Origin of the sequence: Thalassospira sp. HJ, from assembly GCF_000948415.1 — a bacterium.
In the GTDB taxonomy this organism is placed as follows: domain Bacteria; phylum Pseudomonadota; class Alphaproteobacteria; order Rhodospirillales; family Thalassospiraceae; genus Thalassospira.
Window position 1 is genome coordinate 1 of the sequence record NZ_JYII01000017.1, and the last position, 97,434, is coordinate 97,434.

The window sequence follows — 97,434 nt, forward strand, 5'->3', positions numbered from 1 at the left end:
CATGGCAATGTCCTCCTTATACTCGAGCGTCAAAGCTCTTCCAGCGGTTCGACAATGCCTCCAGAGGCCGTGAGTGTTCAGCTTTTTTACGGACGTAAAAGTCCAAGGCCGCATCAACACCTCACGGGTCCGGGAGCCTGCGTATACGCAGGCTCCCAAGTGAAAAGAGGCACCAACATCATAGCAAATGTTCGTGCCTCTCAATGTATAAGGCAGCACGCACTGTGCTGCCTTTCTCATATCTCGGTTTATTCCCAGATCGCTTAAGGCTCAATTGCCTCACGCGGGTCAAGGAACGTTACCTGCAAGCGGGTTGCCGTCGGGTTCGGACGGCGGATCTTGGTTTCGACTTCCATGCTTTCGCCAACCGGCAGCATCTGCTGCTCCATCGGCATTTCCGCACCGGTCGAAACGAGTGACTCATCATAAATCAGCGGCATCTTCTTGCGCTGAACCACACGATCAAGCGGATCAAGCAGCTCGATCAGAAGGTAAGGAAGCGCACGCGGCTCTTCGCTGATATTGACGATCTCGGCCCGGACCACCAGCACATCAACCCCGTCTTCTTCTTCACGGGTCGGCGGCAATTCGCGAATATCAAGGCCTTCGCCAACATGGGGCACATCAAGGCCCACCATGTCATAGACCTTGGCAATCGGCGGCCACATCTCGATGATCTGATCCTTGGCGAAATATCCGCCCGCACCAATACCGCCAAGCAACAGCAGGAAGATGATCCAGCCAACGATACCCTTTTTCTTTTTGGGTTCCGGCTTCGGATTGTTGCGAATCAGCTGCTGGGGAATCGGGGGCGGATCAGGGATCTTGTCGGCTTCTTCAAAGCCCGGATCAACCGGCCCACCGCCCATCTGATCCGCATTGAAATCAGCACCAAGCGATCCTTCCTCGTTAAACGGGGCCGGGATATCACTTTCGGGTGCTGGTGCCGGAGCAGCCTTCTTTGCGCCGGGCGGGTCCTGATGCCAGCTATTGCCGCAGCTTTTACAGCGCACGGTTCGGCCTTTCGGGCCGATTGCTTCTGTCTTAACTGAGTATTTCTTGGAACACTCTGGGCAAGTAATGATCATTGCAAACCTGGCATATCGATGACGGCGGCATCAAACACGGGGGGAGGCAAGAAGCTGGTCGCGACTGACGGTCCCCCTGTGCCGTCAGTGAAGACTTACACTATATGTAAATAGCCGCGATTTAACAGACTGTTAAGCACAGATAACAGAAGCTGCCCGGATTTGGGTCTTAAACCTGCGCCTGACCGGGTTGCGGGTCACCCCCGAAAACACATGACAAACCGCTCTAACCGGTTATTTCATTTTCGATATTGTCATGGCAGCGGTACTTTCCAACCCTGTCCGATGATGACGAAAACCGTTATAAACTGCTATGTACCGACCGTCACGGCCCAGATGGAGCACGAATTTTGACCGACGTTGTCAGTTTCAGGGATGTCGGAGTCCGCTATGAATCCGGACCGGAAATCCTGCGCGACCTCAATTTTTCTCTGAGTCGCGGCAGTTTTCATTTCCTGACGGGGGCGTCCGGGGCGGGCAAATCGACCCTGATGCGGCTTTTATATCTGGCACTGCGCCAGACACGCGGTGAAATTTCGATTTTCGGACGCGACAATATCCGCATCCCGCGCGAAGAACTGCCCGCGATTCGCCGCAAGATCGGCGTCGTGTTTCAGGATTTCCGCCTGATCAACCATCTGACGACCTTTGAAAATGTTGCCCTGCCCCTGCGTGTGGCCGGTGTTGAGGACTTGCAGATTCGCAAAAACGTCACCGAGCTTCTTGAATGGGTGGGTCTTGGCGATCACGTCAATGCACCACCATCGCGCCTGTCTGGCGGGCAGCAACAGCGCGTGGCCATTGCGCGCGCCGTCATTGGTCGCCCGGCCCTGCTTCTGGCTGATGAGCCGACCGGCAACGTCGATGACCGAATCGCCATGCGCTTGCTTTATCTGTTTGAAGAGCTCAACAAGCTCGGCACCACCGTTCTGATCGCCACCCACAACCGCAACCTTGTGCGCCGCTTTGGCCATACCCAATGGTTGCTCGAAGGTGGTACCCTGCACGACGTCACCCATAGCGGCTAAGACAAACCTATTCGCGACTGAACTTTCCTGAACCACGGGATCAACAGGACCAACACACGATCATGGCATTTCGCGCACCACCATCGCACCTTCCTCTTGAAAGCGATTCTTCCTCGCGCTTCTTGCCGAGCATCGTCGCCCTGATGGTGGCGCTTCTGACCTTCTCGATCGTAGGCCTCGCCGCCCTGCATGACAGTGTCGGTCAATGGTCCGGTCAGATCGAAGGCAGCCTGTCGATCCAGGTCCCGCCGACCGAACTTGCCAACCGATCCCCCGCCGAACGCGAAGCCGCCCTGCAGGGGACGGTCGACAGCATCATCGAACAGGTCTCCACCCTGCCCGGCATCGCAAGGATCGAGGAACTCAGCCCCGATACCATGGCGGCCCTGCTTGAACCCTGGCTTGGCCCGGACGAGGTCGTTAGTGAACTGCCCATTCCGCGTATCATCGAAATCACGCCGGAAACCGGGTTTAACTATGATGCGCTTGAAAGCCGTCTGGGCGTGATCGCGCCCGAGGCCGTGCTCGATGATCACCGCATCTGGATCGAACGCATTGCCGATGTCGCCTTTTCCGTGGAACTGGCCCTTGCGCTTTTGATTGTCGTGCTGTTTGCCGCGACCATGCTCTCGGTCGTCTTTGCCACCCGATCGGGCCTTTCGATCCATCATCGCATCATTGAACTGCTGCATCTGATCGGTGCGCAGGATGGCTATATTGCCCGCCAATTTGGCCGCCATAACCAGCGACTTGCCTTCTTTGGCGCGCTGATCGGTCTTCTGATCGCGCTTCCGGTCTCTGCCCTCATCGGTTGGCTTGGCATGCGTGCGGGCTGGCCGGTGCCATCCCTTGTTCTAAGCCCCACCTTCATCGGCCTGATTGTCGCCATTCCCTTCATCGTTGCGATGGTGGCTGGCATCACGGCAACCCGAACCGTTCTGCGTGTCCTACACCGGATGTTGTAACCCGTTGATGGTCTTCGTATAGTCGGTTGTCACCACTTCCCTTTCGGGACCATGGCCTTGGCCCTCTTTGCCCTTTGAGGAGATCCGAATTCATGCCAGATCGCCCCTATTCAGGCACGCATCCATGAACAAGCCGCCGCTTAGTGTGCAACATCGTCGCCGTTTCCGTCGGTTTCGCTTCTTGCTTTCCGCACTGATTTTCTGCGGGCTGATCTGGGCGGCCGGGTTCATCTGGTATGTCGATTACATCCCGAAAACCGTCGACAACACCAACCAGCGCACCGATGCCATCGTGGTTCTGACCGGCGGCAGCGAACGGCTTTCCGAAGGCCGCCGTCTTCTGGTGCGTGGCCTTGCCGACAAGCTTTTCATATCGGGTGTCTATCGCGGCGTCGAAGTTGATGAGTTGCTGTCTGTTGGTAAATCCGACCCGCGCCTGATTGCCTGCTGTGTGGTTCTTGGCCATGTTGCGGAAAACACCCGGGGCAACGCGATTGAAACCGCAGTCTGGATGTATGAGGAAGGCTATAAAAGCCTGCGCATTGTCACGGCCAACTACCATATGCCGCGCTCGCTTCTGGAATTCAAAAGCCTGATGCCCGATGTCGAAATCGTCGCCCATCCGGTCTTCCCCGATAACGTCAAGATCGACAACTGGTGGCGCTTCCCGGGCAGCACCGCACTCATTGCCAGCGAATATAACAAATACGTCTTCGCCAGCCTGCGCAACACGCTGCTCAACTGGTTGCCCGATGGTGATCGGGCGGCCCTGCGCAGCCCCGGCGGCGTATTTGATGACCAGCCAGATGACGCCCCCGACCTTGATGACTATTCCGCATCAAACGTTACGGGCAAGGATGGCTGAACAATCGGCATTTTCTGATCGTCATATTGCTGTTACAAAACACCGGATATTAAGGGTCGGGACCTACGAAGGATTTTGTCTGAATGATTGCTCTGCGCGCGTTACTATTTAACGTGTTGTTTTTCGGCGGAACGGCTGTCTTGTGCATCGTTCTGCTGCCGTTAATGGTATGTGGTCGCAAGGCCAACCAGTTTGTTGGGCATGCCTGGTGTCGGCTGACCCAGCTGGCACTACGCTATTCGGTTGGCATGCGCAAACGCTTCACCGGCCTGGAAAACCTGCCAGAAGGCCCCTGCATCATTGTTGCCAAGCATCAGTCTGCGTGGGAAACCCTGACCTTCCATACGGTGGTCACCGATCCGGCCTACATCCTGAAAAAGGAACTCACCCGCATTCCGCTGGTTGGACAGTTCCTGATCCTCTCAGGTCAGATCGCGGTGGATCGATCAGCTGGCAGCCAAGCGCTTAAAGACATGATCACGGAGGCGGCAAAGGCGCTTGAGGAAAATCGTCAGGTGATCATTTTCCCCGAAGGCACCCGCACCCCACCGGGCTCCAACCGCCCGTATCACCCGGGTATTTTTGCGCTTTATAAGGCCTTCCCCGATACCAAGGTCATTCCCGTCGCGCTTAATTCCGGCATGTTCTGGGGCCGCGACAGCTTCATGAAATATGGTGGCCGGATCACCATGGAATTCCTGCCCGCCATGGAACCGGGCCTTGATCGCAAGACCTTCATGAAGGAAATCAAGAACCGCATCGATACCCGCACGCGCGAGCTCGAGGCCGAAGCACAGGCTGAATTCCAGCTGCCGATGCTGACCTCTGATGACATTGACGCAAAGCAGGAACAAGAAGACGCGCAACTCGGCGTCACCCCTGTCAAAGACACAAGCAACGACAAGGTATCGTAAACCACCTGCATACAGCGTTTCCGCAAACAAAAAGGCCCGCGACACCATCTGGTGCGCGGGCCTTTTTCATACCTCGAACGCTCTAGGGCTTAGTAACGCGAACACGCTCTGTCTTCTTGCGGGTCACAAGCCAGATGCCCGAGACGATCAGAACGATCCCCGCCAGATGATAAAGATGCAGCGCCTCACCCAGAAAGGCGATTGCAAGGCCGCTTGAACAGACCGGGATCAGATACATGAATACCCCGGCCTTGGCTGGACCAACCATCGAAACGCCCCGGTTCCAGAACATGTAACCCAGGAATGCCGGTCCCGCCCCGATATAGAAAATCTTGAGCATATCCGGCCAGACCGTATCAAGACTGGTAAAGAACGGCTTTCCATCGACCACAAGCGACCAGATATAAAGCGGGGTCAGGAAACACAAACCGATCAGGGCTGAAACAAACACCAGACTTAGCGGATGCACACCCTTGGGCGCGCGCTTGAGAAACATCGAATAGGCCGCCCACACCATGGCGGACAACATCGCCAACACATCCCCCAGAACGAAGTCCATTCTGGCAAAAACCGATGGATCGCCCTTGGCAATGATGGTTGCGGTCCCCGCCCCGGCCACCAACACGCCCAGCCATTGACCAAGCCGTGGCTTGTCTGCGGTCAGAAGGGCCGCAAACAGCAGCACCCAGATCGGTGTGGTCGCATTCAAAAGCCCGGTATTGACCGCCGTCGTGTTATAGGCCGCCAGATAAATCACCACCGAAAACAGAAACACGCCGGTAAAGCCGATCAGAAACATCGACAGTTTATGTTCGGCCATGATGCGCAGATCGCGCGCCAGATACTTGAAACAGAACGGCAGCAACAAACACAGCGCCACGATCCAGCGCCAGAATGACAGCGCTTCGAACGGCACGGTTTCATTGATCCCGCGCGCCACAACGTGGTTGGATCCCCACATCAGCGAACAGGCGACCAGCATCAGATAGGCCACCGTCATCGGCGTCTGCGATCCGGTCTGACCGGCAGCAACCGTCGTTCCGTTTGATTGGCTCATCAGATGCCTGCTCCCATATTGATCTCGCCATATTCGCGGCGGACCAGATCCATCAGATCATGCAGGGGCGGATCAACGATGCCCATTTCATCAAGATGGCTGACTGTGTTTTCGAGATATTCAAGGTTCGGCCCGACACTGCCATGTGCTGCCACGATGATCTCGACGGCTGTGCGCACAGGCAGGTTGCCCGCATATTGCTCGTGGCTTGGATCGGCGACATAGGTATGCGCGATCACCTTGCGGCCGTCGGCAAGCTCGACCTCGACATCAGCCGGGATATAGGTGTTGGTGACAAGCTCGCGCTCATCAAGATAGGCCTTCACCTTTGACCAGTTTTCCGGGGTGATGCGAAACGCGTTGCCGACACATTCCCCGCCTTCATTCAGGCCAAGAACCAGCCCCGGGTTTTCCGGTGTGCCGCGGTAATGATGGGAATAGATACAGAACGACCGGTGATAGCCGGGCAGCAGCGCACGCGCGCACTCGGCAAAATCAAAGCCGGGCCGCCACAGAAGCGAACCATATCCAAAAACCCATTTTTCGCGGGCGTCCGTCAAACTTTCCTCCGACAGCTTTGCTGCTGATTTGATTAATTGGTTTACGGGAAACAGGGTCCAAACTCATTCACATGATCGACCCGGTCTCCCGGATTTGTGCGGATATGCGGAGCAAAATCGCAGGAAGATCTACATCTTTCAAGATTTTGCGACAAAATAGCCCGTGCCAATCCGGGGGATCCGAAGGACAACTGATATGAGAGAAAACCTCTACGTCAAATCCCTTGACCGGGGATCACCTCGTTCTGCGGAATTTTCCTTGTTTTTTCTCTCATATCAGTTGCCGGGACGGTCATGTGAATGAGTTTGGACCCTATCGCTTCATGATCACCAATGCCACCCCAAGGGCGGCAATTGCAAATCCGGCAAAGCCAAGAACACCAAGTTGCTCGTCAAACAGAAGCCAGGCAAAGAACGCTGCTGTGGGCGGCACAAGATAGAACATGCTGGCCACACGGGTGGCTTCGCCCTGCTTGATCAAAACCATCAAAAGCATGATCGCCCCGATGGAAAGCACCAGCACCAGCCACGCCATCGCCAGAATGAAGTCCATGCTCCATTCAACCGTCAGCGGCTCCTTGAACAGCGCGATGATCCCGACAAAGACACTGGCGGCCACATATTGCACGACCGTGCCGCTCATAAGTTCCATACCCGTGCAGAAGCGCTTTTGATAAAGCGTGCCCGCCGTCATGCCAAACAGGGCCGCCACCGCCAATCCGATGCCAAACGGCGTAATGCCAATGCCATCGCCAATCTTGGGCAACAGAACCAATGCCACCCCAATCAGGCCAAGGATCAACCCGCCCCACTGGCGCATGGATACCCGTTCGCCCAAAAGCGATCCGACGACCGATGCTGTGACAACCGGCTGCAGACCAACGATCAGGGCCGCCAGCCCGGCCGGAAGCCCGGTATCAATCGCCCAGAACACCCCGCCAAGATAAACCCCATGCACCAACACCCCGGTGGTGCCGATATGGCCGGCCTCGCGCCAGGTTTTTGGCCATTTCGCCCCCATCAAAAAGATGACCGGGATCATCAGGATCAGGACGATGACAAAGCGAACAAACAGGAAAACGAACGGATCTGCATAGGGCAGACCAAATTTGGCGCCCACAAAGCCCGTGCTCCACAGGAACACAAAGACGAACGGCATGAACCGCGTCAGGGCGGCGTGGTTGGTGGCAGACATTTCAATCCCCTTGGACCGGACAGTGCAACATGTGGGGCTGTTGTCCGTCGGGTTATCCCGGAAAGTCGGGCATCATCATCTTATTCGGCAGGCTTCTTCTTGGCTTTTTCATCGCTTTTGCGGTCTTCACCCTCGGCCGAGAAATTGGTGAAATACTGGCCGGCATCGACAATGCCACGACGAATTTCACGGGTACGGGTAAACAGATCAAACAGCTTGTCACCCTCGCCCCAGCGAATGGCGCGCTGAAGCGCCATCAGGTCTTCCTGAAAGCGACCCAGCACTTCGAGAACCGCTTCGCGGTTGTTCAGGAACACATCGCGCCACATGGTCGGATCAGATGCAGCAATACGGGTGAAGTCACGGAAACCGGTTGCGGAAAACTTGATCACTTCCTGACGCAGCGCATCTTCAAGATCGGTGGCGGTGCCAACAATCGTGTAGGCAATCAGGTGCGGCAGGTGCGATGTAATGCCAAGGATACGGTCATGATGATCCGCATCCATGCATTCGACATGCATGCCACAGGCTTCCCAAAGCGCCTTGACCTTGGCGACCGCGTCTTCGCTTTCACCCGGAACCGGGGTCAGGATGCACCAGCGTTCTTCAAACAGTTCCGGGAAACCGGAATCCGGACCGGAATGCTCGGTCCCGGCCAGCGGGTGACCGGGCACGAAATGAACACCTTCATCAAGATGCGGCGCAATGTCGCGAATGACGGACTGTTTGACCGACCCGACGTCGGAAACAATCGCACCCTTCTTCAGCACACCGGTCAGTTGCGCGCCAATGGTTTCATTGGCACCAACCGGTGCACAGACCATGACCAGATCCGCATCACCAACCGCGTCCTTGATGTCGCAATAGGCTTCATCGGCAATACCAAGTTCAAGCACCCGGTCACGGGTCGCTTCCGAGCGCACCGCACAGGTGATTTTGTTGGCAAGGCCGTCGCGCTTGATGCGACGCGCCATGGATGAGCCGATCAGGCCCATGCCGATAAAGGCGACTGTTTCAAACAGCGGTTGGGATGCAGTATTGGTCATTTTAAGCGTTCACAAAGTCTTTGATGGCCTGAAGGCAGATTTCCATTTCTTCCTTCGTACCGATAGAGATACGAAGCATCTGCGGCAGGCCATAGGCACCGATTTTGCGCGGGATCACGCCACGGGCCATCATGAAATCATTGGCGGCATCGGCGTTCTTGCCTTCCTCCGCCGGGAATTCGACGAGAACGAAGTTGCCGTAGCTCGGATGTGCCTTAAGGCCCGCGATCGCATTGATCTCGTCGCGGAACCACGACAGCGTTTCGGCATTGTGGCGCACGCATTCATTGACGAAATCATCGTCATCAAGGGCGGCAACACCAGCTTCCTGGGTCGGCAGCGGCACGTTGAACGGGTTGCGCAAACGATGCAACACATCGGCAATCGCCGGCGGCGCATAGCACCAACCCAGACGAATACCACCAAGACCATAGATCTTGGAAAATGTACGGGTCATCACTGTGTTGTTGCCCGCTTTCACAAGCTCCTCACCCGCGGAATAATCTTCCTGACCGGTCATGAATTCGGCATAGGCCGCATCAACCACCAGAACGATGTCATCACGCAGACCATCGCGCAGGCGCTTCATTTCAGCGTCGGTAATATAGGTGCCTGTCGGGTTGTTCGGGTTGGCAACAAAGACAATCTTGGTCTTGTCGGTAACCGCGGCCAAAAGCGCGTCAACATCAGTGGTCATGTTGGTTTCTTTGGCGGTAACCGGGGTCGCACCAACGCCCATGGTCGCGATCGGATACATCAGGAACCCGTGTTCGGAATACAGAACCTCATCGCCCGGACCGGCATAGGCACGGATCAGAAGCGTCAGGATTTCATCCGACCCGTTGCCGCAGACAAGCTGATCGAACTCAAGGCCGTATTTCTCTGCCAGTTTGTGGCGCAGGATATCGCAGCCGCCATCCGGATAACGATGCAAACGGGTCGCCGAATTACGAAGCGCTTCCATGGCCTTGGGGCTCGGGCCAAGGGCACCTTCGTTTGATGACAGCTTGATCACGCGCTGAGCACTGTCAGCACTGGATTTGCCGCCTTTATAGGGGGCAATATCAAGAATTCCGGGGCGTGGGGTGGGCGCAGACATCAGGTAGTTCTCCCAAGGGAAATGGCGGCCAATCTTGGCCTGCCTAGCATATTAACTCAGTGCATCTTCGGCGATCGGCACGGCATAGGCGCCAACCACCCGCAAACTTTCGGGGCGAAGGCCCTGCGCATCCAGGGTCGCCTGAAACGCATCGGCGCGATTACAAAAGAATCCCGGCACATCAACAAGCACAAAACGCCGATCTGCGTCCGTATCATCAGAAAAGCCAAGGATTACCGATCCGTCGATGCCATCCGCAATTTTTTTGCGCACGGTATCCATCGAAATCTCTTTCGACAGGCTGACAACAAACAGAGTCCGGTCATCGCCGCTGTCTTCAAGCTCAATCGCAGCCAGCACAAAACCCTCGGTCGTCTCACCACGTCCGACAGGACGCCCGCCAAACGGCAATTTGGACACGACACGAACTGCGCTTTGCGCCGTCAGGTTGGTCCACCATGGCATGGCTTCGCCCAGTTCGGGTTTGGGGAAGACTCCGACCGCAGCCCGACCTTCCTCAAGCGCGCCAAAGGCTTCGCGCGGGGTATCGAACTCGATAATCTCGTTCAGGCAACCGAAATTCAGGCGTGCTAACTCCCAGCAATCCACCCCATCGGCATTACGGCAAAGGGCCACCGTATACGGCGCTTCAAGACGTGTTCCGGCCGCGATCATCTCGCGCCAGATCTGAATCAGGGCGGTTTTCGGGAAGGCACCTTCATGGCGGTCAACAAGGGTGCGCATGATGCGGGCTTCACGTGCCGGGCGATAAGGCACCTTGACCTTGCCACCCGCTGCGATCACACGGTCCTTATAGGCCCCGACAGCCTGCACAACCTTGGTCCGGCGAATGATCAGCGACTGCAGCGCCTGATCGATTTCATCGATCTCTCCGCGCAGCTCATCCAGGTCAAGATTTGCCAAATTTTTATCGTTCAGAGCACCTTCCATCAAGTCGGCTCCATTCTGTTTGTTTTTGGCGTGCGGTTTGGCAAGGAACAGCTCGCAGGTCGATGCGGCGCATCGTCCAAGGGGTGTGACGTAGCGAAACCCCGCCAAAAGCAAACCCTGCGGGCCGGGACAGCATTCCGCCCGGCTGCGTCGAAGCACTTGCCCGTAGCTCCGCTACGCCCTGCACGCATCTTCTTGCCAGACAAAATGCTGTCCTCGGCAGAATGTAGTCGACTTGATGCAAGGTGCTCTAACGCCATAATCTACTCTTCTTTTGAACGGCGCACAGTATTAGGACAGGGCCGCAGAAATGCAAAGAAAAGATTGACTAACCCCGGCTCTGCTTCATAGCTAGGGTTAAGGAATTTCCACCAAACCCGACTTCGCGTCGCTCGCGAAAAGCCGGTTTGAGCGAGAAACCATCAAAAAACCAAGGAAACCGCCATTCATGTCCACCGCGACCAACACAGAAAAGCGCCCCCCGCTTCCAGGCCACCATATGGTGCTCGGCGAAACGGAAAAGCTGCGCCTTGATAGCGGTGTGGAATTCGGTCCCTTCACCCTTGCCTATCAGACCTACGGCGAACTGAACGCGGATAAATCAAACGCGATTCTTGTCTGCCATGCCCTGACGGGTGATCAGTATGTTGCCGATGAAGTCCATCCGATCACCGGCAAGGAAGGCTGGTGGTCCGAGATTGTCGGGCCCGGCAAGATCATTGATACCGACAAGTATTTCGTGATCTGCAGCAACGTCATTGGCGGCTGCCTTGGCAGCAGCGGCCCCAAGGAAATCAATCCGGAAACCGGCAAGCCATGGGGTCTTGATTTCCCGGTCATCACCATTGCCGATATGGTGCGCGCCCAAACCATGCTGATTGATGCGCTTGGCATCGACATGCTGTTTGCCGTCATTGGCGGGTCGATGGGCGGCATGCAGGTTCTCGAATGGTGCAAAAGCTATCCGGAGCGCGTCTATGCCGCTGCCCCGATTGCGACCTCGTTCCGCCATTCGGCCCAAAACATCGCCTTCCACGAAGTCGGGCGTCAGGCCGTCATGGCCGATCCGGACTGGTGCGGGGGCAATTACCTGCTGGAAGGCAAGAAACCGTCGCGTGGCCTAGCTGTTGCGCGCATGACCGCGCACATTACCTATTTGTCGCAGCCGGCCCTTCATCGCAAATTCGGCCGCAAGCTGCAAAACCGGGGTGCGATCACCTATAGCTTCGATCAGGATTTCCAGGTCGAAAGCTATCTGCGCCATCAGGGCAAAAGCTTCGTCGACCGGTTTGATGCCAACAGCTATCTCTATATCACGCGTGCGATGGATTATTTCGATCTGTCGCTTGAATATGACGGGCGGCTGGCCGAGGCGTTTCAGGGCTGCAAGACTAGGTTCTGTGTCGTGTCGTTTTCCAGTGACTGGTGCTTTACCACCGCCGAAAGCCGCATCGTTGCCCATGCGCTCAATGCCGCATCGTGCAATGTCAGCTGTGTCGAGATCGAAAGTGACAAGGGCCATGACGCGTTCCTGCTTGATGAACCGGATTTCCACATGGTTCTGAGTGGCTTCATCGAAGGTGCCGCCGAAGGCCGGGGGCTGAGATAATCATGAATGAGACTGCTTCAAACAGTGCAGCCAATCTGGCGCATAGTGATCGTATCCGTGTCGACCTGCAGCTGATCGCCGACATGATCGAACCGGGCACGCGCGTGCTTGATATCGGGTGCGGCGACGGCGAACTTCTGGGCTATCTCACCCGCACCAAAAAGGTTGATGGCCGCGGGCTTGAGCTGTCCAACGAAGGTGTGCGCAACTGTGTCGCGCAAGGTTTGCCGGTGATGCAGGGCGATGCCGATCGCGATCTGGCAGATTATCCTGACGGCGCATTTGACTACGCCATCCTCAGCCAGACTTTGCAGGCGACCCAGCGCCCGAAAGAGGTGCTGTCGGAGTTGCTGCGTATTGGCAACAAGGCGATTGTGTCCTTCCCGAATTTCGGACATTGGCGCGCGCGGCTTGATCTGATGTTCAAGGGCCGTATGCCGCAGAACCCCAACCTTCCGATCATGTGGTACGAGACGCCAAACATCCATTTCTGCACGGTTTTGGACTTTGTTGAGCTGTGCAAGGAAATGAATCTGACCATCGAGCGATCGATGGTTTTGAATGAGGCCGGATCGAAGCTTAGCCTTGGTAGCCAGACCCGGTTTTCCAACTTTTTGGGCAACCAGGCACTCTTCATGTTAAGCAAATAATCAGATCGATTATTCGTTTTCATCAAACAATCAGCCCGCACAGATCACAAACTGATCCCGCCCCCGTCTGAAACCTGATGCCCGATCGGGCAAAATCATCAGACGGGGGCGATATGACCTTTTCAATCCTCATACAATTTATGCGTCGCAGTTTTCTGATCGGCGCGATCACCCTGCTTGCAGCCTGCAGCCAGAAGGCCGAGACGCTGAAACTTTCGGTCACCCAATTCGGCAGCGCGACCGAGCAGGCGTTCGATCATTATGATGCGGCCTATAGCACCCAGTTCGCACCCTTCCCGAAATCCGACAGCGCAAAGCAACGCGCATTCGTTGCCAATATCGAAGCCTTCACCGGCAAGGTCACGGCGGCCAATATCGATACCCTGCTTGATCCCGATGCGGTGAAGATTGACCCCGATGTCGCGCGGCAATGGCAGGACACGCTTAAAGACCTGCGTAGCCAGTATCAGCAGTTCGTTGCGATCTTTGACAATATCGAGGCCGGATCGGCACTGGGCGCATCGGCGGTGACGCAATCGGGCCCGATCCTTGAAAAACTGCGCAAGCAACTAGCCACCATCAGCACGGATTTCGCAAAGACCCCGCCGCAATTTGTCACCCGGCGCGGCACCCTGATTGCCGAGCTTAATCAGATCAAAACCCAGGAGCACAACAACCCCGAGGCCGAGAAGCTTCTGGTGCAGGCCTGGTGGCAGCGCTGGAACGACCTGATTGCTGATGAAAGTGCGATGCAGGCCGATACCCTGCGGGCCTTTGTCACCGCCTTGGCACTGGGCAATAAGTTGCAGGGCCAGATCGACAACTATGCCAAGCTTGATATGGTATCATTAATCGCAGCGGTTGAAGACGGCATCAAACTTGCCGATCAGATCGGCAAGCTGAGCCCGGCGGAACTTGCGACACAGGGCACGGCCCTGCTTGAAACCGCCACCAACTAGATATCAGGGAGACCATCATCATGACGCAAACACTCGGACAGCTGATCGCCGATGCGCAGCAAGCCTACGCTGATGCCGCCGCGACCTATCAGAACGCGACGATTGACCAGAAACTGAAGTCCAAACCGGAGCTGGATAAGGCCGCAAGTCTGCTTACATCGCTTCAGGCCAAGCAGCTTGATAATGCCAAACAGGTTGATGATGCGGATGTCGCGGAAATGGCGAAACTGCGCCAGCAGGTCAATGATGCCGCAGCCCTGCAGCAGGGGCTTGCGAAACTGGTCTCGATCCTGGTGAAGTTCGTCTGACCGGACGCCGTTATTTCCAACGGTCGGCATCGGCATCATCAGATGCCTTTGCCGCGACCCACTTGTCGCCACCGTCCGGGGTTTCTTCGCGTTTCCAGAACGGCGCGCGGGTCTTGAGGAAATCCATGATGAAGTCGCAGGCCTCAAACGCCGCACGGCGATGGGCGGAAAGAACAATCACCAGAACGATGCGTTCGCCGGGCAACATACGGCCAAAGCGATGAACGATGCGGATGTCATCGAGCGGCCAGCGGGTGGCGGCCTCATCGGCGATCTTTTCCAGTTCGCGTTCGGTCATGCCCGGATAGTGATCAAGCGTCAGGGCCGAAACATTTTCCCCACCGTGAATATCACGCACCAGACCAACAAAACTGACCGCAGCCCCGATATCGGTGCGCCCATCAGTCAGGGCCGACAGTTCGGCACCCGGGTCAAAATCATGTTGCTGAACAGAAACGCGTGCCATCACAGCTGTCCCCGGTTGCAATAATTAGTCGAGATGTTTCAGGCCGGTGCGCAGATAAATATAGCCGGTCTGAACCGTAACGATCCCGGCAATCCACAGCAGGATATCACCAATCAGGATCGAGGGGATCAGATCGGGCGAGGCATCGCCAACCAGAAGGAAACCAATGGCCAAAATCTGTGCCGTGGTTTTCCATTTGGCAAGAACCGTGACCGGCAGCGGCACCTTGAGTTCGGCCAGATGTTCGCGCAGGCCGGAGACCATGATTTCGCGGCACATGATCACCACGGCCGGAAGGACGGCAAGACCGGCGATGCGTTCAAAGGACACCATCATCATCAGGGCCGCAGCAACCAGCAGCTTGTCGGCAATCGGATCAAGGAAGCGCCCGAGTGGGGAAACCACATTCATCGAGCGCGCCAGATAACCGTCAAAGAAGTCCGTCACACCGGCAAAGGCAAACAGGGCAAAGCCGATCCAGTTCCCGATGGGGCCATCAATGTAAAACGATGCGACCAGTGCCGGGATCACGATGATGCGCGACAAAGTCAGCAGATTGGGAATCTGGTTCTTCATAAACGGGGCCTGTTTGACGGAATTTGCGGCGATGACGTCACGGGTCTAGTCATGGCATGGGGCATGACCACCCAAAGCCGCGCAATTATTAAAGGCTTGGTCCCTTGATCACAAGGGCTGTGTTCATTTGCCATAAAACAACAGCATAAGCGATGGCGAGATCGGAAGTCTGCGTTGCTCAGGATGATCGACCGTAGACGAATTTGGCAATATTTGGCATAATTTGCCAAAGACTGACAATGGAGGTTTTCATGGCAACAATGAATGTATCCCTGCCCGATCTGATGCGCGAATGGGTCGAAAGCCAGATTGAACAGGGCGAATACGCAAGTTCAAGCGACTATATTCGCGATTTGATCCGGCAGGACCAACGCAGACAAAAATTGCTGAAGGCGGCGCTTAATGAGGGGCTTGGCAGCGGTCGCAGCCCCCGCACGGCAGAAGACATTTTGCAGGAGACCCGCAAGAAGCTGACGGATGGCTAACTACATCCTTTCGCGAAAGGCGGACGAGGATCTTGAGGGGATATATAGATATTCCCACGAAACATTTGGCGCACAACAGGCCACTGACTATTTTCTGTCTTTACGCGACTGCCTGCACACCCTTGCCCATTCGCCACACATAGGGCGGGATGTCGGTTTTCTGCATCCCGGCATGTGTTGCCACCATCACAACCGTCATATGATTTATTACCTCATTGAAGGTAATGACATCTTCGTTGTTCGTGTCCTGCATGACTCGATGGATGAACAACGGCATATCTAGAGTCAGGACCTAGGGAAAAGAGAGGATCACTTTCCTTCGTGGAAATGATCATAAATCTTTCGGGCGAGCGCGGCACTGATGCCATCGACGGCCTCCAAGTCGGCAAGCCCCGCATCAGCAACCCCACGGGCCGAACCGAAATGATGCAAAAGTGCCTTTTTGCGCGCACCGCCGACACCCGGCACCGAATCCAGAACACTTTTGCCGATCTGCTTGGCGCGTTTGGCGCGGTGGGTGCCGATCGCCCACCGGTGGGCTTCGTCCCGCAGACGCTGAATGAAGTACAGCACCGGGTCCTTCATATCGAGACGCACTGGCGCCTTGCCGGGGATGTGCAGGACTTCCTTGCCAGCATTACGATCAACACCCTTGGCAACACCGACCAGCATGACGTCTTCGATCCCGAGATCTTCGAGGACCGAGCGCGCCACGCCGAGCTGGCCCAAACCGCCGTCAATCAGGCACAGGTCCGGCCAAGTGCCGTTTTCGCGGTCCGGGTCCTCTTTTTGGGCGCGGGCAAAACGACGGGTCAGGACTTCGCGCATCATGGCAAAGTCATCACCCGGTGCGATATCGCCCTTGATGTTGAATTTGCGATAGGCGTTTTTCATGAAGCCTTCGGGTCCTGCGACAATCATGCCGCCAACCATGTTGGTCCCCTGGGTGTGGGAGTTATCGTAAACCTCGATCCGTTCAGGTGTGCTTTCGAGATCAAGCTTGTCGGCCAAGTCTTCAAGCAGTTTGCGCTGTGTGGCACTTTCGGCCAGACGGCGTCCGAGCGCATCCTTGGCATTGGTCAGGGCATGTTCGACCAGCTTGCGCTTGCCGCCACGCTTGGGCACCAGCAATTCGATCTTGCGGTCGTTATTAACGCCAAGGGCGGTTTCAACCAGTTCGTGACCTTCGATTTCGTGCGACAGGAATATCTGCTTTGGCGCGGGTTTGTCGGCATAGAACTGCCCGACAAAGGCCGATAGGATTTCCGGGATTTCAGCCGACTGTTCATGGCGCGGGAAGTAGGACCGGTTGCCATAGTTCGAGCCTGAGCGGAAGAAGAAGACCTGCACGCAGCTTTGTCCGCCTTCCTGATGCAGGGCAATAACGTCGGCCTCTTCGACACCTTCGAGATTGATGTCCTGATGGGAGCGGATCTGGCTGAGCGCACGGATGCGGTCGCGATACATCGCGGCCTGCTCGAACTCCATCTTTTCCGATGCATCCATCATGTCAGCTTCAAGCTGCTTGAGGATTTTCTGGCTGCGCCCGGTCAGGAAGTCGCGGCAGATATCAACCAGCTCGTCATATTCCGGCTTGGAAATCCGATCGACACAAGGGGCCGCACAGCGTTTGATTTGATAAAGCAAACACGGGCGCGAGCGGTTGGAAAACACCCCATCGGTGCAAGAGCGCAGCAAAAAGGCGCGTTGCAGATGGTTGATCGTGTTGTTAACCGCCCAGGCCGACGCAAACGGGCCAAAGCAACTGCCATCCTTGGCGCGTGCGCCACGATGTTTGACGATGCGCGGATAGTCGTGATCCTCGGTGATCAGGATATAGGGGAAGCTTTTGTCATCGCGCAGCAGGATGTTGTAGCGCGGCTTGAGCTTCTTGATCATGTTGGATTCAAGAAGAAGGGCTTCGGCCTCGGTATGGGTGGTGATGATTTCCATCCGCACCGTCTGGGCCACCATGCGGGCAATGCGGATCGGCAATTGCATGATGCGGGTATAGGACACCACGCGCTTCTTGAGGCTTTTGGCCTTGCCGACATAAAGCACACGATCCTTGTCATCGATCATGCGATAGACACCGGGCGACCCCGGCATGGTTTTCAGCGCATTTTTAATCGCCTCGACACCTCGTGCTGCCCCGCCCTCGGTCGGCTCTGCTTCCAGAGACAAACCGATTTCCCGTTTCGGGGCATCATCCCCGGCCGGGTTTTCGGGGGAAACTGGTGGCTTCATCAAGGCACTCCGCGATCAGGCAAATCTGTTGCTGTTCAATCAGGCTGCAACAGACTCTAAAAAATACATTCAAAGTTGTGACGGTCGTCACTGGCAAACACGCATTGGAACATAGCGGAAAAGACTAGGCTCAGGACCTATTAATTTGGTTTGAATGGTTCACCGGATTTGTGCGGATACGCGAAGCAAAACCGCAGCAAGATATACATCTTTCAAGGCTTTGCGACAAAGTAGCCCGTGCAAATCCGGTGAATCCGAAGGACAGAGCTTATATTTGCAAACTCCTGCGTCAAATCCCTTAAGCGGGATACCAACCCGCTTCGCAGAATTTTCCTTGGGTTTCACAAATCTAAGCTCTGCCATTCCAATCAAATTAATAGGTCCTGAGCCTAACATCGCAACTGCATCCGGGGGAATCGCCATGCCAAAAAAGATGTCCACCAAGTCTGTGGATAACTATGTGGGTAATAAGGGGGTGACTTCCTGCACCCCTTGAGAGTCTTAACGTTCTGTGAAGTGCCCATTTATTGAGCAAAACAGTTAAGCCATTGAAATAATTCAATAAAAATACTGTCAACCTGAAATCATTCGGTAATACAGTCGTAAAAATCGAATATTTTCCTTTGATTCACATTCGCCAGATGCTTGTGAATAAGCGCAATTACGATTCGGCCCAGAGGAATCATAGAGTCCCTTGGATTGCCGGTCTGAAAAAGTAAATTTTTTCGGGATCGTTAACGGTGATCAGCGCGCGATATTGTGGCGTTCGATTTCAACACCGACCGCCGTGACGTCTTCAAAAACGTCGAGCTTTTCAACTCTGACGATCACCTTGCGCACGCGCGGATCGGCAAGGCACATATCGGCGAGTTTTTCCCCAAGGGTTTCCACAAGGTTGGTGTGACCGTCCTGACAAATGCGACGGGTGCCGACAACCAAATCCTCGTAGCTGAGCACGGTGGTGATGTCGTCATTTTGAACACCGTCGCCTTCGAGCACTTCGAGATCGAGATTGATCCGTACACGCTGCGGGGCTTCTTTTTCGTGTTCGTAAACACCGATAGAGGTGTGAATGATCATGTCACGCACGAAGACACGGCGCAGACTGCCAGCCAGATCGGCAAATGGCAGTGCGGTAATTTTGGCGTCCTTTTTAAGGCCTGCGGTCATATTCCGGTCTTCCCTGTGCTGCTTTCTTGCGTGGCCACTCAGATCACCACGCATATCCGGCCCGATGTTTGGCAGTGATTTTTCCCATCACCGCCGGGCATCATTCGTTGGGCGCATCATCTTCGCCACTGGGCGCCCAATCGAGGTGCTGCCCGCCGTCAAGGGCTAACATTTGCCCGGTGATGGCCGGTGCGGCAAGGAAAAATCGAACCGCGTCGCAAATCTCTTGCGGGTTTGTCCCTATTTTCAGGGGTGTTTTGGCGCATTGTGCGTCGAAAACTTCCTGTGTTTGTCGGCTACTAGGCAGTGCCGGGCCCGGCCCGATGGCATTGACCCGAATTTTGGGCGCCAAAGCCAGTGCCAGGGTCTGCGTCAGGGTCCAAAGCCCCGCCTTTGACAATGTATAGGTCATGAAATGCGGGGTGAGATTCCAAACCCGCTGATCAATCAGGTTAATGATCGCGCCCTTGCAGTCATCCGGCAGGTGTTTGGCAAATTCCTGTGACAGGACAAAGGGTGCGCGCAGATTGGTTTCCATGTGCAGATCCCAGCTTTCGCGGGTCGCAGTCTTCACATCATCATATTCAAAGGTCGAGGCGTTATTGATCAGAACCCCGATCGGACCCAGCTGATCCTTGGCATCGGCCAGCAGACGATGGGTGTCGTCTTCGTTTGCGAGATCAGCGGACACAACACAGGCGCGGCGGCCAAGATCGCGAACCTCGGCAGCAAGGGTTTCGGCGTCGTTGCGGGAATTGTTGCAATGAAGGGCGATGTCATAGCCGTTGCTAGCAAGATCAAGGGTAACCGCCCGACCGATGCGCTTTGCAGCACCGGTGATCAAAACCGACTTTGGAGACTGACCTGTCATTGCTGCCGCGATCCTTGTCATGTGGCCCCGACCTACAAATGAACGACCGGAACCTGATTGAATTGATTAAAGCATGTTGCATTTAATCTGCTCCATTTTGTTTGTTTTTGGCGTGTCGTTTGGCAAGGCACAGCGTGCAGAGCGATGCGGCGCATCGATCAAACGGTGTAACGCCGCGAAACCTCGCCAAAAACAAACCCTTCGGGCCGGGACAACCTTCTGCCCCGCAGCGTCAAGCTCCTTGCACGTAGCCCCGCTACGTACTGCGGTCCTTTCCTCGCCGGACAGAAGGTTCTCTCCGGCAAAATGGGGCAGATTAGATGCAATATGCTTTATGCTACGACAAGTTGGAAGACATAGACCAGATAGGCAATCACGAATGCCACGCCGGTGATGCGCGAAATCTTGCGCAGAGCATAGGCAACCCCAAGCAAGGCAACCGTTACAGCCAGCATGATCCAGATATCGGAATTCATGATCTGCTCGGGAACCGGGATGGGGGCGATCAGCGAAACACCACCAATGATCACCAGCAGGTTCAAAAGGTTCGAGCCAACCACGTTGCCAAGTGCAACGTCGGAATGCCCACGGAAGGCGGCAACAACCGATGCGGCCAGTTCCGGAAGCGACGTACCAAATGCCACAAGGGTCAGGCCAATGACGGCTTCGGACACACCAAACTGACGGGCAACGGACACCCCGCCTTCGACCAGCCATTCCGCACCAAACATCAGGGCAACAATCCCGATCACGGTCGCGATGAGCGGCTTGGTCCAGCCTTTGGGCTTTTCACCGACTTCATCAACTTCTTCTTCGTGAAGGTGGCTGGCGTCACTTGGTGCGTTCTTGTCATGCTTATAGGTAAAGTACCAGATCGCTGCCAACACACAGAGCATGATCGCCCCGGCCCAGCGTTCGATCACACCGAACATGCAAAAACCGATAAACAGTAAAGTACCCAGCAACATGGTGCCGCCGTCACGCACCACGGTGACGCGCGATGCAGCGACGGGTTTCAGCAGCGCAACGGCGCCCAGGATCAGCAGGATATTGGCAATGTTGGAGCCAACCACGTTACCCATCGCGATATCGGCCGTGCCTTTCAGCGATGCGTTCAGCGAGACGACAAATTCCGGGGCGGAGGTGCCGGCGGCAACAATCGTCAGACCAACGATAACCTTGGAAACACCGAGCAAAAGTGCGAGACCAACAGCCCCCCTTACAATGAATTCACCACCTGCTGTCAGGAGAACAAGACCTGCGATGATCTGAATATAGGGGATAAGCTGTTCCAAAATATTTGCTCGTTTCAAAAGCGATTAAACCGGCCTTTTGTCAGGCCCGCGGAAGATGGCATTTGGCAGCGCGAATGGCAAGTCATCAGGATGTGACATTCTGCGCACCCAGCGCGTGCCACACGACAAAGCGCGACAAAATGACGTGCGAAGACAGAGCTGTGAATTTTGCAAATGCGTCAAATTTACCCACGACTGGCAGGGTTATTTTCGTTATCCTTGTAATCTCGTTATTTTCAGACATTTACCGCCTTCCGGATCGATTTTCGCCATGCATCACAGCGTTCTGTTCGAGCTGTTTCTTATTCTGACTGCCGCAATCATTGCGGTGCCGATTGCGCACAAGCTGCGTGCGAATTCGATCATCGGCTTTCTGATTGGCGGGTTCTTTATCGGTCCTTTCGGCTTTGGCCTGATTTCCGAGCGTGAAGACATCTCGACCGTGGCCGAGCTTGGCGTTGTTTTCCTGCTCTTCATGATCGGGTTGGAGCTTTCGCGTGATCGTCTGCGCGTGATTGGCGGACGGTTTGCCGGTCTGGGTCTTTTGCAAATTCTGGTGTCGATGGCGGCCCTTTTGGGGCTTCTGGTGGCGATGGAATTTGCCCTGCCGACAGCCCTTGTGATTGCCGGTGCGCTTGCGCTTTCATCGACCGCGATTATCCTCAAGCAGCTTTCCGATGACCGGCAGCTTAATACCCGGTTTGGCCGTGCGGCCCTTGCCATCCTGTTGTTGCAGGATGTGGCGGTTGGCCCGTTCCTGATTATGGTGCAGGCGGCGGGCGATGCCGGAACCGAAACCAGCCCGTGGATGAGCATCCTGCTTGGTTTTGGCTCGGTCGCGTTGTTATTGCTTGTCGGGCGTTATGTGCTGCCGCGTCTGTTTCGCTATATCGCGTCACTTAAAAACCCGGAACTGTTTGCCATCGGCACGTTGTTCGTGGTGTTGGCCGCCAGTACCCTTACCGAGGTTTCCGGTCTTTCGATGGCACTGGGGGCCTTCATTGCCGGTGTGATGCTGGCCGAGACCGAGTTCCGCCATCAGATCGAAGCCGACATTTCGCCGTTCCGGGGTGTTTTCCTGTCGCTGTTCTTTATGTCGGTGGGCATGTCGGTCGATGCGGACGTGGTTTATAACGAGTTCGGCAGCATCGTCATGTGGCTGGTCTTGTTGCTGGCGATCAAGACGGCCGTTCTGTTCGGGCTGGCGCGCGCCATGCGGTTTGAAACCGGCCTTGCCATCCGGGTCGGCATGAGTTTGGCCGCTGGCGGTGAATTTGCCTTTGTGATGTTTGCCCTGGCCGCCCAGAACGGTGCCGTGCCGCTTGATGTTGCGGCGATGCTGATCCCGGTGGTGGCGATTTCGATGGCGCTGACCCCGACCCTGATCAGTCTTGGTCACAAGATCGAGGAAAAGCTTCATCCCAAGGAAGAAGATCAGCTTGGCAAGATTGCCGAGGAATCCGAGGGCATTCACCAGCATGTTCTGGTGATCGGCAGCGGCCGCGTTGGCCGGGTTTTGGCCCGGTTGCTCAAGACCCGGAACATTCCGTTCCTCGTACTTGATAGTGACGCGCAGCAAGTCTCGCGCGGTCGGGCAGAAGGCCTGCCGGTTTACTTTGCCGACGGGTCACGCCCGGAAACTTTCCGGGCGGCACATACAGATGAAGCAAGAATTGCGGTTGTTGCCATGGGGAACCCGCATGCGACCGAAAAGACGGTTGCGCTTTTAAGGCAGCATTATCCGCATCTGAAGATCTTTGCCCGTGCGCAGGACATCACCCATATCGGGCCGTTGTCCCGCCATGGCGCAGATGCCGCCATCCCGGAAGTGCTTGAAACCGGGTTGCGGTTGTCTGATCACGTTCTGGCAGCCTGTGATGTGCCGCAGGAAGATATTGATGCGGAAATCGCCAAGTTCCGCCGGGCCGATATGCTTTTGATGAACGAGCTGGCGCCGCGTATGCAGCGCAAACCAAGCAATCCAGACAGTTCGGACAAGCCGGCAGAGGAAAAATCCTGAGCCCGACCGCCAAGCCGTTACGGCCTCGGGTCCAAACTCATTCACATGACCGCCCCGGCAACTGATCTGAGAGAAAAAGTAAGGAAAAGTCCGCAGAGCGGGGTGATCCCCGGTCAAGGGATTTGACGCAGAGGCTTTCTCTCAGATCAGCTGTCCTTCGGATCACCCGGATTTGCACGGGCTATTTTGCCGCAAAATCTTGAAAGATATAGATCTTCCTGCGATTTAGCTCCGCATATCCGCACAAATCCGGGAGACCGGGACGATTATGTGAATGAGTTTGGACCCGAAACAAAAACCCCCGCAGCAGCGCGCCGCGGGGGTTTTTCATGAGATCGCGTGTCGAAAACGGCTTAGGCAGCGGTTTCTGAGTCCAGCGCATAGCCAGCCGCACGGACGGTACGGATAATATCGCGGGTCCCCTTGACGTCATTGAGCGCCTTGCGCAGGCGACGGATATGGACGTCAACGGTGCGGGTTTCGACATAGATATTCGGGCCCCAGACCGCGTTAAGCAATTGTTCGCGCGAGAAAACACGCCCCGGATGCTCAAGGAAATAGCGCAGCAGACGGAATTCTGTCGGGCCAAGATGGATGGCCTTGCCATTGCGGCTGACACGGTGAGCGGCGAGATCCATTTCGATATCGGAATAGATTAACTGCCCTTGTGGTTGCGCCGGACCGGATCGGCGGAGAAGTGCGCGGATACGTGCCAGCAGCTCGCCAATTGCGAACGGCTTGGTGACATAGTCATCAGCACCGGTATCAAGACCACGGATACGGTCGCCTTCTTCGCCGCGTGCGGTAACCATGATCACCGGCAAATCGCGGCTTTCAGGCTTGCGACGGATCTGACGGCAGACTTCGATGCCCGACATCACCGGCAGCATCCAGTCGAGCAAAACAAGATCGACATGGGTTTCTGCCATGATTTTCAACGCTTCGTCACCGTCTCCGGCTTCGACAACCTGCATCCCCTCACGTTCGAGGTTGTAGCGCAACATGGTTACGATTGCAGCCTCGTCCTCGACGATAAGAACCGTTGGATCCATCTTCCTATGCTCCAGTGTCACTCATTTGGTTCGACAACAGCGAAGTTCGCTGCGTCGTTTTTTGGCCGTTCAATGCCCGGCAGGTCTTCGCCCTTGATCCGGTAATAGATCGTTTCAGCGATGTTGGTGGCGTGGTCACCGATACGTTCGATGTTCTTGGCAATGAACAGCAAATGGGTCGACGCGGTGATGTTGCGCGGATCTTCCATCATGTAGGTCAGCAATTCGCGGAACAGCGAATTGTACATGTCATCCACTTCCTGATCGCGTTCCCAGACACGGTGGGCCTTGTCGGCATCGCTTTCGATATAGGCGTCCAGGACATCCTTGATGATTTCCTGGGCCAGCTTGGCCATGTTCGGGATCGCCTGAACCGGGCGGATCGGCGGGATCTGGTTCAGGACCTGTGCGCGTTTGGCGATGTTTTTCGCAAGATCACCGATACGTTCGAGATCGTTTGACAGCTTAAGGGCCGTTACGACCTGACGCAGGTCATCTGCCATCGGTTGACGCAGTGCCAGCAGACGCACGGCAAAGTCCTGGACTTCCTGTTCGAGAACGTCGATGCGCTGATCAGACAGGATGACTTTTTCGGCCAGCTCGGAATCGCGTTTGACGATGGAGCGGATCGAGGAAATAAGCTGGCTTTCGGCAAGCCCGCCCATTTGCGAGATGATGTTGTTCAGACGGGTCAGTTCCTCGTCGAACGAACTTACGATATGGGTATGTTCTTCAACCATTTATGCGTACTCCTGGCTCACTTAACCGAAGCGGCCGGTAATGTAACCCTTGGTGCGTTCGTCCTTCGGGTTGGTAAAGATTTGATCGGTTTCGCCGACTTCGACCAGCTTGCCGAGATGGAAGAACGCGGTGCGCTGTGACACACGGGCAGCCTGCTGCATGGAGTGGGTCACGATCACGATCGTGTAGTTCGAGCGCAGCTCGTCGATCAGTTCCTCGACCTTGGCGGTCGCGATCGGGTCCAGTGCCGAGCACGGCTCATCCATCAGGATGACTTCCGGGCTGACAGCGACCGCACGCGCGATGCAAAGGCGCTGCTGCTGACCACCGGAAAGACCGGTTGCCGGCGACTGCAGGCGATCTTTGACTTCTTTGAGAAGACCGGCGCGTTCGAGCGAGGTCATGACGATTTCGTCAAGCTCGTCACGCGAATTGACCAGACCATGAATGCGCGGGCCATAGGCCACGTTGTCATAGATCGATTTCGGGAACGGGTTCGGTTTCTGGAACACCATGCCGATGCGCGCGCGCAGCTGAACCACGTCGATGCGCTTGTCATAGATGTCGCGGCCATCAAGGGTGACTTCGCCTTTGATGGTGACACCGTCAATGGTGTCATTCATGCGGTTAAGGCAGCGCAGGAAGGTGGATTTACCACAGCCCGACGGGCCAATCAGCGCGGTGACCTGCTTTTCGGCGATATCAAGGTCGACCTCATAAAGGGCCTGATTGTCGCTATAGAAAAGATCAAGGTTACGCGCGGTCATTTTCGGATTTTCGACCGACGGCTTTGCCGCCATTGCGCTCTGGGATACAGCAGCCATTTTACCACTTCCGTTCAAATTTTTTGCGCAGATACACAGCCAGTCCATTCATCAGGACAAGGAATGCCAGCAACACCATAATCGCTGCCGAGGTTTTCTCGACAAAGGCACGTTCCGGGCTGTCCGCCCACAGATAGATCTGGACCGGCAGAACCGTTGCCGGGTCAAGTGCCCCGCCCGGGATATCGACAATAAAGGCCACCATACCGATCATCAGAAGCGGTGCGGTTTCACCCAGCGCCTGCGCCATGCCAATGATCGTACCCGTCAGGATGCCCGGCATCGCAAGCGGCAGAACATGATGGGTCACGGTCTGAACCGGGGATGCACCAAGGCCAAGGGCGGCCTGACGGATCGACGGCGGCACTGCCTTGATCGCAGCGCGCGAGGCAATGATGATGGTCGGCAGGGTCATCAGGGCCAGCGTCAAACCACCGACAACCGGGGCCGAACGCGGCAAGTGCATGACATTGAGATAGACCTCAAGACCCAGCAGACCAAAGACGATGGACGGCACAGCAGCCAAGTTGTTGATGTTGACTTCAACAATCTGGGTGAAGCGGTTCTTGGGAGCGAACTCTTCCAAGTACACAGCCGCCAGAACACCAATCGGGAAGGACAGGGCCAAGGTCACAAGCAGGGTATAGAACGAGCCAACCGCAGCGCCCCAGATGCCAGCCAGTTCCGGCTCGCGGGAGTCACCACTGGTGAAGAAGCGGGTGTGGAACTGTTTTTCCACCGCGCCGGCTTCGACCAGTTCGTTATACCAGCTGACTTCCTGATCATTGAGACGACGGTCGCCCTCAGCAACGGTCGGATCGATATAGCCTTTATTGAGCATATCGAAATCATCGCCCGAGATCAGCCAGATGGTGCGCGTCTGCCCGATCAGGCTTGGATTTTCGAGAACCCGTTCACGCAGATCATAAGACGCCCCGCCCGACACGATGCCATAAAGGTCACGCTTGTCACTGCGCGAGGTCACGTCCGGGAAGCGATCACGCAGGGACTGCTTGATCAGACCATCAAAGTTCGCACGGCCAATAACCGCCGGGTCACCAGTCCCGTCCGGATCAATCACCGCCGGATCGAAATGCACTTCGAGCTGAACATAGGTCTGGTAAAAGGCGCTGTAGCCTTTCGAGCCGATCGAGGTTGCCAGCATGCAAAGCGCCAGAAGCGCGATACCGATCGCAACCAGGCCATACATTTTAAAGCGGCGTTCGGCGGCGTAACGTTTCTTGATGTTACGGGCGATTTTCGGGCTGTCCCAGTCAACCGGCTTACGCAGATTGTCAGAGATCACTTTGGCCGCAGCTCTGTCTTCCATAAGAGATGCCATATCAGTCATATTTCTCGCGATACTTCTGAACAACCTTAAGGGCAAATACGTTCAAGCCCAAGGTGACAAGGAAAAGAACCAGCCCCAACGCGAAGGCCGAGAGGGTTTTGGCACTGTCAAACTCCTGATCGCCGACCAGAAGGGTGACAATCTGCACCGTGACGGTTGTTACAGCCTGAAGCGGGTTTGCCGTCATGTTCGCAGCAAGACCAGCCGCCATCACAACAATCATGGTTTCACCAATCGCACGCGACACCGCGAGCAACACCGCCCCGACGATGCCCGGAAGAGCTGCCGGGAAGATCACGTTGCGGATGGTTTCCGATTTGGTGGCACCCAGGCCGTATGAACCATCGCGCAAGGATTTCGGCACCTGCGACATGACGTCATCAGAAAGTGAAGACACAAACGGAATGATCATGATGCCCATGACCAGACCCGCCGCCAGCGCACTTTCAGAACTGACATCAAGACCGAGAATCGCGCCATTATCACGCAGGAACGGTGCGACGGTCAGGGCAGCAAAGAAGCCGTAAACAACCGTGGGGACACCCGCCAGAATTTCCAGTGCCGGTTTGGCAATCGCACGGAATTTCGGGGAGGCATATTCGCCCATATAGACCGCCGAGAACAAACCGATCGGCACCGCAACGCACATGGCAATCAGGGTAATCAGCAGCGTACCGACAAAAAGCGGGATCGCGCCAAAGGCACCCTCGGATGCGACCTGATCGGCGCGGATCGCGGTTTGCGGGCTCCATTCCAGACCAAACAGGAATTCGAGCGGGTTGATCTTGGTAAAGAAGTGCAGCGCTTCGAACAGAAGCGAGAAGACGATACCGACCGTGGAGAGGATCGCAATCGCCGAGCAGGCAATCATCACATAGCGCGCAATGCGTTCGATATTATTCCGCGCCCGCATGTCGGCTGTGATCTTACGATAGGAAAGCGACAGGCCAAGGACCGCGCCGCTCAGCATCACAACGACCAGTGCTGCGCTGGCAATCGTCTGGATGTTGGCAAGACGGCGACCGGCATCAACAATTTCCGGTTCGACCGACAGGTGCTGGCCGTTGCCCGCCGCGATCAGTGAAATCGAGTTCAGCGCAAGCGACAGACGGCCGGAGTCTTCAAGAATTTCCTGCGGCAGGTCGGATACGATCAGGGCTTCGATGACCGAACCCTGGAACATGTACCAGATCAAAAGCAGCGCGAGTGCGGGAAGTCCACACCATGCTGCTGTGTAAGCCCCGTAGTGAACCGGCAAGGAATGAAGATTGCTGTGTCGGCCGCCCGAGAGCGCTACGGCCCGCTGGCGTCCAAAATAAAAGGACAGCGCACAAAGTGCGGCAACCGCGAGCAACAGGAAAGACAGGGACATTATGTTAGATCCGTTCGCCAGATGAGCCTGCAGAAGTCAGTTCGTGAGGCCAATAGGACAGAAACAATAAACAAATCAAGTCGAGAAACAAAGAAACCGGTGGCAGCCGTAGCCGCCACCGGTTGAAAGATCGCGTTACATGCTCAGCGGCGAAAGGTTGGTCGCTGCGTTGCGAACGGCTTCACGCTCAGCTGCATCCATCGGGATGAGGCCACGGTCAGCAAGGTAACCTTCTTCACCAAATGCTTTTTCAGCGGTGAATTCAGCAAGATATTCCTTGATGCCCGGGATGGTGCCAACGTGCGCGTTCTTCACGTAGAAGTACAGCGAACGGGAAACCGGGTAATCGCCAGCAGAGATTGCTTCGAAGGTCGGAGCAACGCCACCGATGAGCGAGCCCTGAAGCTTGTCACCGTTCTGGTCAAGGAAGGAGAAGCCGAAGATGCCGAGTGCATCGTGGTTAGCTTCGAGTTTCTGAACGATCAGGTTGTCGTTCTCGCCAGCTTCAACATAGCCACCGTCTTCACGAACGCCAGCGCAGACAGCTTTGAACTGGTCTTTGTTGGTTTCTTCAAGAGCGGCGATAACCGGGAACTCTTCGCAAGCTTCTTCGAGTACCAGCTCGGTGAAGGCATCACGGGTACCGGAGGTCGGCGGCGGGCCGAGAACTTCGATTTTAACGTCCGGCAGGCTCGGATCGATTTCTGCCCAGGTGCTGTACGGGTTGTCGATCAGCGACTTGCCGTCTTTGGACGGAACGGTTTTAGCAAGAGCAAGGAAGATCTGCTCTTTGGTCAGGTCCAGCTGCGGCGCAGCGTTGGAGTTCGACAGAACGATACCGTCGTAACCAACTTTAACTTCGGTAACTTCCGAAATGCCGTTTTCAGCGCATTTCTCAACTTCGGACTTCTTGATGCGACGCGAAGCGTTGGTGATGTCCGGATGCTGTTCGCCAACACCGGCGCAGAACAGCTTCAGACCACCGCCAGAACCGGTAGATTCGATAACCGGCGTTTTGAAAGAGGTGGTTTTACCGAATTCTTCTGCAACTGCGGTTGCAAACGGGAAGACGGTGGACGAACCAACGATACGAATCTGGTCGCGTGCTTCGGCAGCGCCAGCAACGGCAACGCTCATCAGCGCCGCAACAGCAAGAGTCTTCTTCATCATAAATTCCCCAATGGTTGTTCCACTTCGGAACGGTGCAACGATCTGCGAGGCGGACTCTACCGCTGGGTGCTTACGGTATTGTGTCGCTTTTGTTAACGTTATGTGACAACGTATCAGGGGAGTAAAAAACGCGGTTTCGTGCACGTAAAATCAATGACTTAGCGGATTTCCATGCGCGTCTGAAAAGGATGTATTTTCGTTTCAACACGCCATTTACCGGTCATTTACGACAGACTGTAACAATAACTGTCACATTTGCCGGATCCAGCGTATCCGCAGCCAGCCCATCGCGACCGGCTTAGCCAATTGGCGATAATTGCCACCTAGGCCTTTACATGGCTCCCATTACACGCAACTGTTGCTTGGGGTCTAAACTCATTCACATGACCGGCCCGGCAACTGATATGAGAGAAAAAGCTAGGAAAAGCCCGCAGAGCGGGGTGATCCCCGGTCAAGGGATTTGACGCAGAGGCTTTCTCTCATATCAGTTGTCCTTCGGATCACCCGGATTTGCACGGGCTACTTTGTCGCAAAACCTTGAAAGATATAAATCTTCCTGTGGTTTCGCTCCGCATATCCGCACAAATCCGGGAGACCGGGACGATTATGTGAATGAGTTTAGACCCCAGAGGGATTATAAAACGCCGCGCCTAATTCACGCGCAGGCACAACAGGAGCAAGATATGAGCAACGCCTCACTCGACGAGATTCAGGAACTGATTCAGAAGCTGTCTGGCGAACTGGGCGATATGTCCGAAGCAGCATCGCGTCATATTGATGACCTTCATGTCGCCGTGAACAACGTGGCATCCCACGTTCTGGCAATTGAAGCGGTTCTGACCCAGGTCGCACAGAAAGTCGATGTCGATGAGGCCGCAGCCGTTCAGTGGATTCGCGACAAGACCGCGGCCTATGCTGAAGACAGCAGCGAAAGCTCGGCTGCTGAGGGCATTGTTAAAAGCCTGCTCGGCAACGAAGAATAATAAGCCGCCATCTGGCGCACCATCCGAGCCCGGATGGTCAGATACAAAAAGGACGGCAAGGATTTCCCTGCCGTCCTTTTCTTTTGGCTGTTTGAAACGATGGTGACCTAGCCCGCCAGTTCGGTCGCCTCGAACCGGTTGCGCAGTTTTTCGGGCACCGGGCCACCAGCAGCCCAATCAAGCAGCTGCACGGTATGAATGACCTTAAGGTCATCGGTTTCGATCTGCACCATGCAGCCGATATTGCCCGTGGCGACCAGATCAGGCTGGGTCGCGCGGATATTGCCGCGTTTGCGTTCCTGAAGTTGGCCGGCGATTTCCGGCTGAAGCAGGTTATAGACCCCGGCCGAACCACAGCACAGATGACCTTCGGCGATTTCGGCGACATCAAAGCCGGCCTGCTTGAGAAGGTCACGCGGCGGTCGGGTGATCTTCTGGCCGTGCTGCATCGAGCACGCCGAATGATAGGCGACACGGGGATTCCCGTGGGTCGCCCCGGCAAAGACCCCACCATCAATATCAAGGCCTGCCAGATATTCGGTAATATCCTTGGCAAGACCGGATACCGTTGCCGCCTTGTCGGCATAGGCCGGATCATGGCGCAGCATATGGCCGTAATCCTTGATCGTCGTGCCACAGCCAGACGCGGTAATGACGATGGCATCAAGCCCCTCGCCCGCGAGTTCAGCGGTCCAGGCGTCAATATTGCCCTTGGCCTGGGCATGCGATTGTTCTTCCTTGCCCATGTGATGAACAAGCGACCCGCAACAGCCAGCCCCCTTGGCAACCACGACCTCGATCCCGAGGCGGGTGAGTAGACGAACCGTCGATTCGTTGATTTCGGTTTCAAGCACCTGCTGGGCACAACCGATCAGGATGGCAACGCGGCCTTTGCGTTCGCCAATCGCCGGGATCACCTGTGGTTTGTCGACCCAGCTTGGCGGATGCATAGGACGTGCGCCCATCTTGACCATGCCCTTGAGCCGGCCGGGCATCAGACGCGCAAAGGGTGCGGCAAATTTCGCGCCGATCAGCGACATCCGGAACAGGGTCGGATTGGGCACGACAATCGACAGCAGCTTGCGCAGCAGACGATCGCCAAGCGGGCGTTCATAGTTTTCTTCGATATGGGCGCGCGCATTGTCGATCAGGTGCATGTAATCGACACCGGACGGACAGGTGCTGGTGCAAGATAGACAGGACAGGCAGCGATCAAGGTGTTTGACCACCTTTTCAGTTGCCGGTTTGTCATTTTCCAGCATGTCCTTGATCAGATAGATGCGGCCACGCGGGCTATCGAGTTCATCGCCCAGTGTCACAAAGGTCGGACAGGTCGCGGTACAAAAGCCGCAATGCACGCATTTGCGCAGGATCTGTTCGCTTTCGGCAATCGCCGGGTTTTGAAGCTGCTCTGCTGTGAAGTTGGTTTGCATTATGCGCCCTCCCCGTTCTGAGAGATGGGAGCAATCCGCCCCGGATTGAGAATGCCATGCGGATCGAGGTTTTCCTTAATCTTGGCATTGATGCGCGCAAGGGCCGGGTTTTCCGGATGGAAGACCGGGGTGATTTTACGCAACTCACCTGTTGCCCGCACCAGCACGGCCTGCCCGCCCGCCGCAGCGGCGATATCGCGGATGGCATCCACCGTTGCCGCAGGGATGTCCGATCCGGGCACCTGCAACCAGATCAGGCCACCGGCCCAATCCATCATGGCCCGTCCGCCAGCCTTTTCGATCAGCTGGGCACAGATATCGCCCCCGCTTGCCGGGGGGACCGAAACGCGCCAAAGCGTGCTGTCACTGTTGTCAGCAGCCGCAAACGGGGCGACATCAGCGACCACCTTCCAGATGCTGTGGCTGTGACTTTCCGGGACTTCGTGACATTCGCCGAAATCGGCCAGCGCGCGACAAAGAGCGTCAGCCCGCCATGCGACAGAAGGTTGCGGGCCTTCGATGCGCAGTACCACAAGGCCACTGCCATATTCACCAGCCAGCGGCACATCCAGATGAGGGGCGTCTTCGGGTGCGATCCATGCAGCGGCCGAGACTTCGTTTTCGCTGCGCATCGCCAATGTCATCGCCTTGCCCGCCGCGCGCGGGTCGCTGCAGGCGACAATCACGGTGGCGGATGTTTCGTCATTTGGCATGACCTTGAGCGTCACGGTATGCATGACACCAAGGGTGCCAAACGCACCTGCCATCAGTTTCGAGAGATCAAAACCGGTCACGTTTTTCATCACCCGGCCACCGGATTTGAAATCCTCCGCCCGGCCAGAAACCGCTTCAAACCCCAGAAGATGATCGCGGGCAGCCCCGACCTTGATGCGGCGTGGTCCGGCAATATTGCACGCAACAAGCCCGCCGATGGTTCCGGCATCCGGGCCATTTGAAGCGTCCAGAAGACCCGGGAAATTGCCCGGTTCGAAATGGAATTGCTGATTTTTCTCGGCCAGGGCCGCCTTGATTTCGGCAAGCGGCGTTCCGGCGCGCGCGGATATCACCAGTTCTTCGGGCTGATAAAACAGGATGCCCGACAGTTTGGAGCAATCCAGCACCGCATTGGTCTGAACATTGTGGCCATAGGCACGTTTGCTGCCCGATCCGATGATTTCAAGCGGGGTCTCTGATCCAAGCGCCCAACCGACTGCATCGCGCAGCTGGTCCGGCGTGGTGGGGGAAAGTACGTCCACGATAACTCTCTTTTCCTCTCCTGAGCCTGATCAACCGGATTTGCGGGAGCCGATTGGCAGGCCTTTTGTTTTGTCTTCTTTGGTCTTGTCTTGGTGCGCAATCCTAGAAGCGCGGGATATCCGGGAACTTGTCGGCCACCGCCTTGGCATGCAGGGTTTTAAGTTCCCCACAGCCATGCAAGGTCGGGAATACCTTGCCGGGGTTCAGCAGCTGGTCCTCGTCAAAGGCCATCTTGATGCGTTCCTGATGCTTCATGTCATCAGTTGTGAACATCTCGCCCATCAGGTCGCGCTTTTCGACACCGATGCCATGTTCACCCGACAGAACCCCGCCGACCGCGACACAGAGTTTCAGGATGTCAGCGCCGAATGCCTCGGCCTTTTCAAGGTCACCCGGTTTGTTGGCATCAAACATGATCAGCGGGTGCAAGTTACCGTCACCTGCGTGGAAGACGTTGGCGACACCCAGACCGTGCTGTTTCGAGAGGTTCTGCATACCGGTGAGCACTTCGGACAGGCGACCACGCGGGATGGTGCCATCCATGCACATGTAATCGGGTGAAATACGGCCAATCGCCGGGAAGGCGTTTTTGCGACCCGACCAGAACAGCAGGCGTTCTTCCTCGTTCTCGGAGATGCGGGAATAGACCGCACCACAATCCTTGGCGATCTTGCCAACCCGGTCGATCAGGTAATCGACTTCGACCTGCGGGCCGTCGAGTTCGACGAGAAGCAGGGCCTCGACATCAAGCGGGTAGCCAGCCTGAACGAATTCCTCGGTCGCCTTGATCGCCGGGGCATCCATCATTTCAAGCCCGCCCGGAATGATCCCGGCAGCGATGATGGCCGCAACGCAATTGCCGCCTTCTTCGGATGAATTAAAGCCCAGCAACAATGCGCGTGCAGTTTCGGGTTTGCGCAGGATACGCACCGTCACCTCGGTCACAATACCAAGAAGCCCTTCGGAGCCGGTAATGATGCCCAGCAAATCATAGCCCGCCTGATCAAGGCCCTTGCCACCAATGCGCAGGATTTCGCCTTCGATGGTGACCATCTCAACGCCGAGCACATTGTTGGTGGTAAGACCGTATTTCAGGCAATGCACCCCGCCGGAGTTTTCAGCGATATTGCCGCCAATCGAACAGGCAATCTGGCTTGAGGGATCGGGGGCGTAATAGAAACCTTCGTGTTCGACCGCGCGCGTGATGCCAAGGTTGGTGACACCGGGCTGCACGACGGCTGCCCGGTTGTCCCAATCGATGTCGAGCACGCGATTGAATTTCATCATACTAATCGTGATCGCGTCTGCCATCGGTAATGCACCACCGGACAAACCGGTGCCTGCACCGCGCGGAACGACACGGATTTTATGGGTATGACAATATTTCAGGATGTCTGCGACCTGTTGTGTGTTTTCAGGCAGCACAACAATCATCGGCAGTTGGCGGTATGCCATCAGCCCGTCGCATTCATAGGGCCTGAGCTGATCATCATCGACAATAACCCCGCCCGGTGACGGGATGATGTCCCGCATGGCCGCGATAATGTCCTTGCGACGTGCAAGGGTGTTCTGATCAGGCTCAGGCATCCTAAGCATCGGTGGTTACTCCTCCAATTCGACTAGCAAATCCTTGCTGTCGACCTGTGTACCGGCCGGGGCGTGGATTTTGGCCACGGTCCCGTCCCGTTCCGCGTGAACCGCGGTTTCCATTTTCATCGCTTCGAGCGAGCACATGACATCGCCCGCCTTGATCTTCTGGCCTTCGGAGACATGCACCTCGACCACGAGACCCGGCATCGGGGCTGCGATATGCAGCTTGTTGCCGTCTTCGGCCTTTGGTTTTGCCTTGCCCGAACCGGCCAGCGTTTTATCGGCGACCTTGACGGTACGGGGCTGACCGTTGAGTTCGAAGAACACGGTGCGGTTGCCTTCCTCGTCGCCGGCTTCTGATGTGGTCAGATAGCGGATAACAAGGGTTTTGCCCTTTTCAAGATCGACCGAGATTTCCTGATTCTGGTTCATCCCGTAGAAGAAGACCGGGGTTGGCAGAACCGAAACGTCGGCGTTGTGGCTGCGGTGTTCGGCGTAATCAAGGAACACCTTGGGATACATCACATAGGATGCAACCTCGGCATCGGTGATGTTGCTGCGATGGGTCTTCTTTTCGATTTCCTTGCGGGTGGCTTCGAAATCAATCGGCGGCAGCGATTTGCCCGGACGATCCGTTAGCGCCTCACCACCTTTCAGCACCTTGCGCTGCAGGGCGGGCGGGAAGCCGCCAACCGGTTGACCGATTTCACCCCGGAAGAAGGAAATGACGCTGTCGGGGAAGGTGATGTCCTTTTTGGGATCAAGAACGTCTTCCTCGGACAAACCGGATGTCACCATCATCAGCGCCATGTCGCCAACAACCTTGGAGCTTGGCGTCACCTTGACGACATCGCCAAACATGCGGTTGACCGCAGCATAGGCCTTGGAGACTTCGGGCCAGCGATCCTCGATCCCCAGTGCACGGGCCTGCTGACGCAGGTTGGTGTATTGGCCGCCCGGCATTTCATGGACATAAACGTCCGACGTGCCGCTGCGGATGTCGCTTTCGAAACCGGCATAGTAACGGCGGATCTGTTCCCAATAGGTCGAGACTTCCTTGAGCGCCTCGGTCTTGAGGCCCGGATCGCGCGGCTGGCCGATATAGTTATTGGCGATCGAACCCAGGTTTGGCTGCGATGTCAGACCCGACATCGAATCCATCGCCGCATCGACCGCATCAACCCCGGCATCGATTGCGGCAATCACGGTTGCGGCTGAAATGCCGCTGGTGTCATGAGTGTGGAAGTGGATCGGGATATTGACCGTGTCCTTAAGGGCGGTGACAAGTTCACGCGCAGCCGCCGGACGCAGGACACCCGCCATATCCTTGAGACCGAGAATATGGGCACCGGAGGATTCAAGTTCGCGGGCCATATTCACATAGTAATCAAGGTTATATTTCGGGCGTTTGGTGTCGTAGATATCGCCGGTGTAACAGATGGTCGCTTCGCAGAGTTTGTCGGTTTTCAAAACCGATTCCATCGCGACCTTCATGTTTTCAACCCAGTTGAGGCTATCAAACACGCGGAAGACATCCATGCCGTGTTCAGCCGCCTGCTTTACGAAGTAATCCACGGCATTGTCGGGATAGTTCGTATAGCCAACCGCGTTGGATGCGCGCAGCAGCATTTGTGTCAGGATGTTTGGCACGCGTTCGCGCAGCTTGACCAGACGATCCCACGGGTCTTCTTTCAGGAAGCGCATGGCAACGTCAAAGGTCGCCCCGCCCCAGCATTCAATCGAAAACAGTTCCGGCAGACCATGCGCGTAATAGGGCGCAATTTCGAGCATGTCATAAGTCCGCATGCGGGTTGCCAGAAGCGACTGATGGGCATCACGCATGGTGGTGTCGGTCATCAGGACGCGTTCCTGATCCTTCATCCAGCGCGAGAAACCTTCAGGGCCGAGTTGATCAAGCTTCTGCTTCGTACCCGGGCGGATTTCGCCAAGATCGATTGATTTTGGCATGACCGGGTCGTGCAGATTGGTCGGCACCACGCGGCCTTCGACTTCCGGGTTGCCATTGACCGCGACTTCACCGATGAAGCGTAGCAAACGGGTCGCACGGTCCCGACGGCGCACGAATTTGAACAGGTCGGGCGTTTCGTCAATGAAGCGGGTGGTGTATTCACCAGCCCGGAATTTCGGGTGATTGATCAGGTTTTCAAGGAAGGCCAGGTTGGTCGCAACCCCGCGAATACGGAATTCGCGCAGCGCACGGTCCATACGGTCCACGGCCTCGCGCGGGGTGCTGCCCCATGCGGTGACCTTTTCAAGCATGCTGTCATAGAACGGTGTGATCACCGCCCCGGAATAGGCCGTGCCGCCATCCAGACGAATGCCAAAACCGTTGGCCCCGCGGTAAACCTTGATGATCCCGTAATCGGGGACAAAGTTGTTTTCCGGGTTTTCGGTGGTGATACGGCATTGAAGCGCGTGGTCGCGCAGCTTGATCTTTTCCTGCCAGGGGATCCCGGTTTCGGACGGGAAACCGATGCGCCCGCCCTGGGCGATCAGGATCTGTGCCTTGACCAGGTCAAAGCCGGTGACGCATTCGGTGACGGTGTGTTCGACCTGAATGCGCGGGTTGACCTCGATGAAGTAGAATTTGGACGTGTCGACATCCATGAGGAATTCGACCGTGCCGGCATTGACGTAATTGGCGGCCTTACCCAGACGAATGGCCGCGTCACAGATTTCCTTGCGCTGGTCATCATTCAGGTACGGGGCCGGGGCGCGTTCGACGACCTTCTGGTTGCGGCGCTGAACGGAACAGTCACGCTCATAAAGATGCACAAGGGTGCCGTGGGTGTCGCCCAGCAGCTGTACCTCGACATGGCGGGCACGGCGGATCAGCTTTTCAAAGTAGACCTCGCCATTGCCAAAGGCGGCTTCGGCTTCGCGGCGTGCGGCCAGAACTTGCCCTGCCAGATCCTTGCCATTTTCAATGACGCGCATGCCACGGCCACCGCCGCCCCAGCTTGCTTTGAGCATCAGGGGATAGCCGATATCCTCGGCAATGCGGGTGACTTCGGCCATGTCTTCGGGAAGCGCACTTGAGGCCGGCATGACCGGCACGCCGGCACTTTCGGCCAGATTGCGTGCCGATACCTTGTTGCCCAAGGTGCGCATGACTTCGGAGTCCGGGCCGATAAACTGAATGCCGGCTTCGGCACAGGCGTCGGCAAAGTCGGGATTTTCCGACAGGAAGCCATAGCCCGGATGGATGGCATCGACATCGGCATCGCGCGCAACGCGCAGGATGTCCTCGATATCAAGATAGGCGCGAATGGGTTTGTTGCCCTTACCCACCGTATAGCTTTCATCAGCCTTGAAACGGTGAAGGGCGAAACGGTCCTCGTCAGAGAAGATCGCGACTGTGCGAATGCCAAGTTCGTTGGCGGCTCGCAAAACACGAATCGCAATCTCGCCACGGTTGGCGACCAGAAGTTTACGGATACGCTTTGGTGCTGAACGCGTCATGGACACCGGGCTCCTACCACATTTTCCTGGCAGGAACGTGCCTGTGCGCGCCTGCCAAAACCTAGTGAAACGCCACGATATGGTCCTTGAATGCGTTGCGGTGCGGGGATGCCTGCAACGCCATACCTTTTGTGGCGATACGGGATGCCGGCACGCGGAGATCTTGTGCAATGCATCCAGAGCTTTCGGCGCCCGGTGGGCAGGCGACGGTTCTGGTATATGCGCATTGCCCTCTCCCTGTCAAAGCATGATCTCACGAATTGGTAATACCAATTTTCGAAAAGCCCGACCAGTTTCTTTTCACCATATGGAACAGACCGCCCGGGCCTTCTCAACCCGCGTGGCTTGAAAACCGCGATCTTTCAGCGACTTTTGGCGCGGATATGCTATTGTCCGCGATCAGAAAAACTGAAAATCCCGAAACGGTTAGACCCATGCCGAAGCTCAATCTTCGACTAAAGTTTTTGCTGCTCTCGATCCTGCCGCTGGTTCTTGCAGCTTCCGCGATCTCCTGGCTGGTCTTTGCCCAGGCCGAACGTCTGGCCGAAGCCGAGATCAGGACCTTTGAACGCAACATCCTGCAGGCCCGCAAGGACGAGCTTAAAAGTTATCTCGAGCTCGCGATGGCCTCGATCGATCACATCTATTCGGTGGCAAGCCCGCTTGATGCGGTGTCCAAGGAACGCGTGAAGGCGATCATCGAAGACCTGAGCTATGGCGAGGATGGCTATTTCTTTATTTATGACCGTGATGGCACGGCATTGGTCGACCCGCCAGAACCCTGGCGTTTGGGGCGGACCTATTGGAACCTGCGCGACATCAATGGCAATACGGTCATTCAGGGCCTGATTTTCAATGCGGAAAAGGGTGGCGATTTCATGCGCCACGTCTGGGACAAGCCATCGACCGGGGAGCCGACCGAAAAGATCAGCTATTCGCTGATGCTTGATAAATGGGACTGGATGATCGGCACCGGGATTTACATCGACGATATCGCCGAGCAGGTCACCGAGATCGAGGCGGAGGTTTCCACCCATATCCGCGAAACCACCATCTCCATCATCGGGGTTACCATTCTGGCCGTTCTGCTGGTGGGGATTTCGGGCACGGTTGTCACCCTTTCGGAACGCAAACTTGCCGACTCAAAGCTTAAGGAACTCACACACCGGGTTGTCGATGTCCAGGAACAGGAACGCCTTCGGGTATCGCGCGAGCTGCATGACGGCATCAGTCAGATATTGGTGTCGGTGAAATATTCCGTTGAAACCGCAATTGCCCGCATCACGCAAAACCACGACAACGCGATGGAGCCAATGGAAAAGGCGGCCAAGCGATTGCAGGACGCCATTCATGAAGTCAGACGCATTTCACGCGACCTGCGCCCGGCAGTACTTGATGACCTTGGCCTGAAACCCGCGATCGAAAGCATGTGTGCCGAGCTGCAAGACCGGTCGGGCATCCTGATCGAGGTGAAATGCGACAATGTCGATGGTCAGCTTGATATCGGCAAGAAGACGACGCTCTATCGCGTGTTGCAGGAAACACTGACCAATATCGAACGACACGCCGATGCGACGGTTGTGAAAATCTCGATCAAGCGGGAAGGCCAGAGCATCATCATGCGCATTGTCGATAACGGCGTCGGGTTTGAAACCAACCGCTATATCCGCAACCGCGATCCGCGGGCCGGCATCGGTTTGCGCAACATGCGCGAGCGCATGGAATTCCATGGCGGCGGGCTTGCGGTGCGCTCCGAACCCGACGATGGCACGAAAATCACAGCATTTATTCCCGCCAACAGCCAGAATGCCCTACCAGAGGACGCAATCAGCGGTTAATCTGACCCAAGCACACCCCAGATAGCTACGCCACAGGAATATGTTCGACCCATGACCAATGCCCTAAATCCCAATGAAGTTTATTCCACCGATCGGCCATTGCGGATTTTGCTTTGCGACGATCATGCCCTTGTAATGGATGGCATCCGGTCGCGCCTGGAGTGCTTTGAACATATCAATATCGTCGGCGAAGCTGGCAATGGGGCGGAAGCGCTGACCATGGCAGGCGACCTGCATCCTGATATTGTTTTGATGGATATTTCGATGCCGGTGATGAACGGCCTTGAAGCGGCTGAAAAGTTCCGTGAAACCCTGCCCGGTACCAAGGTCGTGATCCTGTCGATGCATGAAAACCCGGAATATCTGCGCACCGCCCAGCAGGCCGGTGCCAAGGGCTTCATCCTGAAAGACGTGTCATCAAACGACATGGTGCGTGCGATTGAAACCGTCGCCAATGGCGGGGAAGCATACAGCTCCACCTTTGATCGCATCAGCGATGGCGAGGACAACAACAGTGATGGCGTACCGCTGACATCGCGTGAACGTACGGTCTTGCGCCTGTTGGCGAAGGGGGCGAGCAACAAGCATGTTGCCCGAGAACTGGATATCAGTGTCCGCACCGTCGAGACCCACCGCCGCAACATCAAGCGCAAGCTTGATATCGACAGTTCGGCCGGTCTGGTGCGCTATGCCATTGAAAAGGGTCTGGTCACCCTTGATTCCAATAGCTGAAATCACGATCTGGAACACAGTTGTGCGCCGACCAGCATGAATATGCATTGATTTCACATTCTGGTACGGTACATTAGGTTCAGGATTGGATTGATTAAACTTTTCAATTCCGGCCGTATCCGGGCGTGATCGACCACCCAGATCAGCCCGACGTCATGGGTAGAGAGCGTGAACCATACAGCAAGCTACACATTCCGACCCGAACTTGCGCGGTGCCGCGAATGCGGTGTGCGGAAATTTGCCCTGTTCAACAACCTGACGGACGAGGACCTGAAACTTGTCCATATGCCGGTTGAAGACATCACGCTGCCCAAACGCAACACCCTTTATAATGCCGGTGACCAGGCGCAATCGATCTTTACCCTGCGCAGTGGCCTGGTGAAACTTGTCCATTACCTGCCCGATGGCAATCAGCGGGTGGTGCGCCTTGTCAAACCGGGCGGGACCATTGGCCTTGAAGCATTGGTCAGCGACTGCTTTACCCACCATGCCGAGGCGCTTCAAGACAGCAGACTGTGCCGCATTCCGATTGCCGTGATCGAGAAGCTTGATAACGAAAGCCCACGTTTGCACAAACAGGTGCTGAACCGCTGGCATCAGGCGGTGATGGAATCCGATAACTGGCTGACCCAGATGTCGACCGGCACCGCGCGCGAACGTGTCGCCCGCCTATGCCTGTTTTTGCATGATGACGTGACTGATACCTGCACCCTTCCGGGGCGTGAGGATATTGGTGCGATGCTGGGCATTACCACCGAAACCGCCAGCCGGATCATTGCTGACTTCAGACGTCAAGACCTGCTGGAATTCAAATCGCGCAATATCTTCGGGCTTGATATGCCGGGATTGCGTGAGGTTGCCGGTGTTGAAGGCCCAGACGCGGACGGCATGGACTGACCCGCGCCCAAAACCTATCTCATCGCTTCCTGCAAGGTCGTCTGGAAGGCCGAGTTCGGCCCACAGGCCAGTGACAGCTTTTCATATTCGCGCGGTGTGTCGATCTGTTCATGGCGGAGCCGACTGCGCCTGCGAATATCATTCAGCCGCCTTTTGAAATCCCGCCCATATTCCGACATCAGACGCCGCATGGCACGTTGTGCATTATCCGCTGGCATCGGGAACATCGCGCCGACCTTTCGCACGACATCATTGACCAGATCATCAAGGGCCGCGCGAATGTCGGCTTCCATGCCCTGATTGATTTTGACGTGCTCGCCTTCATGGGCATAGACTACGTCATATTCACAAGTGCCGCGCTGAAGTTCGGCGGCGACATAGACCAGATGTTTGACGACATCGACCTTGGGATTGACCCGCACCGGATCGAGGCAATAGCGCCCAACCCCGACTTCACGCGGTTCAAAGCGCATGTCAAAGGACGCCTGCACTTCATATTCGGTCAGGCCGGTCACCAGATAACGCGGATTGCCGCCGGCACGACTGTTAAGCCAGCGCACCGACCGATGGCGATCAAGCATCGGGTCCATATGATTGAATTCAAGAAAGGCTTCCGGTGCGCTGATCGGTGCGCAACTGCCCTGCGCCCGTGCAGGTCCGGGGATCAGCAGCACCATGACCAGACCGATCACAAGCGCGCACAAAATGCCGCCTTTTGAAATCTGTCCTGTCATGTTCTGCCCGAACGCTGGCAAACGGTTCTCCTGCCTTTAATGAAAATGCTGCGCACAGAACAATCTGCACGCAGCGTTCATGGATATATCTTTACGGTGGAATGTCAGACGTGGCTCACATGATCGGCACAGTCGACACAAAGCGGGGTGGTCGGATCAAACTCAAGACGCTTGGCCTGGATCAGTTCGCCGCAATTGTGGCAATGACCGTATTCGTCATCATCCATGCGCTTGAGGGTCTTTTCGATCCGCTCCAGCTCGATCGCGCGGCGGCGTTCCTGTTCAAGATGCATTTCCTGATTTTGCAGGGCGTCCATGCGCGACAGACGACCGACCGCCTGCTGATCAAGTTCGACCGGCTTGCGGTAGTCTTCTGAATGCGTGGAATGCGCCAGAATCTCGGCCCGTCGTTCCTCCAACCGGGTGCGCAATTTCGCAAGATCAATGTCTTTTCGATCCGTCATCCGAAACCTCGTTATGTGTTGTTGTTCTTACTATTGATATAAGTACATTGGTTCGGGTTTCGCCAATACATAGGTCAAATTATTCAAAGATTTTGGCCCGTCACGTACAATTGCCGCAGGCATCAACGAGCTTTTCAAGGGCTGCCTTGGCCTCGTCATCATCGAGGCCTTCGGATTTGATCTTTTTCTGGATTTTGCAACAAAGTGCCGGTCCATCCGGAAACGGCTTATCGATCCAGAATGGCGCGGTCGTGCCGAAATATCCCGCCTGATCAAGGAACGAGACCCCATAATAATAGGCCGCCCCGACCGAGTTATAGAAGGTCGGATCATCAATGAAGCCACCATCGGGTGTCATGGATTTGGTCAGGCACCAGTGCAGCACCAGCGCGATGTCCTTCGACGCGGCATTTTGGGTCGCGCCATCGACACTTGCCCAGCCAAGATCAAAAATCTTGGTGACGTCGTAATTGTTGTGATTGTTGAAATCACCATTGTGCTTCCAGCCGAACGGATATGCATCATCGCGGATCGCAAGCGTGGTGTTGAAAATCTGCGTCCACAGATCGACCTTGCCGTGCTGATAGGAAATATTGTGGAAGGTCAGGCTGAGATCGTTGCTTTTAAGAACGCCCTGATCGGCCGTGTCAAACCAGCCGCCCCAATAGCCGCTTTGGCCATCCTGCCAGTCATCCAGCCATGATTTATAGGCATTGATATAGTCATCAGTCAGGTCAAAGCCCTTCACATTGGCTTTGAAGTAATCGCGGATTTCGCTTTTAAAGCACATCTGCGAAAGGGCCGCGGTCACAGCCCCCAGCGCATCTCGGCGATCAAGGCCATCGGCAAAAATCCGCGATGTTTTTTGGCCATCCAGCCAAGCGATCATTTTCTCAGACGTTGCGATCGGTGCAAGAAATGTCAGCGGATATTGCGGTGCCTGCCCTTCGTCGGCCAGCGTATTGACCGCATCAATCATCGCGTCGACCTTAAGGAACCATTGGTCGTAGCACGGCCCCCATGAACCATCGCTGGCGACCTGTTTTTCCGCCCATGCCTGATCGGGGTTTTCAAGCGAACTGGCAAAACCATCAAGCTTGGCGGCAAGCGTTTTCCAGTCGGCGGTATATTGCAAAAGCCATTTGCATTCGATCATCTGCTGATCAGAGGCGGCCATGCTGTTGCCGGTTTTCTGGGCGGCAATCAGCTTTTCCTGCAGGGGTTCCAGCTTTGCCGCATAGGCCTTTTGTTGCGCGATATAGTCGGGATCAAAGATGCAAAACTGGTCGGTGATCAGTTTACTGAAATCGGTCAAAGTCCGCCCCCTGATGCTTGCCAAATTGGTTTCTTTCCAAAACCATGACAAAAACCGGAGCATATCCAAAGCATTATCGACAGATGGTTCGTCGGCACCGACCGGGCCATTGTATGGAAAACCGTGATAGAGATTAGTCTTCGAGCAGCCAGTTGCGAATAACGCGCAGCGCCTGATCCGGGTCGGTTTCGACGATCCTTGCCGCGACATTGGCCTTCTTGCGATCAATCATGCCTTCGACCCCGGCAACACTAAAGCCGTCCTGTTCCACCTCCGCCGGCAAGTTTGACGCCGCCGAAGAGGTGGCCCGCAATCGATCACGCAAATTCTGATCCGATCCCGATTCGTAGCGCGGAATCGGTGCCGCGGGCTTTGGCCCCGGCAAAAAGGACGGCCCGTCATCTGTTGGATCGGGTTTGTAAGATTGCGTCATCGCAAGAACTCTTGTCTCGTATTCTGCAAGACTAACATATCGGGTCGGACGGGCGCGGCTTAAATCCCGAAGCGGGAATTCTGTCCCCGTCAGACAAGGTATTTCGTTATATTCGATTAAAGGAAACTTTGATTTCTGCGGGTCTGCGGTGTTACGCTTAAATTCGAAAAATTAAAAACCAAAGATGGGCGTTGGGCTGTTTATACAGGTCACCCGACGCCCGAAGGGAAAAACGGAAAATCAAAAAGTACGACTAAAGGCGAATCACGGTTCGAGAGCTGCAATCATCACGCGTACTGAACCGATACAAAAAACGCAGAATTGTGAATTTTGTACTTTATCAAGTCGTCATGTCTTACTAGTTTGAAAGGATCAATACACCACCCCTTTTGGGTAGCTGTTGCGATACTTTTGAAGAAAGCACGCAAATCCACGGGGGCGAAGGTTTTTGTGAGGCACCATACTGTTATCCTGATTGTTGCGGTTGTGGCAATGCTGACCGGTATTGGCAACGCGCACGCCGTTGAATTCGGCGAGGCACCCGAGCTTGCCAAGCAGGTTGAGGACGGAAGTCTTCCGCCGGTAAAGGACCGTTTGCCGACCACGCCGATGATCGTCACACCGAATGATCGGATGGGCACCTATGGCGGGACATGGAAGATGGCCCAGCGCAACAAGCGTGACCATGCCCTTTTGATCCGCAATATCGGATATGAGCCGCTATTACGCTGGACGCCGCAATGGACGTCGACCATCCCGAATGTCGCGCTTTCTTTCCAGCCGAGCGGCGATGCGACCGAGTTCTTTTTCCGTCTGCGTCCAGGCATGCGTTGGTCCGATGGTGCCCCGTTTACCGCAGCCGATATTGTGTTCTGGTATGAGGACATCCTGAACAACCCGGCCTTTGCCGATACGGTGCCGGAATGGCTGACATCAGGGGATAACACCGTTCAGGTCGATGCGATTGACCCGCATACCGTCGCCTTTCGTTTCAGCAAGCCATACGGGTTGTTCCCGACCGCCCTTGCCCGCCCCGAAGGCGTAGAACCGGTAAGCTATCCGGCGCATTTCCTGAAACCGCTTTTGCCGAAATATAATGCCAATGCCAATGCAGAGGCCAAGGCACTGGGCTTTGCCGACTGGAAAGAACGGTTCATCGACGTGTTTGGCCATCCCGGCACCATTGATGATCCGACGCGCTGGGATAATCCCGATGTTCCGACCCTGAATGCCTGGGTTCTGACCGGGGTGTATGGCGAGGATGATCCGCTGATTGCCAAGCGCAATCCGTATTACTGGAAAATCGATCCCGCCGGTCGGCAGTTGCCCTATATCGACAGGGTGTCCATGACGCTTGTGCCGTCCAAGGATGCCGCGAGCGATGCAGCCATTGCCGGCAAGGTCAATATGCAGGAACGCCATGTCACCAACCGGGCCGATGAAGTTCTGGCAAAGAACAGCGACCTGCAGCCCTTTACGCTGGTTGAAAGCGATATGAATGTCCTGACCTTGTCGCTGAACCTGAACGACAAGGATCCGGTGTTACGCGATATCTTCCAGTCTAAGGATTTCCGTATCGCATTGTCCTATGCGATTGATCGCGAAGCGATTATTGACCGTTTTGTACCCGGCGCCCTGCCCCATCAGGCAGCACCGCGTCCGGAAAGCCCGCAATATCATACTGTGCTGGCCCGGCAGTTCATGGCTTATAATGTCGAGCTGGCCGAGACCTATCTGACGAAGGCCGGACTGACCGAAAGAGATGCCAACGGCATCCTGCTGCGTCCGGATGGCAAGCCGCTTTCCTTTGCGATTGATACCGAAGGTGCCAACCGGTTTGAGATGCTTACGGCTGTCATGCAGTATTGGCGTGATCTTGGCGTTGATGTTACCGCGCGCAATCTGCCGCGTGACGAGTTTGTCGCCCTTCGCGAAAACAACGACCACCATGCCAGCGCATGGGGCGGTGACGGCGGACTTGATGCCATGGTGATCCCGATCAACTATTTGCCGATGTCATCAGAATCCTCGTGGTTCGCGACCGGTTGGGCGCACTGGTATTTGAACCCGGATGATCCGAGTGCCATTACCCCGCCAAGCGAGGTCCGCGACCAGTTTGCGCTCTATGACCGGTTGAAGGCAACAGCCAATACCGAAAAACAGAATCAACTTATGCGCGATATTCTCGACATCAGCGCCGATCAGTTTTACGTTATGGGAATTGCATTACCGCCAAACAGAAAAGGCCTAGTGGCCCGGGATTTCCACAACGTTCCCAAGGTCATGCCTGCTGCCTGGAGTTATGCGACACCTGCGCCGACCAACCCAAGTCAGTATTTTATTCAGGCCGAGTAAAATCCGCGACAAACGTGCATCATTCTGAACGGGGAGCCGATTTAACTTGAGGACGCTGTTTGACCGTTTGATCGGCAGTCTGGTTTTCAAGATCGCCTTTGCGATCATTGTCGTGGAAACCATCCTGTTTGGCCTGTTTGGCGGGTATTACGTGAATTACTTCGGCGCCGAGATCGACCGCAGGATTGCGGAACAGATCAGCACGCCCGGACGGCTTATCCAGCAGGAACAACTCAAGGTCTCGGTTCTGAGTGATGCGCAGCAGATGGAGCTTCTGCTCGGTCCGCATCTGCAACAGGCCATGGCGATCGGCTTTGACGGCACGGTTTACCATTCCACCGATCCTCTAACGGTTGGGGCCGCGATCAGTTCTTTGCCGAACTTCCCGGCCGATCAGCTTCGTTCGGATATGACCGATCAGGTCCTGTTCACCGTCGATGACGAAACCGGATCAAGCATGGTCAGCATCACGCCGATCTTTGCGCTGAATGCCAATCAGCCATTCATGTATATCTATCTCAAGGTCTCCACCAAGGGCCTTGAGGAAAGTCAGCGACAGATGCAGTCGGTGTTGCTGATCGGCTCGTTGCTGTGTGTGCTTCTGACCTCGGCACTGATTTTCCTGTTTACCCAGCATACGGTGCTGAAACGCCTGATCACCGCAGCCCAGTTTGTGAACAAGATTCAGATTGGCAAGCTGAGCTCGCGCCTGACGCCGATGGGTCGCGATGAGATCGGCACACTTGAACGTGGCCTGAATGCCATGGCCGAAAGTCTGGAACGCCGCACCCAGCAACATCAGGCAGCCCAGAATGCGCTACGCGACAGTGAAGAACGGTTCCGTGACTTTACGCTGTCATCGGCCGACTGGTATTGGGAGATGGGCAGCGACCTTAAGATCGCCTTTGCGTCCTACAAGTTTTACCAGCTGATCGAGGAAATCAACGGATCGCCGCAAGGCCAATCGTTTGACAAGCTTGGCCTTCATCCCGAGCACCCGGAAGGCTGGGCCCATCTTCAACGTCATCTTGATGAACATACGGCGTTCTATAACGTCGAGTTTTCCTGGACATCGCGGAGTGGCGAAAAGCAGTTCGGGCGGATTAACGGCGTTCCGGTCTTCGCACTTGATGGCAGTTTCAATGGCTATCGCGGGACGGGCAGCAACATCACCGACCAAAAGCGTGCCGCCGAAGAACAGCATGCGCTGCAACGCCAGCTTGCGACATCGCAAAAGCTTGAGGCGGTTGGCCAGATGGCCGGCGGGGTTGCCCATGAATTCAATAACTGCCTGGCCGGGATCCTGAGCTTTGCCGAGGTTGCCCGGGCCAAGATTGATGACCCCGAAAAGGTGAAGGAATATATCGACCACGTGATCTCGCTTGGTGAGCGGGCCACCGGGGTTGCCGATCAGCTTTTGATGTTCTCGCGCCGCCGGATTGATCAGCCCAAGAATGTCCGGGTTGAAGCCATCTTTGCCGAGATGGAAAAGCTTCTGGTGACCTTGCTTGAACACCGGATTGATCTGCAGATGTGGTCGGACGAGCCGGATCTTTATACCCGTGTCGACCCGACGCAGCTTTCGGCCTGTTTGCTGAACCTTGCGATCAATGCCCGTGATGCGATGCCCGATGGCGGCACCTTGCAGATTTCATGCAGCAGTGCCGACATCCCGCCGCTCGCCCAGCGTGATGCGGATGAAGATGACGATATCTATCCGCCCGAAGTCGAAGGCCAGTTTGTTGTCATCACGGTGCAGGATACCGGGACGGGCATCCCCGAAGATGTTGTCGAGCATATCTTCGAGCCATTCTTTTCGACCAAGGAGCCGGGCAAGGGCACGGGGCTTGGTCTTTCGATCGTTCATAGTTGGGTCGAGGAGTCGCACGGCTTTATCAATCTTGAAAGTGTCGAGGGCGAAGGCACGACATTTTCGATCTTTTTGCCGCGCACCGAGCCGGGCACGGAGCCCGTGCATGAGGTCGATGATATCGGCGAGTTCCCGGGAAATGGCGAAAATATCCTGATTGTCGATGACGAACAGGCGCTGCGCACCACAGCCCAGATCATTCTCGATGATGCCGGATATCGGACCGAAACCGCCAAAAGTACCGAAGACGCCCTCATCATCCTTGAGCAAAGCACGGGTGAGAATGCATTTGATGTCATCCTGACCGATGTGGTTCTGCCCGGACGAAGCGGGCCGCAATTGGTGATCGAGGCATTGCGTCAGAACCCGCGTTATGGGGTGGTGTTCATGTCGGGCTATCCGGCACGATCCCGCAAGGAACTTGATAATCTTCTGGGCAATTATGTCTTTGTCAAAAAGCCGTTCCGCCCGGCCCAGCTGCAAAAGGCCGTGCGTGATGCGATCAAGCTGGCGGCTGAGCGCGCCAAAACGAGTTAAGCGCGCCTGCCAAACGTCGAGTCCCCAACCCTGACCATCGGGGAGAGGCGCATTTTTCGCCGATTGGTTAAAAAAATCTTACCCGTTTATATTAGGCCAAATGCTTGTAAACCAAGCATTTGGCGCCTGTTGCCTTAATCTCGCACTGGATAGTGTGACAACCATCACTTATATCAGGGAGACAAGCCCATACCGTAGGTTTCAGAGAGTTTCTAAAGCCCCCGGTAAAGACATGGGCATCGCCCAACCGGAACAAGTGATGAGGTCAGGATGATCGGCTCAGTTCAAGGTTCAGGACTTGGTCCCGCGGCACAGGCCGTGAATGACGCAATTACGCCCAAAGGTGGTGCAGACCCGTCTTTGCCTTTCGCAGCCGCAGAAGGCGCGATCAATAAGGCAACCGGTCTTGCCAAGGTCATCGGTTCGATCGTGACCGAACACCAGCCGCTTGAAACCAGCGGCAACCGTGGCACCAAAGTTAATATCCTAACGTGATTTTTCCCTCTCGTTAGCTTCCTCCGGGGTGGTCTTGTGGCCACCCTTTTTTCTGTGGGGATTTTGGGGCCAGTGCCGTGCTCACCGCGTCTGTTGCGCGATCATGACAAATGCCTGACCACGTGATAGGCTTAGCGCGTTTTCAAACGTGGATGGTCAGATGGCAACCAACAGAATCGGGACAGGCTCCTCGCAAACCGGCCTTCAGGATGCGCGCGCGCGTCCGCAGGGTGCGATTGCGTCGCGTGGCCGGGTCAGTGCCAATTCCGATCAGCCATCCTCGGACAGCTTCATCGCATCCCAGCTTGCCCGCCTGCGCAACCTGATCGCTACTGATCAGATTGACCATAATGCCCGGCGCGGGACGTATCTGAACATCCTGCTGTAATCCGCACCCCAGCGTTTCAAAACCATCCCTGCAAAAAGAAAAAAGCCCCGTACCGAAGTACGGGGCGAGTTCATTTGTCCAGGTGTGTTGGACAAGGGAGCTTGCGCAAAAGCGTGAGGGATCACGCAGTTGCCTGGTTTTCGCTCTCGGAGCGAATGGGGTGTTCCAGCTTGTCGACGATTTCTTTCGGCACGATCTGCCAGAAGTTGCCGCGTTCGCGATCCCAGTTATCGAGGATGGTGCGCGCGAAACCGCTCTCGGTTTCGGCCACATGCTCTTCGATCAGAGAACGGCAATGTTCGTCCCAATGCTCGGTTTCAATGCGCTGATAGAGGATGGAGCCATCATTGACGACATCGGCAAAGGTGCCCTCCGTGTCATAGATGAACGCCATGCCACCGGTCATGCCGGCACCGAAGTTTTCACCAACGGAGCCAAGAATGACGGCCGTGCCACCGGTCATGTATTCACAACCGTTCGAGCCACAACCTTCGACCACAACGGTCGCACCGGAGTTACGCACACAGAAACGTTCACCGGCCTGACCGGCGGCAAACAGTTTGCCTGCGGTCGCACCATAGAGAATGGTGTTGCCGATAATGGTGTTTTCGTTGGTCTTGAGCGGGCTTGAAGGCCGCGGACGCAGAACAATCGTCCCGCCCGACAGACCCTTGCCGACATAGTCGTTGGCATCGCCCTGGACTTCGATCTTAAGGCCCTGGACGGCAAAGGCACCAAGCGACTGACCAGCCGAGCCACGCAGACGGACATGGAGATGGCCCGGTTTCAGACCGGTCATGCCGTATTTCTGCGTGATCAGCGACGACATCCGGGTGCCAATCGCACGCTGGGTGTTCTGGATGTTGTATTGCAGCTGCATCTTTTCGCCGTCTTCGAGAAGCGGACGGGCATCCTTGATCATCTGGGCATCAAGGGTATCCGGTACTTCGTTGCGGCCTTCGATGGTGCAGAAGCGTGCATGATCACCGGCATCTGCCTGTGCCAGCAACGGGTTCAAGTCAAGGTCAACAAGGTCCTTGGCGCCACGGTGAACCTGCTGGAGCAGGTCGGAGCGGCCAATGACCTCTTCGAGACGGGTGTAGCCAAGTTCGGCCAGAACGTCTTTAACTTCCTCAGCCATGAAGGTGAACAGGTTGACCAGCTTGTCCGCGGTACCAACAAACTTGGCACGCAGGGCCGGATCCTGGGTACAGACACCGACCGGGCAGGTGTTGGAATGGCACTGACGGACCATGATGCAACCAAGGGCAATCAGGGATGCCGTACCGATACCGAATTCCTCGGCACCAAGCATCGCACCCATGACAATGTCACGGCCGGTTTTGAAACCGCCATCAACACGCAGTTTGACCTTGTCACGCAGGTTGTTCAGCGTGAGCACCTGGTTGACTTCCGACAGGCCCATTTCCCACGGAACACCGGCATATTTGATCGAGGTCTGCGGGCTTGCACCCGTACCGCCGTCATAACCGGAAATCAGGATCACGTCGGCTTTTGCCTTGGCAACACCCGCGGCAATCGTACCGACACCCGAACGCGACACCAGCTTCACACAGACGCGGCAACGCGGGTTGATCTGTTTGAGGTCATAGATCAGCTGTGCCAGATCTTCGATCGAATAGATGTCATGATGCGGCGGCGGCGAAATCAGGGTCACACCCGGCGTTGCATGACGCAGCTGGGCGATTTCCACCGTGACCTTGAAGCCCGGCAACTGACCACCTTCACCCGGTTTTGCACCCTGGGCGACCTTGATCTGGATTTCTTCGCAGTTGTTCAGATATTCGGCGGTTACACCGAAACGCCCCGATGCCACCTGCTTGATCGAGGAGCGCGCATTGTCACCGTTCGCACGCGGACGGAAACGTTCACGCGATTCACCACCTTCACCGGAGTTCGATTTCGCACCGATACGGTTCATGGCAATCGCAAGCGCTTCGTGCGCCTCGGTCGACAATGCACCATGGGACATGCCCGGGGTGACAAAGCGTTTGCGGATTTCGGTGATGCTTTCGACCTGATCCTGACGCACGCCTTCGCGGTCGGAACGGAAATCAAGCAGATCACGCAGATGCAGCGGTTCACGCGAGCGCAGACCATCCGAGAATTTCTTGAACGAATGGTAGCTGCCCGAAGTCACAGCAGACTGCAGGGTGTGGATCAGCGGACCAGTCCAGACATGGCGTTCGCCACTGCGGCGGTATTTGTAAAGACCACCGACCGGCAGGGTCACGACATTGCCGTTGAACGCCTCTTTGTGCTGGGCGATGGTGCGGCGCTGGATGCCCTGAAGGCCGATACCCGAAATGCGCGACGGCATGCCCGGGAAGAATTCAGCCACCAGCGACCGCGACAGACCGATACTTTCGAAGTTATAGCCACCACGATACGAGCTGATGATCGAGATGCCCATTTTCGACATGATCTTGAGCAGGCCGGCATCAATTGCCGCCTTGAAGCGCTGCATGACTTCTGCGGTGCTGTTCACATTCGGGAACAGGCCACGCGCATAACGGTCCAGCAGGCCTTCCTGTGCGAGATAGGCGTTGACCGTGGTCGCGCCGACACCGATCAGAACGGCAAAGTAATGCACATCCATGCATTCAGCCGAACGGACGTTGAGCGAGATATAGGTGCGCAGCGACGTCTTGACGAGGTGGCTGTGAACGCCGCCGGTTGCCAGGATCATCGGAACTGCCGCACGGGTTTCAGAGATACCTTCGTCGGTCAGGATGACGTGAAGGGCACCACCGCGAACGGCTTCTTCGGCTTCGCGCTGAATGCGCGTGATTGCGTCGCGCAGTGCCATCTTGCCACCATTGATGTCAAAGGTGGTGTCGATTTCGACTGCACTGTCGCCCATATAGCCGCGCATCGCGTCATATTCGGAGTTGGTCAGAACCGGGCTTTCGAGCTGCAGCAGATCGCACTGGCTTTCATCCTCATCGAGGATGTTGCCAAGGTTGCCGAGACGGGTTTTCAGGCTCATGACGCGCGCTTCACGAAGACTGTCGATCGGCGGGTTGGTGACCTGCGAGAAGTTCTGGCGGAAGAAGTGATGCAGGCCGCGATAACGATCCGAGAGGATCGCAAGCGGGGTGTCATCACCCATCGAGCCAATGGCTTCCTTGCCGTCCTCACCCATCGGATGGAGGATCAGTTCAAGGTCTTCATGGGTCAGGCCCATCGACTTCTGCAAACGCAGCAGACGTTCTTTTTCGAAATGAGCAGGCTCGGTGCGTTCCGGTGAAATCAGGTCATCCAGCACCTTGGTGCGACCAACCCATTTCGACCAGTCACGACGGGCTGCCAGCTGATCTTTCAGTTCCGCGTCATGGAGCAGCTTGCCTTCTTCAAGGTTGACCGCAATCATCTGACCCGGGCCGAGGCGACCTTTTTCAATGCAGGCTTCCTCTTCGATATGAACCATACCGGCTTCGGAACCCGCAATCAGAAGACCATTGCCGGTAACCGCATAGCGCAGCGGACGCAGACCGTTACGGTCCGTACCACCCATCAGCCATTTGCCGCCATAAGCCGCAAGAGCAGCCGGGCCGTCCCACGGTTCCATCACGGCGTTGCAATAGGCATAAAGGTTTTTATAGCTGTCTGGCGTGGATGCCTTTTTCGACCAGGCTTCCGGCACCATCATGGTTTTCACCATCGGCAGGTCACGACCGGCACGCACCATCAGCTCGAACACGGCATCAAGGGCAGCGGAGTCAGACGAGCCCGGCTGGATCACCGGTTTGAGGTCATCGATGCTGTCAGCATAGGCATCATGTGCCATGCGTGCTTCGTGGCTTTTCATCCAGTTGACGTTACCGCGCAGCGTGTTGATTTCGCCGTTATGGGCGAGAACACGGAACGGCTGTGCCAACGGCCAGCTCGGGAAGGTGTTGGTCGAATAGCGCTGGTGATAGACGCAGAAGTTCGAAATGAAGCGGCTGTCACGCAGATCCGGATAGAAGGTATCGACGTCCTCGGCAAGGAACATGCCCTTGTAGATCACCGAACGGCACGACATCGAGCAGATGTAGAAATCCTTGATCGCTTCGGAAAGCACGGCCTTCTCGATGCGGCGACGGATCGCATAAAGGTCGATCTCGAACTTTTCTTCGCTGACATCATCGCGCACGCCGATCAGGACCTGCTCGATTTCCGGGCGGGTCTGATTGGCTTTTTCACCGATGACCGACACATCTACCGGCACCTGACGCCAGCCAAGAATGCCGTAACCCTGCTTGAGGATTTCGGTTTCAACGATCGCACGGCAACGTTCCTGTGCCGACATGTCGATACGCGGCAGGAAGACCTGACCAACAGCGATCAGGCTGTCCGGGGCTTCCTGGTTGATGACTTTAAGATAGGCCTTAAAGAAGTCCTGCGGGATCTGAAGGTGGATACCCGCGCCATCACCGGTTTTGCCGTCGGCATCAACGGCACCACGGTGCCAGATCGCCTTAAGCGCCTCGATCCCGGCTTCGACAACTTCGCGACGCGGTTTGCCGTCAATCGCACCGACAAGACCCACGCCGCAGTTGGCGTGTTCTTCGGCCGGATCATACATCCCGCTGGCTTCAAGATGAGCCGCGTTCTTTTCAAAACGGGCGATGTCTTGTGCGCCCTTGCTGTGAACGATCTTGTTCATAACTCTCTCTCCTAATGCGGCAGCGGGATTAAGCGGCAGCTTCTTTGCGCGCCAGCAAATATTCATCAATCCGGTCCGCCGCATCGCGGCCATCGCGAATTGCCCAGACCACAAGCGAGGCACCACGGGCAATATCACCCGCAGCAAACACGCCATCCAGATTGGTCATCATGGTGCGGAAGTCGATTTTGACTGTGCCCCAACGCGACACACCCAGTTCCGGTGCATCAAACAGGGTCGGCAGATCTTCGGGTTCGAAACCAAGGGCCAGGATGACCATGTCGGCATCCATGGTGTAGCTCGAACCTTCGATGATTTCCGGGCTCTGACGGCCACCGGCATCCGGGGCACCCAGCCGCATCTTAACCGCACGCACACCGGTTACCTTGTCATCACCAACGAAGGCTTCCGGGTTGGTCAGCCAGACGAATTCAACGCCTTCTTCCTCGGCGTTGGCGACTTCGCGCTGCGAGCCCGGCATGTTCGCACGGTCACGACGATAGAGACACTTGACCGATTTCGCACCCTGACGGATCGCGGTACGGACACAGTCCATGGCGGTATCACCACCACCGATGACCACGACATTCTTGTCCTTGGCATTCAGGGTACCGTCTTCGTAAGCGGCAACCTTGTCACCCAGACCATGGCGGTTGGACGTGGTCAGATATTCAAGTGCGGGATAGACATTCGAGAGGCCGGCACCGGGCAGTTTCAATTCGCGGGCCTTGTAAACGCCGGTCGCGATCAGAACGCTGTCATGTTTCTTGCGCAGGTCTTCAAGGGTGGCGTCGCGGCCAACTTCGAATTCGGTGTGCATGACAACACCGCCGTCTTCGAGAAGTTTCACGCGGCGTTCAACCACATCCTTTTCAAGTTTGAAGCCCGGAATACCATAAACCAGAAGGCCGCCCATGCGGTCATAACGGTCATAGATATGGACTTCATATCCCTTGAGGCGCAGCTGTTCGGCTGCGGCCATACCACCGGGACCACCGCCGATGATGCCAACCGACATGCCATTTTCTTTGGCCGGTTTCGGCGGCTTCACCCAGCCATTCGCAAAGGCGGTATCGGTGATGTATTTTTCGACGGAACCGATGGTGACGGCACCATGGGTCGATTGTTCGATGACGCAGTTGCCTTCGCACAGGCGATCCTGCGGGCAAATGCGGCCCGTAACTTCCGGCATGTTGTTGGTTGCAGCCGAAATGGCATAAGCCTCTTCCATGCGACCTTCGGTGGTCAGGCGCAGCCAATCGGGGATATTATTATAAAGCGGGCAATGCGCCTGGCAGAACGGCACACCACACTGCGAACAGCGTGATGCCTGATCGGCAGCATTGGCGTCCTCGAACGGAGCATAAATCTCGTTGAAATCCGTGCGGCGCTCGGACGCTTCTCTTTTGTGCGGATATTTTTGTTCAAGATGAACAAACTTCAGCATCTTTTCTGTCATGACGGCCCTCTGGAAGGGTTTTATGTTGCGGGTTTCGCTCTGTATACGTGTCGAATAGGCAAGAATCCAGCACAAAATACCATTTAGGTCAATAAGGCTGACTTAAATATCCAGATTAATTTTGCGGCTTTTCAGAGAAACGGCGATCAAATCACCGTAAGATTGTTTCAATAGTACCATAATGGTACTATTTATGCGTTTCGCCAAAATGGGCTAAACTGCTATAAGCGATCAGTTTTTGCAGCGAACAGGCACAGAGGCGGGCGTGACCCTACAGCACATTATTCTTCTGGCGGTCGTTCAGGGGATCACCGAATTTCTCCCGATCAGCTCATCTGGCCACCTGATACTGGCCCCGGCCATGACCGGCAGCGCGGATCAGGGTTTGTTGGTAGACGTCGCGGTTCATGTCGGTACTTTGGCCGCTGTTTTGATCTATTTCTGGCGTGATGTGTTCGCCATGCTCGGCGGATTCGTCCGGCTGTTTACCGGGCGAATCAACGCTGGTGCCCGTCTTGCCATTCATATTGTGCTGGCCACCATCCCGGTGATCGCCGTTGGATTTTACTTCAAGGTGTCCGGGATCGAGGAACAGTTGCGTTCCGTTGAGATCATCGCATGGACCACGCTTGGCTTTGGTGTGTTGCTGTGGTTTGCCGACAAGGTCGGCATGACCATCAATCGCCTTGAGCATATGCGTTGGGGCGGTGCACTCTTTATCGGCCTTGCACAGGTCCTGGCGCTTGTCCCGGGCACGAGCCGTTCGGGCATTACCATGACGGCTGCGCGCTTCATGGGTTATGAGCGATCCGACGCCGCACAGTTTTCCATGCTGATGTCGATCCCGGTTATTCTGGGAGCCGGTTTGCTGGCAGGCATCGATCTGCATCAGGCAGGCGACATCAACCTGACCGAAGACGTGCTGCTTGCGGCGGGCCTGTCCTTTATCACTGCGCTGATTGCCATTGCCCTTTTGATGAGCTGGCTGAAACGGTCCAGCTTCACGCCGTTTGCAATCTATCGCATTTTGCTGGGTGGTGGACTTCTGGTCTGGATTTACGTCTATGGCGGCGCACCCCTGCCCTTCATGGGCTAGGTCCAACACTTCAAACGCCGTTCTGATCCACAAACCAAAGTGCCTGAGATGTATCTGCGCCCCCTTGATCCGGTAACTGACGGTCCGGAGCTGCACGCTATTTTTGGCGATGATGATTGTTGCATGTGGCTGCCAGGACCGGCCACCCCGGACATTGAAACCACCATCACGAAGCTTAGGGATTGGTATGGCGGGTTTGCCGACACATCATGGGTTGCCTGCGAGACACCGGATGGACCGGCCCTTGGCGTTATTGCCTTTTATAATACCGGACGCGATGCCGATATCTGGGAAGCGGCCTGCATGATCCATCCGGCAGCGCGCGGGCAAAGCTATGCCGCCCGTGGATTGGCGGCCGCGATGGAAGATCTGTTTACCAAAACCACCGCCCGCCGGATTTTTGCCGATATCGATCCGGACAATCACGCATCACAAAAGACGTTCGAGAAGCTGGGCTTCACCCGCGAAGGCATTTTGCGCGGCGAATGGGAAACCCATATCGGCATCCGGGATTCGGTGATTTACGGATTGCTGCGCACCGACCCCAGACCCGATATCCCCGGCAAACCGGAACTACTGGGTCGAGACTAGTCCTGCCAGATCGGGGCGCCGGACAGGACGATTTGCGCGCGTGCCGGGTCTTCGGGGGCGTAGTCCGAATCCTCGACAAAGCGCATCAGGAACGGTTCATGCGACAGCAGGAATTCAAGGGCGCCACACTGCACTTCGTTTGATCCGATCCCGGCCTTGAGGTCATCGAGCCCCATGCCGGTTTGCGCGATCAGACCCTGCAGCAATTCCTCATCCCCCGCGATATGGGCGATGGCGCGAATGGCAAGCGTTTCAGCTGCGTCCTTGTTCATGGTTTTGACTGCCTGCGTGAATACGTTTCTATTTAAACCACTGCGCCTTGGCCATGGCGCGCCAGATCACCAGACCGGCAATCACAATGACCGCTGCGGCGATGCCGCCCAAGCCATTGCCCGCCATCAGAACCAAGCCCCAGAAGCCAACCGTGCCAAAGCCGATTGCGAGGCTCAGGAAGGCGGATTTGGCCAGGGTGTCCTGATTTTTCTGGGCCATTTCGGCGCGCTTGATCTCATCGACGATCTCATACCAGGCCAGCTGCTGCCAACGGGAATATTTCAGCCCCTTGCGCGGCCCTTTGCGCAGGAATTCATCGAGCTGTTTGACGATATTGGCCGCGCGCTCTTCGGGGGCAACATATTTGCCCACTCGTTCTTTCTTGCGCGGGCCTTCGTCATCTTCATCAGGTAAGGGCATGGGGGCCTAGCACGTGGTTGCGGCGATGTGTCATGGATAGGCGACATCTGCTTTACATCCGGTAAACATCACCGTGACGTGCGGTTCTGCCAGCGGCGCAAGACCGCCTTTTCAATCTCGACCAGGACAAAGACGCTAAAGCCGACACCAACCGCCATCGCCCAGCCAAGCGGCGGGATGGCGACACTTTCAAACAGATACTGCATCGGCGGGGCATAGGTGTAGATCAGCTGGAAAATCACGACCAGTGCCACCGCGATCAATACCGGTCGACTGCCGACAAGCCCCTGTCGATTGACGGCTGATGCGGTGAGGAAGCGGGCATTGAACAGATAGAACAGTTCGAACATGACAAGCGTGTTGACCGCCACCGTGCGCGAGACTTCAAGATCAGCACCCCGGTTCTGGAACCAGACGAACACCCCGAATGTCCCGGCGACAAGAATGAGCGAGACAAAAACCGTCCGCCAGATCAGAAAGCCTGACAGCAGGGGCGCATCGCGCCTGCGCGGTTGACGCTTCATGACATTGTCTTCGGCAGGTTCGAACGCGAGTGCCAAGGCCAGCGTGACCGCTGTGATCATATTGACCCAGAGGATTTGCGGGGCGGTGATCGGCAGCAACTGCCCCAAGGCCAGCGCCATGACAATCGTCAGGGCCTCCCCGCCGCTGCTGGGCAGGATGAACAGGATCGATTTGACGAGGTTGTCATAGACTGTGCGGCCTTCCTCGACCGCAGCGGCGATGGAGGCGAAATTATCATCGACCAGCACCATTTCGGCGGCTTCCTTGGCGGCCTCGTTGCCCTTCTGGCCCATGGCAACGCCGACATCGGCGCGTTTGAGTGCCGGGGCATCATTGACGCCATCGCCGGTCATGGCAACGACATGGCCTTCGGCCTGCAGGGCCTTGACCAGACGGAGTTTATGTTCGGGACTGGTGCGGGCAAAAACATGCGATTGGCTGGCGACATCACGCAAGGCGGCGTCATCAAGCCCGTCAAGCTCATGACCGCTCACCACCCGTTCGCCATCCCCAAGCCCCAGTTGCCGGGCAATCGCGCCGGCGGTAATGGCATGATCGCCGGTGATCATTTTAACCGCGATCCCGGCAGCCCGGCATCTGGCGACAGCAGCGATGGCTTCTTCGCGCGGCGGATCGACAAGGCCATACAGACCGATCAGAACCAGATCCTGTTTGACGTCATCAAAGACCAGCTGGTGATGGCCGTTATGGGTCGGGCGGAAAGCCAGTGCGAGAACCCGCTGACCGTTTTCGGCCATTTCCTGCATGCGGGCTTCCCAATAGGGACGGTCAAGGACTTCCTGAAACTCCGGCCCGCCTTGCGAGCTGCACATACCCAGAATACGTTCCGGCGCGCCTTTGACATAGATGAAGCCGTGGCCTTCGGCATGGTGATGCAGGGTCGCCATGAAACGATGTTCGGATTCAAACGGGATGACATCATGGCGCGGCAACAGACGATTTTCCGCGCCCGGTTCCAGTTCTGCCTTCATGGCAAGGGCGACCAGCGCGCCTTCGGTCGGATCGCCATCGACCGACCACTGACCATCCGTTTCATGCAGACCGGCATCACTGCACAGCAACGCCCCGCGGGCCATTTCGGTCAGGCCCGGATGATCTGCCAGCGTGACCGGCTTGCCGTCCAGCTCAAAGCCGCCCTCGGGGCGATAGCCGGTGCCGGTCACAGCATAAAGATGCTTGCCAGTGGCAAGGGACTGCACCGTCATTTCATTGCGCGTCAGCGTCCCGGTCTTATCCGAGCAGATCACACTGACCGAGCCCAAGGCCTCCACCACCGGCAGGCGGCGAATGATTGCACGCCGCGATGCCATGCGCTGCACCCCGGTGGCAAGCGCAATGGTCATGATGGCAGGCAGGCCTTCGGGGATGGCGGCGACCGCCAATGCGACCGCCCCGACAAACATATCCGCCGCCCCGCGCCCATGCACCCACACCCCAATGGCAAAGGTGACAAAGGCCACCGCCATGATCGCGGCACTGAGCTTTCGCCCGAAGGTCGACATTTGGCGCAAAAGCGGCGTGGTGAGCGTGGTGACTTCGGACAGAAGCGCACTGATGCGCCCGATTTCGGTTTTGGGCCCGGTAGCGACGACCACGCCACAGCCCTGCCCGTGGGTGACCATGGTGCCGGAATAGGCCATGGAAAACCGATCACCAAGGGCGGCGCCCTCTGCCACCGGGGAAACGGCCTTGTCGACGGGGACAGATTCGCCCGTCAGAATTGCTTCCTGAATTTGCAGGCCCTTGACCCGGATCAGGCGCAAATCGGCCGGGACCTTATCGCCCGATTGCAGATGGACGACATCGCCGGGCACGACATTTTCGGCGGGAATTTCGGTCTTGCGCCCGCCGCGCTCAACGATGGCGGCAAGCGACAGCATATTGCGGATCGCCTCAAGTGCGCTTTCCGCCCGGCCTTCCTGAACAAAGCCGATGATGGCATTGATCACCACCACCGCCAGAATGACAGAGGTATCGACCCAATGCGCCAAGGCCCCTGTGACAAGAGCTGCTAAAAGCAGGACATAAATCAGCACATTGTTAAATTGAGACAAAAACCGGATCAGCGGCCCGCGCCGACGTGGCGGGTCCAGACGATTGGGGCCATACTCCGCCAGACGCGATGATGCTTGCTCTGCATCAAGGCCTTGCGGGCTTGTCTGGAAACCCTCCAAAACCTGCTCGGCAGGTAAAGCGTGCCAGGGCCGGTCTGTTTGCACCGGGTTCTTGGAAATCTCGGCAGGTTTGGCGGCGACTTTGTTCATGGCAATACTGGCCTGTTGATGGCGCGATCAGCACATCACAGATCCTATCGCACTGCAGCATCAGAGACAAGCAAGCCCCAAAACAATCATCAGGTTACGAAAAGTGCGGCAGCCGCAATGACGCCAAAGGCAATCAAATGAACCATCATCATTCTCCTGCGTTCATGATCAAACAAGCATCGCAGGATGAAATGCAAAGCAGAGGATTTCAGGGCGGGAATTCGACAATTTGATGCCGGGACCGCAAATGGGTCGACCGGTGCGCTGGTGCGGGCGGCCGGACTTGAACCGGCAAAGCCTTAGGGCTGACGGATTTTAAGTCCGCTGCGTTTACCAATTTCGCCACGCCCGCGACGCGCGTTGGAGCCGGCCAGAGCCGGTGCAAAGCGTTCTAGCGCGGCTTGGTTTTTGACGCAACATTCTATTGGCCCAGATCACAACCTTTGCCACGCGTTTGGCCGTTCGAGCAGCAATGGGGCAGAACTGCCCGCCTTTCTCCACATTCCGTGCATTTTCCTCTGTCACGCTAGGGTCAGGTCACATTGATTTGGTTTAAATGGTTGACCGGATTTGTGCGGATACGCGGAGCAAAGCGGCAGGAAGATATGTATCTTTCAAGGTTTTGCGACAAAGTAGACCGTGCAAATCCGGTCAATCCGAAGGACAGACGTTATGTTTGCGAACTCCTGCGTCAAACCCCTTGGCCGGGATACCGACCCGCTCTGCGGGCTTTTCCTTGGATTTCACAAACATAACGTCTGCCATTCAAATCAAATTAATGAGGCCTGACCCTTATAACTGACCAGAACAGAGATGTTTAACGTCAGATGCACAGGCCTTTTCAAACTGCCGTGATTGCCACGGTCTGTCTGGCGGCCATCGCCTATGTCATTCGCCGCGAGACAAGTCAGCCTCCCATCATAACGCAGGCCCTGGCCAGCGATGATGGCGCGCGCCCGGATGCGCCGGTTTTGCGCAACAAGACTACGACACGCAGCGAAAACCAGCGCCGCCATATGAACCGGCTTTATGACAAGATGGATGAAGACCTTTATGACAGCCGGGTCGCACCGCTGCTGTTTGATGGTTATGTCTCTCCACCGCAACAGGCGACCGAACATCTGCAGTTTGGCACCGGCACACCGACGCCCAGTGAAATTCTGGCCGGCCGGAGCGCGCTTTCATCGCTGGCGCGCAGGCTGGACCTTGATAGTGCGGCGGGCACTTTCCCCGCGCAGTCGCGCAGTGCGCATGCCCCGATCAGCATCTGGCTTGCGGGTAATCATTCCGAACTTGAAAACCGCATTACCGGGTCGGGCTATGACCCGGGCTTAAGTGGTGACACCATCTCGATTGATAGTGGTGTGGATTATCTGGTGGATGACGGGCTGGTGCTGGGCCTTGGTATTGGCTGGGGCAGCACGGTTGGAGAATCCGGCACCCGGCAATTGCATTACCGCGAAAACAACCTGGCCCTGTCGCCCTATTTCGTGTCGCGCGTCACGGACTGGTTTAACCTGCGCGGCAGCATCAGCCTCGGTCAAAGTACCATTTCCCAATCGCCGATTGGCACCGTGCCCGATAATCTGCGTTACGCCGAAACGCTTGATAGCACCAGCATTTCAAACAGCATCGGGTTTGGGTCCAATTACGAATTCGGTGCGGTGCCACTAAGCATTCAGCTTGATGGCGATGTGATCACGGCACGCGAATATGTTGATGCCGCGCGCGCAACAGATGGCGGGCTTGTGGCGGGCAGCACGGCGACCACGCAGCTTTTTGATGCCTCGGTCGAGGCGCGCTATCGCCTTGCCCTTGGCAATCATCAGATCATCCCGTTTGCCGGACAGGAAGAGACGATCTCGCTTCTGAACCAGAATTACGGCCGCAGCGGATCGACCCGATATTATGCCGGATCGGAATATGCCTATGACCCGTTAAACTTCGATCTCAGCATTCAGGGCTTTCGCGATATTGCCACCGGGGCCGAGGACATTACCGGCATTCGATCAGAATTCTCGCTGGTCCATGATGTTGCCCGGTCCTCGATGACGCTTGAGCCTTTTGTCAGTGTCGAGAGCACCAATCTTTATCTCGATACCGGTGGCGGCATTACCCAACAGTGGGGCCGCTTCCCGGCCAGTGTCAGTTTCGAGCTGCGGCGCAAGCTGACCTATGAAGTGGCACACGGGGATTATACCGGGCTTCTCACCATAGATGTGCCGTTCTAGACGCCACCAGCCGAATGCGTGCGCAAAATGTGATCGCATTCGCATCACGGCATCATCTTGCTATTGGCGAGACCCGCGCTGACAGGTAGGGTGCACAACAAATAACGTTACCCCGCAATTCCATCAGGCTGCGCCATGACCAAACCAGATCAGATTGCCGCAAACAGTGCACAGGACAATGATCCGACACCGCCGGTTTTCGACAAGGCATTCCAGAAGCAGTTCATTGATTTGTTGCTGTGGCGGCGTGATGTCCGGCGTTTTCGTACTGACCCGATCCCGCAGGAAGACATCGACGATCTGATCAAGGAAGCCTGTCTGGCGCCGTCGGTTGGCAACTGTCAGCCATGGCGCTTTGTGAAGGTCAATGATCCCGAGCGCCGCAAATCAATCCGCGACAGTTTCGAACGCGCCAATAACGAGGCGCTGAATGACTATCACGGGGAGCGCGCCAAGCTTTATGCGTCGCTTAAGCTTCAGGGCATGGATCAGGCGCCGGTACAGCTGGCTGTCTTTGCCGATGAAGAAACCGAAGCCGGTATGGGGCTGGGGCGCAAGACCATGCCCGAAATGCTTGATTATTCGGCGGTGGCGGCGGTGCAGTTGCTGTGGCTGGCCGCGCGCGTCAAGGGCATCGGGGTTGGCTGGGTTTCGATCCTTGAGCCCGATGTTGTTGGCAAAACGCTTGATGTGCCAGATCACTGGCGGCTGATTGCCTATCTTTGCATTGGCTATCCGGAACAGGATCACGTCGTGCCCGAACTGGTGCGTGAAGGCTGGCAGGATCGCATTGATCCCGACGCGCTCACACTTGAACGCTGATCGGCAAAACAGGTTTCAGAACACAAGGAAGACAGAATGTCTGGCGAACAAGGCCACCCGAACAATCCCGAACAGCCGCAACAGAAAAAGGGCCTGTCGAACGGGGTCTATTTCAAGATCATGGGTTATCTTCTGACCGCAGGTTGGGTCGGGTTCATTCTTGCGGCATCAGGCGGGGATTCAAGCCACCCGCTGTTTGATTATATCTTTATCGTGCCGCTGGCGGGCTGGATCATCGGCATGTTGGTCGCGCGCGTGATTGCCAAGAAGTCGGGTGCGGACCGGCCATAAGGCAGATCATCAAACTCCGAAAAGGCGCCACCGGTTGGCGCCTTTTTTAATGCCGGTCACCTGAATTGCGATTGCGTGTGCGTTCATCGCGGTAGCGGTCATCATCGGAAAAACCACCCATGGTCATGATGCCGATGCCAAGGCTAATGCCGCCAAAGGTCACAAACAGGCCAAAGAACAACAGGAAGATAAAGATCGGTGCATCCCGCGACGACATTGCCAAGGTATAGATCCCGCCGATATCGAAAAACAGCACCAGCGCCCCGAAGACCAGTGCGCCGAACCCGCCATAGGCCGTGTGTTCGATCATAAATTTCACAATCGAGCGTGCTTCGCGCGCGGCCTGACTGTTGCGCGCATCATGATGCGGATCGTGGTTCTGGTCAGTCATGTTCTCTTCCCGTCAAAAGGTCAGAACAATTCTAGACATGGCGAATGGCGATTACCTTGACCAAACGCAATCAAACAGCGCCGGTATCTTCGATCACGTCCTTGCCACCTTCGATGATAGCAAGGCGGATGCGCTCTGACGCCTGATTGACGTCATCAGGCTCTTCGCCACGCACCACCAATGTGGTGCCAAGCTTACCTTCGCGCAGGAACGGATAGGACCCGATATCGGTTGCCGGGAAATCACCCTGGATCTCGGCCAGCACCTTGGCGATCGTGCCTTCGGGGATGTAGCCGCCGACAGAGCGCGATACCATCGGCTTGCCACCGATCAACTGATGTTTGATGCCCTGGAACATGGCCTGCATGATCATCGGCACACCGGCCATGACATAGACATTTTCCATGCGGAAACCCGGTGCCTTGGAAATCGGGTTTTGCACCAGTTCCGCCCCAACCGGAATGCGCGCCATACGCAGGCGCGCTTCATTGAGGTCTTCGGGGTTTTCATAATGGCTTTTGAGCAATTCGTGCGCATCTGCATTCAGCTCGATCTCAACGCCAAATGCCTTCGCAACACATTCAGACGTGATGTCGTCATGGGTCGGACCGATGCCGCCGGTGGTAAAGACGTAATCAAACTTTGCCCGGCATTCATTGACCGTGGCAATGATGGTGTCTTCGATATCGGGGATCACGCGGGTTTCGGCCAGACGCACGCCAAGCGTATTCAGCTCTTCCGCCAGATAAGGCAGGTTCTTGTCATGGGTGCGGCCAGACAGGATTTCATTGCCGATAATAATCAGGCAGGCACGGACCGGATCAGACATCATAACCCCACAACATCATTCAAATTCTTTTGCCCTGAACCATACGCCACAACGATGCGGCTGGCTCACAGGAAATCGCGCAGCATTGCCACAAGCGGCACATCAGCCGGCGGCATCGGATAATCGCCAAGGCGCACCGGGCGCACCCATTTCACCTGCTGGCCTTCCATCGGCGTGATGTCGCCTTTCCAGACGCGGCAGAGATAAAGCGGCATCATCAGATGGAAATCATCATAGGTGAAGGAGGCAAAGGTAAAGGGCGCCAGGCAGCTTTCGGTGATATCAATGCCAAGCTCTTCCTTGAGCTCGCGCACAAGCGCCATTTCGGGTGTTTCGCCCGCCTCGACCTTGCCACCGGGGAATTCCCAGAGGCCTGCCATGGATTTGCCTTCCGGGCGTTGGGCGATCAGCACACGATGATCAATGTCGACCAGTGCCACGGCACTGACGAACACGGTTTTTTCCGGGATTTTACCCTGGCGCAGGTCAACCGACATGCAGCCTTTATCTGGTTGTTCTATTGTCATGGCACTGTTTTATCGCGCCATCAAACCTTCGCCAAGAGCTGAAAGCATCGCGCCATCAAACTTCGATGTCATCAGGTGCCAATCCATTGAGATATCGATCGTAAGCCGCCTCAAACCCGGCTTCGAGATCGCGGGTGTAGCCTTCTGAATCAAACAGCGGGCAGGTTTTGCTTTGATCCTTCACCTTCTGCTTCAAGGCAGCGAGTTTTTCAGGGTTACGCGCCAGATCAAGAGCGATGGCCTCGTACTCCGCTTCGTCCTTTGCGATCAGCTCCGGCAGGTTTGCAGCGCTTAGGATACTTGCCGCCACCCGGGCCGCAAATTGTTCGCCCGGCAGGGTCACAAGTGGCAAACCGGCCCAAAGCGCGTCACTCGCCGTTGTGTGAGCATTGACGTTGAAGGTATCAAGCAAAAGATCGCCATGTTTGTGGCGGGCAAGGTGTTCCGCTGGCGACAGTTTTTCGGCAAAGACCAAACGATCCGGATCGACACCACATTTTTGCGCCTCGTTGCGCAAGTTTTGCGCTGCGTAGTCATTGCCCTTGAACAACCACAGGACGGAACCCTCAACCTGTTTTGAGAGCCGCATCCAGATATCGAATTCACGCGGGGAGATCTTGTAGGTATTGTTGAAACTGCAGAAAACGAACCCGTCATCCGGCAGGCCGAAATCAGCGCGTGTTGTGTTCGTTTCCGGGATGGCACGCTGATCATCATTGGGCTGATAACAATGGGGCAGATAGATCGGTTTTTCCGACAGATACTGTTTGTGCGTTTCGGGAACCGTGACCTTGTCAACGACCATATAGTCGATGAATTCGGCCCCGATGGTCCCCGGATTGCCAAGATAGTTGATCTGAACCGGGGCAATACGGTGAGCAAAGATCCCAATCCGCCCCATCCGTGTATGACCCTTCAGGTCAATGGCGATATCAATCTTCTTTTCCCGCGCAAGCTTTACAATTTCTTCGTCCGAGGATCGGGCGACATCCGTGAAACTGTCAAAATAGCCCTTCGCCTGATCAAGGCTTCGGCTTTCCTTGACCATCCCGTATGAAAAACCATGAATTTCGAATTTGTCGTGATCATGGTTTCGAAGCAGCCCCATCATCAGCGAAAGCGTTGCGTGATCGTGAAAGTCTGCGGAGAAATAGCCGATCCGCAACTTGGCTGGCCGTTTTGATGGAAAAGTCCCTTGCCATGGAACACCTCGGCCGAATTTGGCAGACACGAACTTGCGGCAGCGCGCCAATTGTCGGTCTGGTGCATCCTCAAGCGTCAGCAGCAAAAAGGGTGTAACCTCTTCGCCCTCAACACCCAAGGTTTGGGCGACACCCGACAGGCTTTCAAGACCGGACCAGTCGCACATCATCGCCAAACTGAAGTACCGATTGGCCAAGGCGCTTTTCAAATCTGGTTTCAGTTCATTGGCCTTCGCATAACTCTGGGCCGCGGCGGGCAATTGCCCCTTGCTGAAAAACACATGCGCGAGGTTGCTGTAAGCGTCGGCAAACCGAGGATCAAGCTGAAGCGCCTTGGCAAAATATTGCTGGGCGGTATCAAGCTGCCCAACCGTCATCAGGACGATGCCGGCGCCGTTATAGGCTGGTGCATAGTTCGCATCGCAACTTGCTGCACGCTGGTAGCATTGAAGCGCCTCGTTGAACTTGCCAATCCCCTGATAAAACACGCCGAGATTCTGATGAGATTTCGGGTTCTGTGGCGCAAGTCCGACAACCTTCTCGAAACAGGCAGCTGCCTTTGCAGAATCCTTCTTCAGGAAGTAGGCATTTGCAAGCAGGCCCCAAAGCACGACTGCCTTAGGGTCGGTTTTCAAGCGCTCTTCGCACAGAGAAACAGCCACATCCGGCTGATTATTCCGTATCGCCTTTTCAGCGCGCGACGCTACCTTTTCGACCGCCATACTCAAAACTTCTTCCTCATTCCCGGCGCAAAATCCAGCACGCGTTACGAACTGACAAGGTCAATGTCTGCCGGTGCCTTGCCCGCGAGATAGCGGTCATACGCCGCGTCATACCCCCGCTCCAGATCGAGGGTATATGACTTGGTATCAAACAGCGGACAGGCCTTGATGTTCTCCTTGACCCTGGCTTTCATCGCCGTAGCTTTTTCCCGGTGAAGTGCCAGATCAAGGGCAATTGCCTCGTAGTCTTCTTCGGATTTGGCGATCAGCTCAGGAAGGTTTGCAGCCTTCAAAACACTTGCTGCCACACGGGCGGCGAACTGCTTTCCGGGCAAGGTGACCAGCGGCAATCCGGTCCAGAGCGCATCACTTGCCGTTGTATGGGCGTTGACATTAAAGGTATCAAGGAACAGGTCAGCGTGTTTATGGCGCGCAAGATGTTCCGCTTCGGGCAAGAAGCCTGCAAAAACAATTCGATCGGGATCAACACCACGCAGGGCGGCTTCCTTGCGCAGGTTGGTCATCACATCTTCGCTTCCTTCGAACAGCCACAACACCGAGCTGTCCACCTTGCTGAGCAACCTCATCCAGATATCAAACTCACGCGGGGATATCTTGTAGTTGGCATTAAACGAACAGAAGACGAAGCCATTTTCCGGAAGGCCAAGTTCGGTGCGCGTTTGTGTATTTTCCGGAAATTCGCGACCGCCATCATTTGGCTGATAGCAATGCGGCATATAAATGATTTTCTCGGAATAGGCGCTCTTGTAGTCGTCAGGAATGATGGTGTGATCAGCGATCAGATAGTCGATAAAATCGGCCCCCAGCGTTCCCGGATAGCCAACATAGTTGATCTGGATCGGTGCCATTCGCGGAGCAAATAGTCGCGGTCGGCCGTTCTGGGTATAGCCTTTTAGGTCAATCGCAATATCGATCCCCTGATCACGGGCATGCTGAACAATTTCCGCATCAGATGCATTCTGGACATCCCAGTTGTGATCAACCATTTGCTGAAGCTGGTTACGACGCCAACCTTCGGTCACACCACCGTAACTGTATGTATGAATTTCAAAACGGCTTTTGTCATGATCACTGAACAGCCCCATCATCAGTGACAGGGTCGCATGATTATGAAAATCGGCGGAGAAATAACCAATTTTCAGCCTCTCCGGACGAGATGCCGGACGCGGGAATTGCACATTTACCTTAGTCACAGCGAGTTCATGTGCATAATTTTCTGAACGCTTTTTCTGCGCATATGGATCGTCTTCAAAATGAAGCAGTGAAAATGGTGAAACAGAATTCCCGGGTTTGCCGATCGCCTTTACATTTTGAAATTCCGGCGCAAGTTCGGACCAGTCACAGATTTGCGCGCGCAAATACAAAAAATCGGAAAGTGCAGACATGCTATCCGGCCGAAGTTTGGCAACTTTTTCAAATGCCTGTTTGGCAGCGGCCCGCTTGTTCTTCTGGTACAGGACGACGCCCAGATTATGGTATGCGTCGTACATGTTCTGATCGAAGTGGATCGCCTGCACGCAGAACTTTTCTGCTTCATCAAAACGTCGCATCCCAATCAGTGTCGTGGCGATATTGTTGAGAAACCTGGCATTTTTCGGTTCAAGATAACTGGCATTCTGAAAGGCCTGCAGCGCCAAATCCAACTTCTTTTGCCCGGAAAAGACGGTCGCGATATTGATCCAGGCTGCTGCGAGGTTTTTGTCCAGCTCAACAGCTTTGCGCAAGCATTTTTCGGCATCTATCAGGTTCTGAGCTTTAAAATAGGCAAGCCCAAAAAGGTTCCAAGCCTGTGCATTACCGGGGGCACTTTCGACCAGCTTCTTGGCCAGTTCAATCGCGTTTGCAAATGCGCCTTGCTCAATCAGTTGTGAGACTTTGACCAACGCTTTCTGCGCAGACATGCCTGTACCCGATGCTGCATCCCGCAACTTTTCTATTGCCGCTTTCGCACGTGCGTTTTTTGGGAAGTCTTGAAGAAACAGTTCATAAAGCTTGATGGCCTCTTCGATCTGGCCCTGTTTTTCGAGCTTTCTGGCACGTTTGGACAGTTGATCAAAAGAGGACACTTTTACTGGATCTCCGTAATTGTAATTCGCGCAGAAATTCTAGGAGCAGGCCATTAAGGACTGATAAACACTGGCTCCAACAATACACATGCCACCCGTGCCTTTACAGGCTTCTGTCGACGAAACCAACGACACGCTTGTGTGATCCCGACAGACTTCGAAAGAATTGTTTTAAACGGATTTCGATCCGCTAACGTACTGAAGATACAAAATTTGAATTTGCACTGGTCCGTAATCCCTATGCTTCCAAAGAAAATCCTGAGCATGACCACCAGCTCACTTGTCGCGATGGTGCTGCTGGCAGGCTGTGACAAGCTGGGTGCCTATAACCACTGGCAGGCGGGCGATATCAAACCTGATGTGGTGGGCCTTTCCTATGGGCCGGATGCGCGGCAGGTTCTTGATCTTTATTTGCCTGTTCAATCGATGCAGCCAGCCCCGCTTCTGGTGTGGTTTTATGGCGGGTCGTGGGATTCCGGGGACCGGGCGAAATATGCCTTTGTCGCCCGGCGCTTTACCGAGCTTGGCTACGCAGTTGCCATTCCTGATTACCGGTTGGTGCCCGATGTGCGTTTCCCGGCCTTTATCGAGGATGGGGCATCGGCACTTGCGGTGATGAAAGACTATGCCGGGCAGAACCCCGTTCAGATCAAAGACGTTCCGTTCCTGTTGGCCGGGCATTCTGCCGGGGCCTATAACGCGGTTCATATGGTGGCTGATCCAGGCTACCTCGAAACGGTCGGGCTGGATGCACGTGACGTTGCCGGGATTATCGGCCTGTCAGGACCCTATGATTTTTATCCTTATGATGTTGCCGCGACCCAAAATGCGTTTGGCGATACGCCCGCACGAAAAAGTCAGCCGGTCAAAATGGATCTGGCACATATGCCACCGCTGCTGCTGATTACCGGCACGCGAGATCATACGGTTTTACCGCGCAATTCACGCAGGCTGGCGGAACTGGCGCCAGAGGCCGAACTGGTAGAAGTTCCCGACACCGGTCATGCCGGAACCCTGATAGCGTTGGGGTTTTATCTGACAACCGATGATGCGGTTCTGGGACCCGTCAAACAGTTCCTGCGCGACACCCTGCCAACCACGGTGCTTTCAGCAAGCAACTGACAAAGAAAAAGCGCGCATCCTTTAAAGATGCGCGCTTTTTATACCGTCTTGCCAGTTTCGATCAGCTCAGCTGACCATGGCAATGTTTGTATTTTTTGCCAGATCCGCATGGGCAGGCCTGGTTACGGGCAACGCGGCCCCAGGTCGACGGATCGTTGGGATCGACATTGCCCGATGCCTGACGGGACTGAACGGTAGCAGTGTCGGTGCCCTGTTCTGCCGCTTCAAGCTCGTCACGGTTTTCGTGCATTTCCTGCTGCGGACGGCGTGCCTCGAGGTCTTCGGGGCGCGGGGTCGACTGCAGTTCGACATGCGAAAGCATCTGGGTCACGCGTTCGCGGAGCGACACCAGCATGGATTCAAACATGTTAAAGGCTTCGCGCTTGAACTCATTGAGCGGATCACGCTGACCATAGGCACGCAGGCCAATGCCCTGACGCAGGTGGTCAAGCGCCAGAAGATGTTCTTTCCAGGACTGATCAAGCAGCTGCAGGACGAGGCTTTTTTCAACCTGGCGCATGATATCGGCACCATAGTTGGCAACCTTGGCCGCCATTTTTTCGTCTGACGCCTTTTCAAGGCGTTCGCGCATGACTTCCTGATCAATGCCTTCTTCCTTGACCCAATCTGCAATCGGCAGATCAAGGCCCAGAAGACGGGTGACTTCTTCGTGCAGGCTGGTGGTTTCCCACTGCTCCGGATAGACCTTGGCCGGGCAGTATTTGTCGACCATGTCTTCAATGACCTCGGCGCGCATGTCGGCAACGTCTTCGGCGACGTTTTTGGCCTGCATCAGATCGCGACGCTGTTCATAAACGACCTTACGCTGATCGTTCATGACATCGTCAAACTTCAGGACGTTCTTACGAATGTCGAAGTTGCGGGCCTCAACCTTCTGCTGGGCTTTTTCGAGCGCCTTGTTGATCCACGGATGGTAAATCGCTTCACCTTCCTGCAGACCCAGTTTCTGAAGCATGCTGTCCATACGCTCGGAACCAAAGATGCGCATCAGGTCATCTTCAAGCGAGAGATAGAATTTCGAACCACCCGGGTCACCCTGACGGCCGGAACGACCACGCAGCTGGTTATCCACACGACGTGATTCGTGACGTTCGGTACCGATCACGAACAGACCGCCAGCCGCCAGGACCTTTTCCTGATCGGCTTTGACCTCTGCCTTGATCTTTTCAATCGCGGCTGCACGTTTGGCTTCGTCGGTGACATTGGCCAGTTCGTGCTCAACACGCATCTCGACGTTACCGCCAAGTTTGATGTCGGTACCACGACCGGCCATGTTGGTTGCAATCGTGATCGCACCCGGCGCACCGGCCTGGGCCACGATCAGGGCTTCGCGTTCATGCTGCTTGGCGTTGAGAACTTCGTGCGGGACTTTCTTCTTTTTCAGAAGGTCCGAAAGGATTTCCGATTTCTCGATCGAGACGGTACCGACAAGGGCCGGCTGACCACGTTTGTGGCAGTCTTCGAGCTGTTCGGAGATCGCAATCCACTTTTCATTGGCGGTACGATAGATCTCGTCATCGGCATCCTTACGGGCGATCGGGCGATGGGTTGGGATTTCGACAACCTGAAGGTTGTAGATTTCCTCGAATTCTTCGGCCTCGGTCATCGCCGTACCGGTCATACCGGCAAGGGTCGGATACAAACGGAAATAGTTCTGGAAGGTGATCGATGCCAGAGTCTGGTTTTCGTTCTGGATCTTGACCTTTTCCTTGGCTTCGAGTGCCTGATGCAGGCCATCGGAATAGCGGCGGCCTTCCATCATACGACCGGTGAATTCGTCAATGATGACGACCTTGTCATCCTTGACGATATAGTCGGTGTCTTTCTGGAACAGCTTGTGCGCCCGCAGGGCCTGGTTGACGTGATGGACAAGGTGAACGTTGGCAACGTCATAAAGCGTGCCTTCGGTCAGGATTTCCATTTCCATCAGAAGCTGTTCGGCGTGTTCGGTGCCTTCTTCGGTCAGGGTGACGGCGCGCGCCTTTTCATCCTTCTCGAAATCTTCCTCGACCAGTTTCGGGATCAGCGCATCAATCGCGCGATACAATTCCGAGCTGTCTTCGGCCGGGCCGGAAATGATCAGCGGGGTACGGGCTTCGTCAATCAGGATCGAGTCGACTTCATCGACGATCGCAAAGTTGAACGGACGCTGCACCATGTCTTCGAGACGGAACTTCATGTTATCGCGCAGATAATCAAAGCCGAGCTCGTTATTGGTCGCGTAGGTAATGTCACATGCATAGGCTTCGCGGCGCTGATCATCGGTCATGCCATGCATGATCACGCCAACGGTCAGACCAAGGAAGCCATAAACCTCGCCCATCCATTCCGCGTCACGGCGGGCCAGATAGTCGTTCACGGTCACCACGTGAACGCCCTTGCCTTCAAGCGCATTCAGATAGACCGGAAGGGTCGAAACAAGGGTCTTACCTTCACCGGTTTTCATCTCGGCGATCTTGCCGGATGTCAGAACCATGCCACCCAAAAGCTGCACATCATAATGACGTTCGCCACGGACACGTTTGGATGCCTCGCGGATGGTGGCAAAGGTATCAGGAAGGATATCGGTCAGAGTCTCGCCATTCTTGAGACGTTCGCGCAGCCAATCGGTACGGGCGCGCAGTTCATCATCAGAAAGCTTTTCGACTTCGGGTTCCAGGGCATTGATTTGCTCGACCGTGGCCCGCAGGGCTTTGACTTCACGATCGTTAGCTGAACCGAAAATTTTCCGGGCAATAGCGCCGAGCATTAATACGTTCCTGAACAAATAAATTAAGACACAATAGGCACCGACAGAAAGCGGAGCCCGATCACAGATAGAACCCTGCCTGCCATCTGTCAACGGAACGAACCAATATCGCTAATGCAGAGCGGGAAATTAGGCGTTTTCGCACCGGATCGCTGGCAAATCCGGGCATCTTCACGTTTTCGTTTCCGCTGTTTGATCCCTTCTTGCTTGAGAAATGCGAAGAATAGTCGTATTATTCGCGCCATAGTTTTACACCCTAACAGAGCATGTAGCTCGTTTTGGCGCAACGGCATTTCCGATACGCTGCCAAATCACATCCTCAGGAGGAGGATTATGGTCGATTTCTCAGCGCTTAATCCGTTTCGACAGGGGCAATCCGCCCTGCAGGATGCGCGTCAGCCCCTTGGCAAAAACAGTCCCGATGCCGGTGATACCGCAGCGCAAGCGCGCCCGGATGCGCGCACGCGCATTGATCCGGTGGCCCTTTCTGATGACGCCCTTGCTGCACACAACGATAGCCAAAAGCTTGCCCCTGCGACGAGCAAGGCCCTTTCAAGCAAACCATTGACCACGGATGAGCTGTTTGAACGTGCGCTTGATGCGTCGCTTGAACTGATCCGCGGCAGTGTCGAAGAAATGTTTGCGCTTTCGGGCATGTCCGAAGAAGACGCGATTGCCGCAACCGATGCCATGTTTAATGGCATTCGCGATGCCGCCAGCGGACAGGACCAGTTCGAATTTTCCTTTGATCAGGCAATCGCAAGCCATAGCAAAACTGCCATTTCATATGCCGGTGCCAATGGTGCAGCCGTCGGCGTTTCTGAATCCGCGATGATGGCGGTTCAGTCGCTTGATATCAGCATCAACAATGAAACCGGTGAGTTCTCGTTTAATTACGAGGCTGCGAAGGTTGAGGTTGTTCGCACCGAAGCAGTCGCGATTGGCAACAGCATGGGTGCCGCCCTTGGCGCACTTGGTACTGTCATGGATGGACTGGGTGGCGGATCGCTGGTCGATATGCTGGGCAACCCGGCCAGTGCCGGAGATGGCGGGCTTCTGTTTGATATCAATGATAACGGAGTCGCCGAATTCATCCGTGAACTGATGAACGCAACGGTCGGCAGCGATGATGCGTCGCAAGACGGCGAAGACGGTGCCGCAGCCGGTGCAGCACAGACCAGTGGTCAGGCACTTGCGGCTGAACGTATGGCAGCGCTGAATGCCCAGATCACCGAACAGTTCATGGAACAGGCAACCCTGATTGTGCGCAGCATCAATCAGCCTGCACCGGAAGCTGGCGAAGGTAACGGCCCGCTTCAGCTAACGGTCGATATGATGATGCCGATGGGCCGATTTGGTCAGGATAACGGCAATGCCACCTTCACCTTCCCCAATGGTGAAACCGTGCCCGTCATTGACCCGACACAGGAACAGGATGTTCTGATTTAACAGCAACGGGATGTCACACCCGACATCCCGCAGCCCTTCAGGAAGGAGGCGCTGAATGTTTGAGCACACAACAGCTTCAAACCATACCGCAGCGGATAGTGCCGCCGGGATCGCAGCCCTGCGCGCCACTGCCAACAGTGCCGTGACCACCAATAGTGCCAATACGGATGCAAATGCCGACGCCCAAAGCGAAGCGGCAATGGCGCAGCAACGCACGATTGCCGATCAGATTGACCTGAGCATCGAGGCCAACGAGCGCATCGAAAGCGCCCTTGGTGAATTCCAACGTCCGGTATTTGAAATCAATACTGCCCCGCTTGAAGCCTTCAAGGGGCTTCGACCCGCCCTTGATGAAGCCCAGACGCGGATGAACCGCGATGCCTTTATCATTCTGGCAATGATGGGTGTGCCGCCGGCAAAGGCGCGTGCGATTGCCAATGCCATGACCGGTGGTGATCCGGCCGAGCTCAAGGCGGTTGGCGCCACAGGTGCACAAGCGGCGATATCGATGCAGGATCTTTCGATCAACATCGCCCAAGGCAACAGTTCGATCAATCTGGGTGAGGTTTCCGTATCTTCGCGCAGTTTCGAGATTGATTTCAGTGCGATTGAAAGCCGGTTCTCAAGCCTTGCCGGGACGGCGGATATCTCTATCTCGGAATTTCATGCCCATATCGAACTGATCCGGATCGAGATTTCCCAGATGTTCCAGCAGGACCCGCTGATCCTTGACCTGGATGGCAACGGGATCGACATCACCAGTGTGATGGACGGAAAGCGTTTTGACATTGATGGCGATGGCAACCTTGATCAGACCGCCTGGGTTTCAGGCAACGATGTCCTGCTTGCACTTGATCGCAATGGAGACGGAGTCATCAATGACGGGCACGAACTGTTTGGCGATCAGAACGGCGCCAAGGACGGTTTTGCGGAACTGGCAAAATATGACGACAACCTCGATGGTGCGATTGACGCAGCAGATGGTGTGTTCAGCTCGCTTGTTTTGCTGCGTGCCGATGGCAGCCAGCAAAGTGTTGCCGATGCCGGGATCAAGTCGATCTCGCTATCGCTGATCACCCCGCTTGATGAGCGCCTTGTTGGCGGCGATCTGGTGGCCGGATCACGTTTTGAACGTGAAGACGGCAGCACCGGGCAAGTCGGCGAAGTCTTCTTTGACGTGAAAGCCTGAGCCACAAGCCCTATCAGATTTCATCTAACCGTCATCTCATCGCCCGGCGTTTTGAAGCGTGCGGGCGATGATCGTTTTGCGCCGACCGGTTTTAACCGGGAGAGCTCATCCGTATATGTAGAAGCCCATACTTAAGCGTTTCACATTTTGGACAGAATGCTTTGGCAAAAGGTGCGTCATCCACGGCGAAGCCTTGTGCAGGCAACACTTATGTGTTTTACCCGTGGGCAGAGGCATCGGGCACAAGCCCGTCTGAAATTAAAGTCTGGAGAAACTATGCTGCGCAAATCCCTTCTTGCCGCGTCCCTGGCAACCGTCATTTTTGCATCCCCTGCCATGGCGCAGGACGCTGCACCGGCAGAAGACCCGGTGCTGGCGACGGTCAATGGTGAGGAAATCCTTGAATCCGAAGTCCGCGCAACCCAGCAGGGCCTGCCGCAACAGTATCGCCAGCTTCCGTTTGAAATGCTCAAGGCGGATCTTCTGACCCGCGAGATTAACCAGCGCCTGCTGATGAAAGCCGGCAGCGACGCGGGGCTTGCCGATGACGAGGAAGTCAAAGCACAGATCGCAGCGCTTGAGCGCCGCCTGATCGCAGAAACCTATCTTGATCGTGCGCTCAATGATGCGATCACCGATGAAGCGGTTAACGCGAAATACGAAGAATTCATCGCCACGAATGAGCCGGAGCCGCAGGTTCACGCCCGCCACATCCTGCTTGAAAGCGAAGAAGACGCGCAGGCGATCATCGCCGAGCTTGATGATGGTGCCGACTTCGAAGAACTCGCCAAGGAAAAATCGACCGGTCCGTCCGGCCCGAACGGTGGCGATCTTGGCTTCTTTAACCGTGGCGACATGGTTGCACCGTTTGCCGATGCCGCCTTTGCCATGGATGCGGGCACCTATTCCAGCGAGCCGGTTCAGACCCAGTTCGGTTGGCACGTGATCAAGGTTGAGGAAGTCAAGGAAGGCACCCAGCCCTCAATCGACGAAGTCCGTCAGCAGCTGGTGGCTGAAATCAGCCGCGATGCGTTTAACGGTCTTGTCGAAGACCTGCGCGATGATGCCGAAATCGTCAACTTCGTCGAAATCGAAGCCGAGAAAGCAGCAGAAGAAGCTGCCAAGGAAGCACCGGCTGAATAAGACAGGAAACACGGCGGTCGCGTCCTTCTGACCGCCCCTGACTTTCCGAAAGATCAAAACGGGGTGTGGCCATTGGCTTCACCCCGTTTTTTGCAGGTCACTGTGATCCGTAAACTGATTCTGCCGCTTGCTTTTCGCCACCATTGCGGCAGGATAAAGCTACTTGTTCAATAAAGGAATTTGCACCGATGGTTGCGACTGCCATTTCACCGCTTGCCCCTGCGGCATTCCCCGATCTTCCGGCGATTGCCGGTGTCAAACTGCATACCGCAACCCTCGGCATCCGCTATAAGGGCCGCCCGGACGTGCTGTTGGCAGAACTTGAAGCCGGAACCCAGGTCGCAGGTGTTTTCACCACATCGACCACGGCATCGGCTGCTGTGCGCTGGGGCCGTGAAGCACTTAAGGGTGGCAGTGGCCGTGCATTCTTTGTCAATGCGGGCAACTCGGTCGCCTTTACCGGCAAGGCGGGTGAAAAGTTCGTCGCCGACAAGGTCGAAACCGCGTCCAAGGCACTTGGCTGTGCCAAGACCGAAATCTTTACCGCATCGACCGGTGTGATTGGCGAACCGACCACGGCAAACCGCATCACCGATGCGATGGATGACATTCTGGCCAATGACGCAAGCTGGCTTGATGCCGCCAAGGCGATCATGACCACCGACACCTTCCCCAAGGGCGCGTCGGCCACCGCGACCATCAATGGCAAGACCGTCACCATCGCCGGGATCGCCAAGGGATCAGGCATGATCGAGCCGAACATGGCGACCATGCTGAGCTTTGTCTTTACCGATGCTGCTCTGCCGCACAGCGTTCTGCAGACCATTCTGGCCGATTGCAACAATCGCAGCTTCAATGCGATCACGGTTGATAGCGACACCTCGACCTCGGATACCCTTCTGGTGGCCGCCACCGGCAAGGCGGGCAATGACGTCATCAATGATGTCAACGATCCGGCACTGGCGGCGTTTAAAGCGGCATTTGAAGATGTGCTGCGTGATCTTGCCCATCAGATCGTGCGTGACGGCGAAGGTGCATCGAAGTTCATCACCGTTAATGTCACCGGTGCGGTGAGCGAGAAAGAAGCCAAAACTGCCGCCAAGGCGATTGCCAACTCCCCGCTGGTTAAAACCGCCATTGCTGGTGAAGACGCCAACTGGGGTCGTATTGTCATGGCGGTTGGCAAATGCGGTGTTACGGCCGATCCGAACAAACTGACCGTTGCCATCGGTGGCATTACGCTTGCCAAAAATGGTGAACGCGTTGCCGATTATGACGAAGGTCCGGTCGAAGCCCATATCAAGGGTCAGTATATCGATATTGATGCCGACCTTGGCTTTGGCGATGGTGCGGCCACGGTCTGGACCTGTGACCTGACGCATGGCTATATCTCGATCAATGCGGATTACCGCAGCTAACGGTCAAAGATCGCAAAAAATCAAAAACGCCGCCTTCGATGAGGGCGGCGTTTTGCATTTACGGGGACTTCGTCACGCAGGTTATTTCTTGCCGGGGATATAGCCATTCAGGATAAGGCCGACATTGGCACCTTCGAGCTCGACCTCGGTCAGGTCGGTCGCGCCAAAGGCCACACCCGCAACGTTCGCCTTGGTCAGATTAGCACCCTTCATCTTGGCTTCGTGGAAGACAGAGTTGCGCAAATCGGCCTGTTCGAAATTGACGTCTGAGAGATCGGCCTGCCAGACAGTTCCGGTTTTCTCGCCCTTCTTGTCGCGCTGATCGACACCGCCAAAGTGAACGCCCTGAAAGACGCCTTCGGTGCAATCCGACCCCGCCATGCGCACGCCATCAAGTACCGCGCCATTCATGCGGATCTTTTGCATGTCGGCTTCGCGCATCGAACACATGGCAAGGATGGTGTCGATGAAAAGCGTGCCACGCATAATGCATTTATCAAACACCGCACCGGACAAATCCATGCCCGAAAAATCCATCCCCGAAAGGTCACGGCCCGCGGCAATCATCGGCATGCCGGTCTTGCCACCGGTAGACAGCCACTCGCTATGGCCATTGACCAGAGCCCGGATGTCGTCGACCAAGGGTGCACTGGGCGTGCCGCCGCCAATGGAATAGGACGTGTTGGCCTGGGTCAGGTCAACATCCTGCAAATCGACATTTCGCAGGTTAGCACCACTCAGATCCGCACCGACAAGCTCTGCTCCGGCAAGTTTCGCACCCTTGAGATTGGCATTGCGAAGCTTGGCGCCATTCATCTTGCACCCGGTCAGATCGGCCCCTTCGAGGTTGACGGCAAACATGTTGGCGTCACTCATGTCGGTGTTGGCAAGACGCGCGCCCGACATGTTGGTGCCAGCCATATTCGCGCCCCACATCATCGCGCCTTCAAGGTCGGCATTCGACATATCGGTTTCGCGTTTGACGGTACGCTCACGCGTGCCTTCGAGAACCACCATGATGCCCGCGCGTAGATCAATGCCGTTCAGGTTGGCATTGCGCAAATTGGTTCGAGCCATGTTGGCACCGCGCAGATCAGCACGTTCAAACGTCGATCCTTCAAGATCGGCTTCAACAAAGTTGGCGCCAAAAAGATCGCAGAAATCAAAGCAGACATCGCGCGCACTTGCCTGAATGAAGTTCGCCCCTGGAAGGACAGCTTCTTTCAGGCTGATCTTGTTCATCTTGATGCGGGAAAGGTTGCCATTGCGCAATTGCATGCGCACGCCGCCCGGCTTTTGATTGAGATATAATTGATGCTTCTTGATCGCATCGATCATTTCCGAACGCGATGACATGTGGCGGATAGCCCCCAAGATCTAAATCAGTTTTTTATTATTAAGCATTATAGAAAGCAGCAGATCGACCGCAACGCAATATGTTTAACGCGTTGTATGGAAACGTTTCTGGATTGGTCGGGTTGTTATGGGGGAAACCTATCCGGATGCACAGCATTCCTGCCGGACAGTGGTGTAAAGACCTACACCTAATCAGGGATGGTTCCGGTCAGAATCGAGCCGATATTGGCCCCTTCAAGTTCGACTTCGCTGAGATCCGTCTCGCCAAAGGCGACACCGGCGACATTGGCCTTGGATAGATTCGCGCCCTTCATACTTGGCTCGTCAAAGACCGAGTTGCGGAGGTCGGCATGGGAGAAGTCGGTTGATTGCAGATCAGCCCGCCAGACTTCACCGGTTTTCTGGCCCTTGGCATCGCGTTGTTCAACACCACCGAACTTGACCCCCTGAAACACGGATTTTGTGCAGTTGGCATAGGACATGCGCACACCATTCATGACCGATCCGCTCAGCCGCGCACGGGTCAGATCGGCATTGCGCATCGATGCCATCACCAGAATGGTATCAACCAGCAACACGCCGCGCAGAATGCAATCATCAAAGCAAGCGGCTGACAGATCAAACCCGGTGAAATCAAGTTCGGTCAGATCGCGCCCCGTCACATCAAGGCGCGCGCCGGCAACCCCACCGCTGGTCAGCCATTCGGTATGGGCATTAAGCAAAATACGGATGTCTTCGGGAAGCGGTGTGAGCGCCTTACTGCCGATCGAGTTCGATGTATTGGCCTGCGACAGATCGACATTGGACAAATCAACATTGCGCAGATTGGCCCCGGACAGATCGGTTCCCAGCAGGAGGGAGTCCTTAAGCTTCGCACCCTTGAGGTTGGCGTTCTTGAGCTTTGCACCCGAAAGGTTACAGCCCGAAAGATCAGCCCCGGCAAGGTTGACGGCAAACATGTTGGCGTCACTCAGATCCGCATCGGCAAGCCGCGCACCGGACATGTTGCTTTCCGACAGGTTGGCGCCCGACATCACCGAGCCCTGCAGATCGGCATTGGCCAGATCGGTGTTGCGTTTGACCTTGCGTTCGCGGCCGGCATCGACGATGACCATCACGCCGGATCGAAGGTCAGCCCCCTTGAGGTTGGCGTTGCGCAGCTTGGCACGTGCCATGTTGGCCCCGCGCAAATCAGCCCGCATGAAGCTTGACCCTTCGAGGTCGGCCTCGACAAAGTTGGTGCCGAACAAATCACAGAAATCGAATTTGACGTCGCGAATTGCAGCCTGGATGAAGTTGGCACCGGGCAATACAGCGTCTTCAAGACTGATCTTGCTCATCTTGATTCGCGACAGGTTGCCATTGCGCAATTGCAATCGCCGCCCGCCCGGTTGCTTCATCACATAGAGCTGATGCTTTTTGATGGCATCAACCAGTTCCGTACGCGTTGTCATTTAGGAGATCGTACCCCCCGGTCGATCAAAAACAGCGATTGATCGCCTTACGTTTTAAAGTCATTAAAATTGTACCCGTGCTTTGCATGTTACATTCTGACAAAATATGACATTATCACCAGAAACAACCTTTATGTAAGTGGTTGATGTTCTTTACTTATACTGACGTATGTGTTTCCGAAGGCAAAACCTGCACGTGACAGTCAATTGCTGTGCGGAGAAGGGCAAAATCTTCGAAAATCTGTTATCCTTAAGGATCGAGTCGCTCCGCCGTTCTGCCATCTGCAAATTACCCCAAGAAGAACAAGGTCCAATGCACCACATTCTATTTGTCGATGATGATGCCAACATTCTGAACGGATTGCGTCGGCGCCTGCACGGCTCCCGTCCCGACTGGAATTTGTATTTCGCCAATAGCGGGTTTGAAGCCATTGAGCTTGCTGGAAGTCACGACTTTGACGTCATCGTCTCAGACATCCAGATGCCCGGCATGGATGGAGTGACCTTGCTTGAAGCCTTGCAGAAAACCCATCCAGACGCAGTACGCATCATTCTGACCGGCCATGCCGATAATGCATCCTATCTGCGCACCATTGGTCCCGCACATCAGTTTCTGAGCAAGCCATGCGACAATGAAACGCTGATCGAAAGCATCGAGAATGCGCTTGGTCTACGCCAGTTGCTGCGCAGCTCCGAACTTCGGACCCTTGTTGCGAGCTCCAAAAGTCTGGCATCGCCACCCGATACCTATATGCGGCTTGAAACGGCGTTTTCCGATCCGAACTACTCGCTTGAGACCATCAGCAAGATCGTTGAATCCGACATCGCGCTGACCACCGAAGTTCTGAAACTGACCAATTCATCCTATTTTGCCGTCACACAGAATGTGTCATCGGTTGCACATGCGGTCCGGATGCTGGGGATGGAAACGCTTAAGGCGCTTGCGCTTTTTGTCGGGCTGTATCGCGGGTTTAACGGCCCGCCCAGTCAGGCGGCCAACCTTAAGCGCCTGTGTCATCGATCCCAGCAGATCGGCGTCACGGCCGCGATGATTGCCGAATATGAACACCTGCCGCGTGAGATTTGCCATGCGGTGCCATCGATCGGGATGCTGAGCCACATTGGCACATTGATCCTTTACACCAACCGGCCCGATGAAATGCAGGCAGTTGTTGAACGGGTCGAGAAGGAAGGCATTTCAATCGATCAGGCAGAGGCCGAACAATTTGGTGCCGGGCATGCCGAAATCGGTGCCTATCTGCTTGGGCTTTGGGGGTTCCCTGCCCCGGTCATTCAGGCGGTTGCCTATCACCATCGGCCGATGGATTTGCCGCACCGGGAAATGACGGCACTGACCGCGATCTATGTTGCACAACATCTGACCCGGGAAATTGCCGACCGCGATGCGGGCCACGCCGCCGAAAGCACAATCGACCACGATTACCTGACCCAGATTGGCAAGGACGGCCATCTTGACGAATGGGCGAATATCGCCGCCGTGGTTTCGGAAAAGTATCGCGAACTGACCAACAGCTAGGACCGCTTAGCCGTCAGGGTGCTTGATAAAAAAAGCGGTCCAAAGGCCACAACCCTCCACATATGCGGACTATCAAAGACCTCTTGCAGGCCCCATGTATGAAACATGGAGCACACGCATGAGGTGAAAATGAGCGTCATCCTTTTTGTCGATGATGACAAAAATATTCTGGATGGTTTGCGCCGCCGGTTCCGGTCTGTCCGCGCGGGGTGGGAGCTTTTGTTCGCGCATGACGCGGAAAGCGCACTTGCCAAGGCGGACGAGATCGAGCCCGATGTGGTGGTTTCGGACATGCGCATGCCCGGAACCGATGGCGCTGCGCTTTTGACGATCATGCAGGAAAGACACCCGCATACCGCGCGTATCATCCTGTCGGGCTTTGCCGAGGAAGAAGCCATTTTGCGCACCGTCGGCCCGGCACACCAGTATCTGGCCAAGCCGTGCGATGATCAGATGCTGATTGAGACCATCGAAAACGCGCTTGATCTGCGTAACCTTCTGACCAATCCGGAACTGCGCGCACTTGTTGGCGGGATTGATGCGCTGGCATCACCGCCCACCACCTATACCAATCTTGTCAAAGCCCTTGAAAACCCGTTGGTCAGCAATGATCAGCTGACCGCGATTGTTGCATCCGACATTGCCCTGACCGCCGAGATATTGAAGCTGACCAATTCGGCCTATTTTGCGGTCAGCATGAAGATCACCTCGATCTCGCAGGCGATCCGCATGATCGGGATCGATACGCTTAAGGCGCTGGCGCTGTTTATCGGCCTGTTTCGAAGCTTTGATGGCCCGAAGCCCGCCGTCGCGCGCATGATGCAGCTTTGCCAGCGCAGCCAACAGCTTGGCGTGGTGGCGACCCTGATTGCCGAACAGGAAAAACTGCCCAAGGAAGTGATCAACGTAATGGCTGCTGTTGGCATGCTAAGCCATACCGGCAGCCTGATCCTTTATGCCTATCGCGCCAATGAAATGGCCGAGGTCGTCAAACGGGTCGAGACCGAAGACATCCCGATCTATGTCGCCGAGCGCGACCAGTTCGGCGCAGCCCATCCGGAAATCGGGGCGTACCTTTTGGGACTTTGGGGATTTCCAAGTGCGATGGTGCAAACGGTTGCCTATCACCATCGGCCACAAGATGCCCCACATAGCGAAATGAACGCGCTGAGTGCGATTTATGTTGCGCAGCATCTCGCCCGTGAAGTCGCCATTGAAGAACGCACCGGTACGACGCCTGAAAGCCGGATTGACCTGAAATATCTTGACCGGTTGGGCAAACGCGACCGCCTGCCGGTCTGGCGCGAAACCGCCCGGCTGGTGGAACAGAAATACCGCGAGATGGAAAAGTAAGGGAGAGAGATGATGACACAGAATCCCCCCGTGCTCTTTGTTGATGACGATGAAAACCTGCTGATGGGGCTCAAGCGCAAATTGCGCGGCAAGTTCGAATTCGACACCGCCGTTGGGCCGATGCAGGCCCTTGATAAAATCAAGGCTGGCCAGAAATATGCTGTCTGTGTCGCCGATATGCGCATGCCCGAAATGGACGGTGTGCAGCTCTTGGCCGAGGTCGCCAAACTCAGCCCCGATACCGTCAATATGATGCTAACTGGTAATGCCGATCAGCACACCGCGGTCGAGGCGATCAATCACGGGCATATATTCCGGTTTTTCAACAAGCCCTGCGAAGACGAAGACCTGATTGCCGGTGTGAAAGCTGGCTTGCGCCAGCATCAGTTGATCACGGCCGAAAAGGCCCTGATCGAGCAGACCCTGGCGGGCAGCGTAAAGGTCCTGACAGAGGTTCTCGCACAGCTTAATCCGGCGATCTTTGGCAAGGCCATGCGCGCCAAGGTCTGGTGCGATACGATTGCCAAATCGATTGGTTATCCGCATCCGTGGGAATTGGGTCTGGCAGCCCTTCTGGCACCGATCGGGTATGTTTCCCTACCCCCGGAAATCCTTGCGCGGCTTGGCGAGGAAAAGCCGCTGCAGCCGCTTGAACGCGATGTTGTGCGTCGCACGCCCGAAGTGGCGCAAAAACTGATTTCCAATATCCCGCGTCTGGAACAGGTTGCCGGCATTGTCTATCTGCAAAACCGGAACTTTGACGGATCGGGTTTCCCGGCCGAAGGCCCGGTGGGGACGGATATTCCGCTGGGTGCGCGGGTGCTTCGGATTTTCAATGACCTTGGCAAGATCGTGGAGAGCGATCTTGTGGTGAAACAGCATTTTGACGAGCTGCGCCATCAGGCAAAGCGCTATGACCCGGACCTGCTTGATAAGATCGAGGTCCTTCTGGCCAAGGAAGACCCGTCCTGTGACAAGGTCGCCTACCCCAAAGGGACCCAGCATGACATTTACCTTAAAAACCTGCGCATGGGTGATTTCCTGCTGACCGATATCGAAACCCGTGACGGGCATGTACTTCTGACCCACGGCAACTATGTTTCGGAAATTCAGCTGCAGCGGTTGCGTGTGTTTCAGGAGCTCCATCAGTTCCATGAACCCATTCGTGTTCGCCGCGGTGGACAGGGTAATGAAATGGTCACCGGGGAGAAATAATGACCCAAGATCAGGATGATACCGAAGCACCCAAAATCCTGAGCGGCTCGGCCGATATCGCATCGGGTTCGGATTTGCTCGATGCCGCCAAGGAAATTGACGCGCCCGAAGACGTGCGCGCGCGGTTCATGGCCTTGCTTGCCGAACAGAAGCGTCGCAAACAGGAAACCACACAGCGGCTCAAGACCATTCTTGATAGCGTTGTCGAAGGCATTCTGATCGTGGATGCGACCGGCATGATCCAGGATTTCAACAAATCGGCTGCTGAAATCCTGCGCGCGACGGGCGATGAATTATTGGGGACGTCGGTCGATGTCATGTTCATTGATCGCAAGGCCACCGTGCGCCACAAGCTTTTGAACCGCTGCATCAATATCAGCAGTGGCGTTCTGAAATACGACTATACCGAAACCATGGCCCAGCGCCTTGATGGCGACAGTTTCCCGATGGAAATCATCGTCAGCCCGGCCAATTTCAGCTCCGAGATGAGCTATCTTTACATCTTTCGCGATATCACCCGTCGCAAAACCGCAGAAGAAGCACAGAAGAAGCTTGAAGAAGACCTGCGCGAGGCGCTCAAGCTCGAAGCGATTGGCCATCTGGCAGGCGGCATCGCGCATGAGATCAACACGCCGAGCCAATATATCCGCGACAACCTGAAGTTCCTCAATGACAGCTATGGGTCGCTGTCACGGATGCTTGGTTCAGCACTTCAAACCCTGTGGAAAAACCGTGCGCATCTGCCGCCCAACACGTTTGAGGATTTCGCCCGCCAGATGCGTAGTTCCGATCTGGAATTCCTGCTTGAGGAAATCCCGCACGCGACGCAGCAGTCGCTTGACGGCATCAATCAGGTCGCACGCATCGTTCTGTCGATGAAGGAATTCTCCCACCCCGGCGGGGCCGAGAAAACCACCACCGACATCAACCGGGTTCTGTCGAACGTGATCGTGATTTCGCGCAATGAATGGAAGCACAATGCCGACATCACCGAAAAGTTCGATCCGGAAATCCCGCATATCCCGTGCCATATCAACGAGGTCAATCAGGTCTTCCTTAACCTGATCGTCAATGCCGCGCAGGCCATTCAGGCCGCTGGGCGCAAACCCGACGAAGGCCACATCACGGTCAAGACGACATCGCTTGATGACAGCATCTTGATTTCGATTTCCGATAACGGCACCGGCATTGCCAAGGAAGACAGATCAAAGGTCTTCAACCCGTTCTTTACCACCAAGGAAGTCGGCAAGGGCACAGGACAGGGTTTGTCGATCACCCATGATATCGTGACCGTGCGGCATGGCGGGCGCATCTGGTTTGAAACCGAAATCGGCAAGGGAACGACATTCCATGTCCTTCTGCCCGCCGAAGACCGCACCGGCAAAAAGCCCGAGGAAAAAGCAGCAAAAGCCTGAGACCTCTATCGCGGGGCAAACAGGATAATGCCCGCCCCCAGAAGACAAACCAGCAAACCGGTCACATCCCAGCGATCGGGCATGCTGCGTTCGACCACCCACATCCAGAAGATCGAGGCGGTGATATAAACCCCGCCATAGGCGGCATAGGCCCGCCCGGCAAAGTCGGCTTCAACCCGGGTCAGAAGCCAGGCAAAGACAATGAGCGAGAGGACACCGGGCACGACCCAAAGGATCGATTTCCCGGACCGCAGCCAGGCCCAGAAGGCAAAACATCCGGCAATTTCGGCAATGGCCGCAAAGATATAGGCCGCAATGCTTTGCATTCGTTCCCCGTTTGGTGATGAGCAATCAGAAGGCCGGGCGCAAGTCGCCAGCATATTTTCCCGCCCAGTTGGTCAGAACCGGGGTGAGATGGTTTTTAAGCACCTCGGCACGGGCATCATCGATCACGCCATGTTTGCGCAAGATCGCGCCCATCGCAACCTCTGCTCCGCGCTGGGTGCCATCATCAATCTTGAGCGCCACACCAAGCCCCTGTTTCGGGAAGGCCGCACAATAAACGCCCTCTGCCCCAACCTTGACCAACGCGTCCTCGCCGCATTCTTCCATGATCGCACTGCAGAACCGGCCGGTGCCGGCCACCATGAAGGGCGCTTTTGCGCAGCCCTTGCGGATGCGTTTGATGGCATCAATGCGCGTTTCGGAAAGACCAGCAGGATGGGCCATGCGGGCCATGGCAAGCCCCAGATCACGAAGGCGCATGCCGATCACCGGAATGCCGCAACCATCAATGCCGCGCGGCGTGGACGACAGATCACAATCGCCCATTTCTTCCAGCACCTTGATCAGGCGCTGCTGCACCGGGTGTTGTTCTTCAATATAGCCCGCGGGATCTTCGCCAAGATGCTGCGCGGTCGACAGGAACCCGGCATGCTTGCCCGAGCAATTATTATGCGCCTTGGTCAGTTTGACATGATCGGACGCCTGCTTGATCGCGGCATTGAGGCTGAGCGAATAATGCGGTGCGCATTCAAGCGTATCAACCGACAGCCCGACATGTTCCAGCCAAGCGGCAACCGTATTTGCATGTTCCTCTTCACCATTGTGCGACGAACAGGCCAGCGCGATGTGTTTATCCTCAAGACCAAAGGCATCCGCCGCACCACTTTCAATCAGCGGGATCGCCAAAAGCGGTTTGATGGCAGAACGCGGATACATCAGCGCGTCAATATCGCCGCCTTCATCAATCACCGTGCCATCCGATTTCATCACCACATAACGCCCACGGTGAAAACTTTCGACCATCGCACCACGGGTGGCTTCGACAAGGATCGGGTTGGCGGCAATAGACTGGGGCATTACGGGGAGCTCCGGGACTTGATGGATCTGGCGGTGGACCGGGGTATGACCCCCGATCATGCTATGCCCGAAATATGGGAATGAAGGCAAGCAAGACCAGCCTTGGCAGACATAAAAAACGCCCTGCCAGATGCAGAGCGTTTGTCGCCTTAACATGATGATATACGCGCTTAACAGGCGCTCATGGAATTGCCCAGAACGCGGTTGAGCTGTTCGAGAACAACCTTCGGGCTGGCATCCTTGCTGATGAAGTCAGCAGCCCCCAGCGCATCGGCTTGGGCGCGGGTATCGGCGTCATAATGGGCCGAGAAGAAGAAGACCGGCACATTTTCGCTGTTGGGATAGCGGCGGCGGATTTCGCAGAAGGCTTCAAAGCCGCTCATGCCCGGCATTTCGATATCCAGAATGATGGCATTCGGGCACATGCCGTCAAGCTGATCGATCAGATCATCGGCACAATCAAAACCGGCCACGTCATATCCGGCCCGGCGCAGCACTGTTTCAAGGGCTGCCTTGGCGCTGGGACTGTCGTCGGCGAACGCAACAAGTCCATCAGGACAGAATTGCGACGGCATGGCGCTGAGCGCGTTCATGGATGGCGATACTCCGAGAATTGGGACAAGTCCAAACTGGCAGATGAAAATGTCAAATTGGTTAAACCCGCCAAATTTTTGCCACGCAATGTTCCGGCTTCATCCCGATCCTGCACCTGTTCCGCGAAAGTATAAGGCGGTTATGAACCTAGCCACGTGGCACGCCAATCTCACCAGCCCCGGTAAAACCCCAATGTTTCCGGCGACATAGCGTTACGGAAACCTGATTTGTCGGGTGGCATATCCGCCCAAATAGGTATTTCCATGCCTATTTACGGAATTAGGAGCAGGTGCTATAAACCGCCATGTCGCGAATGTGACCGGAAAACATGGTCGGGAATCCGGTGCGGCCCTGCGTTAAAGCAGTGTTGCCAAGCCCGGAACTGCCCCCGCAACTGTAAGCGCAAAGGCCTTATTTGCAGGTTTTCTCGCGAGTCAGAATACCGATGGTGTTTTCTTGGCATGAATGGGCCGGGCGGGGTGTACCGGGTACTGGGAATCCGTAGTAGAATAGAATTTGGCAAAGTTCCGGGCAGAGACCCCATATGGAGTCGCATCATGACCGGAACAAACCAAGCCGGGAGAAACCATGTCCGACCCGCTAAAGCTCGCATCCGAATTTCCATCTGCTGATTATGCAAGTTGGCGCAAGCTTGCCGAGGAGGCCCTTAAGGGTGCACCGTTCGAGAAGAAGCTTGTCACCAACACGCTTGATGGTTTTTCCGTTCAGCCGATCTATACCGCCGATGATCAGGATGACGCGACCCGGCTGATCCATGAAGTTCTTAATGCCACGGTCGAGCCGCGCGAAACCGTTACCGGGTGGGACATCCGCCAGCTTCACACCCATCCCGATCCCAAGGCGACCAATGCCGCGATCCTTGAGGATCTTGAAAACGGCGCCACTTCGATCACGCTGAAACTTGATGCCGCTGCCCGCGCCGGGCGCGAAATCAGTTCTGCCGAGGTGGGCGTGGACGGGGTCGCCATTCATTGTCTGGCTGATCTCGATGCTGCCCTTGTTGATGTTTACACCAACCTTGCCACCGTCGGGCTTGATGGCGGGGCGGCAGGTGTTCCGGCCGCAGCCCTTCTGGCAGCACATATTGCAAATACAGATGGTGCGGATGAAGCCGCACCGGCCTTTAACATCGATCCGATCGGAACGCTGGCAGCGACCGGCACCCTGCCCTGTGGCGCCAAGGAAGCAGTTGATCACGCGGCAAGTATCGCGGTTGAGCTGATTGATCTGTTCCCGCTGGCGACTGCGATTTCGGTGAATGGCGCCCCTTATTATAATGCCGGTGCCACCGATGGTCAGGAATTGGCCTGCCTGCTGGCAAGCGGGGTGACCTATTTGCGGGCTCTGACCGATGCCGGGATGGCGGTTGATCAGGCAGCAGGTGCGATGGTGTTTAACGTCGCCATCGGCACCGACTTCTTTGCCGGGATCGCCAAGCTGCGTGCACTTCGCATGATGTGGAGCCGCGTTCTTTCGGCATCGGCGGCCCAGGATGCGACGATCACGATCAATGCTGTTTCGGCCGAAATGGCGATGACCAAGGTTGATCCGTGGGTCAATATGCTGCGCACCACAGTCACAAGCTTTGCCGCCGGTCTTGGCGGTGCGGATAGTGTGACCTGCCTGCCCTATGATCATCTGATTGGCCTGCCTGATGGCTTTGCACGCCGCATTGCGCGTAACACCCAACTGATCTTGCAGGAAGAAAGCAACGTGCACCGGGTGATCGACCCGGCAGGGGGTTCGTGGTTTATCGAAAACCTGACCAAGGAACTGGCAAAGACCGCATGGTCGAAATTCCAGTCACTTGAATCTTCGGGCGGGATCCTGAGTACGCTTGCCAATGGCAGCCTGAAAACCGAGATCGAGACTGTCTGGAACGCACGTGAAAAGCGCCTTGCCACCCGTCGCGATCCGCTGACCGGTGTTTCGGAGTTCCCCAATATCAGCGAAGCCAAGGTCGCGTGCGAAGCCCCGGATCTTGATGCGATCATTGCCGATGCCAAGTCCCGCCAGACCAAGTTTGACGGCACGGTCGGCAAGAGCCTTGCGGCCATGATCGAGGCCGCGCGCGCAGGGGCCACCATCGGGCACATGTTTACCGATCTTTATGGCACCAGTGCCGCGACCCGTATCGGCGCGCTGCCCGCGCACCGCCTTTCGGAACGTTATGAAGTGCTTCGCAAACGGTCCGATAGCCATAAGGCAAAGACCGGTGCCTTCCCACAGGTGTTCCTGGCCAATCTTGGCAAGATCGCCCAGCACACCGCACGCGCGACCTTTGCACGCAACTTCTTTGAAGCAGGCGGGATTGAAGCCGTTACCAATAACGGTTTTGACAGTGCCGATGCGCTGGCATCCGCCTTTGCCGAAAGTGGCGCCAAAATCGCCGTGATTTGCGGGTCCGACCCGCAATATGCCGACATGGCAGCAGACGTTGCCAAGGCGCTTAAATCCAAAGGGGCCAGCCTCGTTTACCTGGCTGGCAATCCCGGCGATGCGAGGTCCGCTTACGAGGCAGCTGGCATTGATGAGTTTGTCTTTGTCGGGGCTGACGTTCTTGGCATTTGTGGTGCCGCACTTGATCATCTTCTTGGCAAACAGGGGGAGAAATAACCATGACCCGCATTCCTGATTTCTCCGACCTTCCGCTGTTTGATGGCGCATCCGCCGGCGCCAAGGACCCGTTTGAAAGCACGCCCTGGACCACACCAGAGGGGATTGATGTCAAATCATCCTATGGGCCTAAGGATCTTGATGGCATTGATCATTTGAACACCATGCCGGGCATGCCGCCATTTTTGCGCGGTCCTTATCCGACCATGTATGTGCAGCGTCCCTGGACGATCCGCCAATATGCCGGGTTCTCCACCGCAGAAGAATCCAACGCGTTTTATCGCCGTAACCTTGCCGCCGGGCAAAAGGGCCTTTCGATTGCCTTCGATCTGGCCACCCACCGTGGCTATGACAGTGATCATCCGCGCGTTGCGGGTGACGTTGGCATGGCCGGTGTGGCGATTGACAGCATCTATGACATGCGCACGCTTTTTGATGGCATCCCGCTTGATCAGATGTCGGTTTCCATGACCATGAATGGCGCGGTTCTGCCGGTCATGGCGCTTTATATCGCGGCCGCCGAAGAACAGGGTGTGAAGCATGAACAGCTTTCGGGCACCATTCAGAATGACATTCTGAAAGAATTCATGGTGCGCAATACCTATATCTATCCGCCGAAACCATCGATGCGCATCATTTCGGACATCTTTGCCTTTACCTCGCAAAACATGCCGAAATTCAACTCGATCTCGATTTCCGGCTATCACATGCAGGAAGCCGGTGCGACGGCCGATCTTGAGCTGGCCTATACGCTGGCTGATGGCATTGAATATGCCCGTGCCGGTCAGGCGGCAGGGCTTCCGATTGATAAGTTTGCGCCGCGTCTGTCGTTCTTCTGGGCGATTGGCATGAACTTCTTCATGGAAATCGCCAAGATGCGTGCGGCGCGCATGATCTGGGCCAAGCTGATCAAGCAATTCGATCCGCAAAACCCGAAATCGCTGTCGCTGCGCACCCATAGCCAGACGTCGGGCTGGTCGCTGACCGCACAGGATGTGTTTAACAACGTCATCCGCACCTGTGTCGAGGCGATGGCATCGACCCAAGGCCACACCCAGTCGCTGCATACCAATGCGCTGGATGAGGCATTGGCCCTGCCGACTGATTTCTCGGCCAGGATTGCACGTAACACCCAGCTGTTCCTTCAGCAGGAAAGCGGCACCACCAATGTCATCGACCCGTGGGGTGGTTCATATTATGTCGAACGCCTGACGCGTGATCTGGCGGAAAAGGCATGGGCGCATATCGCCGAAGTCGAAGAACAGGGTGGCATGGCCAAGGCGATTGAGGCCGGCATTCCGAAAATGCGCATCGAAGAAGCCGCAGCCCGCACGCAGGCCCGCATCGATAGCGGCCGCCAGAGCCTTGTGGGCGTAAACAAATACCGCGTGACCGATGATCGCCCGGTCGATGTTCTTCAGGTCGATAACGCCGAAGTCCGCCGCCAGCAGATCGCGAAACTTGAACGCCTGCGCGCAGAACGTGATAACGCGGCTGTTGAAAGCGCGCTCACGGCCCTTACCAATGCGGCCGATGGCGGCAATGGCAACCTGCTTGAGCTTGCCGTCGAAGCAGCCCGTGCGAAATGCACGGTGGGCGAGATTTCCGATGCGCTTGAAAAGGTCTATGGCCGTCATCAGGCGGTGATCCGCTCCATCTCCGGCGTTTATAAAACCGAGGTTGGGGCCGATAACGAGGCGCTTGCCAAGGTGGATCGCCTGATCACCGAGTTCGAGACCAATGAAGGCCGCCGTCCGCGTATCCTGATCGCCAAGATGGGTCAGGATGGCCATGACCGTGGTCAGAAGGTGATTGCAACCGCCTTTGCCGATCTTGGCTTTGATGTTGATATCGGCCCGCTGTTCCAGACGCCGGAAGAAGCCGCCAAACAGGCGGTCGAAAACGATGTTCATATTGTCGGCGCAAGTTCGCTTGCTGCTGGCCACCTGACGCTTGTGCCGCAGCTTCGGGCCGAACTCGACAAGCTTGGCCGCGAAGACATCATGATTGTTGCCGGGGGCGTGATCCCGCCGCAGGACTTCGACAAACTGTTCGAAGCCGGGGCTGAGGCGATCTTTCCGCCCGGAACGGTCATTGCCGAAGCTGCGGGCGACCTGCTAGAAAAGCTTAATCAGTCTGGTGAGGAAGCGGCCTGACGGCCCCTTCCCTGCCACGACACCCCGCTTTGCTGGCACAAGACGCGCCAAATTCTAAGGAACGCCTGGTGAAAGAAACGCTGCGCACCATACCTGCAGGCTCGGGCGGCACGGTCAGCCCGCGCAAGGCCGTGCGCAGACGTGTGCTTTCGACCGATGAAATCGTCAAAGGTGTTCTGGCAGGCGACCGTACCATTCTGTCGCGGGCCATCACGCTGGTCGAAAGCCGCAACCCGAAACATTTCGAGCAGGCCCAGGCGGTTCTGGCGCAATTGATGCCCGACACGGGCGGGTCGCAGCGCATCGGCATTACCGGGGTTCCCGGTGTCGGCAAATCGACCTTTATCGAGGCGTTTGGCAAGAACCTGACCAAGGCTGGCAAAAAGGTTGCCGTGCTGGCGGTTGATCCGACCAGTGCGCGGTCAGGCGGCTCCATCCTGGGGGACAAGACCCGGATGAACGAGCTTTCGATTGATCCCAATGCCTATATCCGCCCATCGCCCAGCAGTGGCTATCTGGGTGGGGTCAATCGCATGACGCGCGAGACGATCCTGCTTTGTGAGGCGGCCGGGTTTGATGTGGTTCTGGTTGAAACTGTCGGGGCCGGGCAAAGCGAAACCATGGTCGCCCAGATGACCGACTTCTTCCTTGTCCTGATGTTGCCCGGTGCGGGGGATGAGCTTCAGGGCATCAAGAAGGGCGTTCTTGAAATTGCCGATCTGATTGCAGTGAACAAGGCCGATGCCGATCCGGCCAAGGCCCGCGAAGCCAAACGCGAATATTCCTCCGCCCTTCGGATCATGCAGCCGACCAGCAAACATTGGCGGCCGCAATCGGTGATGGTTTCGGCCCTCATCAATGACGGGCTTGATAACATCTGGGATCTGATCAACCAGCATCGCACCGTGATGGAAAAGGAAGGCGAATTTGCCGCCAAGCGTGCGCGTCAGCAACATGACTGGATGTGGACGATGCTGCGCGACCGGTTGCTTGAAACCTTTACCGCGCGCGATGATGTGGCAAGCCGTCTTCAGGCGCTTGAGGGCGATGTCCTCTCAGGGGCCACTAATCCGACCAAGGCCGTCGAGGAGTTGCTGGCCCTTATCGACCTCAACTAGACCTTCACTAGCAGCAGTTTCTGGTTGAGTTTCAGTTTTCGTGGTTTGTTCAAGACTTGGAAGCACATCAACCCACCATTTTTTATATTGCTTGGTGGCTTCAACTAACTCCGGTGGAACCACATATATCGAGGTAAGTACCAAAACAACTTTGGCAATTTTCTTGCACCAACTAGATTCGGCATAAGCTTTGTCATAGTGCGCAACAGCTTGGTTTTTCCAATCCAAATCGCTTGATAATTTTGCAAGTTCTTCGTAACCAAATATCGGAATATGCCTCAACATCATTCTAAGATCACAAACTGAGTCCGCGAGCATCTTTGACAAAAAAGCTGGAGCCTCCGATGCATTAACGTGTTCAATAATCTCATCACTGAACACGTATTCTTTAATCTCGGTTACCTTCGCTTCCTCCAACTTCGAAATTGGAGCTATTCTGCGGTAAGTTGATGATACAGCCATAATGCCAGCCCAACTTTGAGGGTCTGATATGAGTTTTGATACGTTTCCCCAAGGTTGGTGTAACTGCTGCAAGTCAGTGAACTTAACAAACCTTGAAGCGGCTTTTTTGGCTAAATCCACTATCTGTGGATCTAGTAGCGGGTCATTTATATCGTTCAATGAACCTGAAAAATGCTCAAATCTCTCGCGAATTCTCCTAATCAAAAAATAGATTTCAGACTGATCCGGGCCAAACTCCCTCATTAAAACGTCGACCACACGCTCATTAGTTTGTTTCACCGTGATGCTGCTCAGAAACCGACACAAATCCACGATTTCAATTGCTGGATCAGTAGTAACAGACATGAAAACCACCTTGGATTTTATTTCATAAGTTTTATTTCACCTTATCAGCATAAAAAAAGCAGCGGTATTAGCCGTCAAGTATTAAAGCATAATGGTCACGCATTCTCGCATTGAGGATGGTGACCATTTTTCTGACGACGGCAATGATAGCAACCTTGCCGGGTTTTCCGTTTTCAGT

At 55.8% G+C, this 97,434-nt stretch carries 80 protein-coding genes, 1 tRNA gene and 1 riboswitch; of the genes, 36 read left to right on the forward strand and 45 right to left on the reverse strand.

The features are described 5' to 3' along the window. Positions 1 to 263: 263 nt before the first annotated feature. Entirely contained in the window at positions 264 to 1,088 is an 825-nt protein-coding gene (locus UF64_RS13880) for a DUF3426 domain-containing protein (protein ID WP_082049778.1), read from the reverse strand. Positions 1,089 to 1,438: 350 nt separating this feature from the next. On the opposite strand from UF64_RS13880, the gene ftsE reads away from it, so the two are divergent. The 4 genes from ftsE (at position 1,439) to UF64_RS13900 (ending at position 4,860) form a co-directional block, all read left to right on the forward strand. Then, positions 1,439 to 2,116 (forward strand): cell division ATP-binding protein FtsE, encoded by a 678-nt coding sequence (ftsE, locus tag UF64_RS13885; protein WP_044829285.1) that lies wholly within the window; start codon positions 1,439 to 1,441, stop codon positions 2,114 to 2,116. Positions 2,117 to 2,178: 62 nt separating this feature from the next. Then, a complete protein-coding gene (locus UF64_RS13890; RefSeq protein ID WP_044829224.1) occupies positions 2,179 to 3,081 on the forward strand; it encodes an ABC transporter permease in 903 nt (300 codons plus the stop codon). A gap of 124 nt (positions 3,082 to 3,205) precedes the next feature. Beyond that, the gene (locus UF64_RS13895; RefSeq protein WP_044829225.1) at positions 3,206 to 3,946 is read left to right on the forward strand and encodes a YdcF family protein; all 741 of its coding nucleotides are present in this window, start codon (positions 3,206 to 3,208) and stop codon (positions 3,944 to 3,946) included. A gap of 83 nt (positions 3,947 to 4,029) precedes the next feature. Beyond that, entirely contained in the window at positions 4,030 to 4,860 is an 831-nt protein-coding gene (locus tag UF64_RS13900; RefSeq protein ID WP_044829226.1) for a 1-acyl-sn-glycerol-3-phosphate acyltransferase, read from the forward strand. An 82-nt stretch (positions 4,861 to 4,942) separates the two neighbouring features. On the opposite strand, the gene UF64_RS13905 is transcribed toward UF64_RS13900, so the two are convergent. The 6 genes from UF64_RS13905 to UF64_RS13930 form a co-directional block, all read right to left on the reverse strand. Then, positions 4,943 to 5,917 (reverse strand): DMT family transporter, encoded by a 975-nt coding sequence (locus UF64_RS13905; RefSeq protein ID WP_044829227.1) that lies wholly within the window; start codon positions 5,915 to 5,917, stop codon positions 4,943 to 4,945. Continuing rightward, positions 5,917 to 6,477: a gamma-glutamylcyclotransferase gene (locus tag UF64_RS13910; protein WP_044829228.1), complete on the reverse strand. Its 561-nt coding sequence runs from the start codon at positions 6,475 to 6,477 to the stop codon at positions 5,917 to 5,919. Before UF64_RS13910 ends, UF64_RS13905 begins: the two co-directional genes overlap by 1 nt. A gap of 313 nt (positions 6,478 to 6,790) precedes the next feature. Then, positions 6,791 to 7,672, reverse strand: a complete 882-nt coding sequence (locus UF64_RS13915; RefSeq protein ID WP_044829229.1) for a DMT family transporter — start codon at positions 7,670 to 7,672, stop codon at positions 6,791 to 6,793. Between the two features lie 80 nt (positions 7,673 to 7,752). Further along, positions 7,753 to 8,718, reverse strand: a complete 966-nt coding sequence (locus UF64_RS13920) for a prephenate/arogenate dehydrogenase family protein (RefSeq protein WP_044829230.1) — start codon at positions 8,716 to 8,718, stop codon at positions 7,753 to 7,755. Between the two features lies 1 nt (position 8,719). Next, complete coding sequence (gene hisC, locus UF64_RS13925; RefSeq protein ID WP_044829231.1) at positions 8,720 to 9,817, reverse strand: histidinol-phosphate transaminase; 1,098 nt, start codon at positions 9,815 to 9,817, stop codon at positions 8,720 to 8,722. Between the two features lie 51 nt (positions 9,818 to 9,868). Next, positions 9,869 to 10,741 (reverse strand): chorismate mutase, encoded by an 873-nt coding sequence (locus UF64_RS13930; protein WP_235285070.1) that lies wholly within the window; start codon positions 10,739 to 10,741, stop codon positions 9,869 to 9,871. Between the two features lie 475 nt (positions 10,742 to 11,216). Here UF64_RS13930 and UF64_RS13935 point away from each other — a divergent pair, with 475 nt between their 5' ends. The 4 genes from UF64_RS13935 to UF64_RS13950 all read left to right on the forward strand — a co-directional run bounded on the left by UF64_RS13935 (position 11,217) and on the right by UF64_RS13950 (position 14,294). Further along, positions 11,217 to 12,377: a homoserine O-acetyltransferase gene (locus tag UF64_RS13935; protein ID WP_044829232.1), complete on the forward strand. Its 1,161-nt coding sequence runs from the start codon at positions 11,217 to 11,219 to the stop codon at positions 12,375 to 12,377. 2 nt (positions 12,378 to 12,379) lie between these two features. Further along, positions 12,380 to 13,027 (forward strand): methionine biosynthesis protein MetW, encoded by a 648-nt coding sequence (gene metW, locus UF64_RS13940; protein ID WP_152630695.1) that lies wholly within the window; start codon positions 12,380 to 12,382, stop codon positions 13,025 to 13,027. 140 nt (positions 13,028 to 13,167) lie between these two features. Continuing rightward, positions 13,168 to 13,986: a hypothetical protein gene (locus tag UF64_RS13945; protein ID WP_235285071.1), complete on the forward strand. Its 819-nt coding sequence runs from the start codon at positions 13,168 to 13,170 to the stop codon at positions 13,984 to 13,986. A 20-nt stretch (positions 13,987 to 14,006) separates the two neighbouring features. Continuing rightward, complete coding sequence (locus UF64_RS13950; protein ID WP_044829234.1) at positions 14,007 to 14,294, forward strand: hypothetical protein; 288 nt, start codon at positions 14,007 to 14,009, stop codon at positions 14,292 to 14,294. Positions 14,295 to 14,304: 10 nt separating this feature from the next. Here UF64_RS13950 and moaE read toward each other — a convergent pair whose 3' ends face one another. Both moaE and pgsA read right to left on the reverse strand, forming a co-directional pair. Next, a complete protein-coding gene (moaE, locus tag UF64_RS13955) occupies positions 14,305 to 14,760 on the reverse strand; it encodes a molybdopterin synthase catalytic subunit MoaE (RefSeq protein ID WP_044829235.1) in 456 nt (151 codons plus the stop codon). Between the two features lie 24 nt (positions 14,761 to 14,784). Beyond that, positions 14,785 to 15,336: a CDP-diacylglycerol--glycerol-3-phosphate 3-phosphatidyltransferase gene (gene pgsA, locus UF64_RS13960; RefSeq protein ID WP_044829236.1), complete on the reverse strand. Its 552-nt coding sequence runs from the start codon at positions 15,334 to 15,336 to the stop codon at positions 14,785 to 14,787. 251 nt (positions 15,337 to 15,587) lie between these two features. On the opposite strand from pgsA, the gene UF64_RS13965 reads away from it, so the two are divergent. After that, the gene (locus UF64_RS13965) at positions 15,588 to 15,821 is read left to right on the forward strand and encodes a type II toxin-antitoxin system ParD family antitoxin (RefSeq protein ID WP_044829288.1); all 234 of its coding nucleotides are present in this window, start codon (positions 15,588 to 15,590) and stop codon (positions 15,819 to 15,821) included. Continuing rightward, the gene (locus tag UF64_RS21160; protein WP_082049782.1) at positions 15,814 to 16,104 is read left to right on the forward strand and encodes a type II toxin-antitoxin system RelE/ParE family toxin; all 291 of its coding nucleotides are present in this window, start codon (positions 15,814 to 15,816) and stop codon (positions 16,102 to 16,104) included. The genes UF64_RS13965 and UF64_RS21160 overlap by 8 nt, the downstream gene beginning before the upstream one ends. A gap of 26 nt (positions 16,105 to 16,130) precedes the next feature. Here the strand turns inward: UF64_RS21160 and uvrC are convergent, their stop codons facing one another. The 4 genes from uvrC to UF64_RS13990 all read right to left on the reverse strand — a co-directional run bounded on the left by uvrC (position 16,131) and on the right by UF64_RS13990 (position 21,404). Beyond that, positions 16,131 to 18,068, reverse strand: a complete 1,938-nt coding sequence (gene uvrC, locus UF64_RS13970; protein WP_152630696.1) for an excinuclease ABC subunit UvrC — start codon at positions 18,066 to 18,068, stop codon at positions 16,131 to 16,133. Positions 18,069 to 18,812: 744 nt separating this feature from the next. Further along, entirely contained in the window at positions 18,813 to 19,238 is a 426-nt protein-coding gene (gene folB, locus UF64_RS13980; protein ID WP_044829290.1) for a dihydroneopterin aldolase, read from the reverse strand. A gap of 100 nt (positions 19,239 to 19,338) precedes the next feature. After that, on the reverse strand, positions 19,339 to 20,109 hold the full coding sequence (locus UF64_RS13985; RefSeq protein ID WP_044829238.1) for an SDR family oxidoreductase: 771 nt from the start codon (positions 20,107 to 20,109) through the stop codon (positions 19,339 to 19,341). 332 nt (positions 20,110 to 20,441) lie between these two features. Next, on the reverse strand, positions 20,442 to 21,404 hold the full coding sequence (locus UF64_RS13990) for a calcium/sodium antiporter (RefSeq protein ID WP_044829239.1): 963 nt from the start codon (positions 21,402 to 21,404) through the stop codon (positions 20,442 to 20,444). A 271-nt stretch (positions 21,405 to 21,675) separates the two neighbouring features. On the opposite strand from UF64_RS13990, the gene UF64_RS13995 reads away from it, so the two are divergent. Beyond that, positions 21,676 to 23,424: a cation:proton antiporter gene (locus tag UF64_RS13995; RefSeq protein WP_044829240.1), complete on the forward strand. Its 1,749-nt coding sequence runs from the start codon at positions 21,676 to 21,678 to the stop codon at positions 23,422 to 23,424. A gap of 353 nt (positions 23,425 to 23,777) precedes the next feature. Here UF64_RS13995 and phoB read toward each other — a convergent pair whose 3' ends face one another. The 6 genes from phoB to UF64_RS14025 form a co-directional block, all read right to left on the reverse strand. Further along, positions 23,778 to 24,476, reverse strand: coding sequence for a phosphate regulon transcriptional regulator PhoB (gene phoB, locus UF64_RS14000; protein WP_033067877.1), 699 nt, complete (start codon positions 24,474 to 24,476; stop codon positions 23,778 to 23,780). A 17-nt stretch (positions 24,477 to 24,493) separates the two neighbouring features. Beyond that, the gene (gene phoU, locus UF64_RS14005) at positions 24,494 to 25,216 is read right to left on the reverse strand and encodes a phosphate signaling complex protein PhoU (protein WP_044829241.1); all 723 of its coding nucleotides are present in this window, start codon (positions 25,214 to 25,216) and stop codon (positions 24,494 to 24,496) included. A gap of 21 nt (positions 25,217 to 25,237) precedes the next feature. Beyond that, positions 25,238 to 26,041, reverse strand: a complete 804-nt coding sequence (pstB, locus tag UF64_RS14010; RefSeq protein WP_082049784.1) for a phosphate ABC transporter ATP-binding protein PstB — start codon at positions 26,039 to 26,041, stop codon at positions 25,238 to 25,240. 1 nt (position 26,042) lies between these two features. Then, positions 26,043 to 27,392 (reverse strand): phosphate ABC transporter permease PstA, encoded by a 1,350-nt coding sequence (gene pstA / locus UF64_RS14015; RefSeq protein ID WP_044829242.1) that lies wholly within the window; start codon positions 27,390 to 27,392, stop codon positions 26,043 to 26,045. Then, the gene (gene pstC / locus UF64_RS14020) at positions 27,385 to 28,764 is read right to left on the reverse strand and encodes a phosphate ABC transporter permease subunit PstC (protein WP_044829243.1); all 1,380 of its coding nucleotides are present in this window, start codon (positions 28,762 to 28,764) and stop codon (positions 27,385 to 27,387) included. Before pstC ends, pstA begins: the two co-directional genes overlap by 8 nt. A 135-nt stretch (positions 28,765 to 28,899) precedes the next feature. Then, on the reverse strand, positions 28,900 to 29,934 hold the full coding sequence (locus UF64_RS14025; protein WP_044829244.1) for a PstS family phosphate ABC transporter substrate-binding protein: 1,035 nt from the start codon (positions 29,932 to 29,934) through the stop codon (positions 28,900 to 28,902). 683 nt (positions 29,935 to 30,617) lie between these two features. Between UF64_RS14025 and UF64_RS14030 the strand changes: the two genes are divergently transcribed. Continuing rightward, a complete protein-coding gene (locus UF64_RS14030) occupies positions 30,618 to 30,917 on the forward strand; it encodes a hypothetical protein (RefSeq protein WP_044829245.1) in 300 nt (99 codons plus the stop codon). Positions 30,918 to 31,024: 107 nt separating this feature from the next. Here the strand turns inward: UF64_RS14030 and glcF are convergent, their stop codons facing one another. From glcF to UF64_RS14050, 4 genes are all read right to left on the reverse strand, one after another. Continuing rightward, positions 31,025 to 32,350, reverse strand: coding sequence for a glycolate oxidase subunit GlcF (gene glcF / locus UF64_RS14035; protein WP_044829246.1), 1,326 nt, complete (start codon positions 32,348 to 32,350; stop codon positions 31,025 to 31,027). After that, positions 32,350 to 33,606, reverse strand: coding sequence for a glycolate oxidase subunit GlcE (gene glcE, locus UF64_RS14040; RefSeq protein WP_235285073.1), 1,257 nt, complete (start codon positions 33,604 to 33,606; stop codon positions 32,350 to 32,352). Before glcE ends, glcF begins: the two co-directional genes overlap by 1 nt. Before the next feature lie 103 nt (positions 33,607 to 33,709). Beyond that, positions 33,710 to 35,194, reverse strand: a complete 1,485-nt coding sequence (locus UF64_RS14045) for an FAD-linked oxidase C-terminal domain-containing protein (protein ID WP_044829248.1) — start codon at positions 35,192 to 35,194, stop codon at positions 33,710 to 33,712. Between the two features lie 15 nt (positions 35,195 to 35,209). Beyond that, positions 35,210 to 38,680: a pyruvate carboxylase gene (locus UF64_RS14050; protein ID WP_044829249.1), complete on the reverse strand. Its 3,471-nt coding sequence runs from the start codon at positions 38,678 to 38,680 to the stop codon at positions 35,210 to 35,212. A gap of 434 nt (positions 38,681 to 39,114) precedes the next feature. On the opposite strand from UF64_RS14050, the gene UF64_RS14055 reads away from it, so the two are divergent. The 3 genes from UF64_RS14055 (at position 39,115) to UF64_RS14065 (ending at position 42,147) form a co-directional block, all read left to right on the forward strand. Next, positions 39,115 to 40,518, forward strand: a complete 1,404-nt coding sequence (locus UF64_RS14055; RefSeq protein WP_044829250.1) for a cache domain-containing protein — start codon at positions 39,115 to 39,117, stop codon at positions 40,516 to 40,518. Positions 40,519 to 40,569: 51 nt separating this feature from the next. After that, positions 40,570 to 41,250 carry a response regulator transcription factor gene (locus UF64_RS14060; RefSeq protein ID WP_044829251.1) on the forward strand — a complete coding sequence of 227 codons (681 nt, stop codon included), beginning with the start codon at positions 40,570 to 40,572 and terminating at the stop codon, positions 41,248 to 41,250. Between the two features lie 228 nt (positions 41,251 to 41,478). Beyond that, positions 41,479 to 42,147 carry a Crp/Fnr family transcriptional regulator gene (locus UF64_RS14065; RefSeq protein ID WP_235285074.1) on the forward strand — a complete coding sequence of 223 codons (669 nt, stop codon included), beginning with the start codon at positions 41,479 to 41,481 and terminating at the stop codon, positions 42,145 to 42,147. 14 nt (positions 42,148 to 42,161) lie between these two features. On the opposite strand, the gene UF64_RS14070 is transcribed toward UF64_RS14065, so the two are convergent. The 4 genes from UF64_RS14070 to UF64_RS14085 form a co-directional block, all read right to left on the reverse strand. Further along, entirely contained in the window at positions 42,162 to 42,881 is a 720-nt protein-coding gene (locus UF64_RS14070) for a hypothetical protein (protein WP_044829253.1), read from the reverse strand. A 104-nt stretch (positions 42,882 to 42,985) separates the two neighbouring features. Further along, a complete protein-coding gene (locus UF64_RS14075; RefSeq protein WP_044829254.1) occupies positions 42,986 to 43,345 on the reverse strand; it encodes a TraR/DksA C4-type zinc finger protein in 360 nt (119 codons plus the stop codon). A 100-nt stretch (positions 43,346 to 43,445) separates the two neighbouring features. Beyond that, entirely contained in the window at positions 43,446 to 44,660 is a 1,215-nt protein-coding gene (locus tag UF64_RS14080) for a hypothetical protein (RefSeq protein ID WP_044829255.1), read from the reverse strand. Positions 44,661 to 44,793: 133 nt separating this feature from the next. Continuing rightward, on the reverse strand, positions 44,794 to 45,093 hold the full coding sequence (locus UF64_RS14085; protein ID WP_044829256.1) for a hypothetical protein: 300 nt from the start codon (positions 45,091 to 45,093) through the stop codon (positions 44,794 to 44,796). A gap of 492 nt (positions 45,094 to 45,585) precedes the next feature. On the opposite strand from UF64_RS14085, the gene UF64_RS14090 reads away from it, so the two are divergent. The 4 genes from UF64_RS14090 (at position 45,586) to UF64_RS14105 (ending at position 50,738) form a co-directional block, all read left to right on the forward strand. Continuing rightward, complete coding sequence (locus UF64_RS14090) at positions 45,586 to 47,448, forward strand: ABC transporter substrate-binding protein (protein WP_235285075.1); 1,863 nt, start codon at positions 45,586 to 45,588, stop codon at positions 47,446 to 47,448. Between the two features lie 46 nt (positions 47,449 to 47,494). Next, positions 47,495 to 49,855 carry an ATP-binding protein gene (locus UF64_RS14095; RefSeq protein WP_044829257.1) on the forward strand — a complete coding sequence of 787 codons (2,361 nt, stop codon included), beginning with the start codon at positions 47,495 to 47,497 and terminating at the stop codon, positions 49,853 to 49,855. 270 nt (positions 49,856 to 50,125) lie between these two features. After that, complete coding sequence (locus UF64_RS14100; protein ID WP_044829258.1) at positions 50,126 to 50,350, forward strand: hypothetical protein; 225 nt, start codon at positions 50,126 to 50,128, stop codon at positions 50,348 to 50,350. A 160-nt stretch (positions 50,351 to 50,510) separates the two neighbouring features. Then, the gene (locus UF64_RS14105; protein ID WP_044829259.1) at positions 50,511 to 50,738 is read left to right on the forward strand and encodes a hypothetical protein; all 228 of its coding nucleotides are present in this window, start codon (positions 50,511 to 50,513) and stop codon (positions 50,736 to 50,738) included. A 121-nt stretch (positions 50,739 to 50,859) separates the two neighbouring features. Here UF64_RS14105 and gltB read toward each other — a convergent pair whose 3' ends face one another. Continuing rightward, entirely contained in the window at positions 50,860 to 55,410 is a 4,551-nt protein-coding gene (gltB, locus tag UF64_RS14110) for a glutamate synthase large subunit (RefSeq protein ID WP_044829260.1), read from the reverse strand. A 28-nt stretch (positions 55,411 to 55,438) separates the two neighbouring features. After that, positions 55,439 to 56,869 carry an NAD(P)-dependent oxidoreductase gene (locus UF64_RS14115; protein WP_044829261.1) on the reverse strand — a complete coding sequence of 477 codons (1,431 nt, stop codon included), beginning with the start codon at positions 56,867 to 56,869 and terminating at the stop codon, positions 55,439 to 55,441. 265 nt (positions 56,870 to 57,134) lie between these two features. Between UF64_RS14115 and UF64_RS14120 the strand changes: the two genes are divergently transcribed. After that, a complete protein-coding gene (locus UF64_RS14120; protein ID WP_044829262.1) occupies positions 57,135 to 57,965 on the forward strand; it encodes an undecaprenyl-diphosphate phosphatase in 831 nt (276 codons plus the stop codon). 48 nt (positions 57,966 to 58,013) lie between these two features. Further along, positions 58,014 to 58,556: a GNAT family N-acetyltransferase gene (locus UF64_RS14125; RefSeq protein WP_044829263.1), complete on the forward strand. Its 543-nt coding sequence runs from the start codon at positions 58,014 to 58,016 to the stop codon at positions 58,554 to 58,556. Here the strand turns inward: UF64_RS14125 and UF64_RS14130 are convergent. The 4 genes from UF64_RS14130 to UF64_RS14145 form a co-directional block, all read right to left on the reverse strand. After that, entirely contained in the window at positions 58,553 to 58,828 is a 276-nt protein-coding gene (locus UF64_RS14130; RefSeq protein WP_044829264.1) for a DUF3572 domain-containing protein, read from the reverse strand. The two genes, UF64_RS14125 and UF64_RS14130, sit on opposite strands and share 4 nt — an antisense overlap. 28 nt (positions 58,829 to 58,856) lie before the next feature. Next, positions 58,857 to 59,249 carry a hypothetical protein gene (locus tag UF64_RS14135; RefSeq protein ID WP_044829265.1) on the reverse strand — a complete coding sequence of 131 codons (393 nt, stop codon included), beginning with the start codon at positions 59,247 to 59,249 and terminating at the stop codon, positions 58,857 to 58,859. Between the two features lie 68 nt (positions 59,250 to 59,317). After that, positions 59,318 to 62,059, reverse strand: coding sequence for a cation-transporting P-type ATPase (locus UF64_RS14140; RefSeq protein WP_044829266.1), 2,742 nt, complete (start codon positions 62,057 to 62,059; stop codon positions 59,318 to 59,320). Positions 62,060 to 62,324: 265 nt separating this feature from the next. Then, positions 62,325 to 62,411, reverse strand: a tRNA-Leu gene (locus tag UF64_RS14145). Positions 62,412 to 62,910: 499 nt separating this feature from the next. Between UF64_RS14145 and UF64_RS14150 the strand changes: the two genes are divergently transcribed. The 3 genes from UF64_RS14150 to UF64_RS14160 all read left to right on the forward strand — a co-directional run bounded on the left by UF64_RS14150 (position 62,911) and on the right by UF64_RS14160 (position 65,403). Continuing rightward, the gene (locus UF64_RS14150) at positions 62,911 to 64,290 is read left to right on the forward strand and encodes an autotransporter domain-containing protein (protein ID WP_044829267.1); all 1,380 of its coding nucleotides are present in this window, start codon (positions 62,911 to 62,913) and stop codon (positions 64,288 to 64,290) included. Positions 64,291 to 64,425: 135 nt separating this feature from the next. Next, positions 64,426 to 65,112: a 5,6-dimethylbenzimidazole synthase gene (gene bluB, locus UF64_RS14155; protein ID WP_044829268.1), complete on the forward strand. Its 687-nt coding sequence runs from the start codon at positions 64,426 to 64,428 to the stop codon at positions 65,110 to 65,112. A gap of 36 nt (positions 65,113 to 65,148) precedes the next feature. Further along, a complete protein-coding gene (locus tag UF64_RS14160) occupies positions 65,149 to 65,403 on the forward strand; it encodes a hypothetical protein (RefSeq protein ID WP_044829269.1) in 255 nt (84 codons plus the stop codon). 46 nt (positions 65,404 to 65,449) lie between these two features. Here the strand turns inward: UF64_RS14160 and UF64_RS14165 are convergent, their stop codons facing one another. The 5 genes from UF64_RS14165 to UF64_RS14185 form a co-directional block, all read right to left on the reverse strand. Continuing rightward, complete coding sequence (locus tag UF64_RS14165; protein ID WP_052657648.1) at positions 65,450 to 65,794, reverse strand: hypothetical protein; 345 nt, start codon at positions 65,792 to 65,794, stop codon at positions 65,450 to 65,452. Between the two features lie 70 nt (positions 65,795 to 65,864). Continuing rightward, the gene (locus UF64_RS14170) at positions 65,865 to 66,626 is read right to left on the reverse strand and encodes a molybdopterin-binding protein (RefSeq protein ID WP_082049786.1); all 762 of its coding nucleotides are present in this window, start codon (positions 66,624 to 66,626) and stop codon (positions 65,865 to 65,867) included. Positions 66,627 to 66,688: 62 nt separating this feature from the next. Then, positions 66,689 to 67,120 (reverse strand): 8-oxo-dGTP diphosphatase MutT, encoded by a 432-nt coding sequence (gene mutT / locus UF64_RS14175; RefSeq protein ID WP_044829270.1) that lies wholly within the window; start codon positions 67,118 to 67,120, stop codon positions 66,689 to 66,691. An 85-nt stretch (positions 67,121 to 67,205) separates the two neighbouring features. Continuing rightward, positions 67,206 to 69,074, reverse strand: a complete 1,869-nt coding sequence (locus UF64_RS14180; RefSeq protein ID WP_052657649.1) for a tetratricopeptide repeat protein — start codon at positions 69,072 to 69,074, stop codon at positions 67,206 to 67,208. Between the two features lie 44 nt (positions 69,075 to 69,118). After that, positions 69,119 to 71,161 (reverse strand): tetratricopeptide repeat protein, encoded by a 2,043-nt coding sequence (locus tag UF64_RS14185; RefSeq protein ID WP_052657650.1) that lies wholly within the window; start codon positions 71,159 to 71,161, stop codon positions 69,119 to 69,121. Positions 71,162 to 71,425: 264 nt separating this feature from the next. Here UF64_RS14185 and UF64_RS14190 point away from each other — a divergent pair, with 264 nt between their 5' ends. Further along, positions 71,426 to 72,283 carry an alpha/beta hydrolase gene (locus UF64_RS14190; RefSeq protein WP_052657652.1) on the forward strand — a complete coding sequence of 286 codons (858 nt, stop codon included), beginning with the start codon at positions 71,426 to 71,428 and terminating at the stop codon, positions 72,281 to 72,283. 61 nt (positions 72,284 to 72,344) lie between these two features. Here UF64_RS14190 and secA read toward each other — a convergent pair whose 3' ends face one another. Continuing rightward, a complete protein-coding gene (gene secA, locus UF64_RS14195; protein ID WP_044829272.1) occupies positions 72,345 to 75,053 on the reverse strand; it encodes a preprotein translocase subunit SecA in 2,709 nt (902 codons plus the stop codon). A 333-nt stretch (positions 75,054 to 75,386) separates the two neighbouring features. On the opposite strand from secA, the gene UF64_RS14200 reads away from it, so the two are divergent. The 4 genes from UF64_RS14200 to argJ all read left to right on the forward strand — a co-directional run bounded on the left by UF64_RS14200 (position 75,387) and on the right by argJ (position 80,252). Then, positions 75,387 to 76,502 carry a hypothetical protein gene (locus UF64_RS14200; RefSeq protein WP_044829273.1) on the forward strand — a complete coding sequence of 372 codons (1,116 nt, stop codon included), beginning with the start codon at positions 75,387 to 75,389 and terminating at the stop codon, positions 76,500 to 76,502. Between the two features lie 55 nt (positions 76,503 to 76,557). Then, a complete protein-coding gene (locus UF64_RS19755; RefSeq protein WP_052657651.1) occupies positions 76,558 to 77,691 on the forward strand; it encodes a hypothetical protein in 1,134 nt (377 codons plus the stop codon). Between the two features lie 276 nt (positions 77,692 to 77,967). After that, on the forward strand, positions 77,968 to 78,834 hold the full coding sequence (locus UF64_RS14210; protein WP_044829274.1) for a peptidylprolyl isomerase: 867 nt from the start codon (positions 77,968 to 77,970) through the stop codon (positions 78,832 to 78,834). Positions 78,835 to 79,022: 188 nt separating this feature from the next. Next, the gene (gene argJ, locus UF64_RS14215; protein ID WP_044829275.1) at positions 79,023 to 80,252 is read left to right on the forward strand and encodes a bifunctional glutamate N-acetyltransferase/amino-acid acetyltransferase ArgJ; all 1,230 of its coding nucleotides are present in this window, start codon (positions 79,023 to 79,025) and stop codon (positions 80,250 to 80,252) included. Positions 80,253 to 80,333: 81 nt separating this feature from the next. Here the strand turns inward: argJ and UF64_RS14220 are convergent, their stop codons facing one another. Both UF64_RS14220 and UF64_RS14225 read right to left on the reverse strand, forming a co-directional pair. Then, positions 80,334 to 81,608 carry a pentapeptide repeat-containing protein gene (locus tag UF64_RS14220; protein WP_044829276.1) on the reverse strand — a complete coding sequence of 425 codons (1,275 nt, stop codon included), beginning with the start codon at positions 81,606 to 81,608 and terminating at the stop codon, positions 80,334 to 80,336. A gap of 188 nt (positions 81,609 to 81,796) precedes the next feature. Next, entirely contained in the window at positions 81,797 to 83,062 is a 1,266-nt protein-coding gene (locus UF64_RS14225; RefSeq protein ID WP_044829277.1) for a pentapeptide repeat-containing protein, read from the reverse strand. A gap of 313 nt (positions 83,063 to 83,375) precedes the next feature. Here UF64_RS14225 and UF64_RS14230 point away from each other — a divergent pair, with 313 nt between their 5' ends. The 4 genes from UF64_RS14230 (at position 83,376) to UF64_RS14245 (ending at position 88,582) form a co-directional block, all read left to right on the forward strand. Then, the gene (locus UF64_RS14230) at positions 83,376 to 84,599 is read left to right on the forward strand and encodes a response regulator (RefSeq protein WP_044829278.1); all 1,224 of its coding nucleotides are present in this window, start codon (positions 83,376 to 83,378) and stop codon (positions 84,597 to 84,599) included. Between the two features lie 129 nt (positions 84,600 to 84,728). Beyond that, positions 84,729 to 85,952, forward strand: a complete 1,224-nt coding sequence (locus UF64_RS14235; protein ID WP_044829298.1) for a response regulator — start codon at positions 84,729 to 84,731, stop codon at positions 85,950 to 85,952. 12 nt (positions 85,953 to 85,964) lie between these two features. Next, the gene (locus UF64_RS14240) at positions 85,965 to 87,167 is read left to right on the forward strand and encodes an HD domain-containing phosphohydrolase (RefSeq protein WP_044829299.1); all 1,203 of its coding nucleotides are present in this window, start codon (positions 85,965 to 85,967) and stop codon (positions 87,165 to 87,167) included. Further along, a complete protein-coding gene (locus UF64_RS14245) occupies positions 87,167 to 88,582 on the forward strand; it encodes a nitrogen regulation protein NR(II) (protein WP_044829279.1) in 1,416 nt (471 codons plus the stop codon). Before UF64_RS14240 ends, UF64_RS14245 begins: the two co-directional genes overlap by 1 nt. A gap of 5 nt (positions 88,583 to 88,587) precedes the next feature. On the opposite strand, the gene UF64_RS14250 is transcribed toward UF64_RS14245, so the two are convergent. The 3 genes from UF64_RS14250 to UF64_RS14260 all read right to left on the reverse strand — a co-directional run bounded on the left by UF64_RS14250 (position 88,588) and on the right by UF64_RS14260 (position 90,537). Then, entirely contained in the window at positions 88,588 to 88,908 is a 321-nt protein-coding gene (locus tag UF64_RS14250; RefSeq protein WP_044829280.1) for a YnfA family protein, read from the reverse strand. A 25-nt stretch (positions 88,909 to 88,933) separates the two neighbouring features. Beyond that, positions 88,934 to 89,944 carry an asparaginase gene (locus UF64_RS14255; protein ID WP_044829300.1) on the reverse strand — a complete coding sequence of 337 codons (1,011 nt, stop codon included), beginning with the start codon at positions 89,942 to 89,944 and terminating at the stop codon, positions 88,934 to 88,936. A gap of 170 nt (positions 89,945 to 90,114) precedes the next feature. Then, positions 90,115 to 90,537, reverse strand: a complete 423-nt coding sequence (locus UF64_RS14260; RefSeq protein ID WP_044829281.1) for a two-component system response regulator — start codon at positions 90,535 to 90,537, stop codon at positions 90,115 to 90,117. Between the two features lie 286 nt (positions 90,538 to 90,823). Beyond that, positions 90,824 to 91,004, forward strand: a riboswitch (cobalamin riboswitch). Between the two features lie 122 nt (positions 91,005 to 91,126). Between UF64_RS14260 and UF64_RS14265 the strand changes: the two genes are divergently transcribed. The 3 genes from UF64_RS14265 to meaB all read left to right on the forward strand — a co-directional run bounded on the left by UF64_RS14265 (position 91,127) and on the right by meaB (position 96,449). Further along, on the forward strand, positions 91,127 to 93,175 hold the full coding sequence (locus tag UF64_RS14265; RefSeq protein WP_044829282.1) for a methylmalonyl-CoA mutase family protein: 2,049 nt from the start codon (positions 91,127 to 91,129) through the stop codon (positions 93,173 to 93,175). A 2-nt stretch (positions 93,176 to 93,177) separates the two neighbouring features. Then, entirely contained in the window at positions 93,178 to 95,331 is a 2,154-nt protein-coding gene (gene scpA, locus UF64_RS14270; RefSeq protein ID WP_044829283.1) for a methylmalonyl-CoA mutase, read from the forward strand. Positions 95,332 to 95,399: 68 nt separating this feature from the next. Then, entirely contained in the window at positions 95,400 to 96,449 is a 1,050-nt protein-coding gene (gene meaB, locus UF64_RS14275) for a methylmalonyl Co-A mutase-associated GTPase MeaB (RefSeq protein WP_152630698.1), read from the forward strand. Here meaB and UF64_RS14280 read toward each other — a convergent pair. After that, the gene (locus tag UF64_RS14280) at positions 96,387 to 97,256 is read right to left on the reverse strand and encodes a hypothetical protein (RefSeq protein WP_044829284.1); all 870 of its coding nucleotides are present in this window, start codon (positions 97,254 to 97,256) and stop codon (positions 96,387 to 96,389) included. The two genes, meaB and UF64_RS14280, sit on opposite strands and share 63 nt — an antisense overlap. Between the last annotated feature and the right edge of the window lie 178 nt (positions 97,257 to 97,434).

What these genes read in the sequence shown, in the direction of transcription:
- hisC (WP_044829231.1), bottom strand. Translation starts at nt 9,817, where the DNA reads ATGTCTGCGCCCACCCCACGCCCCGGAATTCTTGATATTGCCCCCTAT.
- UF64_RS13995 (WP_044829240.1), top strand. Translation starts at nt 21,676, where the DNA reads ATGCATCACAGCGTTCTGTTCGAGCTGTTTCTTATTCTGACTGCCGCA.
- UF64_RS13905 (WP_044829227.1), bottom strand. Translation starts at nt 5,917, where the DNA reads ATGAGCCAATCAAACGGAACGACGGTTGCTGCCGGTCAGACCGGATCG.
- UF64_RS14280 (WP_044829284.1), bottom strand. Translation starts at nt 97,256, where the DNA reads ATGTCTGTTACTACTGATCCAGCAATTGAAATCGTGGATTTGTGTCGG.
- UF64_RS14260 (WP_044829281.1), bottom strand. Translation starts at nt 90,537, where the DNA reads ATGAACGCGCTCAGCGCCATGCCGTCGCAATTCTGTCCTGATGGACTT.
- UF64_RS14210 (WP_044829274.1), top strand. Translation starts at nt 77,968, where the DNA reads ATGCTGCGCAAATCCCTTCTTGCCGCGTCCCTGGCAACCGTCATTTTT.
- UF64_RS14265 (WP_044829282.1), top strand. Translation starts at nt 91,127, where the DNA reads ATGTCCGACCCGCTAAAGCTCGCATCCGAATTTCCATCTGCTGATTAT.
- UF64_RS13965 (WP_044829288.1), top strand. Translation starts at nt 15,588, where the DNA reads ATGGCAACAATGAATGTATCCCTGCCCGATCTGATGCGCGAATGGGTC.
- UF64_RS14070 (WP_044829253.1), bottom strand. Translation starts at nt 42,881, where the DNA reads ATGACAGGACAGATTTCAAAAGGCGGCATTTTGTGCGCGCTTGTGATC.
- UF64_RS13945 (WP_235285071.1), top strand. Translation starts at nt 13,168, where the DNA reads ATGCGTCGCAGTTTTCTGATCGGCGCGATCACCCTGCTTGCAGCCTGC.
- UF64_RS14180 (WP_052657649.1), bottom strand. Translation starts at nt 69,074, where the DNA reads ATGGCGGTCGAAAAGGTAGCGTCGCGCGCTGAAAAGGCGATACGGAAT.
- UF64_RS14255 (WP_044829300.1), bottom strand. Translation starts at nt 89,944, where the DNA reads ATGCCCCAGTCTATTGCCGCCAACCCGATCCTTGTCGAAGCCACCCGT.
- UF64_RS14090 (WP_235285075.1), top strand. Translation starts at nt 45,586, where the DNA reads ATGCTGACCGGTATTGGCAACGCGCACGCCGTTGAATTCGGCGAGGCA.
- UF64_RS14060 (WP_044829251.1), top strand. Translation starts at nt 40,570, where the DNA reads ATGACCAATGCCCTAAATCCCAATGAAGTTTATTCCACCGATCGGCCA.
- UF64_RS13895 (WP_044829225.1), top strand. Translation starts at nt 3,206, where the DNA reads ATGAACAAGCCGCCGCTTAGTGTGCAACATCGTCGCCGTTTCCGTCGG.
- uvrC (WP_152630696.1), bottom strand. Translation starts at nt 18,068, where the DNA reads ATGAAGCCACCAGTTTCCCCCGAAAACCCGGCCGGGGATGATGCCCCG.
- UF64_RS14105 (WP_044829259.1), top strand. Translation starts at nt 50,511, where the DNA reads ATGGCAACCAACAGAATCGGGACAGGCTCCTCGCAAACCGGCCTTCAG.
- pstB (WP_082049784.1), bottom strand. Translation starts at nt 26,041, where the DNA reads ATGGCTGCTGTATCCCAGAGCGCAATGGCGGCAAAGCCGTCGGTCGAA.
- UF64_RS14220 (WP_044829276.1), bottom strand. Translation starts at nt 81,608, where the DNA reads ATGTCATCGCGTTCGGAAATGATCGATGCGATCAAGAAGCATCAATTA.
- phoB (WP_033067877.1), bottom strand. Translation starts at nt 24,476, where the DNA reads ATGGATCCAACGGTTCTTATCGTCGAGGACGAGGCTGCAATCGTAACC.
- UF64_RS14160 (WP_044829269.1), top strand. Translation starts at nt 65,149, where the DNA reads ATGTCTGGCGAACAAGGCCACCCGAACAATCCCGAACAGCCGCAACAG.
- argJ (WP_044829275.1), top strand. Translation starts at nt 79,023, where the DNA reads ATGGTTGCGACTGCCATTTCACCGCTTGCCCCTGCGGCATTCCCCGAT.
- pstC (WP_044829243.1), bottom strand. Translation starts at nt 28,764, where the DNA reads ATGTCCCTGTCTTTCCTGTTGCTCGCGGTTGCCGCACTTTGTGCGCTG.
- moaE (WP_044829235.1), bottom strand. Translation starts at nt 14,760, where the DNA reads ATGGCACGCGTTTCTGTTCAGCAACATGATTTTGACCCGGGTGCCGAA.
- UF64_RS13890 (WP_044829224.1), top strand. Translation starts at nt 2,179, where the DNA reads ATGGCATTTCGCGCACCACCATCGCACCTTCCTCTTGAAAGCGATTCT.
- UF64_RS14050 (WP_044829249.1), bottom strand. Translation starts at nt 38,680, where the DNA reads ATGACGCGTTCAGCACCAAAGCGTATCCGTAAACTTCTGGTCGCCAAC.
- UF64_RS14115 (WP_044829261.1), bottom strand. Translation starts at nt 56,869, where the DNA reads ATGACAGAAAAGATGCTGAAGTTTGTTCATCTTGAACAAAAATATCCG.
- UF64_RS14165 (WP_052657648.1), bottom strand. Translation starts at nt 65,794, where the DNA reads ATGACTGACCAGAACCACGATCCGCATCATGATGCGCGCAACAGTCAG.
- mutT (WP_044829270.1), bottom strand. Translation starts at nt 67,120, where the DNA reads ATGTCGGTTGACCTGCGCCAGGGTAAAATCCCGGAAAAAACCGTGTTC.
- UF64_RS13915 (WP_044829229.1), bottom strand. Translation starts at nt 7,672, where the DNA reads ATGTCTGCCACCAACCACGCCGCCCTGACGCGGTTCATGCCGTTCGTC.
- UF64_RS13985 (WP_044829238.1), bottom strand. Translation starts at nt 20,109, where the DNA reads ATGACAGGTCAGTCTCCAAAGTCGGTTTTGATCACCGGTGCTGCAAAG.
- UF64_RS14235 (WP_044829298.1), top strand. Translation starts at nt 84,729, where the DNA reads ATGAGCGTCATCCTTTTTGTCGATGATGACAAAAATATTCTGGATGGT.
- UF64_RS14140 (WP_044829266.1), bottom strand. Translation starts at nt 62,059, where the DNA reads ATGAACAAAGTCGCCGCCAAACCTGCCGAGATTTCCAAGAACCCGGTG.
- UF64_RS14170 (WP_082049786.1), bottom strand. Translation starts at nt 66,626, where the DNA reads ATGATGTCTGATCCGGTCCGTGCCTGCCTGATTATTATCGGCAATGAA.
- UF64_RS14075 (WP_044829254.1), bottom strand. Translation starts at nt 43,345, where the DNA reads ATGACGGATCGAAAAGACATTGATCTTGCGAAATTGCGCACCCGGTTG.
- UF64_RS14055 (WP_044829250.1), top strand. Translation starts at nt 39,115, where the DNA reads ATGCCGAAGCTCAATCTTCGACTAAAGTTTTTGCTGCTCTCGATCCTG.
- UF64_RS13900 (WP_044829226.1), top strand. Translation starts at nt 4,030, where the DNA reads ATGATTGCTCTGCGCGCGTTACTATTTAACGTGTTGTTTTTCGGCGGA.
- UF64_RS14230 (WP_044829278.1), top strand. Translation starts at nt 83,376, where the DNA reads ATGCACCACATTCTATTTGTCGATGATGATGCCAACATTCTGAACGGA.
- UF64_RS13950 (WP_044829234.1), top strand. Translation starts at nt 14,007, where the DNA reads ATGACGCAAACACTCGGACAGCTGATCGCCGATGCGCAGCAAGCCTAC.
- bluB (WP_044829268.1), top strand. Translation starts at nt 64,426, where the DNA reads ATGACCAAACCAGATCAGATTGCCGCAAACAGTGCACAGGACAATGAT.
- UF64_RS14030 (WP_044829245.1), top strand. Translation starts at nt 30,618, where the DNA reads ATGAGCAACGCCTCACTCGACGAGATTCAGGAACTGATTCAGAAGCTG.
- secA (WP_044829272.1), bottom strand. Translation starts at nt 75,053, where the DNA reads ATGCTCGGCGCTATTGCCCGGAAAATTTTCGGTTCAGCTAACGATCGT.
- UF64_RS13920 (WP_044829230.1), bottom strand. Translation starts at nt 8,718, where the DNA reads ATGACCAATACTGCATCCCAACCGCTGTTTGAAACAGTCGCCTTTATC.
- UF64_RS14240 (WP_044829299.1), top strand. Translation starts at nt 85,965, where the DNA reads ATGACACAGAATCCCCCCGTGCTCTTTGTTGATGACGATGAAAACCTG.
- UF64_RS14225 (WP_044829277.1), bottom strand. Translation starts at nt 83,062, where the DNA reads ATGACAACGCGTACGGAACTGGTTGATGCCATCAAAAAGCATCAGCTC.
- glcF (WP_044829246.1), bottom strand. Translation starts at nt 32,350, where the DNA reads ATGCAAACCAACTTCACAGCAGAGCAGCTTCAAAACCCGGCGATTGCC.
- UF64_RS14025 (WP_044829244.1), bottom strand. Translation starts at nt 29,934, where the DNA reads ATGATGAAGAAGACTCTTGCTGTTGCGGCGCTGATGAGCGTTGCCGTT.
- UF64_RS14045 (WP_044829248.1), bottom strand. Translation starts at nt 35,194, where the DNA reads ATGCCTGAGCCTGATCAGAACACCCTTGCACGTCGCAAGGACATTATC.
- UF64_RS14125 (WP_044829263.1), top strand. Translation starts at nt 58,014, where the DNA reads ATGTATCTGCGCCCCCTTGATCCGGTAACTGACGGTCCGGAGCTGCAC.
- UF64_RS14245 (WP_044829279.1), top strand. Translation starts at nt 87,167, where the DNA reads ATGACCCAAGATCAGGATGATACCGAAGCACCCAAAATCCTGAGCGGC.
- pstA (WP_044829242.1), bottom strand. Translation starts at nt 27,392, where the DNA reads ATGACTGATATGGCATCTCTTATGGAAGACAGAGCTGCGGCCAAAGTG.
- UF64_RS14100 (WP_044829258.1), top strand. Translation starts at nt 50,126, where the DNA reads ATGATCGGCTCAGTTCAAGGTTCAGGACTTGGTCCCGCGGCACAGGCC.
- UF64_RS14200 (WP_044829273.1), top strand. Translation starts at nt 75,387, where the DNA reads ATGGTCGATTTCTCAGCGCTTAATCCGTTTCGACAGGGGCAATCCGCC.
- scpA (WP_044829283.1), top strand. Translation starts at nt 93,178, where the DNA reads ATGACCCGCATTCCTGATTTCTCCGACCTTCCGCTGTTTGATGGCGCA.
- UF64_RS19755 (WP_052657651.1), top strand. Translation starts at nt 76,558, where the DNA reads ATGTTTGAGCACACAACAGCTTCAAACCATACCGCAGCGGATAGTGCC.
- UF64_RS13880 (WP_082049778.1), bottom strand. Translation starts at nt 1,088, where the DNA reads ATGATCATTACTTGCCCAGAGTGTTCCAAGAAATACTCAGTTAAGACA.
- pgsA (WP_044829236.1), bottom strand. Translation starts at nt 15,336, where the DNA reads ATGAAGAACCAGATTCCCAATCTGCTGACTTTGTCGCGCATCATCGTG.
- UF64_RS14250 (WP_044829280.1), bottom strand. Translation starts at nt 88,908, where the DNA reads ATGCAAAGCATTGCGGCCTATATCTTTGCGGCCATTGCCGAAATTGCC.
- phoU (WP_044829241.1), bottom strand. Translation starts at nt 25,216, where the DNA reads ATGGTTGAAGAACATACCCATATCGTAAGTTCGTTCGACGAGGAACTG.
- UF64_RS14135 (WP_044829265.1), bottom strand. Translation starts at nt 59,249, where the DNA reads ATGCCCTTACCTGATGAAGATGACGAAGGCCCGCGCAAGAAAGAACGA.
- UF64_RS13935 (WP_044829232.1), top strand. Translation starts at nt 11,217, where the DNA reads ATGTCCACCGCGACCAACACAGAAAAGCGCCCCCCGCTTCCAGGCCAC.
- gltB (WP_044829260.1), bottom strand. Translation starts at nt 55,410, where the DNA reads ATGAACAAGATCGTTCACAGCAAGGGCGCACAAGACATCGCCCGTTTT.
- metW (WP_152630695.1), top strand. Translation starts at nt 12,380, where the DNA reads ATGAATGAGACTGCTTCAAACAGTGCAGCCAATCTGGCGCATAGTGAT.
- UF64_RS14190 (WP_052657652.1), top strand. Translation starts at nt 71,426, where the DNA reads ATGACCACCAGCTCACTTGTCGCGATGGTGCTGCTGGCAGGCTGTGAC.
- UF64_RS14130 (WP_044829264.1), bottom strand. Translation starts at nt 58,828, where the DNA reads ATGAACAAGGACGCAGCTGAAACGCTTGCCATTCGCGCCATCGCCCAT.
- UF64_RS14085 (WP_044829256.1), bottom strand. Translation starts at nt 45,093, where the DNA reads ATGACGCAATCTTACAAACCCGATCCAACAGATGACGGGCCGTCCTTT.
- folB (WP_044829290.1), bottom strand. Translation starts at nt 19,238, where the DNA reads ATGACCGCAGGCCTTAAAAAGGACGCCAAAATTACCGCACTGCCATTT.
- UF64_RS21160 (WP_082049782.1), top strand. Translation starts at nt 15,814, where the DNA reads ATGGCTAACTACATCCTTTCGCGAAAGGCGGACGAGGATCTTGAGGGG.